This window comes from Ruegeria sp. BE9, from assembly GCF_056538765.1.
Map to the genome: position 1 here is coordinate 790,451 of NZ_JBQFTS010000002.1, position 92,381 is coordinate 882,831.

The window sequence follows — 92,381 nt, forward strand, 5'->3', positions numbered from 1 at the left end:
CGCACTTTCACCCGCAGATTTGCACTCCAAAGAAACTAGCTGTTTGGTTTGCGTTTTTCGGAGAGGCAGGGCGGCGCAAAGTCTACCGCAGTCTGATCAATGATATTGATCAAGAGCGGTACGACATCGCACTGCGACTGTGTTCAGAGATTGCTGAAGAAGGTGGGTATGAAGACATGCCGCCAAGGCAAGTCGCCAATATTCTGGAAGCTCTTTACGACGGAATCTGGTTGGAACTTTTAACCTATCCCGAGAATTTTCAACGTTCCGTCGCCCGGGATCACATCGCCGCCTTCCTTTCCAAGGTCTACCCGGATCACTTTCGAATGCCTGAGTTCAACAACGGTTGTTGAAACAGAGCGGCTTTCAAACCGGACACTCCAGACAAGATCAGCCAGCGCATGGCGCAGCTAACTGAGGATAAGAAAATGGGCAGGGACTCTCGCTACGACATCCTTTTCGAACCAGTCCAAATCGGGCCAGTTACTGCGCCAAACCGGTTCTATCAGGTGCCGCACTGTACAGGTATGGGCTGGCAATACCCACGTACGCTTGCTGCAATGCGTAAAGTGAAGGCGCAAGGAGGGTGGGGCGTCATATGCACGGAATACAACTCGATCCACCCTTCATCTGACGACCTTCCGCACCCTTACGCGTCGCTTTGGGATGACAGTGATGTTCGGGCGCACGCACTGATGACGGACGCGGTGCACGAATACGGCAGCCTTGCAGGTGCTGAACTATGGTACGGAGGCGCCAACTCGAACAACTTGTTTTCCCGGTTGCCGAGCATGGATGTGGACAGCCGGCCAAACACAAAAGGACATCCATTTCAGACCCGCGCAATGGACAAACAGGACATCCGGGATTTACGCCGCTGGCATCGAAAGGCCGCGTTGAGGGCACGAGACGCTGGATTTGACGTTGTCTATGTTTACGCCACGCACGGATACCTGATCTCGAATTTTTTGCATCCGCGCGTGAACACGCGCGGTGACGAATATGGTGGCAACTTAGAAAACAGGGTGCGTCTCACCCGCGAGTTGATTCAGGAAACCAAAGACGCCGTGGGCGGGCGGTGCGCAGTGGCTGTTCGGTTCTCGGCTGACGAAGAGATCGGCGAGGATGGCCAGCCAATCTATGGTGAGCGACGAGAGATGTTTGAGATGCTCTCCGATCTTCCGGATTTGTGGGATATCAACATCGCAGATTATTCGGTTGAGATGGGTGTCTCCCGTTTCACCAAAGAAGCAGCACTTGAACCCTACATGCATTGGGTCAAGTCCGTAACGGATAAGCCCGTCGTGACCGTTGGTCGCTTCACGTCACCTGATACCATGGTCTCGCAAGTCAGGCGGGGGATTACGGATTTCATTGGGGCTGCACGCCCCTCGATTGCTGATCCTTACCTTCCAAAGAAGATCGAAGAAGGACGCCTGTCCGCAATCCGCGAATGTATTGGATGCAATGTGTGTTACGCCAGCGACTCGATCGGGGTGCCTATTCGATGCACTCAGAACCCAACAATGGGAGAGGAGTGGCGCAAGGGCTGGCATCCTGAGATCATTCGTAAGAAATCTTCAGATGCGCGCGTTCTGATTGTCGGGGCTGGGGCTGCCGGACTTGAAGCTGCACGGGCACTTGGTGTGCGTGGGTATGATGTCCTCTTGGCGGAAGCTTCTCGTGAATTGGGTGGCAGGGTGTCGCGAGAAGCGGCCCTGCCTGGAATGAGCGAGTACATTCGCGTCAAAGACTATCGCGAGCAGCAATTGATTGAGATGCCCAACGTTGAAATCTACCGTGAAAGTCCGTTGACAGTTGACGATATCTTGGCCGTTGAGGCTGACCACGTTGCAATTGCAACCGGCGCCACTTGGCGAAAGGAGTATTTTGACGAAGAACGTTTTGCCCCGGTCGCAGAAGAGTCTGCCTTAGATCGCGTCTTTACTCCCGATGACATTATGGATGGGAAGCTTCCCGATGGACCAACGCTCGTTTTTGATGGTGATGGCTACTACATGGCCAGTGTCATTGCTGAAAAAATTAGAGCTCAGGGACATGCCGTCACGCTGGTCACACCGTCTGACAGTGTTTCTGACTGGGCAGGAAATACGTCCGAACGTTGGCGCATCAGAACGCATTTGCTTCGCTTAGGGGTCGAGGTCCTGCCGTCAAAGTTGCTCGAACAATTTGATGGTGAAATCGCAGAGTTAGACTGCGCCTATGGCGGGCCAAATGTGACGGTGCCAGTTGCCAACATAGTTATGGTTACTGCTCGGAAGCCAAATGATGGCCTCTACACGGGATTGCTGGGGCGGATGAGTTCCGAGAATTTGCCGTTCAGCCTTCGTCGCATAGGAGATTGCGATGCCCCGGCGATTATTGCAGCAGCGGTTTATTCAGGTCATCGATACGCCCAGGAATTGGACGAAGCAGTGGATGAGGACATTCCACTTAGACATGATCGTGTGGACGTCGGACAGCAGCCGATTTGACTGCACTGGGCGATCTCGGTTGTACGCACTCAAGTAAACGCAGGAGAAATCACCCATGCCGGTAGGCTTAGTTATCCGTCCGCTTGAATTGAAAGACAACCAAGAGTGGCGCCGCTTATGGACGGCATATTTGGATTTCTACGAGACCTCTGTTTCAGAAGAAGTCTACGAGGTTTCATTCAACAGATTGTTGTCAACGGATGCAGGTGAATACAATTGCCTCATCGCTGAGATAGAAGGGAAACCGGTTGGATTAGCGCACTACCTTTATCATAGGTTCATGTGGTCGGTAGAGGATACGTGTTATCTTATGGATCTTTTCGCTGATCCGCAGGTTAGGGGAAAAGGTGTTGGACGAGCTCTGATCGAATCTGTTTTTCAGATCGCTAAGCAGCACGGTGTTCCAACCACTTACTGGACAACTCAAGAATTTAACTACCCAGGTCGAGTTCTGTACGACAAAGTGGCCAAAAGAACTCCATTCATTGTCTATGAAAAAGACAAATGACCGGCGGCGTTTTGTCAGTAAAGCTTGTCTTCAGGCGGGCAGGTGGCTCAACAACCGCGTCGAGAACTCGCACCTGCCGTTTCGACGAAGAGAACGGGCCATGCTGCGTTTCAGGCGCATGCGAAGTTTGCAGAAATTCGCCTCCGTCCATTCCCCCGTTTACAACCACTTCAACCAGGAAAGATCGTTAGCCAGTCGAGACACCTTCAAGCTGACCCGCGCCGCCGCTCTTAGCGAGTGGCGTCAACTTTGTTCCGGATAGGTTCGCGGTTTCCACAGCAAACTGAGACTGGTTCGAATTCGTCTGACAGCACCGCCACTCATACAAGTCTCACTTCAGTTGTATTTTCTGATCTGGAATTGTGGCGCAATTCCCGAACGTTATCAATTAGAGGCGGAGCATGCCGTGTGCTCACAGCAATTCCGACCCCGGTCTCTGTACTAGGTCTTGTCAGGAGGACTTTGCGTGAGCGGGGCAGGGTGGTTGCTAGCTTTTGCCCGTGGCCGGACCTGCCTCTGTCAAATACCTAAAACCAGTCCAGAGATCATCCGCCTTGCGGTGATGCTTTACACCCGATTCCCGCTCTCGCTTTGGAATGTCGAAGATCTACGGCACCAACTCGGGATCGACGTGGTCCACGAAACTGTGCGCTTCTGGTGGAACTGTTTCGGCCCGATGTTCGCGTCAGAGATCCGAGGAAAGCGTGTCGAGAAATTGTACGCGTCCTCGAAATGGAAGTGGCATTTGGATAGCTTTGTCAGCCAGCCCATCGTTTGCTGGGCTGACCTTAAAGGTGGTTTACTAGTGCGCAATGCAGCCTTTTGCGTAGGGCTAGCATTGAACTTGAGGGATATGCTCGACCCTGGATGACCCGACCGGAATCATCCGTACAACCTTGTCGCAAGGGTCAAACAGCACATACAGATCTGCGTTTCCACCTAGATAAAGCGCTTCCAGCGATCCGAATTTCTCGTTTATGTCAGTCACCATTACGGGTCGTGCAGAAAGGTCGAGGACTTTAGGGGCAAGAAACCCGTGCAGTCCGTCCTGGCGAAGGTCTGGTCCCAACAGAAAGACTTCAGCGCTCAACACGAGCAACAGGACCAAGAATAGCATTCCATCGATAACCAACGCTTTCCCGATGTGTTGTTTAGATGGACGCAACAATTCGGGTAGGTAGTCTTCCAAAGAAAACAGGTTTGCGAGCATCACCAGCGCGACGACTGCGCCCAAGATTATTGTAAGAATCCTGCCTCCGGAAAAATCTAGTGGAACTGTGATTGCTAGAACGATCGCTGCAACTGCAACCCATTGGACTCGATCATTGGCAATGATGTCTCCAAGCGTAGTTTTGCCAATTCTTACTGGTTTGATTTTAGTACCCAGCATTCGAAGTCTTGGTCGACCCTTAGCCCACGACTTCAATGCCCCGCGCCAGTTTTCTACAAAGTGAAGTGGTCCCAAAATTCCTAGAAGCACAAGAAAGGTCAGAACAAACTCTGTCACACGGGTGCTGGCATCAACGCCGATATCCACTACGCGAACGCCAATTTGCCCCCAGTATTCTCGCCACAGAAAACCGGTAACCGCCGCAATAAGGCCAGCCGCCGGAATTAACCCAAGCAGTGCCTGAAACATAAAGTTCAGTCGCTCTTTGGCTGAAGCAGCGAGTTCAGGTGCGGTAGCTTTTAGGACATCGATAGTGGTGTCGACTGGAAGGTAAGACTTCCCTTGGAGAACTTCGGATATCGCTTCTTGCACTTCCTCGGGTTCTGCATCTCTGCCCACATAACCTAGAGCGCCTGCTTGAATCGCGAGTATAACCCGATCGTGGGGCGGATCACCTGGGCTAAGCGCAAGTATCTTGAGGTCCGGCAGGGTTGTTGACGCGTATGAAATAACGTCCACGCTGCGCAGGCCCTGAAGCATTACGTCGACCAAAAGCAAGTCCGGTTGCGTGCGATCAAGGATTTGCTTGGCAGTTCTCAAATTGTAGGCAACGCCTACAATCTCAACACCTTTGAGGTGGGTCGCGAGTTCTTGGACGGTCGAGCGAGCTTCGTCCGGCGCGACAATTAACATACGAATTGGATCCATCGTTCCGGACTCCTGATTATTGCTGTGAGGGAGGTTTGGGGTCCACGACTTCATAGCGACCGCTCCAAATGCTCTTGGGACGCTGAGCTCTTCTGGAACAGGACTGCTGATTGAAGTTCATATGGTGGGAGAAGTGGTTTTGTGCGCTCATGCATAAGCTTGCGCCCAATTAGCAGCGCTACACTTCCCAAGGCCGATCCCAAGACGAGGGCATTGGCAATAAAGACACCACCAAACAGGGATACGGCGATGTTTCCGGGCTGCTGAACAGACGTACCCGAAACGATTGCCAACCAGTCTTGTAGGTACAATGCGAACAGCACAGACAGGCCGACAGGCGTAACGATGAGTGCTGTTCCAAGGCAGACCAAACCGCGACCGAGTGAGGCTCGTGGCGTCTGTCCTATGAGCACGAAGGCAGCTATGGCCCCAAAAATGCCGAGAGTGAAGATTAAGTCCACTGGAAAAGCCAGGTCACCCGAGACAGGACGTGTTACGGCCGAGATGAGGGGCAACAGGACGAAAGTAACGAGCCCTGCGGCAAGAAATCCGGTGAGTGCTTCTGGTAAAGAGCGCGAAAACAAAAAGTTATCGCGTTCTCTTTGATGGATTGGAATAAGCGCGGCCGGAGAAACCTGACCGAACTGTGCTGACAGTTTGTTTGGACGAGATCGCATCATGGCCCCGAGTTTTGTTGAAGGTACGGCGGCTCAATTGGCCGGTTGTGTCCCTGAATTTGGCGAGCCAGCGCTTTGTTTCTTTTGGCGCCTAGTCAAATTCTTGTGGAAGTTGGACAAGTTGAGTTGGGAGGCTTGTCAGGAGCGCTTGGCTAAACGCAAGGAGGGACGGTTAGCCTGCTCGCACCGCTACAATAGTGTCCGCTACAGCGCCTGTTGAAGCGCTGCCTCGCGCGTGTTGTATTGGAACTCGGCAGATGGGTATCGATGGATGCGCTAGTTTTGAATCCCGATAGTTGCAAGCCACTGAAAATTGAGTGGCCCGTCCTTAATTTGAAAGGGTTAGATTTCCACCTGCATGTCAGGTCAGACCGACGGATCACCGTGATATCAGGAGAGCACATGTCTGCTTTTGACCAAACCGCGTCGTCTTTCACAAAAGCTTCGGATTTGCTGGTCGCAGCGCTCGAGGCTGAGGGTGTTGAGTATATTTTTGCTGTCCCGGGCGAGGAAAACTTGGATGTGCTGGAGTCTCTGAGGACGTCCAAGATTGAACTTGTTCTGACCCGTCATGAGCAAGGAGCGGCATTCATGGCGGCGACTTATGGGCGTTTGACGGGTAAAGCCGGGGTATGCATGGCGACGCTCGGGCCCGGAGCCACAAACTTTGCGACCCCTGCAGCTTACGCGCACTTGGGTGGGATGCCGCTGGTTATGATCACGGGCCAAAAGCCGATCAAAAAATCGAAGCAGGGCCAGTTTCAGATCATTGATGTGGTGGGTTTGTTCGACCCGATTTGCAAGATGTCCAAGCAAATTGTCCACGGCAACACCATCCCCTCGTTAATCCGCGAAGCGTTTCGCGTCGCGCAAGAAGAGCGTCCCGGCGCCGTTCTGTTGGAACTTCCTGAGGATATTGCGGCCGAAGATACCACCGAGCCGGTCCTGCAACCTCATCCGCGTTACTACGCTGTGGCTGGTGACACTGTTCTGAATGAGGCCGCTGAGATGATCCGGGCGGCCAAAATGCCCTTGTTGCTATTGGGGGCGGGAGCCAATCGGAAACACGCACGCAGTGCGCTCAGTCAGTTTGTGAATGACACCCAGATTCCTTTCTTTGACACACAGATGGGTAAAGGCGTGGTGGACGAGCGATCCGATCTGTTTTTGGGAACGGCAGCGTTGTCGGATGGGGACTACTTGCACTGCGCGATCGAAAGGGCCGATCTGATCATTAACGTAGGTCACGACGTGGTGGAAAAACCGCCATTCTTCATGAAAGAAGGCGGCACCAAGGTGATCCATGTGAACTACAAAGCCGCACAAGTCGACCAGGTTTATTTCCCGCAGGTCGAGGTCGTTGGCGATCTGGCGCAATCCATCGAACGGCTGGGGAAAAAACTTGATGGCCCCTTGGAGTTTGACCGCAGCTACTTTGAGCGGGTCAAACAGGAAGCCGATGTACATATCTCGGCAGGAGCCGATGATCCGCGTTTCCCGGTAATCCCTCAGCGCTTTGTGGCCGACACGCGCAAAGTCATGCGCGACTGCGATATCATCGCGTTGGATAATGGAATCTATAAGATTTGGTACGCGCGAAATTATCAGGCCTACCAACCCAATACAGTCTTACTGGATAACGCACTGGCTACGATGGGAGCTGGTCTTCCCTCAGCCATGATGGCGGCCAAACTATATCCTGACCGTCGCGTCATGGCGATATGTGGAGACGGTGGCTTTATGATGAATAGTCAGGAAGTTGAAACGGCCGTTCGCTTAGGCCTCAATCTGGTGGTGACCATCCTGAACGACAGTTCGTACGGGATGATCCGGTGGAAGCAGTCTCACGCCGGCTTTGAAGATTGGGGACTGGAATTCAACAACCCTGATTTTGTGGGATATGCTAGAAGCTACGGCGCGACCGGCCACCGGGTCGAGCGAACTGAGGATTTGGTCCCCACCTTTGAACAAGCGTTTGAGGCAGGTGGCGTACATCTGATCGATCTTCCTGTTGATTACAGTGAAAACCAACGCGTACTGATTGATGAACTGGCCGAAAAGGTCTGTTTGATCTGATCCGTTTTTTGAAGGTTGGTCAGAGTGATTTGGCTTGAAGCGGGTAGGGCGTTGCAAGCGGAAAAGCACGATCAGGTCGATGCGGCATGGGCATTGCGTAACCGCTCGTTTCTTTCCTCCATCGACTAGCGAAGCTCAGCTATAGGTCTCTGGAGCTTTTCGTAGGTTAGGCCATTGTTTCGGGCAATGGCCGTAAATCACGAACGCGCCTTTCTCCGCGGCCAGTTTCATCAACCGTTCTGCGCTGGCATTTGCCGCTGCTTCGTTCCACGCCCCCGCGAACATCTCGTCAATTTCTTCCACTCTCGAAACAGCGTCGCTGGTCAACATCACCGGTCGTGATGGAAGTTCAACCAATAGTGCAATCTGCCCTGGCGAATGACCCGGCGCTTCCAACACTGTTAGCCCCGGGCCGACATACACATCACCCTCAACTTGAAGATAATCACACTCGGGCCAGCCTATTGGTCGTGCGTTGCCCCAGTACAGCGGCTTGGCGAGTTTGCGTTCTTTGGCAGAGATCAGGATCGGTGCCGCAGGAAATGTATGCAACCCGCCCACGTGGTCGATGTGAGTATGCGTGCAAACATGCAGTGTGACATCTTCAGAGGTTAATCCAAGTTTGGCCAACTGTGCTGCAGGCAGGTTGTCGGGCGCGCACGCAAGCACCTCTCCAAACTCATCCAATCGATCTTCTTTGGAGGCAGCTTCGGCATCCTTTACGTATTTTTCCGGGAGGCCAGTGTCGACGAGGATCGTTTCATTTTTATCCGTTTGGATAGCAAAGCCTGAGATGCCGATAATGCGACCGTTGGAGTGAACCTTGAATAAACCGTAGTCCAACACGGCAAGGCTCACTGGACGACCTTTGATAAAACCTTCAGCCTGCACTGAGTCTCTCCTCCGTTATATGGCAAGAACTTAGCGCGCATTTCGAAAGTCATTGCGCACACGTCAGCACGATACCAAACGGATAGCTTGATACATCCTTAAGTTTTCAATCTCGCCAACCCACAGTCTACAAGACAGAAAGATTCAAAAGTGTTCTCTTGGCCTTGTGCCGTTGTTGGGAATGCGTGCTAGCTTTGTAGCAGTGACGGGGCAACGGTATTGACCAACGACAAGAAACACGATCCGCTGGATGAATTACTGCGCGCTCGGCTGCGCATTCCGGTTGGCGCTGACCTTAGGCTAAAGACGCTATGCCAGTTGATGAAGGGCGTTGACGTGATCAGCCGCACCGTGACTGGCCAAGCCTTTTTTGCCTTGAACGAAACAGAGCGAATTCTCTTGGAACTGGGAGAACGTACTGGGCACGATCTGGTACGAGCGGTGCTCGCGATGAATGGGGGAACTACTATCAAAGCCCACGGGCTCGACAACATTCCTGCCAACGGCCCCGTCATCATTGGATCGACACATCCTATCGGCACTTTCGATTTTTTGGCCCATGCAGGAGCTTTGCTTGACCATCGTTCGGACTTGAAAGTCGTAGCCGGGCGCGAGGCCGAGCGGTTTCTTGGGCGCGACTTGATCGTCCCGGTGGACTTGGACCGTCAGGACAAGGTGCTGACGGCGCGCCAAACTCGGGCGGGCATGTTGACGCATCTGGAAGAGGAGGGTGCGCTGTTGGTTTTTGGTTCGGGCCGAGTGCCAGCCTTGAAAGACGGACGTCTGGTCGAGCCGCCGTGGCGAACCGGGGTGACGCGTGTTTCCGCAGAAGGCGGGGCACCGATTGTTCCCGCCTCGGCGAACATGCGTAATTCGCGGCATTACTACCGAACGCGACGATTGGCTTCACTGCTCAGCGGAGGAAACGATGAGGTCGGGCGCAGGGTGGCATCCTTGAGGTACGTGTCTGAGTTGATTGCTAAATTGGGTGGAACCTACGATGTGTATTATGGCCCCATTCAACCCGCGGGGACTGCGCCGGACCTTCTAAAAAAGCTATCAGAGGGATTGGTGCCCGGGCTCTACAAATCCTAGGGCATTTCTGTGAAGCGACATAAAAGATCGGTCAAACCTTGGGTTGTGGGCGCCGGTGAGAGCTGAGTCGCGCGTTAGTCTTAGCCCTGGGCTAAAACTGAACTGGCAAGGCAAGCCTAACTTCGAACCGGCTCAATGGTCCTTGCCAATTCCGGATGCCTGTAAGCTTCTGGATAAGACATAGGCTCAAAAGGACCCAAGGGTATGACGCCATTCCAGCTACGCCCGAAATACCCCTGCCGACAGTGGTCCAGAGAACTGCTCTGCGCAACGCCCGGCAAACTATGAACTCGGCAAAGCCAGCGCCACAGGTATGGATAATCAAGGATTTTTGCGCCGTTCAACTTCATACGCAGGTAATAGACAGGGTCGTGACGGTATAGCGTTGGGAAAAGGCGAAGGTCAGCTTCTGTAAAGGTGTTGCCGGTCAAAAAGGGGCGTTCATCACCGGCAAGACGCGTCTCAAGCTGAGCCAGTGTTTCAAAGTAGTTTTTGAAGGCTTTGGCATAGATCGCCTGATCTGATGAAAACCCAGCTTTGTAAGCGCCATTGTTGATATTGACGTAAATCTGCTCATTCAATTCGTCAATTTCGCTCTGAGCCGTCGTTTCGTTGGGGTACAAGTTCTGCTTCCCGGGAACGCGTCGCGAACCGCCCAGTGCAGTTGCATGGTGATCCAGCATACGAATGATCTCCGCGCTTTCGTTATTAACGATGCGGTTGGTCATTTTGTCGTAGAGGATTGGAACCGAACGTTCGTCGGCACCTTCAGCCCGATAGATTTCCCGGACCAGGTTGAAATCCTGACCCGTGCCGGTTTCAGCCGTACACTCCGGCAAGGGACCCCCGGTCAGCGAAGCCACTTTCTCCGGTGCAAACTGCCAATGATTTGGGCCGTCAGGATGATTTTCGCCCGTGCGGTTTGGAAAGGCCACGTCCATCGTGACGCTGTCCTGCAATCCTAACACATTGCGAGCCAGCGTCACGCGATGGCACCAAGGACAGTTCAAGGCGACAAACAAGTGATAACGATTTGGTTCGGCGGGGAAATCCGGATCTCCAATTATATGCCGGAAACCGCTGACGCCGCGCACGAATTCTCCTCGTGCGCGGCGTGTTTCTGCGTTTGACTGATCTTCCTGTTTAGAATGGTCGGTCATTCGGGTGGCCTTACCCTCTCAGGCGGTGATGGAGGATGATTGGAACGGCAAGTTCCTCCTCATCGTTCAGGTGGCGTTTTAGAAAGGCCTCAATGGCCTCAGAGGTATCGCGCAATGCCCCCACTTCCGAACGGGCCTGAGCCTCGTCCAGATGAATGAGCTTTATCGTACGATTGGCCGTCCGAGTGTATTGGTCAAGGACCAGATCAAGATCTGCATGGTCCTTTTCCAGCACTTCTAATCCGGCATCGAAGCGGGAGTCCGTAGCAGAAAGCTCGGGGAAGTAGCTGCGATCTTCCCACCCATGATGTCCATGCAGGTTCCCGACGAGGGCATTACCATAATAGGACAGACGTGCTGCATATTCATCTGGCGAAACGTCCTTTTCAAGGTAGTTTTCTGCATCCGTTCGAACCAGTTCGGCAAGGCGACGGAACATCTGGTGCGCGCCTAACCAGTGACGCGTTTTCTCCTTGAAGCCGGGGTGTGCGTCCCAGCTGTCACGAGGATACTTCTCGAGCAAGATCTGCATCTCACTTGGCATGTCTACTGTGCGGATGTTGTAAGTATCAAGCATGAGCTTACTCCTTTCCGCAGTAATTTATGTGTCGTGATTTCAATCTGTTAGGCACAGGAGTGCACAGGTGATGTCAATTTCTGCACGCCATCAGGCCCGCGGCCAATCAGTTCAGTCCCAACTCCTTGTCAGCGCCAGAAACAAGGAACAAATAGATTTTTCTCTTGGGTCACTTTTGGCGGGTAGTCGCCCCTTAAGGTGAGGTTCTGGGTGCTGTGGTGACCAAACGCCGAAATAAGCTTGCAGCATTGAAATTCCTCAAGAAGTTGATGAAACGGGAGGGTGCTACGAAAATAGTTGCAGCGGATCCCTTTGCGTCATAACGGGCCGCTCTCAGAGAGCCGGGTGCCCCCGAAAAGTAACAGACGGGCAGGTAGCTCAATAACCTAGTTCAGAACTCTGATCTGCCGTTTTGACAAAGAGTACGCGCCATGCAGCGTGTCAGGCGTATGCGAAGTTTTCAAATATTCTCCGCCGCTATTGCTGAGTGGCGCCGGCGTTGTCCCGGATAGGTCCACGCTTTCCAAAGAAATCGGAGGCTTGTTCGAATTTGTCTAATAGAACCCTAGAAAGAAAAGCCCGCCAAAATGAGTGGCGGGCTTCATCAAGGCATCTGAAGGTGAGGGATCAGACGCTTTGATATATCGTAGCGTCCTCCGCCTGTGGAACTCTGGCGCCTCTTTTGCGGAAGACACGTTGTTCGACTGCCCGCAGCACAACATAGAAAAGCGGTGTGTAGAGTAGGCCGAATACTGTGACGCCAAGCATCCCCGAGAAGACAGACACACCTAGCGCCTGACGCATCTCAGCGCCTGCGCCGGTTGCGATCATCAGGGGCACTACGCCAAGAATAAAGGCAAGTGAGGTCATGACGATCGGGCGCAACCTGGTTTGGGCGGCCTGAACCGCGGCCTGCCAGCGATCAAGCCCCTGATCCTCGGCCTGGCGCGCGAACTCAACAATAAGAATCGCGTTCTTAGAGGCCAAGGCAACAAGCACCACGAACCCGATCTGGACAAGAATGTTGTTGTCCAGCCCTGCGATCCAGACCCCGGTGATCGCTGACAGTAGAACCATCGGTACGATCAGGATGACGGCAGCGGGCAAGGCCCAACTCTCATATTGTGCGGCCAGAACCAGGAACACAAAGAGCACGGCAAAGCCAAACACGATCAGCGCGGTGTCCTCGGTGTTTTTTTCCTGATAGCTAAGTTCCGTCCACTCATAGCTGATACCTTCCGGCAGAATACGATCGGCCAATGCCTCCATACGTTCCAAAGCTTCTGCTGAGGATACGCCGGGCATGGTTTGCCCTTGAACAGCGGCGGCCGGGAAGAGGTTGTACCGCGGTTGACGCAATGGTCCTGTGGTGTCTTCGAAGCTTGCCACCGCGCCGAGTGGCACCATTGCACCGTCGTCGGATCGAGTGCGCAGGCGCGCGACGTCTTCGGCGGTTTCACGGAACTGGGCATCAGCCTGTGCAACCACAGTGTACGTACGCCCATACAGGTTGAAGTCGTTCACGTAGGACGAACCAAGATAGACCTCCAGAGCCTCGTTGACGTTGGCAACCGGTACGTTGAGCATCTCGGCACGCTCACGGTCGATCTCGGCCCAGACACGCGGAGTGCCAGTGGAGTAGAGCGAGAAGACCGCAACAAGACCCGGATCCGCATTCGCTTCGGCTGACAAGGCACGTGCAGCCTGTTCCAGAGCGACGGGGCCAACGTTACCGGTGTCCTGCAGCATCATCTTGAAGCCGCCACCAGTTCCGATACCGCGCACGGGCGGGGGCGCGATAACAAAGATCGCCGCGTCGTCGATGGTAGCCATACGCTGGCGGGCTTCGGCAAGGACTTCTTCGGCCTTGATGCTCTGAGCCTTTCGATCCTCGAAAGGTGTCGTGGCAAAGAAGATCACGCCGGTGTTGGACTCGGTGGTGAAGGTGGCACCGTTGAAACCCGAGAAGACCGCAGCGTTTTCCACGCCCTTGATCTCAAGCAGTTCGTCCACGGCGTGACGAACGACCTTGTCCGTTCGTTCCAGCGATGCCCCCGGGGGAAGCTGGACAACGGTGATGTAGTAGCCCTGATCCTGTTCAGGTACGAATCCACCCGGTACTTTCGAGAATTGGGCATCGGTCAGAAGCAGCAACCCGGCAAACAGGCTTAGCATTATGACCGGTACGCGCACCAGCCGACGTGTGGCCCAGGCATAGCCATTTGACGCGCGATCAAAGCCAACATCAAATTTGGACAGTGCAAATGCAATCGGACGCATCAACAGGCCAGGTTTCTGTTCGCCATGCGGTTTCAGAAGCAACGCTGCCAGAGACGGTGACAGCGTCAACGATACTAGCAGCGAGATTGCAGTGGCAGCGGTAATGGTTACAGCAAACTGGCGATAGAACTCACCTGAGATACCGGCGACGGCAGCCGTTGGGATGAACACAGCCGCGAGAACAAGAGAGGTGGCAATCAGCGCACCTGAGACTTCCGTCATCGTTTTGCGGGCGGCTTCGCGCGGGGAGGCACCGTCGCGGATATGTTTTTCAATCCCCTCGACAACAATAATTGCGTCATCGACGACGATACCAACTGCAAGGACAAGGCCAAACAGTGACAAGTTGTTGATCGAATACCCGAGAGCCGACATGACCGCGAAGGTGCCCACAAGCGAAACCGGGATCGCGAGAATTGGAGTTACGGCCGCGCGCCAAGTTCCAAGGAACAGCATGATGACAGCCACGACCAGTACAACTGCTTCGATCATGGTTTTGGCGACTGCATCAATCGACGCCTGGATATATTCGGTTGGATTGTAGATGACGTCATATGCAAGGCCTTCGGGGAAGTCCTGGCTCAGCCGTTCGACAGTCTCTAGAACATCTGCTGCCGTTTCCAGCGCATTGGTTCCGGGGCGCTGGTTCACGGCCATTGCGACAGCGGCGTCTGTGTTGAGGTAGGCACGCGTCGTATAGTTCGCAGCCCCAAGCTCGACCCGCGCGATGTCAGAAAGACGCACGATCCGTCCTTCTTCACCACGCTTTACGATGATCCGTTCAAACTCGGAGACATCCGACAACCGACCTGCTGTCTGAACCGAGATTTCGAAGTCCGTAGCATCTGGGGTCGGCTGTTGATTCAAAAGGCCCGAGGCGACCTGAGCGTTTTGACTGCGCAGGGCTGAAATCACTTCGCCCGGGGTCATATCAAGCGCTGCAATGCGCTCGGGGTCCAGCCAGATACGCATGGAGTAATCACGCGCACCAAAGAGGGCGACGTCGCCAACGCCTCCAAGGCGTGTCAGCTCATCGCGCACCCGTTGTGCCGCATTGGTGATGTAGAGCGCATCACGCGACGCGTCGGGCGAGAACATGTGTACAACTAACAAAAGGTCGGGAGACGCTTTCTGAGTGACGACACCAAGGCGCCGCACAGTTTCCGGTAGACGAGGTTCGGCGATGGCGACACGGTTCTGAACCAGAACCTGTGCCGCATCCAGATCGGTGCCCAGCTCAAACGTGACTGTGATCGTCAGGTTGCCGTCACCCGTCGCCTGCGACGAGAGGTACAGCATCCCTTCGACGCCATTTATCTGTTGCTCTAGCGGCGTTGCTACGGTTTGCGCGATTGTTTCGGCAGAAGCGCCTGGGTATTTTGCAGTAACCTGAACCGTCGGCGGAGCAACTTCCGGGTATTGTGCCACTGGCAATGTGAAGTAGCTCAGCGCGCCAACAATGGTGATAAATGCCGAGATCACGATCGCAAATATCGGCCGATCAATGAAGAAATGGGGTAGTTTCATTGGATTGTCCTCACCTTACAGAATGCTGCGATCAACGCAGCGCGACCTCGGTCGTTTCGGTGCCCGATGAAATGCGAACCTGAACCTTTGCACCGGCAGCAACCATGTGCAGTCCACTGACGACGACCTGTTCGCCCGCTTCCAGACCTTCGACGGCGCGCAAAACATCGTGGCGGTCGTGGAGGACGACGTCGCGGCGGGTAATCGTGCCGTTTGCGTCTACAACCCAAACGAATTTGGTCGCCTGATCCGAGTTGATTGCCTTTTCGGGAATGACGATGCCGTTGGCATCGGTTTCAGCCGCCAGGCGCATACGCCCAAACATTCCGGGTACAAGCAGGCCATTTTTGTTCTCTAGCACGGCTTGTCCCCTGAGGGTCCCGGTGCCGGTATCCAGACGGTTGTCGACAAAATCGATCTGACCGGGGTGCTCAAAATCTGCGCTACCGGTCAACTTGATCTCGACTGGCAATTCGCCTGCAATGCCACGAAAGCCGATGCCATTGTCCAGTCGCATGTACTCAAGATACTGCTGCTCGGTCACATCAAACACGAAGTGAATGGGGTCAATAGACACGATCGACGTCAGCGCAGCGGAGCCGGACCCTGCGGAAACCAGATTACCTTCGTTGATAAAATCATCGGATATCCGCCCGGTGACGGGGGCATGGATCTGTGTGAACTCAAGGTCCAGCCGCGCGCGCTCAATCGCTGCCTTCGCCGAAGCGATACTGGCCTCGGCTATCGCGGCGTTCTGGCGTCGCGTGTCCAGAATAGACTGGCTGATATGACCTTGTTCACGCAGTAGTTCGGCGCGCTCAAGTTCTGACTGGCTCAGTTTGGCAGCTGCTTGCGCTTCGGCCAGATGCGCTTCGGCTTCAGAAAGCAAAGCTTGGTAAGGACGCGGGTCAATTGAAAACAGCAGATCGCCCTTGTTGACGATTTGCCCGGATGCAAAGTGCACTTTGTCCAAGTGCCCAGACACCCTTGCTTGGATCAAGACCTCATCCACGGCTTCAAAACGACCGGTGAATTCATCCCAATCCGTTATTTCGCGAACTTCTGCTGGGAAAACCTCAACCGTGGGTGCTGCAAGGGCCACCGCCGGCGCAGACGCTTCGGCCGCGCCGACGAAGCTGGGGATTTGCATTGTGTTTGCCGCGTACCACACGCCGCCGGCGACCACTGCGCCAACTGCGATACCGGAAAACAGGTATTCTTTGTATGCCATTATTCTGTCCTCACCATTGGGCAATGCGCCCGGGGTTATGGTCAGAATGTCTTGTTTAATTTTGGATCGAGTACCCCAGGGTCAGGATGATCAATCTTTCCTGTTGGGACGTAATTAAATTATGCATTTAAAATAGTAATTTAACTCAGAAATTTGGTGGATTTGACACCAAAAAATCAACGAATGCCCGTACCCGGGGCGCGACAAGCCTGCGATCAAGATAAACAATCGAATAAGGAAAGCTGTCCACGCGCATGTCTTCCATTACTTTTACCAGCCGGTTGTGCGCCAATGAATCCAGGATTAAGTATGTTGGCAGTTGCGCAATCCCGAGTCCGGCTTCCGTAGCTTGGTGAATGGCGTCGATATCGTTGGCGACAAGAACGGGGTCTAACGTGCGACGTATGGGGTTACCTTCGCATTCGAAAAGAAAGGGAAACAGGCGACCTGTGTTTTGGGCTCGATAGTGGATGCCGCGATGACCTTCCAGATCAGTTATCCTCTGTGGGTGCCCGTAACGTTCTATGTAGGATGGGGCCGCGACCGTATGTATGACGTCACTAAATAGCTTTCGAGCGACAAGGTTGGCGCTGTCGCCCAACGTACCGATGCGGATCGCGACATCGATCCCTTCGGACGCGAGATCGACGATACGATCCTCGAACCTCAGTTCCACCTCGACATGTTTATATCGGCACATGAAGGAAAGGGCGCGCCGCGTTAGCCACAACCGCCCAAACACGGCCGATGCAGAAATGACGAGTTTCCCTCTCGGTTCGTCCAGGCTATCCGTGAACTCGGACTTTAGGCTCTCTGCTTCTTCCAGCAGTTTTCGAGCGCCTTCCAAAAGTCTCTCTCCTTCAACTGTCAGGGCGACAGAGCGTGTGGTGCGCGAGAATAGCTTTGCCCCGACCTCTGCTTCGACACGCTGAACGGCCTTTGAAACAGCAGAGCTGGTCATGCCCTCAATACGTGCCGCAGCTGCGAAGCTCTCTGTCAGAGCAACTCGAACAAACAGTCTGAGATCAGATAAGTTATCCATCTTTCGTAGTTGCCTTCACCGAAGTAAGATTTGTCAATGCTTGATGGTCGCGCATGATACAACCGATTGCAGCAACTTGAATCGTTCTTGAGAACGCTAAGCCTTCGAAACAATAGCCGTACAGGCAGAAGCTGGTGCTGCCTTAAGTTCGAGGGCTATCGACACATTGAGGATGAAAAGCGGCGAATTTCGAACGTTAAGCCCAAGCCTTTCCAGAAACTTCGCAACGGTAAAAAACTTGTGCGTTTCCTGGTGGCTATGGTCTTGTCTTCTGGTTTCAGATGGATCAGCGCTCGTGTGGCGCGCATCTCGTATTCGGATGTGTCAGTTAGGTATCCTGTGTGTACAAACATGGTTTTGCTTTTCTGACTTAGAGTGTCGGGTTTTCGCTCAGGGAACAAACCGCGATTCAACGGCTACTGGCTTCGGCCGTGCCACAAAACGCTGCTGCAGGTGGTGCTAACAAAAAACTTAATCAGCAGGCAGCGTGGAACACTGGTCAGCAGAAATTTTGCCCAGAATCTCCATGTCGCATTCGAATGGATGCCAGGCGGCGTCGAAAACGGCTTCGCCAATGCCATTGTCTCAGTAAATATCCGGTTTTTTTCATGGCCGCTTGCCTTAAATCGAGTACTGCCTCTTGGTTGTGAGGTTGATTTGGGATCGCCAAGTGTTTTGAGTAGGCGGGTCTTGGGACAGACACTCATTCCCAAAAAGACGTATTGAGTGAAAGCATCAGGTGGCGCTCCAGATGCCATCGAGTACTGAACCGGCCATCACTCAAAGAGAGTGGGTAGCGACACGACATTTGACGCTTGGGATCTGAAGCCGAAACGCGTTAGGTGCCGCGCGTGCGCAAATGCAGTGCTTTCTACTTACAGATCGGCAATTCCAGCGGCGGTTGCTTGGGCAAGGACGCTCTCCAGCTATTTATGATCGGTTGGAGGCTGCGTTTGGGCCAAAACTTTGGGACGCCGATAGCTTGAAGGCAAGCTGCGTTCCAATAAACTCCTGCTCGTGATAGTGATTTTCCTTTTTTGACCGCTTTGGCGACAGCGTTGATGTCTTTGGATTCTGGGTAGATGTAGAGGGTCGTCGGGTTCCCTTCTACAAGCGCCAAGATCTCTTTGGAGGCAGACTGTGACCAAGTTGTGCAACCATTGCTGCGACCACCAGTGTAGTTCACAAGTCTTCCGTAGGGGACATAGCCTTGGTCATCTGCATGTGTGCTTTGCGGGTTTTTGAACCTACATTGCCACTTAAGGAAGACAGCGGGATGGCCACCTATGGCCCGCTCCCGCGCATTGCTGGTTTCTCCTTCCCCATCAAACAAAAGGAACGTGCGGTAGAACGGCTGCGTTTTGCCGGAATGACTGTGGTAACCTTTGAAGGAAGTGCGGGTTTCAGCCGTCACATAGGCACCGCCGGCGGTAAGTTTGGATCCTTCCGCATTGCTGAAGTTCTTCGCGCATTGCCGACCATTCGAAAAATTGGCGCGCTTGAGTTTTCGCCCATTTCCATAGCCGGACGAAACCGCCCGGAAAGACTTTTGTGACTCGCAAATTACGTAAAACCGCTTGCCGGGATTGCCGTTTCTTGCAGTGCTGGGGCGGGTTGCGTCCTTGGCCAGGTAGCAGGGGTTCCTTACTTCACCCCGGCGTAGTTTCTCTTTATAAAGTGCCCGGGCCCTTTCCAAGACAATCGGCGCGATTTGCCCATCACCTGTGCCCACGTGTTTTTGTAACCACGTTGGAACATCTTGCGATAGCGCTTCTACGCGGTCGGGCAGGGCACTTGCCGAGATGGCAATTGTCATGACGGAGAGTGTGAGACGGAGTGAATTCGGTAGCAACTGGAGATCTCCTGCTAGAATGTCCTCAGGGCCAGCCTACCACAGTTCCTGCGCGCGAGCATGCTGGCCAAGTGTACGAACAAAGCTTCTTGTTGCCTCAAATCCCACCTTTCATTTCGGTGGGGTTTTCGAACTTCTTGGACAAAACTGCTGAGATGTTGCTTGGGTGTCTGGACATTCGGAGTTTAGCCTCCAAATGAATGCCATGATCACACGTCGAAAGTTTGTGTTGGCAACCACAGCCGCAATCGCTGCTCCGTATATTGCGCGGGGACAAACGGTGGCGCTGAATGATGCGATAAGCGGTCTTCCACAGTTGCATTCACTTCAAATTCAACGCGGAGATGACGTCATTTTCGCACAAGCCCAACACGGGGCAGGACTGGATAGGCTGGCCAATATAAAGTCTTGTTCGAAAAGCATTGTGGCTCTGTTGCTTGGGACGGCGATCGATCGGCAGGAAATCCCTTCTGTAGATGCCACCTTGCAGGAGGTCGCTCCGCAACTTTTGCCCTCTAATGCTACACCCGGCTCTGAAAGTATTACCATGGAGGATCTGGTGACGCTGCAGGCTGGTCTCGAAAGAACCTCGGGCAGCAACTACGGAGAATGGATCAACTCTCCCAACTGGATCGCGGATGCGTTGACACGACCGATGGTTGCAGAACCCGGAAAGCGGATGCTCTATTCTACTGGATCGACCCATGTGCTTGGAGCAGCATTGACCGTGGCAACCGGTCAAAGCCTTTTGAAACTCGCGCGTGATAGGCTGGGTGCGCCGCTTGGTATCGATATACCGGCTTGGACGAGGGACCCACAGGGCTTTTACCTAGGTGGTAATGAGATGGCGATTACGCCGAGGTCGATGCTGAAGATCGCGGTTTTACTTCGGGACCGCGGGGCTTTTGCTAACCGGCAAATCATTCCTGAACGCTGGGTCAAAGAGTCGACCAAGCCCTACGGTCGTTCGGCGTTCTCTGGTTTGGATTATGGCTATGGCTGGTTTCTGTCCCCTTCAGGCTATGCATTGGCGCGTGGTTACGGGGGGCAAATCATAGCGGCCCATCCCGACAGAAACCTTGCTGTCGCAATTACATCTGATCCTACGCGTCCTGCGCGTTCAGGAGGTTACTTTGGAGAATTGGTCAGATTGCTGGATGGTCCGATCTTAGACGTCACCTAAATCGGCCTTGTCAGAAGAACTTTGGTTGAGGCGGGCAGCCTCCGATCGATGATGCGGCCTTTGTTCCATCCCGGACGAAGAATGCGAATGGCTGGTTCGTTTGGTGCTAGCAAAACGGATCTCAGGTTTCACCATGCCCACCCACCACGACACGACAACGTTGAGCTTCCACGTTTATCTCAGGGTGCAGCGCTGCTTTGGAAACCCGCACCGGGACACGTCCGCTTGTTGGGAACTCAAATTTAGGTTTCATCCATGCACCAAGACTCAAAAGTCCTGCACCTTCTGGCTAGTGCCTAATCTGTTTCTGTCGGCGAATACTTCGTAACCCACCTGTTCAAGTTGGCGTCGTTTACCCGGACACGGCGTTCAGCCATGAACTCTTCGGAATCACGATGGAACAACGTGTAGTGCAAGCAAAAAATAAACCACGTTATGCATCACATATTCGGGAAAATGGGAGCCTTTCCAACAGGTTATGCTGGGAAGGGTCCGGGAGTTATTTGCGCTATACAAATGTTGAAACAGGCGGCCAGTTTATCTCAACCAAAAGGTTGCGACTAAACCGGAGGAAACTAAAAAACCCATTTCTTTTCACAGTGCCATGCCTGGCGCGACCAAAGGGTTCTCAGACATTACCTTTGATGTTGTTTGCAAAGCGCGGCCGAGTGAAGATGAAGTTTTCCAGCTCAATGTTGTTCAAGCCTACCCTAAAGAGAGGAATGAATGTGTTTGATGTCTCGACCAGAATGAGCGTGTTTTGATCCGACATCGGGGGTAGGGCTTCTTTGTAGTGACCAATATCAGCGTTGGTCAGCTTTTCAGTAAATCCACCGCGAACTGCTGACCAGTTCACCGAGTGGCTGTCGGTGGCCTCATCGTAAAGAACTACCGAAATTCGGATTTTCAGATCGGCTTGGTTAGCCACCATCAAACTGAACATTTCTTCCATCGAGTCGATGTAAGCGCTGTTGATTTCCCGGGTCTCGCGAGAAATTAGGTCACCAATTGTATGTGCAGCTTTGATGTTTGAGGCACTCTGCCTATAGGCTTCGAAATACGTATATCCCGCCATTATTGTCCAAAAGAGCATAGGGGCAATGAGAACTGCCTCGACGGATATCGTGCCGTCTTCCCGTGATCGGAATAGCTTTGTGCAGTGCGTAAGAAGTCGCTTGATCATGATACTAACTAGGCTCCTGCACGAAGACAGTTGTCGCGGTCAGGGCGTACTGGCCTTCTTCGTTAACCAATGCCTTGCCCATTGCGGATGTTGGGAAAACAGGGTTGATCTTGGCGCAGACGCGAAGAACCATCAATTCGTTCTCAAGGCCGTTCTGAAAGGTCCGCACAGGGCGAGCCTCTTCGGAGAGGTCAGTGCAGTCAGGGACAGCTGGTACCGTTATGGTGGCAAAAGGATCCTGCCGGATCATTTCCAAACGCACGCTGGATTCGCAATTTCTGATAAAATCGGCTCGGCTACAAACCAGAGCCTTTATGTCGTCGTGTTGTGGATTGATGCCAGTGTTCAGCCGTATGTCACGGACTGTCAGGTCGACGGCACGCTCTAGCTGCGCGTGTTGCAAGGTTACCAAGCCAAGCTCCACCCCAGAAAGAACCAGGAAAAAAATGGCCGGGAAGACGATCGCGAATTCGACGGTCACACTTCCATCTTCTTTGCGGCGGAGCTTGGCTAGAGTGGAAATCATCCTACGCATCATTGTGTCAGCCTCAGCATGCGGACAGAGGATGCGATTGAGGTAAAGGCATTTGCGAGGTCAGGCGCTGACGCATCATAGTAGTGGCTGGCAGAGCTTGCGCAGTCTTGCAGTACCTTTTGGCCGTTCGATGGCGCTTTGACGCTGACACTAAAGACGATCACGCCTTCATCCTTGGCGGCCTTGCACACGTGTTTGGTGCGCTGATCCTTGGCGACTGCATTTTTCTTGCTGAACGCCTTGCTTTCCCATTGGCCATAGGCACTGGGCGAGTGGGTGAAGATCTTGTTTTCGATGTATTCCAAAGAAACGAGGTTCAGCAGTTGAACGTAGGACAATTGTTTTGCGTTGCCGGGTTCTGCTTCGGTCACGCAAGTAGATTTGCTGCCTTTAGTCGTGCAACGTGAATCTCCATTGCCGTAGGGGTGATCCTGCCAGCTATTATCGTGCGGCCACCAGTACATAGGGGCGCCATTTGATTGGAAGATCGAGAAACGATCAGCTTCCTCGTTGTACCACAAATCCGACATGGTGGTACGCATCGACGGGTTGAGCATGTGCTGGTCGGTATTGTCCCCATCTGAAACCAGGATCAGAACCTTCAGAACGTTGCTATTGTAATCCACGGGGCGGTTGAAGAATGCTCCCGGAACGATACCGTCGCCACCTAGAGATTTCGGGGTTGCCAGCTTTTCGATGACTGGTCGTGTGCTTGGATCCAGTAGGATAAGGCCCCAATTCGCGCCGTTGTCCAAGCCGGAGTCTTCGTCTACCACTGGATTGCTAAGCTTGGTCAAGCCATCGACGTAGTCATGAAGCACTTTCTCACTGTTTTGGAATGGCAGGATCGCTGATCCGGGGCGGATTGGGCAAACGGGATGTTGAATCGGCTCTCTTGTCTCAGTGTAAGGGTCGAAATGAGCTGTTTGCTCCAGCACTCTGGTCAGCGAAAGATCAGGCTTGCTGAATTCGTTGTCGATAAAGTTGACGCAGTGCGAGTGTCCATGGAAGCGGTCGAGATTGTAGTATTTCAGCAAATCCGCGCCAGCGTTAACCTGGCTGGAATACGGAATCAGGGAAAACGAAACCTCGTTGCTCCAACTCCCGTTTTTCTCGCCTATTTTTGTGATGATGCTCTTTGTAGCATTTTGCAATTGAAACAGATCGATCGAGGTTGAAACGTCGAGGACAATTGAGATTTCGGCCAAACCGACGCTCTCCTCGGCTGTGCTTGCCGCAGGGGCGCTCAATGAATCGACGCCGGAAAGGTGCATGAATTGGGTCGGGAACTCGGACATAGCTGTCGCCGACACCTCACGATAACCGGCACTGTTGACCACGTCGATGCTGGTCACGTGTTCCAGCAGACCCGCCCTTTCTAGATACGAACGAACGACGGATTTCGGTTCTGCCTTTTGATCAAGGTCTGCTGCGGCCAGAACAGCTCGGTCCAGCGTGTACTGCAAGTCTGCGCGTTCGCTCTCAAAGCGCATGAAGTCTATGCCGATGCCCACAAGAGCGACGATAGACAAAAACATAAAGAGAGCGAAAATAGTCAGCGCACCACTCTCTTCACGAGTGAAATGCCGAGCGCCTTTCTGCTCCGGAATTGAAGGGGAAACGCAAGTGCTTGTTGAACTCTCGAAATCCATGGGCATTTACCATCCTCTCTTGACCGGGGAAACCGGTCGCAGGGCTATTCCTAATGAAGGCAAGCTTGCAAATGCAGGCAGCGCGATTGCAGAAACGTTTGCTGTAACTAAATTCAGCTTCTTTCTAACCTGGAGAAAATTCGGTTAGCGACGATCTGAAGTCGTTACAATTAGAGCGTGCGGTCCAAAAATGTTCAGAATGTGTCAGCCATTCGTTGATTTGGGGTGGAGATTTTTAATTGAAGAAAACGGCCCGTTAATTTTGGGTTAATTTATTTGTTTGAGTGAGAAGAATAGAGGAAATGAATAAACTATTTAGATGGATTTAAATTGGTGAACAAAGGCACGATGGCGTTGGCCTAATTTTTTAAAAATCGGCGATCGAAAAATGGTGTGGCTATGAATAGCCTTCCTAAATTAAAAAAGAAAGAGGTTATGGATTGTCGAGCTCAATACTTCCGTTTTCAATTTTTGGCCTTTTTCCCAAAAGCGCCCATTGTCTGCTTTAGGCCCGCTCTGCCGCAAGCCAAGCTCCTTACCCTCAGGCGGACAATAAGAAGCTTCGAGTGCATTCGTGCGCGCGATGGACATCCTGATGTGAATAAAGTAACACTATCAGTACTTTAGGGGGAATTCCGCGCTTCTGCTTGGGACAGCACAGATGTTTGCTGTAGCCCCCCTGTCCTAACTCGTCAGGCTAGTAGATTTTCCCTTCTAGGGAGAAATTTGATCGGTCTTTTCAGATAGAATTGGTCTCACAATGCCAATGTCGCATGTATTTATGCTTCACACCGCTCTACCATGCTCTGTAATCAAGATCTGGTTAAGTTTGGCGCCGACAACCAGGCGAGGAACGGCGTCAACAAGCCCCAAGCAGACAAAGTAGTTTCGGGGATGTTTTGGGTATTAGGTGGACTGCAGAGTGGCGAAAGCGTCGTCCAGTTTGCAGTTCAGGTTCATTCCGATAGACGGCAGGTAATGTTGATTAGAGTGTCTAGATCCTTGCTCTCGGGCCTCTAAACTAACGTTCAGCCGTTATTTGCAATTTCACCTTCGGATTCTCCACTCTGGGTTTGATCCACTTCCGTGGAATCCATATGAGCATCTTCTTGCTCTTCACCGTCGGCATAAATGCTGCCCTCTTCTGAAGCGCCAAGTGTAGCTTTTACCGTTTCCTCATCTGGGTTGGCGTCTCTGACAGCGTCAATAACGCGTTCTTGTTGTTCCTCTGCGACGACTTCATCCTCAGAGAAGCCGCCTTTGTAGTGCCCCAATAACCTGGTCTCCGCTTCATGCACCGCCTCCGCAGCCGCCAACTGATCTTCTGTCGGCTGGTCTATCTTATTTCCGTCCACATCAGTTGTTAGGTCGTGCGCATCTTTCACCGCTTGTGCAGTCTCCAGATCTTCAGGAGCGATCGTACCAGGAGTGGCTTCCTCATCGGCGAGAACCTGTTCAGCTTCTTCTAGCGTCATTGGAGCTGTGTCCAAATAATCATATGCGGCAGCGATTTCTTTCACTTCTTCAGGGCTCAAGTCGTAGTCTTCACCCATGATATGATTGAAATTTGCGTCGGCTACGGCAAGGCCGGCCGCTAGGCTTACCGGCCCTGTGCCCTTTGCATACTGTCCGTTTGCGATATGGGCGAGCTTTGCATTCACACTGGAATTGATGGCGCCATTCAGCTTGCCGAGTTTGTTAGGGGCCAGTGGATCGTCAGCCAGGAGTTCTGCTTTTCTGCTTGGTGGTCTCACGGATTTCTTAACACTCGCTTTTGTTGTGCGTGTTGTGGTGGTCCGCGCCTTGTTCCCCTTGAAAAGACCTTTGACTCCGTTTTGCTTTAGGTTGCGGCCCAAAGCCTGAAAGTCTTCCTTCATAGCCCGGCCTAACCGATTGCCGCTCTTTGTCTTATGACTTTTTCTGGCAGACTTCGTGCTCGCTCCGTGCAGCGTTTTGTCGGAACCCCAGCCTTTTCGGGCTCCTTTATCAGCGCTTTTGCCGCCTTTTCCTCCACCGTTGTCATTTCCCCTGTCCCCTTTTCCGCCGCCGTTACCACCACCTTTGCCCTTACCGTTGTTAGCGTATGCGTAATCGGTGGTGAAAAGGGTCACGGTTGGCGCGACTACAAACGCAGATAGTACGAGTGCAGAGACGCTCACTTTTAGGAAGTTCAACACAGCAGAAATCCTTTTCGATTACAGGAATACAGGGGCGGCGCGGGGTGGGGCGCAGGGATGCCGTCTCTGACAGTGTTGTCCAAACAAGGCTGGAATGTGGCAGTTATTCGGCTTTCGGGGGTGGTTATTTTTAATTAAATATTAACGACTTGACCGTTTCTCCAAAAAGAATCATCTAAGTTAAGAGGCCGTTAACAATCGCTTTAAGTTTGGAGCTTTGTCTCCAGGGGATGTCAAAAAGTACGGCTGAAACTGAAAAAACTGGAGCGTTAATTCTCGGTTAATGTCGACTCTGAAAAAGAGTAAATAGTTGTTTACGAGTTGACTATGGTTATGCAGAGAAAAAGGGAGCTATTCCCAGTCTTGAATACCGCCGAGGTTGAAACACTTGGCCCGAGCAGGAATAGCTCCCTAAAGCACATGATGCGAAGTGCTTTGTTGGCCTCACCAGTTCTATTGTACTTTCTTGTTCTGGCTTTTTTCCTCAACAGAGCCACTGCCGCAAGCTATGTATCGGTCCTGCTCTAGAAGGCTTTTGCCCGTGGACGGGTAAGGAGGCTCCGAGCTATTAGGTGGGTCTTGCCAGGTTAAGTTTGCGTCAGCGGGCTTGGGCTGTTGCTAGTGTTCGGTAGTGACTAAGCCGACCTCATTCAAACGCTTTAAAACCAGTTCAGTTTTCATCCTCCTTGCGGTGATGTTGTACGTTCGACTTCGGCTTTAGTTGCGGCATGTTGAAGGTCCACTTTATCAACGCGGGCCGCGGCAACGTGCATCGTCGAAATGGAGTTGGCACGTGGAAAAGTTCTTTGTGAAGATAAGCCGCAAGCGACACTACTTATGGCAGGAGGCGTTCACGAGGACCAAGTGCCGGGGGCTGTTCCGATCAAATGTCGAAACAATCGGGCTGAGAACGCGTTATGCAGCCTTAAAGGCGAATGCGAAGTTCGCAGAAATTCGCCGCCTTTCCTTTCTCCGTCTAAAACCATTTCAACCGGGAAAGATCGCTAGCCCGGAGAAACACTTGCAAGCTGCCACGGTCCGCTGCTCTCGCCGAGTGGCCGAGCTTGGGGGAAATGGTGGGTCCACTGGCCTGTCTGACGCTGGTTCGAAGTTGCCTGACGGCACCGCCACCCAAACCAGTCTCACTTCGGCTGTGCTCTCTGACTAGGGGTTGTGTTGCAATTTTCGCGAGTTGGCGCATGTGCTTTCAGTCAAAGGTGGAGTGGACCGTACACTCCGAGTGCAATTCAGGCTCCAGTCTTAGTGCCAAATTTTGGAGGGTTCGCTTTTGATTGGATTTCCCTGATAACCGGAAATTTACAGGGAATTTTCGCGAGATGGGTTAGACATCAAACGCTTTTTGGTGCAGAATTCGATGTCTTTCAGTGGGTTATGTTGCAAGTTCTCTAAGAAGTGGAGCAGGTGTTTTTCTCGCACGAACAGGCAATTTTTCTGCCAGATCAGTGAGGGTGAACCCTGTAACAGGGAGGACGGGTTTGGAGGTATCAGAAGCCGAACTGACGCTTGGGTTCAGCACATTCAAGTGTGTGCGTCCCGCTGCCAGACGCTTGAGTGTGGGTTCGGACGGCTGAGTGCTGTCAGGAATCGCGGCCTGAATCTTCGGCGGGAGAAAGGCGAATTGTGCGCGGGTGCGCATGAAGGCGCCGGGGAGATACTTCCGCCGCGCAATCTCCATCAGTTGAACCCTGGCTTTCAGATCACGGGCCCAGCCATGGGCACGTATAAGCATGCACCGGAAGTGAAGGCCGGGTTGCGGCGCAATGTCTCCGGCGATGACCTTACCCTCGATTCTGGGGCACTTCATGGGCAATTGAGGTCTGAACTGCCTCGGCTGCGCCAGCACCGGGTGCGTGGCGGCGGCGTCTTGCAGATGTCCGACGATGATATCAATGACCGCGCATTCCAGCGCTGGGCAGGGCGGCCGTCAGCCGGAGATATCCTTGCCGCCCGAGATCAGCCTGATGGAGAAATAGTCGCGTACAAGCTGTTGGATGTCTGCATAGAAGTCGATCAGCTTTATCAAGACTGAACTTGGCGATGCTTTTTCAACGCCTCGTTGGCTTAGCGTCGCAAGTTTCCGTTATGTATTTGCGCCAGCCCTCAACGAAATCCCGTGCGATGATGGGTTTCACGTTGCTCGCCGAATGGATCGCGAAGAAGCCCCTTTGCCCCTATCCCAACCCGGCAGAGTTTTCATTAGCCCGCCCTGCTCCAACGCCTGCGAAACCGGGAAACACTGCAAGCTCAATACCCTTGTCCAGTAGTTCCTCAATAAGTTGTCCGCTGCGTGTAGTTATCGGCAGTTGACCGCTCTGGATCAAATAGCCCGCTTTACCCGCAGTCTTTGGGATCGTTCAGTGGTCGATATTGCTCGCGCAGTGAACGGTTGGGGTGCCCGGCCGCTACACTGAAGTTAAGCGTGAAGGCCCGGAACAGGTTGGGCTAGATCTGTAACTGGTAGGACGATCGAAGCGCTTTCTCAACCGTCATGAAAAACTGGGACAGAACCCCGTCGACCACTAAAGTTTTGTTTGACTTTATATTTTTGATGCAAAACTTTGTAGCCACGTCCGCACTTCAACATCCACCAAGGGGAAAATCATGAAGTATTCGTTGCTTGCATCTTTTGTTGCAGTCTCCGCGCTGACCGCGCCTATGTCTCAGGCAGATACACTGAGATTGCTGACCTGGGGTGGATACGCTCCGGAAGACGTCATTGCGAAGTTTGAAGCAGAAACCGGTCATACTGTTGAAGTGACGACCTCGAACAACGAAGAAATGATCGCAAAACTGCGTGCGACCAACGGAGGCGGATTTGATCTGGCACAGCCCAGCCAGGATCGCGTTGCCAGCGCTCAGGAAGAATTCGGCATCTACAAACCCATCGACATGTCGCGCATCAATGCCGAGCAGATCATCCCTTCGATGCTAGAAGCGACTGCGGGCAACACGACTTATGAGGGCGAGGTCTATGGCCTGCCGCATGTCTGGGGAACAAGTGGTTTGGTTGTGAACACGGCCGAAGCCGGAGATGTGACCGACTATACCGATCTGTGTGACGCCTCGGTCGCCGGGAAAGTGTCGTATCGCCTCAAGCGCCCGACACTGATTGGGTTCGCCTACTCAATGGGCCTTGACCCCTTTGCCGCCTATGGTGACGCCGATGCCTATCAGGATATTCTGAACCAGGTCGAGGCCAAGCTGACCGAATGTAAGCCCAATGTGAAAACCTATTGGGGTGGCGGCGACGAGATCAAGAACCTGCTGCGCTCGGGTGAAGTTGTGGCCTCGATGGCTTGGGATACCGGCGGCTGGCAGCTGAATGCGGACAACCCGGACATCACTTTTGTGGCTCCGGAAGCCGGTGCGTTGGGATGGATCGATACATTTGTCCTGCCTGCACGTGGAAGGGCAGATGATGCGGCCTATGACTGGATCAACTTTGTGATGCAGCCCGAGATCGCAGCAATGATTACCAACACCGCAGGCAATTTCACAGCTGCCGTGGATGGTGATGCCGGTGTCAACGAGGAGCTCAAAGCGCGGTATCAGGGCAGCTTTGATCAAGAAGCGATTGACAACATAAAATGGTATCCGCCAGTACCTGCTGGTCTGGAAGCCATGGAAGGGGCGACGTTGGACCGTATCAACGCAGCCAACTAAATTCCTATACACTAACTGAAAGAGGGCACCTTCGGGTGCCCCCTTGAATCTTGCGAGGTTGCACTTTGACCACTACCAGCCCTGACCTTGAATGCCGCGATCTGATCAAGGATTTCGATACATTCCGCGCAGTCGACCATGTCAGTTTTGAGGTGCCGCAAGGCTCGTTCTTTTCTATCCTTGGCCCTTCGGGATGCGGCAAGACAACTCTATTGCGCATGATCGCGGGTTTTCAGACCCCATCTTCCGGAGATTTGCTTATTAAGGGAAAATCCATGATCGGCGTGCCTCCGAACAAACGCCCAGTGTCAATGGTTTTCCAACATCTCGCGTTGTTCCCTACGATGAATATCGGAGACAATGTAGGCTTTGGCTTGCGCCAACGCGGCGTGTCCAAGTCCGAGATCAAGACGCGTGTGGAAAAAGTGCTGGACCGTGTCGGTTTGCCAAATGTGGCCGAACGCCGGGTCAATCAACTGTCCGGCGGACAAAAACAGCGGGTCGCTATTGCCCGCTGCATGGTGCTGGAGCCAGACGTTTTGTTGCTGGACGAGCCGCTGGGCGCGCTGGACCTGAAACTGCGTGAGCATATGAAAGTGGAACTGAAGACTCTTCAGTCGGCTTTCAATACCACTTTCGTGTACATCACACATGACCAATCCGAGGCCTTGGTGATGAGCGACAACATCGCTGTGATGAACCACGGCCGGTTCGAACAGATCGGCACCCCGCATGATGTGTATCACGCGCCCGATACCGCCTTTGTCGCCGGGTTTGTCGGGGATGCGAATAAGATTTCGGCTCAGGTCGTGACGTCGGTGGATGGCATGATGACACTCAAGGCCGATGGTGGTTCGGATATCCGAGTCGCCGCCGAGACCGGGCGTTTGCGGGACGGTCAGAAGGCGCAGGTTTTCCTTCGGCCGGAAGCCATCGAATTGGTTCCGAACGGAGTCGAACCTGATGCGGTATCAAATGTCAGCCCCGGCATTGTCGAAAATGTCCTGTTCAACGGCGCCAATAGCATGGTGACTGTCAAAGGCAGCGATGGAGTCAGTTGGAAGGCGGCACTGCCACAGACCGGGAGTTTTGCCTCTTTGCAAAAGGGGGATGCAGTGCGCACACGCTGGCAACCAACGCAGGCGCGGTGCTATCCGATGGAGGAGGGGTAAGCCATGGCGTCCGATACCTCTCGCCTGGGGTTTTATCTACTGCTTGCCCCGATCCTGTTGTGGTTGACTGTGTTGATCATCCTGCCGCATGTCGGACTGTTCATCGTGTCGATAAGCGAAAAGATCGGGCCGCGTGAATATGAGACAGGGTTTGACAATTACGCGGCTTTCTTTACCGAACCGCTGTACTGGCGCACGTTTGCGCGAACGGCGATCATGTCAGTGCTGGCGACAGCTCTGACCCTGATCCTTGGTTTCCCGATTGCCTATTACATCGCAAAGCTGACCAGAGGGCGCACCAAGACGACGCTCTTTCTGATGTGCATGATCCCATTCTGGGTGTCAGAACTGGTGCGCACCTTCGGATGGATGATCCTGCTGCGAGAGACCGGAGTGTTTTCCAACGTCTTGCAGTATTTGGGTTTGGTCAGCGGACCAGTTGAGATGTTGTATAACGATGCGGCCATCATGGTGGGCCTCGTCTATACCTCAATCTTGTTCATGGTCGTCCCGCTGGTTACAACGCTGGATAGTCTGGACGACAGCCTGATCGAAGCCGGATATGATCTGGGCGGCACAAGTTTTTCGATCATGCGAGAGATCGTCATCCCCCATGCCATGCCTGGCATCATCTCGGGATGCATCGTCGTCTTCATGCTGTCTTTGGGCAACTATCTGACGCCGATCCTGCTAGGTGGCAAAGACAGTCTGTGGTTCACCGGCATGATCTACACTCAGTTCATCACCCGATTTAACTGGGAACTCGGGTCGGCCTTCGGATTTCTGTTGTTGGCGCTGTCCTCGCTGATTGTCTTTCTTGGACTGAAACTGTCTGGCCAATCCCTTTCTGAAACGATGGGCCGCTCATGATACCCAGCATTCCCCAACCCGCCTTCACCAAGTTGTGCTACCGGGCCTATGTCGCGGTGTTCTTCATCTATCTGGCGCTGCCGCTGGCCGTGGTCTGTGTTTTTGCCTTTAATGACAGCGTTTTCCCGTCGCTGCCGTGGGAAGGTTTTACGCTGGCCTGGTTCTTTGGCACGGACGCGCCCTTCATTGGCGTTTTCAACGAACGCTCGATCATGCGGTCCATCGGAACCTCGGCATTCGTGGCGGTTTGGGTGTCGGGCCTGTCCGTCGCGATCGGTACCTGCAATGCCTTCTTGTTCGTGCGCCATGAATTCAAAGGCAAAGCATTTCTCTACATGCTTATGCTGTTACCACTGATCATTCCTGGCGTGATTTTGGGCATCTCGATCCTTGTTTTTTTCAGCTCCGCAGCAAACACACTAGAGGACGCAACTGGCCTTTGGTTTGACGGCCTCAGACCCGGCCTGCCTTTGGTGATCCTTGGGCAGTTTTCCTTTATCACCACTTTTGCGACCTTGGTGATTTCGGCTCGGCTGCAAAAATTCGACCCCAGTTTGGAAGAGGCTGCATTGAACTTAGGAGCCAGCAAATGGGGTGCGATTCGGCAAATCACTCTGCCATTCCTGATACCAGCGATTGTCGCATCCGCCGTGGTAGCAATGTTGATGAGTTTTGAGAACTTCAACACAACATTGATGTTGGTGGGATCGGAATCGCCTTTGACGATCACCATGTTCGATAAGCTGAAACAGGGGTCGACACCGGTTCTCAATGCGGTTTCCTTGCTGTTGATTATCGTGTCGGCGGTGTTAGGTCTGCTTTCATTGCTGTTTCAGAAACCCAATTCTCAATAGAGATACAACTTTGGCCATGCTGACCAAAAACGCAGCCAAGGGCAAAACGATGTGAGGCCGAGATGGATTTTAACGATCTTATCAAAATGTGTGTCGACACATCGCGATTGCACATGCTTTCTGAGGGCTGTCGGAGCCTTATTAATTGAAAGCGAAATGTCGGGGCAATTTTCGGGTATCAAAAATGTTCACACGTTGAAGATCTACAAGGTGTTGTTAAGAATTTGGATTTTTGGCTCACCACCCAGGCCTCGCACATCCGAAAGCTGTAACGTACTAGGCGTACTTTCATGTGCGTCATCGCTGAGAATTCGGGTTTCAACTCAATGGAGCCCTAAGTGGTAGCAATTGAAGCGCATTAGACTGACGGCAGTTTCGTCCGCATACCTGACGCCTCGCACGGCTGAATTGCCTTGTGCTTTTTACAAGTCCGCAAAGAGCTCAAAGCGGACGACATGGAGGCAATTTGAAAAATGATATTGGCTTCAAAACTGTGTGTTGAAGCCCGCAAATATCTGCCACTTTGGTTGCCCTGATCCCTTGCTCGCGACGGAGTACTGCGGTTCGACAAACACGTTGTAGGTGATCTCTTTCTTGCCGAATACTTGCCCTATACCTAAGCCGATCGGCACATTGTAGCTGTCTGTTTCAAAGTCGTAGGTCATGATTGGAGCCGACCTTAAGTATGTTCCTCCGCCGAGTTGATAAAACAGGAACGGTTGAAAGGCCCCGAGATTTACATCCTTTGCATCGCTGTCGCCGGCAAAACTAGCTTGCCAAGTGAGCAGGTAGCCGTACTGGAATTTCGGGGACGAGGCATTGAACAACACGTTTGCGATGCCGGCCGACCATTTCTTTGATCCCGATCCGTCTGTCGTACCAGTTGGCGCGATCAATTGTGGACCGATGCCAAAGCTTATTGCCGGATTTCCGGTATCGATCAGATAAGCGGCAAAGACATTTAAGTCCCCGATGCCTGTCGATTTCCCGTCTGGGCCGGGGAATGAATTGACAGGTAAAGAAGCTCTGACAATCCAATTGGAATCCCCAAAACTCACAGGTTGCGCATATCTCAACCAAAACTGGTTACCTGTCTGGTCCGTTCCAGAAATATCGCCAATGTAATAGTTCTGGACGTTGACGGCTTTAAAATTTGCGAGAGGATTGTTTGCCTGAGCTGCGGCTGATGCCGCATCGCTCTCTTGTGCCTCCGCACGGTTGCCTGACGATATTGAGGCGCCCAGAACGAAGAAAAGTCCTGCGCAGATTCTGGTAAGGAACCCTCGTGTCGAAGCTACATTTGTGGATGACATTCTCGGGGTAGTCTTCAAATCGTCTCTCCTCGGTTCGCTCAATCTCATCATTGTAAGCTACACAACCGGGTTACCCTGCGGGTTGTAGACGTTCGGTCGTGCCTTAAGGTAGCGCCATACGAGTATGTCTCGGGGTTAGTCGACCTGATCATTCCGAACCTGCCGCCCAGACTTTATTCCAATCCTTTGCCATATCCACTACTGCCCAACCTTCCTGGGTCGACAGCGGCATAACTTTATCAGTGTGTTTGTCATAGGCGAACTCCCGTTCCTTGTCGGTGTGATGCACCAGAATGGACAACCCGCCGCCTAAAGCTGTGTTTTGCAGCATATGCTGGTCCCCGTTTGAGTTTCCTGCTGCAAGTATCGGTGTGTGGCCGATAACCTTTTGGATGAGGCGCGGTTTGCCATCCCAGTTATTCAAGTGATCGATGCGGTAGGTTCTTACAAACATCGGCTCGCCGTTTTCGACTACGAATTCCTCGCGCACGGATGTGCCGAAAACGCGTTCTGGTGGAATGCCGTAAAGTTTCTCGGCGACAACTCTTAAGAAAGCTCCTTCGTCGGCGGTAATTATGTAAACGGTGAATTGGTTTGCCTCTAGATAGCGTATCAGCTCCAGCATCGGCTGGTAGATCAGCCCTTCAATGCCAACTCCTAGCTCAGGATGTTTGAAATTCGCCGCGAAATCTTGCGCCCAACCTGCGTAGTTTGTTGCAGACAACCCACCAAATGGCGCAGCAAACAACTGACTGGCAAGGCTCTCATATTCCGAATTGGCATATAGCTGCTCGAAATACGCAGCATCTTTTTCGGCCACGGATTTCCAAGGCTCTCGCTTTATGAGCGTTTTATCAGCTTCAATTTGGCGTTTGACTTCCGAAAAAATACCAAATGCGTGAACGTACATTGGCTTTTCCGTCCACAGTGTTCCGTCGTTGTCAAAGACCGCAAAACGCTGTTCCGCAGGGGTGTATTTGTCTGAGTCAGGATCAATTGTCTCTTGGACAAATGAGGTAATCGCCTGCTTGGTGGCACCGTCGTTCCATGATGCAAGCGGGTCGGCAATCGCGTTGGTGCAAAAAGCAACAGCGATCACTGCTCCAAACAAGAGTACAGAGACTGGGCTACGAAAACGCGTCTTCATCCGAACCTCCGAAAAGCGGGTATTCCAATCTTTTCTGAGTACGGGGCGAAATATGACGCCCCGCACTTAGGCTGATTAGTTTCCGGATGAGACACCGATGCTAAAGCCTTGCTCCTTCAACTGGTCGCGAAGCTGCTCAAAGCGGCCATACTGGCTTAGTGTAATCGGGCCGGAGTAGCTTTCGCTCTGAAGCGGACGTGGGGGATAGTCCACGTAAGACTTGATCGCGTCGGCCATTACGACGTTGAAAGTCGGCATGGTCCAAGTGTTTTCTCGACCGGTAGTCATGAAGATGTCATAGCGTTCCATCGGATCTTCCCACAGGTTGAACACCTGAGGAACGGTTGCAACGTACTTTTGGGCACCGCGCCAGCCCAATTCTGCCGCTGGAGCCTCGGAGCCTGCGCGCGCACCATTGTCGCCACGAATGTTAAAAACGGCTTTCCATGGGCCCACGCGAATTGCGCCCGGTGACAGTTCGTTCTCTGTAAAATACAGCCAGAAATCGCGCTGGGGATCGGCCTCGCCGAATAGCACTGGCGCCATGTCGATACTGTCGAAGATCATCGGCTGACCTTCACGGTCTTCAGTCGGAAGCTCCGTTCCGGCCAGATGGGCAAACGTCGCCATTAAGTCAGTTCCACCAACGATGTCTGACGACTTGGACCCTGCTTCAATCTTGCCTTTCCACTTGAAGAAGGCGGGAACACGCCAGCCGCCTTCGCGATCGGTCCCCTTGGTTCCACGAAATGGCGTCATCCCGCTGTCTGGATGAACATCCTGCCAGGCGCCGTTGTCTACGGTATAGATGATCAGGGTGTTCTCTTCGATGCCTAGGTCCTTGACCTTATCCAGAAGTTTTCCTGCGACACTATCCAGTTCAACCACCTTATCGCCGTACTTGTTTTTCACATCCGACGCGCCTTCGAAGTCAGGAGAGGGGAGGTTCGGCTGGTGGTTCGCTGCAAAGTTAACCGACATAAAGAACGGTGCATCAAGGGCAGCTAGCCGTTCCAATTCCGCCACGCCTTTTTCCGCCGTGACTTGATCAAGATTGGCCAGATCTGCCGTTGTCATATCCTTTATCGTAAGGACCTCAACGGCCGCTCCACCGGCGTCGCCCTCCAAAATGCCAACGGTGTTATCAACAAAGAACTGCTTTTGGTCCGGTGTCATCTGCGGGAACCAATCGGGCAGCGCGTATGTGAAGGCATTTAGATGATAGAGGAAAACGTTCTCCATCTTGTCGTAGCCATGAGCGTTAGGCAGCGCATAGTCGGATTCACCCAGATGCCACTTGCCAGAGAAATACGTATTGTAACCAGCTTCTTTCAGAACCGAAGCGAGCGTCCATTCGGCCGCTGGAAGTCCTCCGCCTTGTCCTTGAAACGCGACCGTCGTCATGCCCGAACGGTTCGGATAGCGCCCAGTCTGCATAGCTGCGCGCCCCGGTGTGCACGACGCCTGAGCGTAGAAGTCGGTGAACATCATCCCTTCCTTAGCAAGCTGATCCAGATTGGGCGTATCCATGCCCCGTGCTTTACCGCCGTTATACGCTCCTAGATCCCAGTAGCCGGTGTCGTCCGACACGATCATCAGGATGTTGGGTTTCGATCCATAAGTCGAAAGGGAAGTCGGATCAAAATCGTCAGCTTTGGTAGGCATAGAAATTGCAAAGGAAAATACGGCAGCAAGCGCTGCCGGCAGCATTAATTGTGGCATCAGTATTCCTCCCTGAACGTCGAATCGAATTATCAAATTTAGATGTTTGAGAGCGTAGCATAGAAGCTCATGCCAGTTTGAAATACAGGCATTAGGCTAGGGTAACTAACCGTTCGAACAGTATTGCGGTCTGAACGGCGCTGAGAGTTCAATTCGATAGTGATCTAAGGCAGGTCCGGTTGCTAGGACACAAAACTAATTGGATGCCCACTCTGAAGCGAAAGCTGCCGTTTAAAACGACTGCTTTCGCATGAGTCCCGTTGCCGGAAGGTCTCAACCCGCGGGAGTATACCAAATTGGCGAAGTGTAAGCGCGTTCTTGCGTTGAAGTCGGTACTTCGTCGGGCAACTCGTCGCCGAACCTGACAGCATCGTAAACTGTCCATCTCGGAGTTGGAATTTCCAAGACGCGGGCATAGTAGAAAGCACGCATTGAGGGATCGAAGTCGGGATCCTTCCAAACAGCCAATAGTTCCGGAGACCCGATCGAATTGGTGAACGTTCCCGTTGCTACGTCCACAGTGTTGCCCACTGCTGGTAGATTGCCCTCGGCATCCGGTTCTCTATCTCCGGACCAGGCTACGTCGTAAACGCGCTCTTCGGTGTTGCCGTCTGCATTAACCCAACCCTTAACAACCTGGACGCGATCAAGATTGCCGGAATACGGATCTTTGAGTGCAGCAATCAGGAATGTTGGCGCGTCCGCACCCTCTGGAGCTTCGGCGAGGTCACCGCCCATTGGGACGCCTTTCTCGTACCCTATATCGGCGGGCAAACGCGATCGCGCATCTTCCTCTGTAAAGTCCCAGGCGCCAAAGAAACGAACGGTAATGCGACTGCCAGTTGTCCCATACACTTCTTTCCGTTCCATTGCGTCGAATAAGGCTTCGCGCGTGTTGTTCTCAGCCCAGACTGCCGCATATCCAGAGGCGGCCATTTCCCAGCCAAGAATCCTTAGCGCGTCAAACTCGCCAACGACATGCTGCCAACGGCCCGGCTCTGGTTCGACGCCAGAATGTTTGCCAAAGAAGTTGTCCTCCTCCGCCGTTGCCAGCGCGGTGTGGCTGTCCGTCGATCCAACGACGCCGAATTTGTACGGGTTGGTCCCCAGTTGGGCTTCCAGCTTGAGGCCATTCTTTAGGGCCTCGCGGGCATACTCGTACTGGAGCATCCAATCTTCTTTTGGTGTTGGGCCAAGGTTTGATTTATCCCAGGTTTCATAATCCGCGAACTCGTCGTTCGGGCTCAGAAACGGATGCGTTTCTCCATCCCCTTTGATCTGAGTGATCTCGTACATCGGCTCCCATTTTGCGCGTCGTTCTGCGTAGTCTGCCGTCAAAGGTTCACCCGTTTCGGGATTTGTTTCGACCGGAAACATCAGGCCATTGGATACGTTGCCGTTGTGGGCAAGGGCTAGAACACGACCTCCGGTTTCCAGCTCATATGTTTCCATCCAGTCCCATAACCTTTCGGGGTTAAAGGTTTCTGCAGTCGTGAACGGAAGCAATTGCCGAGCGCGAATGGCATCATCTCGGTAGATCACGTTGCGATGGAGGTTATTGCCGCCTTCGGTTGACGTCCATTCGTATCCGATGAACGCGGTGAATGTTCCCGGGTCGTTGTGTTGATCTGCAGTTTGCGTGAACTCGTCCCAGACGGACTGCACAAACCTTCGATCTGAAACTGCGTCTGGAAGGGCTTCCCCGGTAATACCAGCAAAGGTCTCAATCACCTCCATCGTCGCGCCGAGGGCGACGTCTCCGCCGGCGTTAAGCCGCTCGTTCCAGTCCCGAAGCGTTGGATCACGCATCAGTGTCGAGTTTCCTGCAACGATCTCATTCATAGCCCCCATGGCATCCGAGTGGTCGGATACGACAAGCCAGTCCAGTGGGCGCGATAGTTGCACGCGAAGGCCGTGTGAGGTGGTGACTTCCTCTCCGCGCGCAAATCGATAGGCATCATCGGGGCTCAGGATCACGCCAAATCCGCGGGCGTCGAGCGAATTGGCGGTATGTAGGTGGGTGTCTCCCCACAAAGGACGGGTTGGAAAGTCGCGCCCGGCGTAGGGAGAGAAATCCTCAGGCGAGGGGGCACGCATATCTTCAACCGATATGGTCATTTCCCCGACTTGCCCGCCTTGCGAAGCCTCTTGCGCTTTTGAAGAGGTCGCAAAGAATGCGGCAGAAACAATTGCTGTCGATGTCAGTAAAAATTTCATTTGAGCCTCCCAGGCGAGCTAAACACCCGCCCATGGCAACATTTGAGATAGCCCTACGTCAAGGAAAACAGGGTTTTTTAACGTTCAGGTGCGCGCACCGCCTAGGGTGGTTTGATGTCTTTTTACCTAAGACTGCGCCCGCAAAACCGACGTCAGGTTGGTTGGGCGAACTAACGTTAAGTGTTGTTAAAAGGCGTGCCTTCTTGACGGCTGGTCCCCTGGTTCGCCAGTCTCAACCACATGATCTTCTTTGGAGGCGTTGTCATGAAGCGGTCGTCGCGAACATTTCTGCTATTCCTTTTTCTTCTGATGGGCTCAGCTGCTGCGGCTCAGGACAAGCCCAACATTGTCTTTATTTTTCTCGATAATTTTGGCTGGGGCGAGCCAGGATTTAACGGTGGCGGCATAATCCGAGGCACAGCCACCCCCGAAATGGACGCTCTGGCCGCCGAAGGATTACGGCTCACAAATTTCAATGTTGAAAGCCAGTGCACGCCTTCGCGCGCGGCGACCATGACAGGACGGTACGGCATTCGAAGCGGCAACCATACAGTTCCACTGGGCGGCGGCGTTTACGGCCTGACCCAATGGGAGATAACGATGGCCGAAATGCTCAAAGACGTGGGCTACAACACGGCCATGTACGGCAAATGGCACCTCGGCTGGACAGAAGGGCGATATCCGACGAACCAAGGCTTCGACGAGTTTTATGGCGTTGAGACCACCGACGTCACGGTCTGGCGTACACTTCCGGGCTTTGCGGAGGCCAACATGGAAGAGCCAGTTGTTATGCAGGGTATTGCTGGTGAACCGGCAGCCGTGGCGCGGGACTACGATCTGGATTATCGCGGCGAGATTGATGGCGACCTGACTAAGAAGGCGATCGAATTCATCGAAGCCAAGAGTACACAAGACGCGCCATTCTTCATCTATCTGGCTTACACGCAGACCCACTATCCAAACATAGTGTCAGAGGAATTCGACGGAGCCACAGGAAACGGTGTCTGGGCCGATATTCTGCGCCAGACAGATACTTACATTGGGCGCATAGTCGATGCACTTGAGAGTGCGGGCGTTTCGGACGACACGGTGGTGATCTTTACTGCTGACAACGGTCCCGAAGCTCTTCCAGTCGGGAATGCCAACGTCTCGCCCGTTCCAGCCGTACATGGCACCGCGGGGCCGTGGCGCGGTACTCTTTTCACCAGCCTCGAAGGAAGCATGCGTGTACCGTTTGCGATCAAATGGCCCGGGAAAATCCCTGCGGGGTCCGAGAGTAACGACGTGGTTCACTCGATGGATTTGTACCCGACGCTTGCAGCATTTGCAGGTGGCAAGGTGCCTGAAGACCGGGCCTTTGATGGCATCGATCAATCCGAGTTTTTTCTAGGTGTTCAGCCGAATTCAAACCGAGAAGGCGTGATTGTCTACATGGGTGAGCAGGTATTCGGCGTCAAATGGAAGGATTGGAAAGTCCTGTTCAAAGAGAACACCACAGCTTTCGGTGCGACAGAATCCTTCGATACACCAAGGGTTTATAATCTTCTGAATGATCCGCACGAAAGAGAAAGCGTTCTTTTCCCGCACACCTGGGCTGCGGAAAAGGCGCTGCCGCAATTGCAGGAGCATATCGCTACTTTCGAGAGGTATCCACCGATCCCTCCCGGAACTCCAGATCCGTACGAACCACCCAATGATTGAGTGGATTTTCCCCCAAGGCAAACGCCAAGTTGTGTGGAGTGGGTGCTCGTGGTTCGTCCAGTTTGAATGCCCGGTTTCTGTGCGTCGTTTGCCAAGTTCAGACTTGGGCTATCAGGCATTTTGCCAATCGCTTACAATTTCGTTGGAGCACAAGGAGTAAGCCCTGTGGATATGAAGCAAACTCTAGAAGCTTTCGACAACGCCTATAACGAAGCATTCAACAGAGGCGATGCCGAACGCTGTGCGTCGTTCTTTACAGAAGACGTGATGCTGCTGGCACCGGGTGAACCAATGCTGCGGGGTCGTGATGCGTTCATTGATGCCTACCGGTCTCGTATGAAGCAGAACTCCGGGGGAACCCATACGAATGAGCTTATCGATTTTGGTGTGGATGGCGACATGGCGTACCAAGTTGGATCGTTCGCCATACTCGACGCAGACCCACCCGAGAGAGGAAAGTTCGTTAATGTACTCAAGCGGCAAGCAGACGGCTCTTGGAAGGTCAGTGTATCTATTTTCAACAGCGACCTGCCGTGATCTCTGGATCTACGAGTAGACCCCGTTGAGCCCAAGACGGAGGTTTTGTCCCGAACAAAGATATGGTGTTGCTGTAAAAGCTAGTAAGGCGGGCAGGGTGGTTTCGCCTCTATCCAAGACTAGGCGAGTTAACCCAAGGTCGCTCGTCTGAAGCGCGCTGATCCTTCACCACTATCTGTCGAACTAGACTGGCGACTTCGAACTTCCTAAATGTAATTGTTGGGGCCCTTTGGTTGAGCGAATGAACTCGATACGGAGTACTCCGCGTCGATCAGCACTCAATAGCAACGCTAGTCCGCAATTTCTGTGATCAGTCGAGTCTCTAATAGTTGACCATTGCGGTAAAGGACCGGGTAGGCGACAGAGGCGATATGACTGTTGAACTCTCTAAACGCTCGTAAAGTCTCCAGGTGGATATCGCTGGTTTCGAAGCTTTCCGTAGTTCCATGTTGCAATCGGCGTAAGTGCCGCTTTCGGCTGTCACGTTCCACGCGTTTTATCTCAGTTTTTTCAAGGCTAAGCAGCCGCGCACTTTCCAAATCGTCAGAGATAAGAACATTCGATGCCAGTTTCATGTTCGCCAGGATACCTTCGTGCATCTGGACGAGCTCCATCCAACCTTCTTGCGAGAAACTTGATCCCTTTACGCGCATCTCGCCTGCTAAAACGGTCAAGCGTTTGGCCACAACATCGCCAGCGGTTTCGAGGCGGATCGCAATTTCCATAAGATCGCGCGCTGTTTTGGCATCCTGCTTTTCGTACAGTTCCAGAGGTATCGCGGCGACAAAAGTTCTAATGCCCGAGAGGCATTTGTTCACATCCTCATCGATGGCTTGAACCGCCCGGATTTGTTCTTTGTCTCCGCTGCGGTACAACTCCAAGGCCGGGCGGAACATAGTTTCGAGAAGATCGCTCATCCGCAGTAGTTCGCGCTTGAGGCTTGGCAAGGCCTGATTGGGATTTGCAACGTTTTCGATGTCCAGTGCACTGACTGGTTTTGCAGGTTGTAGTTTTTGGGCCTTTGCCTTGTCAGGGAAGAGGCTTTCGAACGGGCCCATTAAACGCCCGCAAAACGGTAGGGCCAGAACTAACAGCGAAAGGTTGAATGCAAGGTGCACGTTGACCAGCATCTGCCCCCCCTGCGGGTCGCCCAATAGCCCCGTCCGCAGAGCCAGGTTTGCAGCAAACAGGGTTATCAAAGCCCAACTGCCCCGCAGCGCCAGATTTGCATAGGGTATTCTTCGGGCCGTTACAGGCATTCCTCGGGTCAGCCAGACAGGAATAAACGCAGAGCCGAAATTTGCGCCAAGCGCCAATGACATGCCGGCGGCAAATGGGATTGCTCCGATTTGCACAAGCGTCACACACATCAGAATGGCCGCGACCGAAGAATGCATGACAAAGGCCAGTGCCCCCCCGACAAGGAAGGCTGTGATGTAATCGCGGGCTAGGTAGTCGGCCACGGCCGGCAAGAAAGCGCTGTCACGGATAGGGTCCATCGCCTCGCGCAGAAACCTGAGCGAAATTAGGATAAAGGCGACCCCCATCAGAATGCGGCCGAGTTGCCGGGCTTTTTTGGCCTCTGTCTTGACGAACAAATAGCCACCGATTGCCAGCAACATCGGTACGAGCCAATCCAACCGGAACGATAGGATCTGGATAATCAGAGCCGAGCCTAAATCGCCGCCCAGCACTATTGCCAGCCCGGTAGAAAAACTCAGCATCCCGCTGGCGGCAAACCCCGACGTCAGCAACGCCACGGCAGCGGAACTTTGCAGGACAACCGCCATCATCACGCCAACCAGAGAAGCCTGCACGTAACTATGTTGTTGTGTCATCACCCGCTGGAATGACGCGCCGTAGCTGCGTTCAATTCCAGTGCGCACCATACGTACCGCATAAAGCAGCAGCATGGTTGCTCCGGCTAGGCTAATAAGGAAGGTGACAATTGCCATTCTTCACTCCGACTTCAAAGTTGGCCAAGTTCACCGCGCTACTTGTGCGATAACCCTCCAACAGCGCTCGATCCTTTGACAACGGCACGTCTGCCGGTCGATTTTGCGCCGACCTTTCGAGCTGCTTCTTTAGCGTCCGTTTTCGACCGGTATGGACAATACATCGTCGCGTCATTGTACTTTGTGCCGAAGGCGCTGTCATATTGGTCAGGTTTCGTCCTTTATCGCAGTAACAACGATGTCGATGGCCCGGTCCAGATCAGCCTGCGAAATTGTCAACGGCGGGGACAAAGTCAGAACACAACCTTGGCTAATTTTGTAACTCAACCCCATCTCGAGGCAGGCATAATAGATCCGTTCCGCGCGCGCGTTGCCCGGTGTCTTGCTTGCACGGTCCTCGACAATTTCGACCCCAAACATTAGACCTCTGCCCCGGATATCCCCGACGATGGGAACATTCTGCAGCGCGTCCATCAGGCGGCCCACTGCATGTTCGCCCAATTCGGCCGCACGTTCGACCAAGCCTTCATCCTCAATAATCTGAAGAGTCGTCAAAGCAGCGCGAGAGGTAACAGGGTTCTTTTCGTGGGTGTAATGCCCGATCGCAAAGTCACCGCAGACATCAAGGTTATTGCGTGCGATGCAGGCGGCGATGGGCAGGATGCCACCGCCCAGCGATTTTCCGATCGTCACGATGTCTGGAACGATCTCGTCATGCTGGAACGAAAACATCTGCCCGGTCTTACCCAGTCCGGTCGGAATCTCATCAAGGATCAGCAGCGCACCGTGGCGGTCGCAGATCTCGCGCACCCGTTTCCAGAAACCCGGTGGAGGCACGATTGGCACTGCACGCATCGCCTCGGCGACCACGGCGCAGATGTCGCCTTCGCGTTCCAGCACGTAATCGATCATATTGGCGCATGCCTCGGCGCTGGCCTCAAGCGTTGAGTGCCCATAGGGGCAACGTGTGGGGTGGAAGGGGGCAACATGTTCGGTTCCCGGTAAAAGCGGTCCGGCGATATGGCTGCGGAACGTGGCCTCGCCGCCAACGCTTGCAGCACCAAAGCCTGCTCCGTGGAAAGCGTCCCAAAAGCTGAGCGTCTTGAACCGACCTGTCGCGGCACGCGCAATCTTGAGTGCGACCTCATTGGCGTCCGAGCCGCCCGTGGTAAACAGTACCTTGCCTAAATCGCTGGGGGTAATGGCGACCAGTTTTTCAGCGAGTTCAACCGCTGGGTCATTGGTGAAACGCCGGGGGGCAAAGGGCAGATCGTCCAATTGGTCCTTGATCGCCTGCACCAGACGGGGATGACCATAGCCGATGTGATGCACCGAATTGCCATGAAAATCCATGTAACGGCGGCCATCAATGTCCTCAATCCAGATGCCTTCGGCTTTAGCGATTGTGCTAACACATGGGCTGGACAGAGATTGATGCAGGAACACATCTGCATCGCGCTTCAGCAGAGGCGAAGACTTGGGGCCCATCGACTTTTTTAACCAGGTTTTGCGGGCTTCCGAAGTATTTGATTCACCTTCGGTGTGGACAATTTGTGGCAAATCCGCTCCTCGCTTTTGCTTTGGGAAAAGAGGCGGACCCCTAAAGATCCGCCAGTTCCGGGGAGATATTTCAGTGGCCCCGCCCGTTTGAGGGGCGGGCCGTTACCCTGGCCATGGCAGAGAGTATGTTTTGACGTTGGTGAAGAACTTCATGGCTTCGATGACGCCTTCTTTGACGCCGTTACCACTGTCCTTGATGCCGCCGAACGGGGACATTTCGATGCGGTAGCCGGGTTGTTCCCAGATGTTGCAGGTGCCGACGTCCAGACCGTTGATATAGGCAATCGCGCGGTTCAGGTCGTTAGTGCACACGCCCGAAGACAGGCCGAATTCCGTGCTGTTGGAAATCGCCATCACCTCTGCGTCATTGTCGGGCACGCGGACGATGGGGACGATTGGGCCAAAGGTTTCTTCCATCACCAGTTCGCTGTCATGGGGCACCTTGTCGATCACGATTGGCGGTAGCAACGCACCCTGACGACCAGGGTGATAGAGGATTTCCGCCCCCTCTTCCTCGGCCATGTAGACGCGTTTTTCGAACAGCTCGGCAGCCTCGGCATGGATCACGCAACCCAGCTCGGTCTCGGGATCCTGCGGATCGCCAAACTTGATCTTCTGGGCCTTTTCCAGCACCAGCGGCACGAACTTGTCGGCCACGCTTTCCTGCACCAGAATGCGTTTGATCGCGGTGCAGCGCTGACCCGAGTTGCCGGTAGCTCCAGCCACGGCGATGGTCGCCGCTTTCTCCAAATCAGCATCACTCAGATCGTTGAGAACGATCAGGGGGTCGTTGCCACCCAGTTCCAGTGCCTGACGTTTATAGCCCGCTTTTGAAGCGATCATCTTGCCTACCGGAACACCACCCGTGAAGGTGATGATGTCGATGTTCTCGTTGGTGATCATCTCGTCGCCAATATCCTGCGGCCAGCCGGTGACCACCTGGAACATCTCGGGCGGCAGACCGGCCTCATAGAGGATATCCGCCAGTGTCAGGGCGGTCAGCGGGGTCAGCTCGGTCGGTTTGCACACCATGCAGTTGTTGGTCGCAATCGCGGGCGCGATCTTGTGGCTGACCATGTTCAGCGGGTGATTAAACGGGGTGATCGCACTAATGGCTTTGACCGGTTCACGCTTGGTGAAGATCCTACGCTCTTTGCCGTTGTGAGTCAGATCGCATGAGAAGATCTCACCATCGTCTTTCAGCGCTTCGGCGGCAGCGAACTGATAGACGTCCTGCGCGCGTTTGGTCTCGTAGATCGCGTGCTGGTGGCAGATGCCCAGTTCCAGCGTCAGCCACTTGGCCAGATATTCGCGCTTTTCGCCGATCAGTTCCCCTGCGCGCTGCAGGATCTGGCTCCGTTCATACCGGGTCAGCTTGGGCGTATAGTTCGCTGCGATCGCGAACGCCTTGCGGGCGTGCTCGGCCGTGCCCGCAGGCACATGGCCAACCACTTCGTTGGTGTATGGATAATGCACGGGAACGGTAGCATCGGTGAAGACGACCTCTCCACCGATGCGCATCCCCTCGTTACGAATGTCGGATGTGTTCATGATACCGTCCATTTACTGAGCCGCCGCTGTGGTGGCGTAGAAAAACGCGTCAAAGTTCCGTAGCTCGGGCGCGTTGCCCAGATCAATGACGCGGTTGACGATGAAGGGTACTTCCTGCTCGGTCAGGCCGCCATGGCTGCGCAGCGGTTCCTTCAGTGCGGCCAGATCGTGGCGATCAGCTGAGGTACCAATGGTCATGTTCTCGCCCGAGATCATGACGATGTCGCCAATCCTGTCGGCGGGCAGCTCAAAACGTTTGATCGCCTCTTCCTTGTCGACCACCAGGATCATGTCCTCGATGGCGTCCAGCTTGGCCATGATGTCGGCCTTGTCTGCACCTTCCGGCAGGTATGCAGTCGCAAACGCACCCAGCGCTCCGTGGTGCACAACATACGGGTCAGTGATCGGCAGAATGACGCGGGCGGCGTCTTTGCCCAGCCATTCGTCCATCAGGTCCTGCGCATAGATGACGTTCGGGGTGCCGTCGGCGCTGTGCTTGGGCTTCATGCCGTGATCGGCGGTGATGACAATGGCGGCGCCAAGCTCGTCCAGCTGCGCCAGGTACTTGTCGAACATGGCATAGAAATCCAGCGCGCCCTGCTGATCCGGGGCGAACTTGTGCTGGATGTAGTCGGTCGTCGACAGGTACATGATGTCCGGCTTGAATTCTTTCAGCAGCTTGACGCCTGCCGCGAACACGAATTCGGACAGCTCAGCCGAGTAAACCTCGGGGACTGGCATGCCGAGCCATTCGCTGGCGTTATCGATGCCGTGCTCGGCCTTGGTGGTCTCACCCGAACGTTCGGACGAAAACGCAACCGCGCGGTCTTCGTCAAACTTCAGGCCGGCGCCCAGTAGAGCGCGCAGCTTGTCCTTGGCGGTAACCATGGCAACGCGGTACCCGGCATCGTAGAATTGCGAAAAGATCGTCGGCGCGCGCAGGAAGCGCACATCGTTCATCATCACCTCTTCGCCGCTGTCCGGATCGATCAGGTAATTGCCGCAGATGCCGTGCACAATTGGAGGACGGCCCGTCGCAATCGACAGGTTGTTGGGGTTGGTGAACGACGGGATCACCGAATGCGCCAGACGGTCAGTGCCAGTCTTACGAATACGCTTGAGCGTCGGCATCAGCCCTTTGGCAATGGCAACCTCAAGATATTCCGGCTCGCAACCGTCAAGACAAATGGCAATCGCCGGAACCTTGGGCTCGGGATAAACACGCTCATTCGCGGTAATCGGAGTGTGCAACGTCATGGTGGGAAGTCCTCTATTATTAAGCGGCCAATTTGGCGCGTTCTTTCAGTGCCTGAACCGGAGGGGTCGCGCTGACGACTCCCATCTCGGCCAGTGAATCCTTTGCAGCAGTCACGACCTGCCGCATTACGTGTTCGTCCATCTGCCCAATGCAGCCGACGCGGAAACTGTCCACCACCGTCAGCTTACCTGGGTAAATGATAAACCCCTTCTCCTTCATCAGTTCGTAGAAACGCGAGAAGACGAACTTTTCGTCTGCAGGGCAGAAGAAGGTTACGATGATCGGGCTCAGCCAGCGGTTCTGTAGCAGCGTTTCAAAGCCCAGTTCGCGCATACCTTCGACCATTACGTCTCGATTGCGTGTATAGCGTCCGCCCCGGCCGGCAACACCGCCCTCGGCCTCGTGCGCCCTCAGCGCTTCAAGGAATGCTGCGACCACATGGGTCGGTGGCGTGAAACGCCATTGGCCGGTCTTCTCCATATGAGACCACTGCGCATGTACATCCAAAGACAGTGAATGACTGTTACCCTTCGCAGCTTCGAGCTCATCTTTTCGGGCAATGATAAAGCCAAAGCCTGGCACGCCTTCGATGCACTTATTGGCCGAGGACACCATCGCTTCATACCGGATCTCGGAGGGTTTGAGTTCGATCGCGCCAAAGGCTGACATTGAGTCGATCAACAGTTTGCGCCCAGCCGCATAAACCGCCTCGGAAATCTCCTCGACCGGGTTCAATATGCCCGAGGACGTCTCGCAATGGATGGCGACGACATGGGTGATTGCGGGATCGTTGGCCAGTATCTCGGCCACCTCTGCACCGCGCGGCGGCAGGTAGTCACCTTTATCCAGAACTAAATGTTCGCGTCCCAGATACTCAAGTGTCTGTGCTGATCGCAGACCATATGCCCCGTTAGCTAGCACCAGCGCCTTGCCGTCGCGTGGAATGAATGAGGCCAGCATTGCTTCGACAGAGAACGATCCGCTTCCCTGCATAGGAACGCAATCATACTCGTCGGCCCCCTCACCAAGCAATTCCAATAGGCTTGAACGCATCTCACGCGTCATGCTGCGAAAGTCATCATCCCAACTGCCCCAATCCCTAAGCATGGCCTCTTTTACTGCATAGGAGGTTGTCAAAGGGCCGGGCGTTAAAAGATATGGTTCGCCGAGGCGAGGGTGTTCGATATTGGCGTTGGAAGGCGTCATTACCATGCTCCAGAAAAGCGTTTTCAAGAACACAATTGCAGCAACCGTAGCTATATGTGAAATTGCAATTATCGATCTAATTATAAGCTCAGCCTATGTACGGTGAATCGGGGATACGCAATGCGACACAGCCAGCTCAAAGCCTTTCATTATGTGGCAAAACATGGCGGATTTTCGCGTGCTGCAGAGGCACTTTTTCTGACCCAGCCGGCGATTTCCGAGCAGGTGCGAAAGCTTGAGCAAGATCATGATTTGCTGTTGTTCCAGCGCGAGCGGAAACGCGTAACTCTGACCGCCGAGGGCAAACAGCTTTACAGATACACTAAGCATTATTTTGAGATTGAAGATCAGATTGAGGATTATCTTTCAGAAACCAAGGCCGTGGTGGATGGAGAGTTGCGTATCATCGCAGATTCCGCACACCACATGACAGCATTTCTTGGGCCCTTTCAGAAAAAGAATCCGAACGTCACAATCACCGTGCGCACCGGAAATACCGAAGATATTTTGGAGGAACTCCGGTCTTACAACGCAGAAATCGGTGTTGTGGGCAGCCTTTCTCCAGGGAAGGACATGGACGTTTTAAGCCTTGGATCCACCGAGATTGTAGCCTTTGCCGCGCAGGGAGTTCTTTTGGCATCCAAACCGACCCTTTCTCTTGATGAGCTATCAAACTTACCGCTCATTTTCCGCGAGACAGGATCGAAAACGCGTCAGAAACTGGAAGACGAGGCCAAAAAACACGGCGTTACGTTAAAGCCGGCAATCGTTGCCGAAGGGCGTGAGGCCATACGGGAACTTGTCGCGTCTGGTGCAGGTATCGGTTTTGTTTCTCAGGCGGAATATGGACACGATGACCGACTACGCCAGATCAAATTAAAGGACATCAACCTGCAAATGGGGGAAAGCATAATATCGCTGTCGCAACGACGCGAGGTGAAGATTATCCGCGCGTTTATGGAATTTGTACATCGAACTTTAAAAGAAAACCCCGCCAATGGCTAATTGGCGGGGCAGGGTATCGGTGGCAATGGCTAGCGACTTCGCCAGGCTTGCGTGCGTTTCAGAATTCCCTTGGACGCAATCAGGTGAATGATCCGGGCGGCGGCATTTGTGTAAAAGATCATCATGCCCATAGCCGCAGCGGGTGCGATATCTCCGGCATCGTCCATATTGAGCACCGCGATAGACGCGAGCGTGGTTTTGGGAGAATACAGGAATACCACTGCTGAAACGGTCGTCATTGCGTTGACGAACAGATAGATCGATATGTCTAGAACCGCCGGCAGGCAGACCGGAACCGTTACCCGAGCAAACAGCTTCATAGTCGGCTGTTTGAGCGACGCTGATACTGACTCAAATTCACGATCCATTTGCTTTAGGGCGGTCACCGCCGTCAGGTGCGATACGGTGTAAAAGTGTGTGACCGTGCAGATCACCAAAATCGCCATAGTGCCGTAGATACCGTTCAACGGGTTTGAGGGGTTGTTGAAAAAGAAGATGTAGGACAAGCCCAGCACCATGCCGGGAATTGCCATCGGCAACATCGCGAACATCTGAAAAATCGATCTGCCAGTGCGGAAGCCTTTGGACTTCTCAACCAGATAGGCGCCAAAGAACACAACAGTAGTGCCGATCACAGCGGTCAGCAGGGCCAGACGTATCGAATTGAAGTATGATCCCCAGCCGCCGCCATCCATCTTGTCGAACTGATAGTTCCTCAGGCTCAGGCTTAGATCGTATGGCCAGAACTTGATCAGAGCTGCAAACTGGCACACGGCCAGAAGCCCGACGATGAATAGGCCGATCAAGCTGCAATAAACCAGAAACAGGCGATCTGCCTTTGGGTTCGGGGTTGCCTGATACGGCACCGACCGCGCCGACAACAACGCCACCTGTTTTGACTGAACCATGCGATCAATGGCAAACGCCAGGATTGCAGGGATCACCAGTACCACGGACACCACCGCTCCCATCTCAAAATTCTGCTGACCGATCACCTGTTTGTAGATGTCGACCGCGAGAACGTTGAACTGTCCGCCGATGACTTTGGGAAGCCCAAAATCGGTGATCACGAGGTTGAACACAACAAAAGCTGCAGAGATCAGGCCGTATCGTGCTCCAGGAACAGTCACCGTCCAGAAGGTGCGCCACGGGGTCGATCGCAGACTTGCGGCGGCCTCGTAAAGTCGCGCATCCGAAATTGCGAGCGCCGTCGAAATGATCAGGAAAGCGTGCGGGAAGGTGAAAAAGACCGATCCTATCACAATCCCAATCGGGCCATAGATACTTGCACCGAACAACAGTTCTTTGATCATACCCTGATTGCCGAAAAGATATACGAGTGCGATGCCCGGCAATAGTGAGGGAACTAGGATTGGGGCCATCGCGATCAGGCGAAAGACGCCTTTGAACCTCATGCAGCTACGATTGAGGGCATAGGCGAACCAAAAGGCCAACGTCACCGTTACAATAGTGCTGACAACTGCAATCCAAAGCGAGTTCTTGATAGAATTGAACAGCGCGGGCGTAGAGAAGTAGTTTACAAAGTTGTCCAGCCCTCTGGATTGGACGGGGCGTAGTTGCACCCGTCGGAAGGTGTTGGAATCCAGTTCGACCCAATCAGTCCCTTCCTGCAACGTCGACCCGACCAGGAAACGCCCAGAATCCGATGTGTTCCGGATCTGGTACATAACCGGGCTGCGGAAACTGAAGTCGGGGAAAAACCCAGTCACGGGCAAGCGCCCGTCCGAGCCGGTCACAAGATCGGTATCGTCGAACACTTGGGCTTGCTGATTTAGCTCGTCACCCGACAGGATCGTTCCATCAAAAGTTCCCGCCTCATCGCTGACCTGAAACTCGTATTGGGACAGTTCTACCCGATAGGTGGAAAACGATTTGGAAAGCATCGTGTAGAGCGGCAAAGCAAGAGTCACGATCAGGTAAAGCACGATGACCATCATGCTTCCGCGCATCAAGATGTCGTCACGGCTGAGCTTGGGCTTTATTTCCGGCCCTGGGGGGAGGGTGCCGGTGTTGGTGGAAATCGTGCTCATGCCTCGGTCTCCGGAACGTCAAAGGCCATCAGGCGGTCTTCGGGAAGTTCGATCATCATCGTCCGCCCTTCTTCCAACTCAAGGCGTCTTACGGCGTTGATCGAGAAGTCCGCGATAAGCTCTGAAGAGCCAAACCGCTCGTTGCTCAGTCGACACCGCCAGAACGATCCAAGGAACTCCATCTCGGTGATTTGTACTTCGAATGCATTTTCCGGAGTTGTGATTACATCAGGCGCGCCCGGCGACCGAGCACCTTTGCCATGCGGGATGACATCGTCAGGTCGGACGGCAGCAATGATGCGGCTTCCTTTCTGATGGGAATGCTGCGTACATTTTAACAGCGATCCGCCAAGCTCGAGCTTCTGTGGGTCACCGGCAACGGCCGAAAGTTGGTTCATCTCACCGATGAAGTCGGCAACAAACAAGTTCCTTGGATGGCGATAAATCTCGGTGGGCGATCCCACCTGTTCGATCACGCCGTGGTTCATGACCACGATCCGGTCGGCCATTGCCAAAGCTTCTTCTTGGTCGTGTGTAACCATCACTGTGGTTACGCCAAGTTTGCGTTGCAACTCTTTGATTTCGTGTCGTAAATGAACGCGTACCTTTGCGTCCAATGCAGACAGTGGTTCATCTAACAATAGCAGGCCGGGTTTGGTTGCAATGGCACGAGCAAGGGCAATTCTCTGTTGCTGCCCGCCCGACAATTGTGCCGGATATTTTTTACCCTGATCCGGCAGGCCGACCAGATTGAGCAGTTCGTTTACACGGACAGCGATTTCAGACTTGCTGCGGCCCGAGTTTTCCAGACCGAAGGCGATGTTCTTTTCAATCGTGAGGTTCGGAAACAGAGCGTAAGACTGAAACACGATCCCAAAATCACGCTCGGACGGGGGGAGGTTGGAGACGTCTTTTCCGTCCTGCATGACCGTGCCCTGGGTCTGTAAATCCAGTCCGGCTATGGCGCGCAGGAGGGTTGTTTTTCCGCAACCAGATGGGCCCAGAAAGCAAACAAATTCGCCTTCGTTGATTTCCAGCGTTATGTCCTTGAGTGCAAGAAAGCTGCCGAACGCTTTCCACAAATTCTGGATACTGAGATACAGTTCACCGGGAGGTGTTTTCTGAAGCACGGGAGAGGTCCTCACATCTGCACCTCGGGCACGGCTGATCCGGGCCGGGCATTGCCTGGTGCGCAAGTCACGTTTTTTGGGAATAGAAAGTGGAGCGCAGGAGAGGCAAAAGCACCTCTCCTGCAATTGTGTTTATTTCGCTTCCGACTTTCCGTCATAGCGAGACTGCCATTCCTTCAGGATTGCCGCGCGATTGTTGGCAGCAAACTCAAAATCATTGTCAATCATTGCATCCAAAAGGCCCTCTGGGAAGTGCTCTACCGGTTTTGCGATGCCGGGATAGGCCACAACCGCATAGCCGGTGTTGTACATCTCGTTGGCGTCTTTAGTGACTGTGAAATCAACCAGTTTCTGGGCGGCTTCCAGATTTGCCGTCCCTGCGACGATGGCGGTTGCCTCCATATCCCAACCTACACCTTCGGACGGGACGATGATCTCAAGTGGTGCACCGTCCGCCTTGGACTTGGCACCGCGGAAGGCAAACGAGATACCGATCGGGATTTCGCCCGCTGCGGCCAGCTTGCAGGGTTTGGAACCTGAGTGGGTATAGCGCGCAATGTTTTCGTGCAGCGCATCCATGTATTCCCAGCCGCCTTCTTCACCAAACATCTGCAGCCAGCTAGAAACATCAAGGAACCCGGTGCCCGACGAGTTCGGGTTCGGCATGATCACCTGATCTTTGTACATTGGATCGGTGAGGTCCTTCCATGATGTCGGTGGCGTCAGCCCAGCCTTTTCGGCCTCGACAGTGTTATAGCAGACGGATGCAACCCAAGCATCCATGCCAACCCACGCAGGTGGATTGTCACCGTCAACGAATTTCGGATCCAGGTTCTCTACACCCGCAGGGGCGTAAGGCTCTAGCATGCCCTCGGATTTAAGTAGCAACAGAGAGGTTGCCGCCAGCCCCCATACGACATCTGCCTGCGGGTTATCCCGTTCGGCCAGCAACTTGGCTGTGATGATGCCGGTTGAATCGCGAACCCAATTGATCTTGATGTCAGGATTGCTTTGGTTGAACGTCTCGGCGTACCGGGCCAGGTCTTCCGCCTCTACGGCGGTGTACACTGTCAACTCTGTTTCCGATGCTGCAACCGTCGCGGTCAGTCCGCTGACGGCCAGAGCTGCAAGAAATGATTTCGCGTGTTTCATTGTTTTCCTCTGTTGGTGAGTTTTATGACGGGTTCGCCATTCTATCGCGGCGATTGAATTTGCGTTTGCCCCGGCAGTTTGACAGATTAGTTCTTCAAGAAAAATCGATTATACCTTCCACATTATAAGTTTACCCTATGGATTGGATCAGTGCCGCGATCTTGCCATTAGAACTTGGGTTGAGGAGGGGCGGGCGTATTTATTCCCTAAGCAAACGCGTAAACGAGAGCTTTTAAGGCTCTTTTTGCAAGGTTTTCTCGGCATTTAAGCGGCTAAGGAATGCGGGCCGCTGCAAAATGTCGGCAAATCTGGTACGTCTAGAGCCGTTCGGCTCGGCAGGGTTTCTGCTCTGATCGCACAGCTGAAACCGTCGCAGGGAGGATTTTATGTCTATTACTGCCCAACGCGCGAGCAATGCAGCGCATTCAATACGAAAAGTCGAAGCTTTCTTTAATTCATATCATGCTGCGGTGAAGGAAACGCCCGCAGTTGCGGACTTCACATTCGGTAACCCGCACGAAATGCCATTGCCGGGCGTCGTCGGTGCATTGAAAACACATGCTGAACCTCAAAGAGTGGACTGGTTTGCATATAAGACCAACGAAGCGGACCCGTGCGCGTTTCTGGCAAGCGCGTTAACTACGGAGTTGGGGCTTCCGTTCGAGGCCGAAGACATTGCGCTCACAAAAGGTGGATTTGGGGCAATCAAGATGTGCTTTACGATGCTTCTTGAGCCAGGCGATGAGTGCATCGTCCCTTTGCCCGGGTGGTTCTGTTATGGGGCTATGCTAGCCGCGGCCGACGCCAAAGAGGTGCAGGTGCCTTTGGATCCGGACAATTTCGATCTTGACCTGGAGGCTATTGCAAGCGCCATTACTCAGCGCACAAGGATCGTGGTTGTTAACACGCCGCATAATCCGACAGGACGCATTTATTCGCGTTCAGACCTGCAGCAGCTCGCGGAACTGCTAGAGGCTAAGTCTGCTGAAATCGGCCACCGCATTTGGATTTTATCCGACGAGCCTTATCGCCGCATTCGTTTCGACAGCATTGGCTTTACCACCCCGGCTGCCGTCTATCCGCATACGCTGATCGCGTATTCTTATGGGAAAGTTCTGCTCGCTCCGGGTTTGCGCCTTGGGTATCTTGCTATCTCTCCAACCTTACCTGTGGCAGAGCAAGAAGAGCTTAGAACCTTGCGGTTTGCTGTTCAGATGGCTGATGGCTGGAATGTTCCGGATGCTCCGTTGATTTATGCGCTTCAAGACCTCGAAGACGTCTCAATCGACATTGCGGCTCTCGCCCGCCGTCGCGAGCGTATGCTTGGCGCTTTGGGGCAGTGGGGATACAAGATGACCAAGCCAGAAGGCACCTTCTATTTGTGGGGCCGTGCGCCGGGGGGTGACAGCGACGCCTTTGCTGAAAACCTTCGACAGAGCGGGGTCTACGTGATGCCCGGAACGGTTTTCGACCGCCCAACGGATTTTCGAGTTTGCCTCACGGCAACTGACGAAATGATCGAAAACGCGATGCCGGCATTTCAGGCTGCGGTGGACCAATTAAAAGATTGAGATGTCGCAACAGAAATTGAGATGCTGCCAAACCCCAAAGGCTGTTCACGAAGAGGCAGATCTTACAACCCTTCAACAAGAACCAGGTCGGTTTCAGCAATCTTCTCTCTAACCGCTCGGGCATGTGTGTAAGCCTCTGACACATAGAAAGCCTGAGCGGCTTTAAGTGACTCAAATTCGATCACTATGGCTAACCCCTTGGCCGCTCCTTCTCGGTGATCCGGATTGGGATTTCGGACAAGAACTTTTCCGCTGTGCGCCTTGATTGCAGCGCCGGAAAGGGTTTTGAACTCTTCGAAAGCTTCTTTGTCCTGCACTCGGATGTGCGCAATAAGATAGCCTTTTGGCATGGTCGGTACCTCCCTTTTTCGTGTGTCCTTCTTGCAAGGTTCAAAGTTGTATGAGCGAAACTAATTCCACTTCGGGTTTTTGAAACGGCCGAACCTTAGCTTCACAAAAATCGGAAATGCGCTTTTTGAGTTCAGTCTGAGCGAGCATGCCAAATTGGCGAGGTATAGGCGCGTTCCTGAACAGACAGCGGCGCGCCGTCCGGAATCGAAACCCCGAAGACTTTTGCGTCATAAGTTGTCCAACGCGGTGTGGGGATTTGCAGAACCCGCGCATAGTAAAAGGCGCTTTGTGAGGGATCGTAGTCAGGATCTTCCCAAAAGCCTGCCAATATGGCTTGGCCGATGTCGTTCGTCCATGAAGCTGCTGCGCTATCGACTGTATTGCCAACTTCGCCGTCGCAAACTTGGTTGATCAGTTCGCGTCCACCGCAGGCCACATCATAGACGCGTTCTGATGTCGTTCCGTCGGCGTTTAACCACCCTTTGATAATCTGAATGCGATCAAGATTTGCCCCGTCAGGGTCGCGCAACGCCCGAACAACAAATCGAGGCGCACGCCCTTCCGCATCTGATGGCAGGTCAGAACCCATTGGCACGCCATTCTCGTAACCGTAGGCGTCAAAATCGCCGCGTGGCAGGTCAGATGTTTCGAAATCATATCCAGCAAATACTCGAACTCGGATACGTGGCCCTGTTGTTGCATAAACCTCTTTTCGCGCCAGCGCGTCCCAAATGGCTTCTCGCGTGTTCTCTCTAGCCCAGACGGCCGCAAGGCCGGACGCAGAGGTTTGCCAAGCATATTGTGCAACCGAGGTGTCCCCTCCGATGCCGCCGACAACCTCTTCAAACCGTACCGGGTCGGCGGTTGGTTCTACTGCAGCAACTTTGCCAAAAAAGTTGTCCTCTCCGACTGTTGAAAGAGACGTGTGAGAGTCCGTTGAACCGATCACGCCAAATTTGAACGGGTTGATCCCTGTTTTCTCTTCGTAAGCCAATCCCCTTCGCAATGCAGATCGCGCATACTCTCGCGGTAGCATGTCAGGCGTTTTGGGTTCTGGTCCAAGTTGACCTTTGTCCCAGGTCTCAAAATCAGCAAACGCGTCGTCCGGAGAAAGCATGGGATGGGTTTCTCCGTCGCCCTTCATCTGAGTAATTTCGTAAAGTGGCTCCCAACGTGCGCGTTGCTTGAAATACTCAACATCGTATGGCTCGCCTGAAAGCCTAACTTCGTCGAACATCAAGCCGTTGGAAAGGTTGCCGTTGTGAGGAATAGCCAAGAGTTTCTGGCCAGTCGTTACCTCGGCCCGCTCCATCCATTGCCATAGGTCTTCTGGGTCAAAGCTATCAAAGTTTGAAAACGGTATGATCTTGTCGGCACCTTCTTTCCCACCACGAAAGATGACATTCCGATGCAAGTTGTTGCGGCCGGGATTCGACGTCCACTCAAAACCAATCAGCGCTGTAAAGAAACCGGGCCTATTATGAGCCTCGGCTGCTTCGGTGATGTTACTCCAAGCGCTTTCGTAGATCTCTGGATAGTCGGCTAAAGGGTCTTCGCCACTGGACTTGGCCTGGCTCCATATAGACCATGCGCCTGCTGGATCTCCTGCTTCGACGGCAGCGTTAAGTTGTTGGCCAAATTCTGTAGAAAGAAGGACTTCGTCTTTAGCGACCAAGAGGGGGGCAAGGCCAAGGTTCTCGGCGTGATCGGCAATTACGAGAAAATCCAAAGGGCGTCGCAACCGCGCTTCTACGCCTGTGCTCGACGTGACAACCTCGCCCTTTGCAAAACGATACGCCTCATCCGGGCCAAGCGTATTTCCAATCATACCAGCATCGGCAGAGTAGGTGGTGTGAAGGTGTGTATCGCCAAAGAAAACCTGATTTGGAAAGTTCTGCGCGGGGTAGGGCGAATAGTTTCGGTTGCCCGGTTGGGTGCTCGGCACGTCTTCTGCGACTGCAGTGCTGGCGAATAGAAATTGCAAAATTACAAAAAAACGGAGCATGTTCCCCTCCAAAACTTCTGCAGACTATACACGGAACTTGCTATTTTCCGATGAAGTTTGCAGGAGGCTTCCAGAAGGGCCTGAGTTAAGTTGGGGCTAAGAGTAGGCGTTGAGAGACCACGTGGGTCGTGCCCTTTAAAGTGCGAGCTTTCCGTCTGAGCGCAAGAATTGTGCACCCAGACGGCGCTGAACTAATATAGCCGCCAGCAGCGCTACCCCTTTCCAATCGTGCGCATCATCTGTCGGAAGTAGAATTTCGGGGCCAGACGGTTCACCACATTAGAGAGCTTGGCAACTCGCCCAACAGGAACAAACTCCTTTTGGTTTTGGTAGCCGCGAAGGATTACTTGTGCAGCCTCTTCTGGCTCCATGTAATCAACCCCATCCCTCGCAGAACCCGGGCGGACAAAACCCTGTTTGTCAGTTTCGGGTCGCCCGATATTCGTCGCAACAAAAGAAGGGGCCGCGATAGTTACGCGAACACCATGACTGGATTCCTCAGCCCTGAGTGACTTGAAAAACCCCTCCATCGCATGCTTGCTGGCCGCATAAGCCGTCCGGTGGAAAAGTGGGGCAAATCCAGCGACAGATGATACCGCTAGGTGTGTTCCTTTTGATTTCCTGACTGCAAAGAGAAAGTGCTTTGCGCACTCGACAGCTGCAAAGTAGTTGATTTCGAACAGGTCACGGTGCGAGCTCATATCGCTGTCTGCGAATGCTGAGATTTGTGAGACACCTGCGTTGTAAATGACCATATCTATGGATGGTCTTTCACTCAAAATGAGGGCGCATGTGTCGGCGCACTGCTTTGGATCAGTCAGATCACAGGCGTAAACGCTGACGTCTTCGGTATTTGCGATAGCTTCAAGTTGCGGTCCCGGAAGGTCAATAAGAGCGGTATGCCAACCCTTATCTCGCAGTGCGGCTGACAGCGCCTGACCCAAGCCTCCAGCTCCCCCAGTAATAACGGCTGTTTTTTTCATCGCGCACTCTCCCACCAGCGTTGGAATGCTTCTGCACTCGAGTATTTGGGCTGATAGCCAAACTTTATCTTCAGTGCTGTGTTATCGAGCACCGGCCTAAACAACAGAAAACGCACTTGCTCGGGGCCATATCGCGTCAGCCCCAAGGGTCGGGCTATGGTCAGGGCTATTTTGACTAGGGCTGGTGGCAACCAACGAATACTTTTGCCCATTACCTTAGCGATTTGCGAAACTGTGAGTGAACCGTCGCCAGAAACGTTGAAAATACCAGCTGGCCCGCCCGTGGAGGCGCGCAACAGTATCTCAGCCAGATCCTTATCCCATATGAATACAAAAGGGCTCTCCGATCCCTTCAATCCCAGTAAGCGTGGTTTTTGGAACAAGGCCGTAATCTGGTTTTCGACATTTTTGCCGAGCACGGTTCCGACCCGCAAAACAACCTGCTCTAAGTCCGGGGCTGTTTTTCGGACTTCTGCCAACATCTCCTCGACGAGCCTTTTATGCCAAGAGTATGCGAACTCCTGATTGCCGCGAATTGGATCTGTTTCGCTCAAAAGCACGGGGTTGTCAGCGTGATAGCCATATGCGGCGCCGGATGAGGTTACGACCAACCGTCGGACACCAGCAGCGATGGCCGCATCCAGAACGTTCTGGGTGCCTTCGACGTCGACTTGGTATTCAATCTCCCGCGTTGACTCGGGTCCCGGTGTAACAATTGACGCAAGATGTACGACCGTGTCAGGGCGTTCTGACAGGATTACACTGTGTGGATCGCCTCCGGTCACATCCATTCTTTGGAACCGCGCGTTTGGAGGCAATTCCGAAGGTTCGCGGATATCGGTTGCGACGACTTCAAGGTCAGAGTGTTGACCCAGACGGCGAAGCAACGCTGTGCCAACGGCGCCGGCTGCCCCGGTGATCAAAATCCGTTTCATTCTGGTATCTCCCGCCGGGCGAAAAAGCCCGCCAAGGCAAGGCCCGAGATGGCGTGCCAGATACCCCAAAGCGCGGCTGCAACGGCCATTCCGCCAAGCCCTCCGAAAAAGGCGAAGATCAAGATCAGCCCAAGACCGGAGTTCTGAATGCCCGTTTCAATAGTGACAGAACGGCGATCTCGTTCGGACAGACCGGCGACGGTGGCCGTTGTGTACCCTCCAAGAAAAGCCAGCGCATTGTGAAGCACAACCAGTCCGATTATTGCGCCTGCGAATTGAAGAAAGTTGGCCCAGTTCGCGGCAAGTGCAAGCACGATAAACGCAATGAAAATAGCCATTGAAAGCCACTGCATGGGGCGGCGAATGCGATCTGCGACGGGCGTGAAACGAGCGTTAACGACCATCCCGAGTATCAGAGGTAGGATCAGCATGAATCCGACCGTTATCGCAACCGCGACAGGATCGATTTCTGTTCGCTGCAGGATCTCGCGCGTTGGACCGTATAGATTTCCCCAAAACGCGATGTTTGCCGGGGTGACAAGGATGGCTGCAACTGTGGCAAATGCGGTCATTGAAACAGAAAGTGCGACGTTGCCTTTCGCGCGGTGCGTCATAAAGTTCGATATATTTCCACCGGGGCAAGCCGCGACAAGCATGAGGCCCATCGCAACCGAAGGCATCGGCCGCAGCACAACAATCATCAGAAAAGTCAGCGCTGGAAGAACCAGGAATTGGGATACGAGGCCAACAATCAGAGGCTTTGGGCCACGCATGACGCGCCTAAAATCGTCGATACGTAGATCCAGCGCGATCGAAAACATGACGACCGCAAGGATAGCATTTAAAACTCTCAGATTTCCGGCATCGAAGTTGAGTGCGACTTGGTCGATCCCGTTCATCCTTCGGCCGCCTTGAGCGCAGCGATTTGGCCAGTAACTTCGCGCCGATAGGTTGCCTTGTCCACGTAGTACGCCATCCGCGGGAGGTCGATGTAATTCATACCTCCAGTTGCTCTCTCGTACCCTTCGGATTTAGTTGCGCGGATCGCCTTCGCCGCAGTGTTTCCCGACCGCAAGCCGGCAATATAGCGCGCGATCATCTCGGCCTGTTCGTGGCGCCCTTGCCAACCCAAGCCAGATGCCTCGACCATCCCAAGAACAAATAGGTCATCCCTGTTAGGGTGCATGCAATTAAGGTAGAGGTGCGGCGCAGAGCCCTGCCAGTTCAAGTGTTTCTTGTCTATGAATGGGTAATGCAACTTGTATCCAGTCGCCGTCAGGATCATGTCGTACTCAGCTGAGGTGCCGTCGCGGAAGTGGACTGTTTTGCCCTCAAAACGTTCTACATCAGCGCGAACCTTCAAGTCACCATGTCCAGCATGAAACAGGATGAGTGAGTTCACCACCGGGTGCGACTCGTACAGTGCATAATCCGGTTTCGGGAACCCGTATTTCTGGGGGTCGCCGACGAACCATTTCAGGATCGCCCCATCAACCTTTCGCTTGAGCCACATCGGCAGGCGGATTTTTCCACCCATAGTATCGGCGGGAACACCGAACACGTATTTGGGTACAAAGTAATACCCGCGTCGCATTGATAGGTCGCAAGATTCTCCGTGGTGGATCGCATCGACTGCAATGTCGCAACCCGAGTTGCCGGCCCCGATTACCAATACGCGCTTGCCGGTGAATTGAGTGGGGTAGCGATATTCCGACGCGTGGATGAGTTCACCTGAAAACTCGCCCGCGAATTCAGGCCTATTGGGCTCTGACAACGTGCCGTTGGCAATCATCACCCCCGCAAAACTCTGGGTGTGCCGGGAACCGCTCTTATCCTGCCAAATGACTTCCCAGCCACCGTCTTCCAGCGGTGTTGTGCTAAGTACTTCAGCGCCGAAGTGAAAGTGCTGATACAGGTCGAAGGCTTTCGCGAAATCCTGGAAATAGGTCTTCATATCGCGATGCGATGGATATTCTGCCGTATCCTCAAGCATCGGAAAATCAGTGAACTCTGTCATCCCCTTGGATGAAATGAGGTGGGCGGTCTCGTACATCGTGGACCGAGGTGCATCGATGTTCCAAAGACCACCCACATTATCTGCCAATTCAAATCCTTGAAATGGCACTCCCTGCTCGACGAGCGTCTTTGCCATTGCAAGACCCATTGGTCCTGCGCCGATCAACGCAAAACACTCTTCGGGGCGGGCCTTTGCCTCAACCGGCTGGCCCACTCCCACCTGCCCCTGTTCCATTTGTCTCTCCTCCTGCGACATCGTTTATCTTGAACGATCGTTCGAATTAAGGCAAACTGGTTTTTGAAATGGCCCAACATGCTGTAACACAAAGAAAAAGAGCGCCGTCGCAGCGATCCGTCGCCGCGCGAGAGCGAATCTTGGATGCCGCCGAACTGGTTTTTGCTGAGAGGGGATTCGAGGGTGCCTCGATCCGAGACATTGCCGAAAGGGCAGAGGTTCAGAAGGCCAACGTGAACTTTCACGGAGGTCCAAAGGAAGAGTTATTCGAGCGCATTGTCGCGCGTCGTGCTTCCGAACTCTCAGAAGAGCGCCTTGCCGCGATCCAACTGCTTGACGCTCAGGAAAACTGGAGCGTCGGGGATTTGGTGTCAGCCTTTATGCTTCCATTGGTCAACCGCGCCTTTGGCAGAGACCCTCAATGGCTTGCCTACGCTCGCATCGTGGCAATTGTATCGGCGGACACACGTTGGAGAGAGTTGGCCAAAACGCATTTCGATCCTGTCGCGACGCTAGTTGTTCAAAAACTCTGCGCGCGGTACCCCAAAGCTGACCCGGCTCAAGTAGCCGGTGCATTGGTTTTTGCGGTCTCTTCGATGTTGGCCTTGTGTACGTCTCAATGGCGAATATCAGCCATTGGAGGTGCTGGCGACGAGGTAGATGCCGAAGAAATGACCCAGAACCTACTGCGGTTTTGTGAGGCAGGGATAACAAGCAGTTTGAACGGCGACTGACGAAAGGGCAGGGCGCTTTGATACACTATTTAGACCAATGATAAGCGGTCATGTTTCAAACTCAGCCACGTGTCTATTCAAAATGAATCCGAGCTAAACCTTCGGCTTGGTTCAAAGGTGGCAAAACGCTTTCGCGCTGGGCATTGGCGCTTCAAGGTTGGTTTCTAGTTCCTGCTAGGTGGTTTCACGAGAACTTGCGAACAGAGGGGCTGTCCTTTGGTGTTCTCACGAAAGGCTAACTTTATAGACTATTTCAGATGCCCGTTCCTTCGCTGCTTTCCGCGCCGACCGTCATGCCCTTGAAGCTATAGTTGATACCTCCGCCACTGAGAAAGTGTAAGCAGGTTCAGTGTTTGCTGAACGTTAAGTCAGAGTAGATTGTCCCTTGAATTGCAGTTTGCTAACGTCGTTCACGCGCTGGGGAGGGCGTGTATACCTATATGTTGGACTATTCGCATAACGCGTGGCTCGTGGCGGCATCTTTGGCCGTGGCGCTTATGGCCGGGTTTACCGGTCTCTACCTGACGCATGGCGCGTCTAAACTAGACGATCAAAAGCGGAAGTTCATTGTCGCGCTCGCAGCCGTCATCTTGGGCGGCGGTATCTGGTCGATGCATTTTGTGGCGATGCTGGGCCTACAGCTGCCAATCCTCTTTTATTACGACGCTTTAATAACGCTGATCTCAGCGCTTGTTGCCATTCTCATGGTGGGTCTGGCTTTGCTGATTTTGCATTTTCGCCCCAGGACCCTTTCAACCATCGTTGGCGCTGGCGTGATTGTCGGGTTGGGCATCGTGGTTATGCACTATGTCGGAATGGCCGGGATGGAGCTTTGCCGTCCCGTCTACAATGTTCTGGACGTGGCTATTGCGACAGTTGCGTCTGTCTTGTTGTCGGTTCTCGCGATCTGGGTTGCGTATGACAACCGAACTCAACGTAATATTCTACTTGGTACTGTTTGCTTTGGACTGGCGGTGTTCACGATGCATTTCGTAGCAACTGGCCTGACCGATTTTGTAGCCAGCGATAACGCCAGCGGTGCGGGTCCTGCACTAAACAACCAAGTGCTGGCCATGGGTGTCACCGTGGCCGTTTTCCTAATCTGTGGTGCATTTCTGCTAACAGGGGTCACGTTTTTTGGGGTTGAGGGCGAGGCCGAGAAACAGCACGACGCACCAAAGCCGGAACGAGACGCGCCGGTTCAGATGCGGGCAGGTGTACCGTTCGAGCGTGAAGGGCAAACGTTCTTCAGCGAATCCGGTGATATCGCGGCCATCCGGGCCGAAGGGCATTACACCGTTCTGTACATGGGGGCTGAGAAGTTATTCTGTCCTTGGTCGATCACCGAGGCAGAGTCACGCCTGAAATCGGATGGCTTCCTTCGGGCCCACCGAAGTTATCTGGTGAACCCGAAACATGTATCAAGCTTCGAGCGTCATAAGGATAACGGCACCTGCTATTTTGAAGGTGTCGACGCATTGAACAAGGTTCCGGTCAGCCGATCCCGCCTGAATGACATCAGAGAGGCGCTGGGCCTTTAATCGCAACTCGTGCAGCTTATTCGCATTTCGTGAAACAGGTGACGCTCTCCGTTTTCCATAGCTGGATTGACTGATCCGAGCGTCTTTTCCTCAAGTCAGGTCCCCCAAGGCATTTCGTCCGGACCCAGGGAGGAAAAAGATGATACCAGCCGGTTTCGAGTATCACCGGCCAAGCGATATCGCTTCGGCCATTGGCATTTTACAGGAGCATGGAGATGAAGCGCGCGTCATCGCGGGCGGGCACAGCCTGATCCCGATGATGAAGCTCCGCATGGCCGAGATGGGCCACCTTGTCGATCTTCAGGCGATTGACGAGCTCAAGGGCATTGAGGTCGGCTCTGGCACCGTAGTGCTGGGTGCGATGGTGACCCAGCATGAGTTGATCACGAATGACGGTCTGGCCGGGGCTATTCCTTTGATCCGCGAAGCAGCCCTCCAGATCGCCGACCCTCAGGTGCGATACATGGGCACTGTCGGTGGCAATGTGGCCAATGGAGATCCTGGCAATGACATGCCGGGTCTGATGCAGTGCTTGAACGCAACCTTCGAGCTGTCCGGCCCCGATGGAAACCGCAGCGTTGCTGCACGCGACTTCTATGAAGCGGCATATTTTACCGCCCGCGAGGATGAGGAAATCCTAACCCGCATCTCGATCCCGGTTCCGGGCGCAGGTGTCGGTCAAGCTTATGAAAAGCAAAAGCGTAAAATTGGCGACTATGCCACTGCCGCTGCCGCAGTGATGATTGGCAACGGAACGGCTTCGGTCGCGATGACCAACCTATCTGACACCCCTATTTGGTCCGAGGCCGCTAGCGCTGCTTTGGCCCAAGGAGATGTCGACGGCTGCGTCGCCGCGATGCTCGAGGCAATCGACCCGGTGGCCGACAATCGCGGCCCAGTCGAATTCAAAAAACACGTGGCCGCCGTGATGCTGCGCCGTGCCATCGACCGTGCGCAAAGCCGCGCGAGTTGAGGGGAGGAACAACTATGTCAAAAATGCACGTAAAACTAACAGTGAACGGCAAACAGGTCGAAGGCCTGGCCGAGCCGCGCACGCTGCTGATCCACTTCCTGCGGGAAGATCTGAAAATCACCGGCCCTCATATCGGCTGCGAAACCAGCCATTGCGGCGCTTGTACCGTGGATATCGACGGTAAGTCCGTCAAATCCTGCACGACCTTTGTAGCGCAGGTGAACGGGGCCGATATCACCACCGTCGAAGGGCTGACCAATGACGATGGTAGTCTTGGAGTTCTGCAAGAGATGTTCCGTGAACATCACGGGCTGCAATGCGGCTTCTGCACGCCGGGCATGATTACCCGCGCGCATCGCCTGTTGCAGGAAAACCCGAACCCGACCGAAGAAGAAATCCGCTTTGGTATGGCCGGAAACCTGTGCCGCTGCACCGGGTATCAGAACATCGTCAAGGCGATCTCGGCCTCGGCCGACATGCTGAACGCTCAGAAGGAGGCCGCGGAATGAACGATCAAACCATGACCCCCGAAGAACGCGCCGCCAATCTCAAAGGGATGGGAAGCTCGCGCAAACGCGTGGAGGATGTGCGCTTTACACAAGGCAAGGGCAACTATGTCGACGACATCAAGCTGGACGGCATGCTGTTCGGTGCATTTGTCCGCTCGCCCTATGCCCATGCCCGCGTTGTCAGTGTAAACAAGGACGCAGCGCTGGCTGTGCCCGGTGTTGTTGCGGTGCTGACGGCCGAGGATTTGGCACCGTTGGGCCTGCATTGGATGCCGACGTTGGCAGGTGACAAGCAAATGGTGCTGGCCGATGGCAAGGTTCTGTTCCAAGGCCAGGAAGTCGCCTATGTTGTCGCCGAAGATCGATACATTGCGGCGGATGCCGCGGAACTTGTCGAGGTCGAGTACGAAGAATTGCCCGTCCTGACCGACCCGTTCGAGGCGCTGAAATCGGATGTTGTCCTGCGTGAAGACCTTGCGGGTCAGACCGAAGGAGCCCATGGGCCGCGCAAGCATCACAATCACATCTTCACGTGGGAACAGGGCGACAAGGACGCGACCGAGGCCGTTCTGGGTGAGGCCGATGTGGTCGCCGAAGAGATGGTCTATTACCATCGCACCCATCCTTGTCCGCTGGAGACCTGCGGTTGTGTTGCCTCAATGGACAAAGTGACCGGCAAGCTGACGCTATACGGTACCTTCCAGGCTCCGCACGCGATCCGCACCGTCGTGTCGCTGATTTCTGGTCTGGCCGAGCACAACATTCGGGTGATCAGCCCTGATATCGGTGGCGGGTTTGGCAACAAAGTTGGTGCTTATGCGGGCTATGTCTGCTCGGTTGTTGCCTCGATTGTCACCGGCCAGCCGGTGAAATGGGTCGAGAACCGGATGGAGAACCTGATGTCCACCGCCTTTGCGCGCGACTACTGGATGCAGGGCAAGATTGCCGCTACGAAAGACGGCAAAATCACTGGTCTCTGGTGTCATACAACTGCGGATCATGGTGGATTTGACGCTTGTGCTGACCCGACCAAGTTCCCGGCCGGCTTCATGAACATCTGTACTGGGTCGTACGATATCCCGACCGCCTATCTGGCCGTAGATGGGGTCTATACCAACAAGGCACCCGGAGGTGTGGCGTATCGCTGCTCGTTCCGCGTGACCGAGGCAGCCTACTTCATCGAACGGATGATCGAGGTGCTGGCGATCAAGCTGAACATGGATGCGGCCGAGCTGCGCCGTATCAATTTCATCAAGGCTGATCAGTTCCCGTATCAGTCAGCGCTAGGATGGGAATATGATTCGGGCGATTATCACACCGCTTGGGACAAAGCGCTCAAAGCCGTCGATTATGACGGTCTGCGCGCGGAACAGGCTCAACGGATCGAGGATTTCAAGGCTGGTAAGACCCGCAAACTGCTGGGGATCGGCCTGACGCATTTCACCGAAATCGTTGGGGCAGGACCGGTAAAGAACTGTGACATCCTCGGGCTGGGAATGTTTGATAGCTGCGAAATCCGCATTCACCCGACAGGGTCTGCTATCGCGCGGTTGGGAACAATCAGTCAGGGTCAGGGCCATGCTACGACCTTTGCCCAGATCATCGCCAGTGAGATCGGCCTGCCCGCCGATGACATCACCCTAGAGGAAGGTGACACAGATACCGCTCCGTATGGCCTTGGGACTTACGGATCTCGTTCCACTCCGGTTGCTGGCGCTGCAACAGCTATGGCCGCGCGCAAAATCCGCGCCAAAGCGCAGATGATCGCGGCTTACCTGCTGGAAGTGCATGACGACGACGTAGAATGGGATGTGGATCGTTTCGCCGTCAAAGGCGCGCCTGAGCGGTTCAAGACGATGAAGGAAATCGCCTTTGCCGCCTATAACCAGGCTATCCCAGGGCTGGAACCCGGTTTGGAGGCCGTCAGCTACTACGACCCGCCGAACATGACCTACCCGTTCGGGGCCTATATCTGTGTCATGGAGATCGACGTGGATACCGGCGAATGGGACGTCCGTCAGTTCTATGCGTTGGATGATTGCGGGACCCGGATCAACCCAATGATCATAGAGGGTCAGGTCCATGGTGGCGTGACCGAGGCTCTGGCCATCGCTATGGGTCAGGAAATCGCCTATGATGAGATGGGCAACGTCAAGACCGGTACGTTGATGGACTTCTTCCTGCCGACCGCGTGGGAGACGCCCAACTACACCACCGATCACACGGTGACACCGTCTCCGCACCACCCGATCGGTGCCAAAGGCGTGGGCGAAAGCCCGAATGTCGGTGGCGTCCCTGCGTTCTCGAACGCGGTGCATGATGCCTTCCGTCCGTTTGGTCTGGTCCAAAGCCACATGCCGCATGATCACTGGCGTATCTGGAAGATCGCCAACGGTCTTGGAATGCACGGCTAAAGGGAAAGGCCGCCGCGTTGAAACCCGGCGCGGCGGCAATCCGGGAGAATGGCATGAGCTTGCATGAGATACAGCAAGGCCTCGCACAGGTGGGCTATGTCGCCGACGACCGATTGGCGATGGCGCTGCACTTGGCGCAGACGCTGGGTCGGCCGCTGCTTTTAGAGGGCCCGGCTGGCGTCGGTAAGACTGAAGTCGCAAAAGCCGTTGCGGCACAGCGCGACGCGCGATTGATCCGGCTTCAATGCTATGAAGGTTTGGATGCAAGCCACGCTATTTACGAATGGAACTACCAACGCCAGTTGCTTGCTATTCGCGCCAGCGAAGCCAAGGGCGGCACCAGCGAAGAGCAACTATTTACGGATGATTACCTGCTGAAGCGACCTTTGCTTGAGGCGATCAGCGAGGACGAGCCACCGGTGCTTTTGATTGATGAAATCGACCGGGCGGATGAGGAGTTCGAAGCCTATCTGTTAGAGATTTTGTCGGATTTTCAAATCACGATCCCAGAGCTTGGTACGATCAAAGCGCGATCACGGCCTATCGTGATATTAACGGCCAACGGAACGCGAGACCTGTCCGATGCGCTGCGTCGTCGGTGTTTGTACAGTTATCTTGGATACCCGTCTCGAGAAACAGAGATGGCAATTCTTAAGGCGCGCATGCCCGCCATCGAAGGGTTGCTGGCAAAACAGATCATTGGCGTCGTTCAGGCGCTGCGCAAAGAAGATCTAGAGAAGACCCCCGGTATCGCCGAGATGCTGGACTGGGCCGCCGCTCTGTCCGGGCTCGGCGTGAACGATATGGCCCAATCCCGCGAAGAAGTTCAGGCGACGCTGGTTTGCCTTCTCAAAACCGCCGCCGACTATGACGCTGCACCACCCGAAGTTTTAGATCGACTGATCGGAAAGGTGGCGTGATGCAAGTCACCCGGTTCCCTTCACGCGAAGATGGTCTGGCAGAACGTATGTCTGGTTTCATCGGTCATCTTCGAATGAATGGAATGAAGGTTGGACCGGCCGAGACTGCCGACGCCTTGGCAGCGCTTGCTTCGATAGAAGCGACAGACGTGAAACAAGCGCAACAGGCCCTATGCGTCCTGCTGTCGGGCAGTGTCGACGACTGGCAACGTTTCGACGATTTGTTCGAGGCCTACTGGTTCAATGTTGGAAAACAACGCGTCGGATCCGCGCAAACCAAGCATGTTCGCGTACAATCCGCTAAACCGATGATTTGGGAGCAGGGAAACAAGTACACGCAAGAAGCAGAGGCTGACTCAGACCAAACCGTAACGCCGGACTCTGGCGAGGAAGAGGCCGAGGGCAAAGACGGGCAGCTGATTGCAACGCGTACGGTCAACCTGTCGCGTCGGGACCTCCGCGAATTGATGGATGATGAGGCGTTAAGGCAGGCCGAACAGGCCGCTACTCAGCTGGCGCGGGCTATTCGCGACCGTCGCTCGCGCAGACGAAAGAAAGCGCAGCGAGGCACGTCACTGGACATGCGCCGTATACAACGCGGCAGCTTGGCTCGGGGCGGGGAGCCAATGGATATCTACTATCGCGCTCGACCACCGCGTCCTATGCGGATCGTGGCGTTGTGCGACGTAAGCGGTTCGATGACAGTCTACTCGCGCGTATTTCTGGCCTTTCTGAAGGGGCTGATTGGCAGCGGAACCGAAGCAGACGCATATCTGTTTCACACGCGCCTGATGCGTGTGACCGATGCGCTTCGTGATCACGACACACTGCGTGCGGCTGGACGGTTGTCGCTCATGGCCGAAGGGTTTGGCGGCGGAACTGATATATCGGGGAGCCTTGAGAGTTTTCTGAATGGATATGGAGCGCGTGCCCTGAACGGACGGACCATCGTGCTGATACTCTCGGACGGGTATTGCAGTTCAAATCCGCATGCTCTTGCAGATGCCCTTGCGCGGATCCGGCGCAAGGCACGTCGGATCGTTTGGCTGAACCCATTGAAAGGGTGGAAAGACTACCAACCTATCGCCGCTGCTATGCAGGCCGCTGAGCCGTATCTCGACGCGCATCTGCCGGCAAACACGCTCGAAGCGCTGGCGGCGCTGGAACCCGAATTCCGAAAACTGTGAAAGGACATCGACATGGCAGGTTTCGACATTTTCGACACGATTGAGGAGTTGCGCCAACAAGGTGACGCCTTCTGCGTGGCAACGGTCCTTCGCACAGCAGACGCAACCTCAGCCAAAGCGGGAGGCAAGGCAGCAATCACTCGGGACGGGCGTGTTTTAGGGCATCTGGGCGGCGCGTGTGTTCAACGCGCTGTTCGTGCATCTGCGCAAGAGGCTCTGATTTCCGGAACTCCGAAAATGATCCGCGTGAAACCCTCGGACAAGGTGGTAGCAATGACAGACCCGGACGGCGTTCAAACCTTCAAAAGCGGGTGCCCTTCGGGAGGAACAGTTGATTTGTTGATTGAGCCATACCAGCACGCACCGCGCCTGATCATCTTCGGAGAATCCCCGATTGCCCATGCTCTTGCATCCCATGCGGCATTGGCGGGTTTACGTGTTTGTTTGCCTGAAGGCACTGAAAGCCAAGTGGACTACATCAGCTTTGACCCTGATGATTTAAGCGCTTTGGGAGTTGAGCCACGCGATTTTGCAGTGGTCGCTTCGCAGGGAAAGGGAGACGGCGCTGCGTTGAAATCCGCCCTTGGATCTTCGGCGCGCCGCGTTTCCATGGTGGCAAGTCGCCGTAAAGCCAAGGTGTTGTGCGACAAGCTCGAAGCGCAGGGACTGACCCCTCAGCAAACCAAGCGGCTCAAGTCCCCGGCCGGGTTGGATATCCACGCGATTGATCCGCATGAGATCGCCCTCTCAATCCTTGCAGAGATCATCCTGTGGCGGAATTCAGATAAATCCGAGGAGACATCCCATGATGAAAAGATGGCGTAAATGGCTGAAGTCTTTCAGGTCATCAAAACCCGAATTGACCCCGGAAGAAGCCACTGAAGCCGCCCTTCGCGTGTACCCAAGATGTTGTTGAGAAAAGGACTCTCAAATGGAACTAAATGACGAAATTCGCATCGCCGCTCCGCGAGACGCAGTGTACCGCGCGCTCAATGATCCGGATGTGCTGCGCGAATGCATCCCGGGTTGTGAGGAATTGATTCAGCATTCGCCCGAGCATCTTGAGGCCAAGGTCGTACTGAAAGTTGGCCCGGTCAAAGCCCGCTTTACCGGTGAAGTGACATTGGACAACTCAAAAGCGCCAGAGGCGTTTTCCTTGAATGGAGAGGGAAAAGGCGGCGCTGCGGGTTTTGCAAAAGGGGGCGCAGATGTGTCCTTGCTGGCTGAGGGAGACGAAACTGTTCTCTCGTACACGGCCAAAGTCGAAATCGGCGGGAAAATAGCGCAACTGGGCAGTAGATTGATTGCCGGAACAGCAAAAAAACTGTCCGCCAAGTTTTTTGACAAGTTTGGGGAAATCGTCGCCGAACAATTTGTTGGATAGGCCGGCTACCCGCGATTGCCACGGTGCATATTGGGGCAAGGCCGTAAGTAGGATGCTTATGGTCTTGCCTGAAAGAAATTTGGCAGGCAGAGCGTCCACTAACACCCTAACAGCCCTTAAGGTTTGGTAGGTCCTGGAATTCTAATGATCGCTGTGTGCTAACGGTGAAAGACTTTTGAACTGTTTCCAGCTCAAGCCCCCTCATGCTTCACTTGTCTGGGTCGAGCAATTTCAGTCTTAATAGGTTTCTGCGCGGACGCGAAAACTTCAAACCGACCGGATCAATCATCTCGTCATTGACGTGGGGTGTTCATTCTGCGGAGGCCCAATCAAGATAGAATTTGTCTGAAAGCCCTCATTGATCCTAGTCAAGATTAGCAGCGGTAAGAAATGCTACACTTGGCAGCAAAGTGAGGTCTGTCATGGAAGAATTAATCGAAATTGGAAGAACTTTCGTAAAGGCAATGCGTGATCGTCGGGGCATCGCAAGTGTCGATGAAATGTATGCCGAAACCGCACAATCGATAGAGGCGGTCGTGCCTCCAGATCGTCACTTCCGCATTACCAAGGGCCGGGATGGTATCAAGGGAAAACGAGAGGATTGGCTGGCGTCGCATGAAATCCATGAACTCGACGTGGATGGCCCCTATGTTCATCCGCCAAACCGTTTTGCCATTCGATTTAAGGCTGAGGTGACGCAGAAGGCTACAGGTCGGCGCATGACACTGCGCGAGATCGCCGTGTATTCGGTGGCAGATGGCAAAGTTGTAATGGAAGAGTTTTTCATGTTGCCGAAGTAGCAATCGCTGCTGGTTGCAGGCTTAAAGGCACCCTTTGTCGCGCCGGCTTTGATCGAACTTCCGGGCGATGATCAACCGCATGGCGATAGCCCGCCGTGCTTCAAAGTTCATTCGCTCGGCGCATACCAAACTTGCAAAGAACATTTGGGCGGAGATCAGCTATGCAACGCAGAACATCTTTGTACTTCATTGGTGCTGGAGCCAGCGATAAATCGATTATGGAATGCGCAGAAGCGGCTCGGGATCAGCAAGGCCAAGTAAATTGCCTGCTACTCGCGACCCTACCGAACCTGCCTTACTTCAAATACGGAACCAGTAAGTTCTTTGAAGCTGGTCTTCCTGCCAATTGGCTGAATTCTCTGGAGGAAAAGAAGGAGACATTAACGAACCGTGCCGCTGAAATTGAAGGACTGTTCCAGACAGCGGGCACGACTGCAAATGTAAGAATTTCAGTGGGTTCAGGGTCAGACTTAATGAATCTGGCGGCGAGGCAATCTTTGAGCTGTGATGTTGCTTTCCTAGACGTAGATTTAAGAAAGGATCCCGAGATTTTTCGTGAGGTCGGACATGGGGTTTTGTTCCAATCGCCTGTCGCCTTGATGATCAATGGAAACCCGTTTGCTCAACGTGACTGCGTTTTCTTGGCTTGGAACGGTAGCTTCGCCGCGTCCCGCGCTGCGCATTTGGCTTTACCTTATTTTCTGGCAGCAAAAGAAGTCGTTATTGGCTGTTTCGACCCGCCTTTAAGCCATGACCCAGATGGAATAGACCCCGGTACCGATATTGCCGCTTGGCTTAGCCACCATGGGTGCGCTGTGTCTGTTTCCCAGTTTCCTAGCGGCGGGGTTCCGATTGAACAGTGCATCAAGGAGCGTGCACGGGAAGTGGGGGCCGACCTAATTGTCATGGGTGCTTACGGGCACTCATATTTGCGTGAGTCTGTGTTCGGGGGAACGACACAAGCAATGCTGGAGCAAACCAGCTGGCCCGTTCTGTTTGGACACTAACGGTTGCAAAACGGCGCGCGCAGCCAGTCTAAGAACGATGCACCTTTTCGTCGCCGCTCAAGAATGCCTTCACGACGGACGTTAATTCGTCCCAGTCTGTGAATTCCCGTGGTCCTTCCCTGGGATCAATTTTTCGGCCCAGCAATACGACGTGCCGAACGATCTCTTTCTCAAAGTACCCATAGTTATCAGGCCGTACTGCGCCGGCGACCAGAGCGGACTTGTCTGGCGTAAAATCTGTTCGCAACAGCATTTCAGAGAGGTAGTCCTTTGCTTCTTCCTGGCCCGAAGCAAACGCTGCTTTCAGACTGACCGAAAGCACAAGCGATTTACGCTTTGCGAAAGAGGCTTGGTGTGACTTTATAAAGGTTTCGAATGACTTTGGGTGTCGGCGCTCGTGTACCGGGGCCACAAGTATTACCGGATCCATGTCATCCTTTGAAATCTGAGCGACCGGTTCATCTGTGTTAATCAGGTTTGTCTCGTGTCCGATCTCCTTTACGAGATCGCAAATAAAACGAGCGATTTTTGCCGTCTGACCTTCAACGGTAGCGTACGCAATAAGTACCGCCATTCCGATCCTCCCAAAATCGGTCTGAAAAGCGTTTCGAGTATGCTGAAACAGTTCGAGTTGTCCCTTGATCTTAATCAAAGGCGCTCGTGTATATCCAAAAAAAGCCATTGCAAAATTGGCTGTTTGTTCGGACCTAAAGGCCGGCGAACTACCTGAGAGAAAACACCAAAAGCACGACGCCAATTGTGATGTTCACAGCCCATACCGCCAGTCTAACTCGCTGACGAAGTGGCAAGTTCTTAAGGGGCTCAATCATAGTCAAACCTTTCAGACAAAATCCGCTTTGACGAGGTGCCCCGAGTTATCAGATGATCTTCAACGGTATCCATCATGGCGGCGGGGCCACAAAGAACAAACAACCAGTTTTCGTAGTGTTCAGGCGACAAAGTGCGATCCAATAGAGGGCCATCGATCCAACCCGTTTCTTCCCGCCACCCCTCAGGCGGTTCGGACAAAACAAAGACCGTATCTTCTTTGGACAGCTCTGGCCGGTAAACAATCTGTTCTTCTGCGCGGTTCCCGTAGATCAACTTGACGTCGCGCTGGTCCGTGGTCGAGCGGATTTGGCGCAATATGCTGAGCATGGGTGCAATGCCGACGCCGCCAGCCACCAGAACGACGCCTTTTTCAGTGCGACCTTTGATTGATAAGTTTCCGTGCGGACCGTCAAGATACGCCGGGGTGTCCGGTGCAATCGCGCCGACCCCCCGCGTGAAGTCCCCAAGCTCTTTTATCACAAACGAAACCTCAGGGCCTTTGGCGGGGGCTGAGCTGATGGAGAACGGGTTTTCGTGCAGCGAGAATGCGCCGTGCCCAACGTTCAGCCAGGCAAACTGGCCAGCTTCAAAAGTCAGTCCGTCATGATCTTTTGGTTTCAGCCGCAGTTCCCATTGTTTTGGTGAGAGCTGGGTGACGGAGGCAACGCGCCAGACTTTTCGTGCCTGCTGCAGCGGGGCGAAAAGGTACACGTATAGCAAAGTGCCGACCGCAACACTCGTCATTGCAACCCATAGATATGTGAGCGATGGATGCCCCCCATAGCGACCGGCATAGATTGTGTGATGCAGCAATAAGCCAGCAAGAACCAAGGCCCCGAGACCGTGCAACAGGCGCCACGTTTCGTATTTGTATTCGAGGTTTTTTCGCGCAATCGCTGAGGCAACCAGAAGGAACAGCAGGCAATAGGCACCAATGCCCGAGGCCAGAGAAGAGAAATCCGTCGTCATGGTCAATTGGCGCGACACATCCCATGGGCGATGGCCGCCAGAAGGGGTGCCTTGGTACAGTAGTGGGTGCAATAACGCGAAACCGAGCGCGGTACGTGCCATCAACTGATGAACCCTCATTGTTACATCCATGCCAATACCAGAAGAGATAAACCTGAAACGACCGGACAGCAGAAACTCGACCAAGATGATCGAGAACCCCAGCATTCCGAGCCCGGAAGCAAGTTCCTGATGAAAAGATCGGCGTGGCCAATCAAGGGACCACGCCAAACCCAGCGGAGCCAGAATAAGCAGAACGTAAATGAGCACGAGATACGGCCACTTCATAGAATTTCGCTCCAATGCACTTGTTCTAGGCCATTCCCGTCCGTCCAAGGTGGCAGTCCTATCCACTTAAAACACTTTGGATAGAGTGAGCGCTCTAGGGGGCGTTCGGATGCCTATGGACGTCTTTTCAAGTTAACTCCGGTTGAGACGGGGTAGCCGTGCCTCAAGCCAAAGTGCCCGTCAGTGGTTGTACAAATCAACGCCTAAGCAATTTTGTCATCGAACAACAAAACAGGGGGCTCGTCATTACTCTTGCCGAGCCCCCTATGTGGAACTTCCACGCCTTAGGAATTCCGTTCGTCGTGTTTGCTTGGGGGCAGGCGGACGAACGTAGATCACGTTGAAACATTCTTATTTCACTATGTGAGTGTTCAAGGCGCTTTGATCTGTGTCAATCGACTGTTCACAATAGCGTTGTGATAGGTTGCTAGAATTTCTCCTAGCGTAGGGCATCTCAGAGTAAGAAACTGCCTGAAAACCATTTGAAAAATGGTGCTTAGAGCAACCGTATCGCGATCAAATTGTGCTTCTCATTCACAAGCGAGATTTTCAGCGTGGAAGAGGATAAAGCGCCGTTCGTTAAATTGAGACCTCGGGTGTTCGTCTTAAAGGAGGCTGTCAAAGCGGTTGGGAAGCCTCTAACGAAAAAAGTTGGAGGCCGAGGCCCCCAACTTAATTTAACTCATTCACCCTTTGGAAAGTTCTTCCCCAAAAGGCGAAGGACAAACCAGAGACTACACCTTCTCGCAGCTGGCTTTTTCCGCCGCAGTTGCAAGTGCTTGATCAAGGCTGTTTGCTACCTGGTCCACGTCATCCAGCGACAAACAAAGTGGTGGTACCATCCGCAGGCATTGCTGGAAGGGGCCGGATTTTGACAGGATTATCCCTTGCGCTCGGCACGCTTCAAATACTTCGGTTGTCATGTTCTTGTCTGGCGTTTTGCTGTCACGGTCTTTCACGAACTCCAGCGCCAGCATAAGTCCCTTGCCGCGTACATCGCCGATAGCCGGATACTTGTCCTTCAGATCAATCAGCCGTTCTTTCAGCGCTGCACCCACGACCCGAGCATTTTCTTGCAAACCTTCGTCTCGCATAACAGCAAGAACTGCACGTGCTGCGGCGGCTGAGGTCGGGTTGGCGCCGTAGGTGTGAAACATGAATCTCTCGGCCATTGGCTCAGCGATATGCTTCTTGGCTACAACAGCCCCGATAGGGAAACCGTTCCCAAGCCCCTTGGCCATCACTACGATATCTGGAACAACGCCGTCTGCCTCGAAGCCCCAAAAGTTCTCACCAGTGCGCCCGAATCCCGACTGAACCTCGTCAGCAATATAGAGACCGCCCGCCGCCCGAACACGTTCAGCAGCGCCAAACATGTAGCCGGGGGGCATTTCGATTATGCCGCCATAACCTTGCACGCTTTCCACAAAGATGCCCGCCACCTGACCCGTGGTCGCGGTGTTGATGGTGTGGTCGATCTCCTCCAAGTAAGGTTTAGTGCCCGGCCCAAAGACACCACGGTATTGGTTGGGCTCGGGTACGAAAGCCACGTTGCCGGGCATGCCGGGGTGACGCCAGCCCGAGATGCCTGTGATCGACTGAGCCGCAGCCGTCGGCCCGTGATAGGCTGTGCGCAGCGCTAGTAAGTCCAAGTTGCCGGTATAGGTGCGCGCCATGGTCATCGCCAAGTCAATCGCCTCGGACCCGGAATTGGTTAGGTGAACCACCCAGTCATGGCCCTTAGGCATGGTCGCGGCCAGTTCCTCGGCCAGATGGGCAGGGGTCGGGTGGTAAAACATTGTGGTGCAGTGGGTGAGTTCCTGCGCCTGTGCCGTTGCTGCGGCCACGACGCGCGGATGCGAGTGCCCGACAGAGATGCAGACATTCATTCCAAGCAGGTCGGTATATTTCCGTCCGTCCGTGTCCCACAGGTATTGGCCTTGGCCCTTTTTGAAAACGATCGGATCACGGAACGGAGTGAACCGTGTCAGCGAGGCGGCATAGTACTGGTCCCGCCGAGCGGCGGTGTTCGAGAAGTCCCAGTCGGTGTGAAGAGGGTGGTCGGTCATTTGGAACCTCCGGTTTTCAGTCGTGAGTTTTTGGCATCAAAGGGGGGATCAGCCAGGATGATCGCAGTGCGATGCTGACCCAAGATTGAAATGGTCAACCCTTCTCGTGCAGTTGGGTCGCGCAAGTACGCCAAGGCCAGAACCTTACCGGTTCGATGTCCGTAGGCGCCCGATGTGGCGATCCCAACAGGTGTCCCGTCTTTCCAGATTGTATGTGCGTAAAATGGATCTACCTCACCGGTCTCTACTTCGAGCAGCACCATTTCCCATGGGTTGTCGCGGGCCAGCCCTTCACGCAGCTCTTTGCGAACAAACGGAGTTAGCCCAGCCTCCAGCGGACTGCGTTCTGTCGTCAGGTCGCTGCCCCATCCGCGATAGCCTTTTTCCAGACGCATCGAGTTCGCGGCGTAAGCCCCATAGAAACTCAGGCCATGAGGTTTAGCGATCTCTTCGAGCGTTTTGAAAAGATGTGCGGCCTGATCTTTGGCGACGTGCAGCTCCCAGCCGCATTCGCCAAGGAAGGACACCCGCAGGGCACGCACGGGCACACCCGACACTTGGGTTTCCTTGGAGGTCAGCCAAGGCATGTGGTCTAACTCGGGCAGCACGTCGGGGGACTTGGGGCCCATAACGCCGATAACCGCCAGATCCTCAGTCACATTTTGAACCGTGACGTCAAAGTCATTGGCAACGCTTACCAGTAGATCATGGTCTATCTGCTCTGCCGCTGCGGCGCTGGTGAGATAGGCGTGTTCCTCGGAAAGGCGGGTCACTGTGAATTCTGAAAGAACACCACCTGCAGGTGTCAACGCATGGGTCAAGCCAATGCGACCCGGTGGGGTCGCGCGATTTGCCCCCAATGTTTCGAGGAAAGGGCCAACATCTGGGCCGGTGATGTCAAATTTTGAGAAAACCGACAGATCGGCCATTGCGACGCGGGTGTGCGCGGCATCAACTTCTTGCGCCACGGGGTCGAACCAGTTGGCGCGCCGGAAGGTTTCATCGGCCACAGCCTCGGGGTCGGATGAGAACCAGTTCGGTCGTTCCCACCCATAAGCCGCGCCCATGACTGCACCGCGCTCGATCATCAGGTCATGCAGCGGTGACAGGCGTAGGCCCCGCCCTGCGGGGCGTTCCTCGTGCGGGTAATGTACGCCGAATTGAAGCCCGAAGCACTCAATGGCTTTGGCCACGCGATAATCTCGGTCAGCCCAGGATCCAAAGCGGCGGCTGTCTACCGCCAGAGCATCCATCGGCGGTGCGCCGTGCGTCATCCAATGTGCAAGGAACCAACCCGCGCCTCCGCCTTCCATCACACCCATGGACGAGCCGGTTAGTAGCCAGGCGTTTTCTAAGCCATGCGCAGGCCCGATCAGAGGGTTGGCGTCGGGCGTAAAAGTAATGGGCCCGTTGATGACCGATTTCACGCCGCCGGTTTCTAGTGCGGGAATCCGTTCCATCGCGGCCATGATGATATGTTCGACACTATCCAGATCAGGCGGCATCAGGTCTGCGCCAAAGTCGGGCGGTACGCCATCAACTGACCAGACCTTAGCGTCCTTTTCATACGGCCCAAGGATCAGCCCATCGCGTTCCTGCCGAACGTACCAGCTTTCCTCAGGGTCTCGAATGATTGGCAGCTCCGGCAGACCTTGCGCGATCCGATCTGAGACCGCCCCCACCGTGTCGGTGACCAGGTATTGGTGCAGTACCGGAACGGAAGGGATGTTCAACCCCATCATATGGCCGATTTCCCAACCCCAAGTACCCGCTGCATTGACGACATGGACGGTTTCGATGGCCTCTTTCTCAGTCTCGACCCGCCAGAGATCTTGCTGGCGTTCAATCGCGGTGACGGCGCAATTGCGTAGGATCCGAGCTCCCCCGCGTCGCGCGACCTCGGCCATCGCGTTGGTGGCCAGGGTGGGGTCCACATGGCCGTCATCCGGTTCGTAGATACCGCCAATCAGACCATCCAACTTTGCCAGCGGGAAGAGTTCTGCAATCCGCTCAGGCGTCAGTACCTCCAGCGGGTAGCCTGTGAATTCGGACAGGCCAGCAACGTGCCGAAACTCATCCATCCGGTCGGGGTTGCGCGTAATCCGCATCGCGCCCGAGCGATGAAAGCCGCAATCTCGACCTGTTTCTTGCGGCAGAATATCCCGATAAAGGCGAACGGACGTGGCGCGCAGTTCCTGAATGGTCGGGTTGTGGGCGAAATGGGTGCACAGCCCCGCCGCGTGCCAGGTTGAGCCGTGAGTCAGGTCGTTTTTCTCGACCAGCAGCACATCGGACCAGCCGGCCTTGATCAGATGATACATCAGCGACACGCCCATGGCTCCGCCGCCGATGATTGTAACCTGCGCTTTTGTCATCCGCGCATCCTTTCGCCTGAGGGATCAAAGGGTGGGCGGCGCAAGGGTTGCGCAGGATAATCCTGCCCGGCGACCCGGACTGTGAAGTTTCGATCGCAAGTCTGGGTCAATGTCTCGCCTGGCTGCGTCGAGACCATGGCAAAGCAAAGGTTCAACCCCGTACGCGGTCCACGCCCGCCAGACGTCGTCAACCCTACATAGTCGCCGTTTTCGAACACTGGTTCGTCGTGCAACATCAGCGCATCGCCTTGAACCTGCAGAAGGATCAGGCGTTGATTCAGGCCATCAGCCTTTTGACGCTCTAACGCTGACTTGCCGAGGAAATCCTTGGTCCAGTCAATAGTGAACCCCAAACCCGCCTCTAGCGGAGTGACCTCTGGCCCAAGTTCATGCCCCCAATGGTGGAAGCCTTTCTCTAAGCGGCAGCCGTCGATTGCATAGAACCCCATCGGGCGCGCGCCCTGGGAAATGAGTGCGTCAAACACGTGTTTTGGAACATCACTCGGCGCGAGGAGGCTCTTTTTCGGAAGCCAAAGTTCATAGCCATATTCCCCAACGAAACTGAGCCGTTGCACCCGGATGTGCTGCTCGGCGACTTTCAGACGCCGTAATTGTCCTTGTTCAAAATCGCCAAGGCTTTGCCCAGTCAGGGTTTCCATGATTTCTCGGGCGCCACCGCCCATCACGCCGAGGATCGCGAAATCCTCAGTTTGATCTCTCAGAGTTACGTCAAAGCCTTCCAGCTGCCGGGTTAACCAACCAATATCGCGTTGGCGCGTGGCTGCAGGGCTCGTGATACGGGCACCTTTGGGGGCGTAGCACTGTACGGTTGCATCAATTTCAATGCCGCCGCGCTCGTTCAAAAAAGGTGCGTATCTAACGTGTCCATCCGGGGCGAGTTCGCGACAAGACAGGTAGTTGAGTGCTTCGTACACCTCGTCTCCGTTTAAACAGAGTTTTGTTATAGGTGCGAGGTCGAGCAACACAGCACCCTGATCCATTACCGAGGCCTCGGCCTGTGCCAAGGCCCACCAGCCTTGGTCGCGGACCGAATAGTCTTGTGCCGGTCCAAAATACAATCCGCGTTCCCAGCCCGCCGTCAGCCCAAAATGCGCCCCTTGCTCGGCCCAGGAGTCATGCAAAGCGGATTTGCGTAAACCACGCCCGGCTTTCGGTTGTTTGTATGGCCAGTGCAGGGCAAACAGATCTGATACAGCCTCTTCCATGCGTCGCGCCATGTGAAAAGGCGAGGCCGTGACTGGGTCGCCTCGGGAAACGTCAACCTCCCACATATCCATCGGTGGGTGGCCGTCGACCATCCAATCCGCCAGTGCCCGTCCAATCCCGGCCGAAGACATCACCCCGACCGAGTTCATACCCGCGGCAACAAACAAGCCATCCACGGATGTCTCACCGACGAGTGGCTTCGTATCGGCGGTAAAGCTCTCGGGACCATTCATGAAATGCTGAATGCCCACGGTTTCGAGGCTGGGGCACAGCTCCAACGCGGCCTCCATGAATGGAGCAAACTGATCCCAATCCTCGGCCATCTCAAGGAAAGGGCGGTCGCCTTCGGGGCCGTAGGCGTCCCAGCATTTGGCGTTAGGCTCAAAGCCACCGATCACCAGCTTGCCGGCGTCGCCTTTGATGTAAATACCGCGGTCCAAATCACGGATCACCGGAAACGGGTTCGGCATGTCCGGCATGGGTTCGGTCACCACATACATATGCTCGACGGCTTGCAACGGCAGTGCCACACCAGCACTGGCGGCCAGTTCACGAGACCAAGCCCCAGTGGCGATGACAACCTGATCGGCATCCAGTTCGGTTCCATCGTTCAGGGTCACACCAACGATGCGCTTGCCCTCTTTGCGGAGCGACTGCACCCCGGTGTTTTCGTGGATCAACACGCCGCGATCCCGGGCGCCTTTGGCATAAGCCATGCACAGATCGACCGGGTTCACATTGGCGTCTTCGGGTACTAACAAAGCCCCCACGTGGTTGCTCAGGTCGAGCTGGGGCAGGGGGATGTCTGCGGCCTCGACCATGCTCGGTGTCAAACCCTGCGTCTGGCCCAAGTCAGCAATTCGGCGCAGTTCATCCAGGCGTGCAGGATCACGGGCGAGCCAATAGCCTGCAGTCTGGCGGTATCCGGTCGACATTCCGGTTTCAGCCTCAAGCGCAGGGAAAACCTCAAGCGCGGCCATGGCAAGACGGGTCATGTTTGGTGTGGCTCGCAGGGGGCCGACAATCCCCGCCGCGTGCCATGACGTGCCCGAGGTCAATTGGTTGCGTTCCAAAACGGTAACATCGTCCGCACCGCGTTTGGCCAGATGGTAAGCCAGGCTCAGGCCGATTGCGCCGCCGCCGATGATTAGTATTCGGGACATCAAAAGTAATCCTGATCTGGTTTTTCAGCTTTGCGCTGTGCGATGTAATCCTGAAGTGCCGCATCGATATCGGGGTCCAAGCCAGGATCTTCGTAAGCCTCTAGCCTGTCTTTCCAGATCGCGTTTGCGCGCTTTGCTGCATCCAATCCGCCGGCCGCCTGCCACTGTTCAAACGAGTTGTCATCCGGTGTCCAGGGTCGGAATAGCGCGGACATGAAATTGGCTTGCGTATGTTCGGAACCTAGAAAGTGCTGACCGGGTCCGGTTGCGGCAATGGCTTCCATCGCTTGTGCATTCTCGCTCATATCGATGCCATCGAAGAAACGCCCGATTTTGCCGCACAAGTCATGGTCAAGGATCGTTTTCTCGAACGACGTTACCAAGCCGCCTTCGAGCCATCCGGTGGCATGGTTGATCAGGTTGGCACCCGCGAACATCGACATCATCAGGCCCCATGTTGCTTCTTGCTGGCTTTGAGCGTCAGGCACCTTTGATGCGCTCAGCGTGCCAACCGTGTGCAGCGGCACTCCAAGCCTGCGAGCGAGTTGCCCTGCGGCCAGAACCATCAAGCCGGCCTCGGGGGTGCCAAATGTCGGCGCCCCGGACTTCATCGACATGGTCGAAGCGAAACTGCCCATCAGACAGGGCGCACCGGGGTTCACCAGTTGCGTCAGCGTCATCGCGGCCATGGTTTCGGCAAGCACCTGTGCAAGGGTGCCCGCGACGGTCGATGGGGACATTGCACCCGTTAGAACCCAAGGAGTACAGGCAACTGGTTGTCCCGCTCGGGCATAGGTTTTTAAGGCGCCGGACATGTGGCTGTCCATAACCAAGGGCGCATTTGTATTCGAAACGCAATACAGAACCGCGTTCTCGGCAACAAAGTCTTCGCCGAATACGATCCGAGCCATATCGATCGCGTGACCTGCACGTTCGGCCCCGATGAAAGCGCCCATAAACGCGCGATCAGAATGGCGAATATGGCCATAGAGCATGTCTAGATGCCGCTTGTTCGCCGGTAGATCCACAGGCTCGCATACAACGCCGCCTGAGTGGTGCAACCACGGCAGGCTGTGGTGCAGTTTGATCAGGTCAAGGAAGTCCTCGTGCGAGGCATAGCGGCGCCCTCGATCCAGATCATGTACGAAGGGTGGTCCCCAAGCCGGGCACAGCACGCTCGCATCGCCGCCAAGCTGAACGCTGTTGGCCGGATTGCGGGCGTGTTGGATAAAATGCGCGGGGGCGGTTGCAGTTATTGTCTTACGACAGAAGCCGCGCGCAAACCGTACCCGAGTTCCATCTACCTCACAGCCTGCATCTTTAAAGATCTTCAGGATCTCAGGATCGTCCTGGAACTCCATCCCCGTCTCGGCAAGAATGGTATCTGCATTGGCTTCAATCTGCTCCAAGCCGGCTTCGCTGAGCACGTTGAAAGTCGACAGCTTGCGAAGAATGAAGGGCGCTCGCACCTCAGGAGGGATGCGATTTTCCGATGCCCTGCGGCGGCGAGATGAGCGTGATCGTGTCATGCAAAGAGTGTTGAACCAGCGCTTGACGGAAACCAAGAAAATCCCAACAGTATAATAATTATTTATACTAAGGATGAGCCATGCTGGATCGCCGTAAACTCTCACCAAGCCTGATGCGCTCGCTAGAAGTCTTTGTTGCTGTTGCTGAAACGGGTCAAATGAGGGCGGGGGCAAAACTGCTCAATCTCTCACAACCAGCGGCATCCCAACACATCACTGCGCTAGAGAAAGCCTTTGGCACCGTTCTTCTGGATCGCAGCACACGTCCGGCGAGGCTGACCTATGCCGGTGCGCGACTGCATAGCAAAGCGCAGAAGATTCTGGACGCATTGTCGGATATGGAGACCGAGCTGCGCCATGTCGGCCAAAAGTCGCTAACCCTGCTGCGAGTGGGTATTCAGGCCTCAATCGCCACGACACTTACCCCTTCCTTGATCGACCTCGCTCAGCGGGTGTTCAACGTCGAAGACATTACCCTTCACGCGGGCCAAAGCGGCAATCACGAGCACTTGCTGCGGACCAAGCAGGCTGATCTTGCGCTTACCTCGAACCCGTTTCTCGACATGGATGGGTTGGAGCGCCACCATGTGCTGACTGAAAGATACCTTCTGGTCCTTCCCGAAGAATATGACGGCCCAACGGACAGTCTTGAAGGGATCCAAACGCGGCTTCCGTTGGTACGTTTCGGAGACACCACAAACGCGGGTCGGCAGATTGCACAACATCTACGGCGCTTACGGTTCGAGCCCGACAAGGTCATTCAAGCCGATCGATCCAGCATGGTTACGTCCTGTGTTTCCGCAGGTCAGGGGTTTAGCCTTCTGACGCCAACGTTGCTTATTGATGGTCTGGTGGAGAACATGAGCCTTCGATTGAAAGAGCTGCCGGTCTCTGGCCTTTCCCGCACGTTGACGGTCGTTGCAAGAAAGGATGAGCTTCAGAGTTTCCCGAAAGCGCTGGCCGAGATGTCTAAACAAAAGCTGGCCCAGCAAATTACCCGCCATATGGGAGATATCGGAGCGACTAATGTGGAATTAAATCTGGCTCAGGAATAGCGAGGAGGGCTTCTTTGCTACACCTAAGTCGCTTGCAGATTTCGAGCTTGTTTTCCTTAAGAAAGAAAGTTTCACAGCCTTTAACTAAGAAGATGAAAGGCCGCTGAATGGTTGTCGTTCTTCTGGCGCAGCCCCTAATCAAACAAATCGTTGCGGTTGCAACCATGCTAAATTAATCTTGGAGAAACATGCAGCTAGATTCATTTTTTCCATACCGACTGGCCGTTGCGTCTGAAGCTTTCTCGAGAAACCTTACAGACGTCTACGAGCGAGAATTGGGTTTGTCGCGCGAGGAATGGCGATTGCTGTTTCTTCTGGCAAACGCTGAGAGCGTGACTTCGTTGGACCTCGCTCGCCGCACGACGCTGGACAAAGTTCAGGTCAGCCGAGCTGCTAAGCGCCTTGATGAAAAGGGACTGATTGTTCGCGAGATTTCTGACGAGGATCGCAGGATCCGCGTCTATCGGTGCACATCCGAAGGGTTTCGTCAGTTCCAACATCTTCAGCCCAAGGTACAGGAACGCGCTGATCGAATGCTCGACGCTATGTCACCCGAGGATCGCGCAGCTCTTGAACAGGGCATTTCCGCACTAATGAAGGTCGCCAAGGTAGACTGATAAAGCGGTCAGAAGTCTCTGCGTATTTATCCAGCTAAGGTCCGGAAAACAGGTTCGCCTCGAGTAAACTACCTAGGCACATTGGTGATGGACAGTTGCGCAGCGGACCTGCTGTTAGGCTGCGTCGGGCTGGTTCTCTGGGCGTGCGTCGTCGAACGCGGAGAGAGACAGAGCCCGTTCTTCGATCTCCAGAAGGCGTGGGAACGGGCTCATATCAACGCCCCAGCGATGCGCATTATATAGCTGAGCAACAAGGCAGATGTCGGAAAGATCTGGGCGGTCGCCGAAGCTGAACTTCGTGCCCTCTGGCAGCAATGCCTGAAAAGCGGTGAATCCTTCGGTCATCCAATGGTGGAACCAGTCAAGTTGGCCGTCGGCCGAGAGACTCATGTTGGACTTGAGGTATTTTAGAACCTTCAGGTTGTTCACTGGGTGGATATCCATCGCAATCGTCTGCGTTGCCGCCTGAACCCGAGCACGCTGCAGCGGTTCTGCTGGCAATAGCTGAGGCTCGCGCACGATGGCATCCAGATATTCAATGATCGCCAGGGACTGTGTCAGGACAGTGCCATCCTCAAGAACAAGGGTCGGAACCCCTTTGCCAGGGTTGAGGGCGGTGTAACTGGGCTCACTCTGCTCTCCGGTAACAAGGTTAACCGGGCAGGCTTCATAGTTAAGACCTTTTAGATTCAACGCAATGCGGACCCGGTATGAGGTGGTCGAGCGCCAGTAGGAATAGAGTTTCATAAATCTAACTTAGGAGTTCTTTCGCGTATTATCCAAACCCGTTTGCATTTAGGTCCCACGCCGGTTTCCCGACGTGGGACACGGCTTCAGGTGCTTTTGTTAAGCTCTTTTGCATGCAGCCAGTCAGCATGTTTCGGTGCTTTCTTGGTCTTTGACCAATCTTCGAGCATCAACCATTTCACCTCATCCATCCGCGCCAGCATCGCCTCTTCCTCTGGGTCGGGGCAGGCCAGTTCTATCCGGTGGCCAGAGGGATCGAAGAAATAGATCGAGTGGAAGATCGAATGGTCAGTCACACCAAGAACCTCGACGCCGTTTGCCTCAAGATGTTCTTTGAATTCGATCAGGGTTGGGCGGTCTTTGACCTTGAAGGCAATGTGCTGCACCCAGATCGGAGTGTTCGGGTCGCGACCCATCTCAGGCTTGGTCGGAAGCTCGAAGAACGCCAGGACGTTGCCGTCGCCGGCATCAAGGAACAGATGCATGTAGGGATCAGGCTCGTGTGTCGACGGAACATGGTCCTCGGCGATCGCCAGGATGAAGTCCATGTTCAGCATCTTTCCGTACCACTCGACAGTTTCTTTCGCGTCTTTGCAACGATAGGCGACGTGGTGAATTTTTTCGATTTTCATCGTGTCCTCCTTTCTTAAGGGGCAAGTTCGAATTGGGTTCGCGCGGTTCACATCAATCCCACTAGCCAGAGCGATAGTGAGGGAATGAGGATCAGAAGCGTCAGCCGCAGGATGTCAGCGATCCAGAAGGGCAGGACGCCTTTAAAGATGGTGGCCAGAGACACGTCCTGAAGAACGCCTTTTAGAACGAAGACATTCATCCCGACGGGCGGTGTGATCAGGCTAATCTCAGTGGCGACAACAACGACGATGGCGAACCAGATCAAAGCGTTCTCGGGGTCGAGCAGAAGCTCGTTTGCAAACTCTAGCTCGAACATCAGCGGATAGAAGACCGGAACCGTCAAGAGGATCATCGACAGGCTTTCAAGCACGCATCCAAGCACCATGTAGACCACGATGATGAACACGATCACGGCCCATACGGGCATTTCGTTGTCGATCACAAAGCTAGAAAGCGCGTCGGGCAGGCCAGCGAAGTTGATGAAGTTGGTGAACAGCTCAGCCCCAATGATGACGGCAAAGATCATTGCCGTGGCGCGGATGGAGTCCATGGTGGCGGCGAAGAACCCGCTCCATGTCATGGACCGCAAGGCCACAGCGATCAACACCGATGCCCCGGCGCCCATGCCTGCGGCCTCGGTCGGCGTAAAGAAACCGCCGTAAATCCCGGTCATGATGAACAGGAACAGGCCCAGAACGCAGAAGACTCCAATCAGATCGGTTCGGCTCATTGGTTCTGTGTTCTCTTCTTCGGGCGCAAGGGCAGGGTTCACACGAACCGCGACCATGACCGCCCCAAGATAGAGCACCACACCGATGATACCTGGGATTATCCCGGCAATGAACAATTTGGCGATGTTGGTTTCTGTCAGCAGCCCATAGATAATCAGGATCACCGAGGGCGGGATCAGGATGCCCAGCGTGCCGCCCGCGGCGATGGAGCCCGTGGCAAGTCGGTCGTCATATCCAAACTTCCGCATCGACGGCATTGCGACCTTCGACATGGTTGCGGCGGTTGCCAGCGACGATCCACATACGGCAGAGAAACCACCGCACGAAAAAACCGACGCCATGGCAAGGCCGCCGCGCAGCTTGCCAAACAGACGATCTGCGCCTGCAAACAGGCCATGCGCTACGCCGGACCCAGCAAGCACATTGCCCATGAAGATAAACAGCGGAATGACCGACAGGCTGTAGGATAACGCAGTGTCGAATGCCACTTGGCCGGTCATCGCCCACGCTGGTTCCCAGCCGCGCATATAGGCAAAGCCGAACCCGCCGACGGCGGCCATGGCAAATGCGATCGGGACGCGCAGAAGGATCAGCCCCAGAAGGACAGCAAAGCCGATCAGTGATTCAATCATGGCAAAGCCTCCGGAGGGGGTTGGTCGCTGTCGTACTGTTTTGGCGGCTGAAGGCCACGCAGAAAGGCAATAAAGGCCGAGACCATGCAGGACACACCTGCCAAATATCCGAACGGAGCCAGCGGGATCTCCAGCGCGTTACTGACTGCGCCGTCATGAGCCGCTTTGGCCGCGTGTGTAAACAGACGCCAAGCGAATGTTGCCAAAAGGGCTGCCGAGAACAGCCCAGCAAAGGCCGAAAGCAGGCGCTGGGCGTGTTTGCCAAGAACCATGTTGAGCAGGTCAACCTCGACATGTTCGCGTCGTTCAGTTGTCAGTGGCAACGCCAGGAAAACCAAAGCCGCCAAGAGAATTTCAGTCAGTTCGAATGCCCCAGACAAAGGAGCATTCAGAAAGTAGCGCCCGATCACATCCACACAGGTGATGAGAATGAGACAGAACAGGATCAGAGCGGCGCCGGCACCAAGCGACCTGTCGAGTAGCATCCCGATGTCCAGCCCCTCTTCCGGGGGCTGGTCGGGGAAACGATGGCGAAGCCGCTCCATGGATCAGAAGTCCACGCCAGCCTGCTTGCGCAGTTCTTGCAGGGCGGCTGCTCCGTCATAGCCGTCAGCTGAAATTGCCTCGGACCATACCGTTTCAGCGTTTGCCGCCTGAGATTTGATCGCATCGACGACAACGGCTGGGGCTTCGTAGATTTCGATCCCTGCTTTCTCAGCTGCTGCACTGCCTTTCTCGTCGGCACCGATCCAGGCTTCACCGACGAGTGTGGCAAAGGCCTCACCCGAAATCGCCTCGATCGCGGCCTGGTCCTCTGCGGAAATCTCGTTCCACTTGTCCTCGTTCATGACCATGAACCAAGTGGTATTATAAAGACCGCCGGGCACCTTCATCGTGTATTTGACGTCTTCTGTCAGTTTAAACGCGGCAAGCGCGTCATAGGGGAAGGTCACTCCGTCAATCACGCCGCGAGACAGCTTTTCATAGACTTCACCCGACGACATAAAGAGCGTCGTGGAGCCCATGCCCGACATCAGGTCTGAAATGTAGCCGCCGGGAACGCGGATTTTCAAACCAGCAAAATCGTCAGTTGTTTCGATTTTGCGGACATTGTTATGCAGCATTCCCGGGCCGTGCACGAAAAGGCCCAGAAGTTTGGTGCCTTCATGCTCTTTCTGAGCTTCCAGCGGTCCGGAATACACGTTCCAAAAGGCTTTGGACCCCGCAACTGCGTCATCACCGATGAACGAGAACTGACCGATCCGCGATCGTGTGAAGCGGTCGTCTGTGGTGAACGAGTGCAGGCCGTAGGTGATGTCGGCGATGCCGTCTGCAGCCATATCATAGTGCGACGGTGGCGGGCCCAGCGGTTTGGCCAGAACACGAACAGTCACCCGACCATCTGTGACTTCTTCAACCTGTTTTGCCCAGGGTTTGATCGCGCCCACCACGATCGGGTGGCGTGGCGGCAGCCAGCTGGAAAGGGCCAGGTTGGTCTCGGCTATCGCCGTTGATGCAAACGACAAGGCAATAGTTGTTGCGCCAACGCAGGCGAGGGCACGGGATTTCAGGTTCAATTTCATAGTCTCCTCCCTATGATGAGTTAGATTTCGGCGGCTTTGATCGCTTCGCTCAGAACCGAGCGCGTGCCGATGTGGTTGGCCAGGATCAGGACCAGACGGGCGTTCAACGCATCGCTGTCCACTTTTTCCAGCCCTTCGTGGGCTGCAAGAAGTTCGGCATAGAAATCGTCGACGCCGTCTATGTTCGGGGTCAGGATCAAGTCAGTCATAGGGCTTACTCCTTGCCGACGGCGCGCCGGATCGAGGCGCGGATTGTATTTTCTTCGTAGCTGGGGCGGCGGGCGGCCACGTGCTGATCCGGACGGATCAGATAGACCGCGCTGTCAGCGTCGCCCAAGTAGCGTTGTTTGAGTGCACCGGTTTTGTCGTCCTTGACTGAGAGAGCCAAGCGAGTGACCTGTACCCCGTCTTCTTCGATCATGTCCGGGGCATCGGCGTCGATAGTCAGCAGGATGAATTTGTCACCCAGTTTGGACAGAAGGAATTCGTCACCAAGCGGAGCATCGGGACAAACCGATCCCGGACGCGACCGAGCGGGGCCGTTGAGGGCATCTGCAGAGTTGAGCGGCGAGTCCTCATAAGTGCAGGGCACTGACAGGCGACCGGAGTTCACCATCGGGCGTGCGAACTCGTACTTCTCTGACAGGGACAGTACGGCATCACGTAAAATGCGGCTGGTCTCTGATTTTGGGGTGATGAAGTCGGTCGAACGGGTCGAGTTCAGGATGTTTTCATCTGCGCCGTAAATACGTTCAGAGTCGTAGGTATCAAGCAGGCTTTCAGGAGCTTCACCGCGCATAACCATGCCCAGTTTCCAGCCGAGGTTATCGACATCCTGCATGCCCGAATTCGCGCCGCGCGCGCCAAAGGGAGACACCTGATGCGCTGCATCCCCGGCAAAGAACACGCGACCATGGCGGAAGCTTTCCATACGCTTGCACTGGAACGTATAGATGGATGACCAGACCAAGTCGTAATCGACATCTTTACCTAGGAAAGCGTCGAGGCGACGACGGATGTTTTCTTCTTTCATCTCTTCTTTGCGGTCGACATCCCAGCCAATCTGGAAATCCACGCGCCAGACATCATCGGGCTGCTTGTGCAAAAGGGTAGACGCGCCTGACCCGTGTGTCGGTTCGAACCAGAACCAACGTTCGGTCGGGAAGCTGTCATTCTTCATCTTGATGTCAGCAATCAGGAAGCTGTCCTGAAACACTTTGCCGGTGAAATCCAGGTCAAGCATGGTGCGCAGCGGCGAAGAGGCGCCATCACATCCGATCAACCAGTCTGCCTCAAGCTTGTAAGGGCCATCTGGCGTCATGATGGACAGAGTGACGTGATCGTCGTGAACTTCCACCGCATCCACACGGTTTTTGCCACGGATCTCGATTGGTACGCCCTGAGCCTGGAGTTCGTCAAAACGGTCGAGCTGATAGCTCTCATAGTAGGGTTGCTGCATATTTATGAAGGCCGGGTATTCGTGGCCTTCTTCGGGCAGCAGGTTGAATTCAAAAACTTGGCCGTCCTTGTGAAAGACCTTGCCGATGTTCCAGACCACACCCTTGTCGACCATCGGTTTGCCACAGCCATACCGGCCCGCGACTTCAAGGCACCGTTTCGCGAAACAGATCGCGCGTGACCCCATGCCGACGCCCTCGTGGTCGTCCAGCACCAGCGTCGGTATACCTTGGCGCCCAAGATCTAATGCAGTCGCTACGCCGACCGGGCCACCGCCCATCACCACGACGGGATGGCGCACCGGCGTCGCGGCGTCTTGGTCGGTCGATTTCTTGTAGGGATAGCGCTTGTAAGCAAGCGTATATCTATCATCGAACATCAGTTCTGTCCTCTGGCTGCGCGCGTTTCATTTTGCTTGAACGCCCGGCCCAAAGGCCGGGCAGGGTGCCTTAGCCTTGCAGGTCTTCCCACATTTGGAGATCGCGTTGTGCGGTCCAGATGCGGGGGGTGTCGATGCCACGGGCCTCGTCATAGGCGCGGGCGACG

Annotated in this window: 72 protein-coding genes and 4 pseudogenes (1 of these 76 cut by a window edge); 33 read left to right on the forward strand and 43 right to left on the reverse strand. The window is 54.3% G+C overall.

Features of this window, described 5'->3' with window-relative positions; genetic code table 11:
- The 5 genes and pseudogenes from ACR0EO_RS10525 to ACR0EO_RS10545 all read left to right on the forward strand — a co-directional run.
- On the forward strand, positions 1–353 hold the 3' portion of the coding sequence (locus ACR0EO_RS10525) for a TetR family transcriptional regulator C-terminal domain-containing protein (RefSeq protein ID WP_480689598.1). It extends 316 nt beyond the left edge of the window; only the last 353 of its 669 coding nucleotides appear in the window; the start codon falls outside the window, past its left edge; its stop codon occupies positions 351–353.
- Between the two features lie 75 nt (positions 354–428).
- Complete coding sequence (locus ACR0EO_RS10530; RefSeq protein ID WP_480689600.1) at positions 429–2,495, forward strand: oxidoreductase; 2,067 nt, start codon at positions 429–431, stop codon at positions 2,493–2,495.
- A 55-nt stretch (positions 2,496–2,550) separates the two neighbouring features.
- Positions 2,551–3,003: an N-acetyltransferase family protein gene (locus ACR0EO_RS10535; protein ID WP_480689602.1), complete on the forward strand. Its 453-nt coding sequence runs from the start codon at positions 2,551–2,553 to the stop codon at positions 3,001–3,003.
- 31 nt (positions 3,004–3,034) lie between these two features.
- Positions 3,035–3,265, forward strand: a pseudogene (locus ACR0EO_RS10540) (DDE-type integrase/transposase/recombinase); the annotation flags it as partial.
- A 261-nt stretch (positions 3,266–3,526) separates the two neighbouring features.
- Positions 3,527–3,754: pseudogene (locus ACR0EO_RS10545) on the forward strand (IS6 family transposase); the annotation flags it as partial.
- Positions 3,755–3,835: 81 nt separating this feature from the next.
- Here the strand turns inward: ACR0EO_RS10545 and ACR0EO_RS10550 are convergent.
- The gene (locus ACR0EO_RS10550) at positions 3,836–5,101 is read right to left on the reverse strand and encodes a response regulator (protein ID WP_480689604.1); all 1,266 of its coding nucleotides are present in this window, start codon (positions 5,099–5,101) and stop codon (positions 3,836–3,838) included.
- Between the two features lie 50 nt (positions 5,102–5,151).
- Positions 5,152–5,778 (reverse strand): hypothetical protein, encoded by a 627-nt coding sequence (locus ACR0EO_RS10555; RefSeq protein WP_480689606.1) that lies wholly within the window; start codon positions 5,776–5,778, stop codon positions 5,152–5,154.
- A gap of 402 nt (positions 5,779–6,180) precedes the next feature.
- On the opposite strand from ACR0EO_RS10555, the gene ACR0EO_RS10560 reads away from it, so the two are divergent.
- On the forward strand, positions 6,181–7,854 hold the full coding sequence (locus ACR0EO_RS10560) for an acetolactate synthase large subunit (protein ID WP_480689608.1): 1,674 nt from the start codon (positions 6,181–6,183) through the stop codon (positions 7,852–7,854).
- Positions 7,855–7,989: 135 nt separating this feature from the next.
- On the opposite strand, the gene ACR0EO_RS10565 is transcribed toward ACR0EO_RS10560, so the two are convergent.
- Positions 7,990–8,745 carry an N-acyl homoserine lactonase family protein gene (locus ACR0EO_RS10565; RefSeq protein WP_480689610.1) on the reverse strand — a complete coding sequence of 252 codons (756 nt, stop codon included), beginning with the start codon at positions 8,743–8,745 and terminating at the stop codon, positions 7,990–7,992.
- Between the two features lie 219 nt (positions 8,746–8,964).
- Between ACR0EO_RS10565 and ACR0EO_RS10570 the strand changes: the two genes are divergently transcribed.
- Complete coding sequence (locus ACR0EO_RS10570; RefSeq protein WP_480689612.1) at positions 8,965–9,840, forward strand: 1-acyl-sn-glycerol-3-phosphate acyltransferase; 876 nt, start codon at positions 8,965–8,967, stop codon at positions 9,838–9,840.
- Positions 9,841–9,956: 116 nt separating this feature from the next.
- Here the strand turns inward: ACR0EO_RS10570 and ACR0EO_RS10575 are convergent, their stop codons facing one another.
- Positions 9,957–11,000, reverse strand: a complete 1,044-nt coding sequence (locus ACR0EO_RS10575; RefSeq protein WP_480689614.1) for a glutathione S-transferase C-terminal domain-containing protein — start codon at positions 10,998–11,000, stop codon at positions 9,957–9,959.
- A 10-nt stretch (positions 11,001–11,010) separates the two neighbouring features.
- A complete protein-coding gene (locus ACR0EO_RS10580) occupies positions 11,011–11,577 on the reverse strand; it encodes a hemerythrin domain-containing protein (RefSeq protein ID WP_480689616.1) in 567 nt (188 codons plus the stop codon).
- Between the two features lie 197 nt (positions 11,578–11,774).
- On the opposite strand from ACR0EO_RS10580, the pseudogene ACR0EO_RS10585 reads away from it, so the two are divergent.
- Positions 11,775–12,089, forward strand: a pseudogene (locus ACR0EO_RS10585) (DDE-type integrase/transposase/recombinase); the annotation flags it as partial.
- Between the two features lie 115 nt (positions 12,090–12,204).
- Here the strand turns inward: ACR0EO_RS10585 and ACR0EO_RS10590 are convergent.
- From ACR0EO_RS10590 to ACR0EO_RS10600, 3 genes are all read right to left on the reverse strand, one after another.
- Positions 12,205–15,384 carry an efflux RND transporter permease subunit gene (locus ACR0EO_RS10590; RefSeq protein ID WP_480689618.1) on the reverse strand — a complete coding sequence of 1,060 codons (3,180 nt, stop codon included), beginning with the start codon at positions 15,382–15,384 and terminating at the stop codon, positions 12,205–12,207.
- A gap of 31 nt (positions 15,385–15,415) precedes the next feature.
- The gene (locus ACR0EO_RS10595; RefSeq protein ID WP_480689620.1) at positions 15,416–16,615 is read right to left on the reverse strand and encodes an efflux RND transporter periplasmic adaptor subunit; all 1,200 of its coding nucleotides are present in this window, start codon (positions 16,613–16,615) and stop codon (positions 15,416–15,418) included.
- Between the two features lie 145 nt (positions 16,616–16,760).
- Entirely contained in the window at positions 16,761–17,657 is an 897-nt protein-coding gene (locus tag ACR0EO_RS10600) for a substrate binding domain-containing protein (RefSeq protein WP_480689622.1), read from the reverse strand.
- A gap of 1,276 nt (positions 17,658–18,933) precedes the next feature.
- Here ACR0EO_RS10600 and ACR0EO_RS10605 point away from each other — a divergent pair.
- Together ACR0EO_RS10605 and ACR0EO_RS10610 are read left to right on the forward strand one after the other, a co-directional pair.
- Positions 18,934–19,212, forward strand: coding sequence for a hypothetical protein (locus ACR0EO_RS10605; protein ID WP_480689624.1), 279 nt, complete (start codon positions 18,934–18,936; stop codon positions 19,210–19,212).
- Between the two features lie 502 nt (positions 19,213–19,714).
- On the forward strand, positions 19,715–20,692 hold the full coding sequence (locus tag ACR0EO_RS10610; RefSeq protein WP_480689763.1) for a serine hydrolase domain-containing protein: 978 nt from the start codon (positions 19,715–19,717) through the stop codon (positions 20,690–20,692).
- Between the two features lie 628 nt (positions 20,693–21,320).
- Here ACR0EO_RS10610 and ACR0EO_RS10615 read toward each other — a convergent pair.
- From ACR0EO_RS10615 to ACR0EO_RS10630, 4 genes are all read right to left on the reverse strand, one after another.
- Entirely contained in the window at positions 21,321–21,875 is a 555-nt protein-coding gene (locus tag ACR0EO_RS10615) for a TadE/TadG family type IV pilus assembly protein (RefSeq protein WP_480689626.1), read from the reverse strand.
- A 4-nt stretch (positions 21,876–21,879) separates the two neighbouring features.
- A complete protein-coding gene (locus ACR0EO_RS10620) occupies positions 21,880–22,401 on the reverse strand; it encodes a TadE/TadG family type IV pilus assembly protein (protein ID WP_480689628.1) in 522 nt (173 codons plus the stop codon).
- Positions 22,402–22,409: 8 nt separating this feature from the next.
- Entirely contained in the window at positions 22,410–24,068 is a 1,659-nt protein-coding gene (locus tag ACR0EO_RS10625) for a TadE/TadG family type IV pilus assembly protein (RefSeq protein ID WP_480689630.1), read from the reverse strand.
- 1,022 nt (positions 24,069–25,090) lie between these two features.
- The gene (locus tag ACR0EO_RS10630) at positions 25,091–26,239 is read right to left on the reverse strand and encodes a hypothetical protein (RefSeq protein WP_480689632.1); all 1,149 of its coding nucleotides are present in this window, start codon (positions 26,237–26,239) and stop codon (positions 25,091–25,093) included.
- 631 nt (positions 26,240–26,870) lie between these two features.
- Between ACR0EO_RS10630 and ACR0EO_RS10635 the strand changes: the two are divergent.
- The 6 genes and pseudogenes from ACR0EO_RS10635 to ACR0EO_RS10660 form a co-directional block, all read left to right on the forward strand.
- A pseudogene (locus tag ACR0EO_RS10635) lies at positions 26,871–27,309 on the forward strand (hypothetical protein); the annotation flags it as partial.
- 662 nt (positions 27,310–27,971) lie between these two features.
- Entirely contained in the window at positions 27,972–28,289 is a 318-nt protein-coding gene (locus ACR0EO_RS10640) for a hypothetical protein (RefSeq protein ID WP_480689634.1), read from the forward strand.
- A 572-nt stretch (positions 28,290–28,861) separates the two neighbouring features.
- On the forward strand, positions 28,862–29,923 hold the full coding sequence (locus ACR0EO_RS10645; RefSeq protein WP_480689635.1) for an extracellular solute-binding protein: 1,062 nt from the start codon (positions 28,862–28,864) through the stop codon (positions 29,921–29,923).
- Positions 29,924–29,988: 65 nt separating this feature from the next.
- Positions 29,989–31,095 carry an ABC transporter ATP-binding protein gene (locus ACR0EO_RS10650; protein WP_480689637.1) on the forward strand — a complete coding sequence of 369 codons (1,107 nt, stop codon included), beginning with the start codon at positions 29,989–29,991 and terminating at the stop codon, positions 31,093–31,095.
- 3 nt (positions 31,096–31,098) lie between these two features.
- On the forward strand, positions 31,099–31,965 hold the full coding sequence (locus ACR0EO_RS10655) for an ABC transporter permease (RefSeq protein ID WP_480689639.1): 867 nt from the start codon (positions 31,099–31,101) through the stop codon (positions 31,963–31,965).
- Positions 31,962–32,819, forward strand: coding sequence for an ABC transporter permease (locus ACR0EO_RS10660; RefSeq protein ID WP_480689641.1), 858 nt, complete (start codon positions 31,962–31,964; stop codon positions 32,817–32,819). Before ACR0EO_RS10655 ends, ACR0EO_RS10660 begins: the two co-directional genes overlap by 4 nt.
- Before the next feature lie 485 nt (positions 32,820–33,304).
- Here ACR0EO_RS10660 and ACR0EO_RS10665 read toward each other — a convergent pair whose 3' ends face one another.
- The 4 genes from ACR0EO_RS10665 to ACR0EO_RS10680 all read right to left on the reverse strand — a co-directional run bounded on the left by ACR0EO_RS10665 (position 33,305) and on the right by ACR0EO_RS10680 (position 39,218).
- Positions 33,305–34,150 carry a hypothetical protein gene (locus tag ACR0EO_RS10665; protein ID WP_480689643.1) on the reverse strand — a complete coding sequence of 282 codons (846 nt, stop codon included), beginning with the start codon at positions 34,148–34,150 and terminating at the stop codon, positions 33,305–33,307.
- A 130-nt stretch (positions 34,151–34,280) separates the two neighbouring features.
- Positions 34,281–35,279, reverse strand: a complete 999-nt coding sequence (locus ACR0EO_RS10670; RefSeq protein ID WP_480689645.1) for an HAD family hydrolase — start codon at positions 35,277–35,279, stop codon at positions 34,281–34,283.
- 75 nt (positions 35,280–35,354) lie between these two features.
- A complete protein-coding gene (locus ACR0EO_RS10675; RefSeq protein ID WP_480689646.1) occupies positions 35,355–37,001 on the reverse strand; it encodes an arylsulfatase in 1,647 nt (548 codons plus the stop codon).
- 273 nt (positions 37,002–37,274) lie between these two features.
- On the reverse strand, positions 37,275–39,218 hold the full coding sequence (locus tag ACR0EO_RS10680; protein ID WP_480689648.1) for a DUF3604 domain-containing protein: 1,944 nt from the start codon (positions 39,216–39,218) through the stop codon (positions 37,275–37,277).
- 264 nt (positions 39,219–39,482) lie between these two features.
- Here ACR0EO_RS10680 and ACR0EO_RS10685 point away from each other — a divergent pair, with 264 nt between their 5' ends.
- Both ACR0EO_RS10685 and ACR0EO_RS10690 read left to right on the forward strand, forming a co-directional pair.
- Complete coding sequence (locus tag ACR0EO_RS10685; RefSeq protein ID WP_480689650.1) at positions 39,483–40,919, forward strand: arylsulfatase; 1,437 nt, start codon at positions 39,483–39,485, stop codon at positions 40,917–40,919.
- A gap of 171 nt (positions 40,920–41,090) precedes the next feature.
- Positions 41,091–41,456, forward strand: a complete 366-nt coding sequence (locus ACR0EO_RS10690; RefSeq protein ID WP_480689652.1) for a YybH family protein — start codon at positions 41,091–41,093, stop codon at positions 41,454–41,456.
- Positions 41,457–41,746: 290 nt separating this feature from the next.
- Here the strand turns inward: ACR0EO_RS10690 and ACR0EO_RS10695 are convergent, their stop codons facing one another.
- The 5 genes from ACR0EO_RS10695 to ACR0EO_RS10715 all read right to left on the reverse strand — a co-directional run bounded on the left by ACR0EO_RS10695 (position 41,747) and on the right by ACR0EO_RS10715 (position 48,986).
- Positions 41,747–43,411, reverse strand: coding sequence for a Na/Pi cotransporter family protein (locus tag ACR0EO_RS10695; RefSeq protein WP_480689654.1), 1,665 nt, complete (start codon positions 43,409–43,411; stop codon positions 41,747–41,749).
- A 207-nt stretch (positions 43,412–43,618) separates the two neighbouring features.
- Positions 43,619–44,971, reverse strand: a complete 1,353-nt coding sequence (gene pbfA / locus ACR0EO_RS10700) for a (R)-1-hydroxy-2-aminoethylphosphonate ammonia-lyase (RefSeq protein ID WP_480689656.1) — start codon at positions 44,969–44,971, stop codon at positions 43,619–43,621.
- A gap of 102 nt (positions 44,972–45,073) precedes the next feature.
- A complete protein-coding gene (gene phnY / locus ACR0EO_RS10705; RefSeq protein WP_480689658.1) occupies positions 45,074–46,522 on the reverse strand; it encodes a phosphonoacetaldehyde dehydrogenase in 1,449 nt (482 codons plus the stop codon).
- A 12-nt stretch (positions 46,523–46,534) separates the two neighbouring features.
- A complete protein-coding gene (gene phnA, locus ACR0EO_RS10710) occupies positions 46,535–47,779 on the reverse strand; it encodes a phosphonoacetate hydrolase (protein WP_480689659.1) in 1,245 nt (414 codons plus the stop codon).
- Between the two features lie 19 nt (positions 47,780–47,798).
- Positions 47,799–48,986 carry a 2-aminoethylphosphonate--pyruvate transaminase gene (locus ACR0EO_RS10715; RefSeq protein ID WP_480689661.1) on the reverse strand — a complete coding sequence of 396 codons (1,188 nt, stop codon included), beginning with the start codon at positions 48,984–48,986 and terminating at the stop codon, positions 47,799–47,801.
- Positions 48,987–49,106: 120 nt separating this feature from the next.
- Here ACR0EO_RS10715 and ACR0EO_RS10720 point away from each other — a divergent pair, with 120 nt between their 5' ends.
- Positions 49,107–49,991, forward strand: coding sequence for a LysR substrate-binding domain-containing protein (locus tag ACR0EO_RS10720; RefSeq protein WP_480689663.1), 885 nt, complete (start codon positions 49,107–49,109; stop codon positions 49,989–49,991).
- 29 nt (positions 49,992–50,020) lie between these two features.
- Here ACR0EO_RS10720 and ACR0EO_RS10725 read toward each other — a convergent pair whose 3' ends face one another.
- The 3 genes from ACR0EO_RS10725 to ACR0EO_RS10735 form a co-directional block, all read right to left on the reverse strand.
- On the reverse strand, positions 50,021–52,042 hold the full coding sequence (locus ACR0EO_RS10725) for a putative 2-aminoethylphosphonate ABC transporter permease subunit (protein WP_480689665.1): 2,022 nt from the start codon (positions 52,040–52,042) through the stop codon (positions 50,021–50,023).
- A complete protein-coding gene (locus ACR0EO_RS10730; RefSeq protein ID WP_480689667.1) occupies positions 52,039–53,172 on the reverse strand; it encodes a putative 2-aminoethylphosphonate ABC transporter ATP-binding protein in 1,134 nt (377 codons plus the stop codon). The genes ACR0EO_RS10725 and ACR0EO_RS10730 overlap by 4 nt, the downstream gene beginning before the upstream one ends.
- 132 nt (positions 53,173–53,304) lie before the next feature.
- Complete coding sequence (locus tag ACR0EO_RS10735) at positions 53,305–54,324, reverse strand: putative 2-aminoethylphosphonate ABC transporter substrate-binding protein (RefSeq protein WP_480689669.1); 1,020 nt, start codon at positions 54,322–54,324, stop codon at positions 53,305–53,307.
- A 386-nt stretch (positions 54,325–54,710) separates the two neighbouring features.
- Between ACR0EO_RS10735 and ACR0EO_RS10740 the strand changes: the two genes are divergently transcribed.
- Positions 54,711–55,895, forward strand: a complete 1,185-nt coding sequence (locus tag ACR0EO_RS10740) for an aminotransferase class I/II-fold pyridoxal phosphate-dependent enzyme (protein WP_480689671.1) — start codon at positions 54,711–54,713, stop codon at positions 55,893–55,895.
- A 62-nt stretch (positions 55,896–55,957) separates the two neighbouring features.
- Here the strand turns inward: ACR0EO_RS10740 and ACR0EO_RS10745 are convergent, their stop codons facing one another.
- The 6 genes from ACR0EO_RS10745 to ACR0EO_RS10770 form a co-directional block, all read right to left on the reverse strand.
- Positions 55,958–56,245 (reverse strand): DUF1330 domain-containing protein, encoded by a 288-nt coding sequence (locus tag ACR0EO_RS10745; RefSeq protein WP_480689673.1) that lies wholly within the window; start codon positions 56,243–56,245, stop codon positions 55,958–55,960.
- 131 nt (positions 56,246–56,376) lie between these two features.
- The gene (locus tag ACR0EO_RS10750) at positions 56,377–58,251 is read right to left on the reverse strand and encodes a DUF3604 domain-containing protein (RefSeq protein ID WP_480689675.1); all 1,875 of its coding nucleotides are present in this window, start codon (positions 58,249–58,251) and stop codon (positions 56,377–56,379) included.
- Between the two features lie 212 nt (positions 58,252–58,463).
- Positions 58,464–59,234, reverse strand: a complete 771-nt coding sequence (locus ACR0EO_RS10755) for an SDR family NAD(P)-dependent oxidoreductase (protein WP_480689677.1) — start codon at positions 59,232–59,234, stop codon at positions 58,464–58,466.
- Positions 59,231–60,169, reverse strand: coding sequence for an SDR family oxidoreductase (locus ACR0EO_RS10760; protein WP_480689679.1), 939 nt, complete (start codon positions 60,167–60,169; stop codon positions 59,231–59,233). Before ACR0EO_RS10760 ends, ACR0EO_RS10755 begins: the two co-directional genes overlap by 4 nt.
- Positions 60,166–61,068, reverse strand: a complete 903-nt coding sequence (locus ACR0EO_RS10765; RefSeq protein ID WP_480689681.1) for a bile acid:sodium symporter family protein — start codon at positions 61,066–61,068, stop codon at positions 60,166–60,168. The genes ACR0EO_RS10760 and ACR0EO_RS10765 overlap by 4 nt, the downstream gene beginning before the upstream one ends.
- Positions 61,065–62,420 carry a flavin-containing monooxygenase gene (locus ACR0EO_RS10770; protein ID WP_480689683.1) on the reverse strand — a complete coding sequence of 452 codons (1,356 nt, stop codon included), beginning with the start codon at positions 62,418–62,420 and terminating at the stop codon, positions 61,065–61,067. The genes ACR0EO_RS10765 and ACR0EO_RS10770 overlap by 4 nt, the downstream gene beginning before the upstream one ends.
- A 140-nt stretch (positions 62,421–62,560) precedes the next feature.
- On the opposite strand from ACR0EO_RS10770, the gene ACR0EO_RS10775 reads away from it, so the two are divergent.
- From ACR0EO_RS10775 to ACR0EO_RS10825, 11 genes are all read left to right on the forward strand, one after another.
- Positions 62,561–63,154, forward strand: coding sequence for a TetR/AcrR family transcriptional regulator (locus ACR0EO_RS10775; protein WP_480689685.1), 594 nt, complete (start codon positions 62,561–62,563; stop codon positions 63,152–63,154).
- A gap of 440 nt (positions 63,155–63,594) precedes the next feature.
- On the forward strand, positions 63,595–64,695 hold the full coding sequence (locus ACR0EO_RS10780; protein ID WP_480689765.1) for an MHYT domain-containing protein: 1,101 nt from the start codon (positions 63,595–63,597) through the stop codon (positions 64,693–64,695).
- 139 nt (positions 64,696–64,834) lie between these two features.
- Positions 64,835–65,668: an FAD binding domain-containing protein gene (locus ACR0EO_RS10785; RefSeq protein ID WP_480689687.1), complete on the forward strand. Its 834-nt coding sequence runs from the start codon at positions 64,835–64,837 to the stop codon at positions 65,666–65,668.
- A 14-nt stretch (positions 65,669–65,682) separates the two neighbouring features.
- On the forward strand, positions 65,683–66,177 hold the full coding sequence (locus tag ACR0EO_RS10790) for a (2Fe-2S)-binding protein (RefSeq protein WP_093963851.1): 495 nt from the start codon (positions 65,683–65,685) through the stop codon (positions 66,175–66,177).
- Positions 66,174–68,591, forward strand: a complete 2,418-nt coding sequence (locus tag ACR0EO_RS10795) for an aerobic carbon-monoxide dehydrogenase large subunit (protein ID WP_480689690.1) — start codon at positions 66,174–66,176, stop codon at positions 68,589–68,591. The genes ACR0EO_RS10790 and ACR0EO_RS10795 overlap by 4 nt, the downstream gene beginning before the upstream one ends.
- Positions 68,592–68,644: 53 nt before the next feature.
- Positions 68,645–69,511: an AAA family ATPase gene (locus ACR0EO_RS10800; RefSeq protein ID WP_480689692.1), complete on the forward strand. Its 867-nt coding sequence runs from the start codon at positions 68,645–68,647 to the stop codon at positions 69,509–69,511.
- Positions 69,511–70,698, forward strand: a complete 1,188-nt coding sequence (locus ACR0EO_RS10805; RefSeq protein WP_480689767.1) for a vWA domain-containing protein — start codon at positions 69,511–69,513, stop codon at positions 70,696–70,698. Before ACR0EO_RS10800 ends, ACR0EO_RS10805 begins: the two co-directional genes overlap by 1 nt.
- 12 nt (positions 70,699–70,710) lie before the next feature.
- On the forward strand, positions 70,711–71,523 hold the full coding sequence (locus ACR0EO_RS10810; RefSeq protein WP_480689694.1) for an XdhC family protein: 813 nt from the start codon (positions 70,711–70,713) through the stop codon (positions 71,521–71,523).
- A gap of 106 nt (positions 71,524–71,629) precedes the next feature.
- A complete protein-coding gene (locus tag ACR0EO_RS10815) occupies positions 71,630–72,082 on the forward strand; it encodes an SRPBCC family protein (protein WP_480689696.1) in 453 nt (150 codons plus the stop codon).
- 422 nt (positions 72,083–72,504) lie between these two features.
- Positions 72,505–72,882 carry a SnoaL-like domain-containing protein gene (locus ACR0EO_RS10820; RefSeq protein WP_480689698.1) on the forward strand — a complete coding sequence of 126 codons (378 nt, stop codon included), beginning with the start codon at positions 72,505–72,507 and terminating at the stop codon, positions 72,880–72,882.
- 161 nt (positions 72,883–73,043) lie between these two features.
- Positions 73,044–73,889, forward strand: a complete 846-nt coding sequence (locus tag ACR0EO_RS10825; RefSeq protein WP_480689700.1) for a universal stress protein — start codon at positions 73,044–73,046, stop codon at positions 73,887–73,889.
- A 28-nt stretch (positions 73,890–73,917) separates the two neighbouring features.
- Here the strand turns inward: ACR0EO_RS10825 and ACR0EO_RS10830 are convergent, their stop codons facing one another.
- The 6 genes from ACR0EO_RS10830 to ACR0EO_RS10855 form a co-directional block, all read right to left on the reverse strand.
- On the reverse strand, positions 73,918–74,463 hold the full coding sequence (locus tag ACR0EO_RS10830; protein ID WP_480689702.1) for a flavodoxin domain-containing protein: 546 nt from the start codon (positions 74,461–74,463) through the stop codon (positions 73,918–73,920).
- A 248-nt stretch (positions 74,464–74,711) separates the two neighbouring features.
- Entirely contained in the window at positions 74,712–76,016 is a 1,305-nt protein-coding gene (locus ACR0EO_RS10835) for a ferredoxin reductase family protein (RefSeq protein WP_480689704.1), read from the reverse strand.
- 734 nt (positions 76,017–76,750) lie between these two features.
- Complete coding sequence (locus tag ACR0EO_RS10840; RefSeq protein ID WP_480689706.1) at positions 76,751–78,085, reverse strand: aspartate aminotransferase family protein; 1,335 nt, start codon at positions 78,083–78,085, stop codon at positions 76,751–76,753.
- Complete coding sequence (locus tag ACR0EO_RS10845) at positions 78,082–80,460, reverse strand: GcvT family protein (RefSeq protein WP_480689708.1); 2,379 nt, start codon at positions 80,458–80,460, stop codon at positions 78,082–78,084. The genes ACR0EO_RS10840 and ACR0EO_RS10845 overlap by 4 nt, the downstream gene beginning before the upstream one ends.
- Positions 80,457–82,850: a GcvT family protein gene (locus ACR0EO_RS10850; RefSeq protein WP_480689709.1), complete on the reverse strand. Its 2,394-nt coding sequence runs from the start codon at positions 82,848–82,850 to the stop codon at positions 80,457–80,459. Before ACR0EO_RS10850 ends, ACR0EO_RS10845 begins: the two co-directional genes overlap by 4 nt.
- The gene (locus ACR0EO_RS10855) at positions 82,850–84,379 is read right to left on the reverse strand and encodes a trimethylamine methyltransferase family protein (RefSeq protein ID WP_480689711.1); all 1,530 of its coding nucleotides are present in this window, start codon (positions 84,377–84,379) and stop codon (positions 82,850–82,852) included. The genes ACR0EO_RS10850 and ACR0EO_RS10855 overlap by 1 nt, the downstream gene beginning before the upstream one ends.
- Before the next feature lie 80 nt (positions 84,380–84,459).
- Between ACR0EO_RS10855 and ACR0EO_RS10860 the strand changes: the two genes are divergently transcribed.
- Together ACR0EO_RS10860 and ACR0EO_RS10865 are read left to right on the forward strand one after the other, a co-directional pair.
- On the forward strand, positions 84,460–85,434 hold the full coding sequence (locus ACR0EO_RS10860; protein WP_480689713.1) for a LysR family transcriptional regulator: 975 nt from the start codon (positions 84,460–84,462) through the stop codon (positions 85,432–85,434).
- Between the two features lie 188 nt (positions 85,435–85,622).
- On the forward strand, positions 85,623–86,051 hold the full coding sequence (locus ACR0EO_RS10865) for a MarR family winged helix-turn-helix transcriptional regulator (RefSeq protein ID WP_480689715.1): 429 nt from the start codon (positions 85,623–85,625) through the stop codon (positions 86,049–86,051).
- Between the two features lie 114 nt (positions 86,052–86,165).
- Here ACR0EO_RS10865 and maiA read toward each other — a convergent pair whose 3' ends face one another.
- From maiA to ACR0EO_RS10900, 7 genes are all read right to left on the reverse strand, one after another.
- Positions 86,166–86,798, reverse strand: a complete 633-nt coding sequence (gene maiA, locus ACR0EO_RS10870; RefSeq protein ID WP_480689717.1) for a maleylacetoacetate isomerase — start codon at positions 86,796–86,798, stop codon at positions 86,166–86,168.
- A gap of 86 nt (positions 86,799–86,884) precedes the next feature.
- Positions 86,885–87,430: a VOC family protein gene (locus ACR0EO_RS10875; protein ID WP_480689718.1), complete on the reverse strand. Its 546-nt coding sequence runs from the start codon at positions 87,428–87,430 to the stop codon at positions 86,885–86,887.
- A gap of 47 nt (positions 87,431–87,477) precedes the next feature.
- A complete protein-coding gene (locus ACR0EO_RS10880) occupies positions 87,478–88,794 on the reverse strand; it encodes a TRAP transporter large permease (protein WP_480689720.1) in 1,317 nt (438 codons plus the stop codon).
- Positions 88,791–89,339, reverse strand: coding sequence for a TRAP transporter small permease (locus tag ACR0EO_RS10885; RefSeq protein WP_480689722.1), 549 nt, complete (start codon positions 89,337–89,339; stop codon positions 88,791–88,793). The genes ACR0EO_RS10880 and ACR0EO_RS10885 overlap by 4 nt, the downstream gene beginning before the upstream one ends.
- A gap of 3 nt (positions 89,340–89,342) precedes the next feature.
- Positions 89,343–90,377, reverse strand: a complete 1,035-nt coding sequence (locus ACR0EO_RS10890) for a TRAP transporter substrate-binding protein (protein WP_480689724.1) — start codon at positions 90,375–90,377, stop codon at positions 89,343–89,345.
- A 20-nt stretch (positions 90,378–90,397) separates the two neighbouring features.
- Positions 90,398–90,586: a DUF2783 domain-containing protein gene (locus ACR0EO_RS10895; protein WP_480689726.1), complete on the reverse strand. Its 189-nt coding sequence runs from the start codon at positions 90,584–90,586 to the stop codon at positions 90,398–90,400.
- A 5-nt stretch (positions 90,587–90,591) separates the two neighbouring features.
- A complete protein-coding gene (locus tag ACR0EO_RS10900; protein ID WP_480689728.1) occupies positions 90,592–92,214 on the reverse strand; it encodes an FAD-dependent oxidoreductase in 1,623 nt (540 codons plus the stop codon).
- Positions 92,215–92,381 lie beyond the last annotated feature (167 nt).

Bases quoted from the DNA above. Each gene is read 5' to 3' on its own strand.
- ACR0EO_RS10530 (WP_480689600.1), top strand. From the start codon at position 429: ATGGGCAGGGACTCTCGCTACGACATCCTTTTCGAACCAGTCCAAATC.
- ACR0EO_RS10535 (WP_480689602.1), top strand. From the start codon at position 2,551: ATGCCGGTAGGCTTAGTTATCCGTCCGCTTGAATTGAAAGACAACCAA.
- ACR0EO_RS10550 (WP_480689604.1), bottom strand. From the start codon at position 5,101: ATGGATCCAATTCGTATGTTAATTGTCGCGCCGGACGAAGCTCGCTCG.
- ACR0EO_RS10555 (WP_480689606.1), bottom strand. From the start codon at position 5,778: ATGCGATCTCGTCCAAACAAACTGTCAGCACAGTTCGGTCAGGTTTCT.
- ACR0EO_RS10560 (WP_480689608.1), top strand. From the start codon at position 6,181: ATGTCTGCTTTTGACCAAACCGCGTCGTCTTTCACAAAAGCTTCGGAT.
- ACR0EO_RS10575 (WP_480689614.1), bottom strand. From the start codon at position 11,000: ATGACCGACCATTCTAAACAGGAAGATCAGTCAAACGCAGAAACACGC.
- ACR0EO_RS10580 (WP_480689616.1), bottom strand. From the start codon at position 11,577: ATGCTTGATACTTACAACATCCGCACAGTAGACATGCCAAGTGAGATG.
- ACR0EO_RS10590 (WP_480689618.1), bottom strand. From the start codon at position 15,384: ATGAAACTACCCCATTTCTTCATTGATCGGCCGATATTTGCGATCGTG.
- ACR0EO_RS10595 (WP_480689620.1), bottom strand. From the start codon at position 16,615: ATGGCATACAAAGAATACCTGTTTTCCGGTATCGCAGTTGGCGCAGTG.
- ACR0EO_RS10600 (WP_480689622.1), bottom strand. From the start codon at position 17,657: ATGGATAACTTATCTGATCTCAGACTGTTTGTTCGAGTTGCTCTGACA.
- ACR0EO_RS10605 (WP_480689624.1), top strand. From the start codon at position 18,934: ATGGCCACCTATGGCCCGCTCCCGCGCATTGCTGGTTTCTCCTTCCCC.
- ACR0EO_RS10610 (WP_480689763.1), top strand. From the start codon at position 19,715: ATGATCACACGTCGAAAGTTTGTGTTGGCAACCACAGCCGCAATCGCT.
- ACR0EO_RS10615 (WP_480689626.1), bottom strand. From the start codon at position 21,875: ATGATCAAGCGACTTCTTACGCACTGCACAAAGCTATTCCGATCACGG.
- ACR0EO_RS10620 (WP_480689628.1), bottom strand. From the start codon at position 22,401: ATGATTTCCACTCTAGCCAAGCTCCGCCGCAAAGAAGATGGAAGTGTG.
- ACR0EO_RS10625 (WP_480689630.1), bottom strand. From the start codon at position 24,068: ATGCCCATGGATTTCGAGAGTTCAACAAGCACTTGCGTTTCCCCTTCA.
- ACR0EO_RS10640 (WP_480689634.1), top strand. From the start codon at position 27,972: ATGGGCACGTATAAGCATGCACCGGAAGTGAAGGCCGGGTTGCGGCGC.
- ACR0EO_RS10645 (WP_480689635.1), top strand. From the start codon at position 28,862: ATGAAGTATTCGTTGCTTGCATCTTTTGTTGCAGTCTCCGCGCTGACC.
- ACR0EO_RS10655 (WP_480689639.1), top strand. From the start codon at position 31,099: ATGGCGTCCGATACCTCTCGCCTGGGGTTTTATCTACTGCTTGCCCCG.
- ACR0EO_RS10660 (WP_480689641.1), top strand. From the start codon at position 31,962: ATGATACCCAGCATTCCCCAACCCGCCTTCACCAAGTTGTGCTACCGG.
- ACR0EO_RS10670 (WP_480689645.1), bottom strand. From the start codon at position 35,279: ATGAAGACGCGTTTTCGTAGCCCAGTCTCTGTACTCTTGTTTGGAGCA.
- ACR0EO_RS10675 (WP_480689646.1), bottom strand. From the start codon at position 37,001: ATGCCACAATTAATGCTGCCGGCAGCGCTTGCTGCCGTATTTTCCTTT.
- ACR0EO_RS10680 (WP_480689648.1), bottom strand. From the start codon at position 39,218: ATGAAATTTTTACTGACATCGACAGCAATTGTTTCTGCCGCATTCTTT.
- ACR0EO_RS10685 (WP_480689650.1), top strand. From the start codon at position 39,483: ATGAAGCGGTCGTCGCGAACATTTCTGCTATTCCTTTTTCTTCTGATG.
- ACR0EO_RS10690 (WP_480689652.1), top strand. From the start codon at position 41,091: ATGAAGCAAACTCTAGAAGCTTTCGACAACGCCTATAACGAAGCATTC.
- ACR0EO_RS10695 (WP_480689654.1), bottom strand. From the start codon at position 43,411: ATGGCAATTGTCACCTTCCTTATTAGCCTAGCCGGAGCAACCATGCTG.
- phnY (WP_480689658.1), bottom strand. From the start codon at position 46,522: ATGAACACATCCGACATTCGTAACGAGGGGATGCGCATCGGTGGAGAG.
- phnA (WP_480689659.1), bottom strand. From the start codon at position 47,779: ATGACGTTGCACACTCCGATTACCGCGAATGAGCGTGTTTATCCCGAG.
- ACR0EO_RS10715 (WP_480689661.1), bottom strand. From the start codon at position 48,986: ATGACGCCTTCCAACGCCAATATCGAACACCCTCGCCTCGGCGAACCA.
- ACR0EO_RS10720 (WP_480689663.1), top strand. From the start codon at position 49,107: ATGCGACACAGCCAGCTCAAAGCCTTTCATTATGTGGCAAAACATGGC.
- ACR0EO_RS10725 (WP_480689665.1), bottom strand. From the start codon at position 52,042: ATGAGCACGATTTCCACCAACACCGGCACCCTCCCCCCAGGGCCGGAA.
- ACR0EO_RS10735 (WP_480689669.1), bottom strand. From the start codon at position 54,324: ATGAAACACGCGAAATCATTTCTTGCAGCTCTGGCCGTCAGCGGACTG.
- ACR0EO_RS10740 (WP_480689671.1), top strand. From the start codon at position 54,711: ATGTCTATTACTGCCCAACGCGCGAGCAATGCAGCGCATTCAATACGA.
- ACR0EO_RS10745 (WP_480689673.1), bottom strand. From the start codon at position 56,245: ATGCCAAAAGGCTATCTTATTGCGCACATCCGAGTGCAGGACAAAGAA.
- ACR0EO_RS10750 (WP_480689675.1), bottom strand. From the start codon at position 58,251: ATGCTCCGTTTTTTTGTAATTTTGCAATTTCTATTCGCCAGCACTGCA.
- ACR0EO_RS10755 (WP_480689677.1), bottom strand. From the start codon at position 59,234: ATGAAAAAAACAGCCGTTATTACTGGGGGAGCTGGAGGCTTGGGTCAG.
- ACR0EO_RS10760 (WP_480689679.1), bottom strand. From the start codon at position 60,169: ATGAAACGGATTTTGATCACCGGGGCAGCCGGCGCCGTTGGCACAGCG.
- ACR0EO_RS10765 (WP_480689681.1), bottom strand. From the start codon at position 61,068: ATGAACGGGATCGACCAAGTCGCACTCAACTTCGATGCCGGAAATCTG.
- ACR0EO_RS10770 (WP_480689683.1), bottom strand. From the start codon at position 62,420: ATGGAACAGGGGCAGGTGGGAGTGGGCCAGCCGGTTGAGGCAAAGGCC.
- ACR0EO_RS10780 (WP_480689765.1), top strand. From the start codon at position 63,595: ATGTTGGACTATTCGCATAACGCGTGGCTCGTGGCGGCATCTTTGGCC.
- ACR0EO_RS10785 (WP_480689687.1), top strand. From the start codon at position 64,835: ATGATACCAGCCGGTTTCGAGTATCACCGGCCAAGCGATATCGCTTCG.
- ACR0EO_RS10790 (WP_093963851.1), top strand. From the start codon at position 65,683: ATGTCAAAAATGCACGTAAAACTAACAGTGAACGGCAAACAGGTCGAA.
- ACR0EO_RS10795 (WP_480689690.1), top strand. From the start codon at position 66,174: ATGAACGATCAAACCATGACCCCCGAAGAACGCGCCGCCAATCTCAAA.
- ACR0EO_RS10800 (WP_480689692.1), top strand. From the start codon at position 68,645: ATGAGCTTGCATGAGATACAGCAAGGCCTCGCACAGGTGGGCTATGTC.
- ACR0EO_RS10805 (WP_480689767.1), top strand. From the start codon at position 69,511: ATGCAAGTCACCCGGTTCCCTTCACGCGAAGATGGTCTGGCAGAACGT.
- ACR0EO_RS10810 (WP_480689694.1), top strand. From the start codon at position 70,711: ATGGCAGGTTTCGACATTTTCGACACGATTGAGGAGTTGCGCCAACAA.
- ACR0EO_RS10815 (WP_480689696.1), top strand. From the start codon at position 71,630: ATGGAACTAAATGACGAAATTCGCATCGCCGCTCCGCGAGACGCAGTG.
- ACR0EO_RS10820 (WP_480689698.1), top strand. From the start codon at position 72,505: ATGGAAGAATTAATCGAAATTGGAAGAACTTTCGTAAAGGCAATGCGT.
- ACR0EO_RS10825 (WP_480689700.1), top strand. From the start codon at position 73,044: ATGCAACGCAGAACATCTTTGTACTTCATTGGTGCTGGAGCCAGCGAT.
- ACR0EO_RS10830 (WP_480689702.1), bottom strand. From the start codon at position 74,463: ATGGCGGTACTTATTGCGTACGCTACCGTTGAAGGTCAGACGGCAAAA.
- ACR0EO_RS10835 (WP_480689704.1), bottom strand. From the start codon at position 76,016: ATGAAGTGGCCGTATCTCGTGCTCATTTACGTTCTGCTTATTCTGGCT.
- ACR0EO_RS10840 (WP_480689706.1), bottom strand. From the start codon at position 78,085: ATGACCGACCACCCTCTTCACACCGACTGGGACTTCTCGAACACCGCC.
- ACR0EO_RS10845 (WP_480689708.1), bottom strand. From the start codon at position 80,460: ATGACAAAAGCGCAGGTTACAATCATCGGCGGCGGAGCCATGGGCGTG.
- ACR0EO_RS10850 (WP_480689709.1), bottom strand. From the start codon at position 82,850: ATGTCCCGAATACTAATCATCGGCGGCGGCGCAATCGGCCTGAGCCTG.
- ACR0EO_RS10855 (WP_480689711.1), bottom strand. From the start codon at position 84,379: ATGACACGATCACGCTCATCTCGCCGCCGCAGGGCATCGGAAAATCGC.
- ACR0EO_RS10860 (WP_480689713.1), top strand. From the start codon at position 84,460: ATGCTGGATCGCCGTAAACTCTCACCAAGCCTGATGCGCTCGCTAGAA.
- ACR0EO_RS10865 (WP_480689715.1), top strand. From the start codon at position 85,623: ATGCAGCTAGATTCATTTTTTCCATACCGACTGGCCGTTGCGTCTGAA.
- maiA (WP_480689717.1), bottom strand. From the start codon at position 86,798: ATGAAACTCTATTCCTACTGGCGCTCGACCACCTCATACCGGGTCCGC.
- ACR0EO_RS10875 (WP_480689718.1), bottom strand. From the start codon at position 87,430: ATGAAAATCGAAAAAATTCACCACGTCGCCTATCGTTGCAAAGACGCG.
- ACR0EO_RS10880 (WP_480689720.1), bottom strand. From the start codon at position 88,794: ATGATTGAATCACTGATCGGCTTTGCTGTCCTTCTGGGGCTGATCCTT.
- ACR0EO_RS10885 (WP_480689722.1), bottom strand. From the start codon at position 89,339: ATGGAGCGGCTTCGCCATCGTTTCCCCGACCAGCCCCCGGAAGAGGGG.
- ACR0EO_RS10890 (WP_480689724.1), bottom strand. From the start codon at position 90,377: ATGAAATTGAACCTGAAATCCCGTGCCCTCGCCTGCGTTGGCGCAACA.
- ACR0EO_RS10895 (WP_480689726.1), bottom strand. From the start codon at position 90,586: ATGACTGACTTGATCCTGACCCCGAACATAGACGGCGTCGACGATTTC.
- ACR0EO_RS10900 (WP_480689728.1), bottom strand. From the start codon at position 92,214: ATGTTCGATGATAGATATACGCTTGCTTACAAGCGCTATCCCTACAAG.